The following is a 115,343-nucleotide window of genomic DNA, read 5'->3' as shown; positions in this document are numbered from 1 at the left end:
CCTGCCGACATTCGGCGTCGAATGCGGTGATATCGCCCAAGCGGCCAGCATCTTCGAGACTGCTCATAATGCGAACGACTCGCATTTTGTTGGCGGTTTCGTCCAGTCAGCATTCGGCGAAGCTATTGAAAAACAAGACCGGATGCTTCCAGCGACCAACTCCCCGCAAGAAAAGCACAGGTCGTCTTTTGTACGGATCGGCTGGAGTTATGACGAAAGGGCGCACGTGACACTTTATCTCCGGGCAAAGTGTCACAGCCGACAAAATGATGAATCTGCTGCAAAGGGGGATTCACTTCACCCCCTATATGTGCTTGATTCAATCCTGTTATGTTGCACGCTCCGATCATCGGTGACAGCCGCCAGCAACTGGATATGCCGTCCTTGTTGGAGATGCTTGCGCGATCCTCGTCTCGGCCGCGCTATGCCTTCATGGTGCTCAACCTGATTGCGCAGGTCTCCCGTTCCGACGGTAGCGCCGGGCCGTTGGTAGCCAAGGGCGGCGGTCTCATTCCGCTGCGTGACTGGCTTTGCGATGCGCTGACCCCGATGGGCCAGCGTGACCCCCGCCGTGTTGCCCTGGAAGAGCGGATACGGACTGATCTGGCAGTGTCGGGCATATTACCAGCCGACGTCGATCAGGCCACCGCGATCGTCGACGGCGCCATCCGTGAGCAGGTACGGGCTTCGGGCAAGACGAATGTGAGCCGGGCGGTATCGGAGCTGGTGCGCGCTGGCTTGCTCAAGCGGCACTATCAGGGCTATTGTGTCGATCATCACAATCGCGGTGCGCAGCGCCAAGCCGTCTATGTTCTGGCAGGCTGTGCGCGCGGTCTGATTGGCGGCAGACGAGAACAGCCAAGAGCCGCGCCGAGGCAGGCAGAACTAGCGTTCTGAACGCTTAGAAATCCACTAGATTTAACATAACTATTATTATCAAACCGCAATCGCCGCGCTAGATGGAGATGTCATCCCCGCCGTTGATGGCGCGTGACTTGGATAATTTTGAGCTCATCGGTAACTAATATCGCTCGAACGCGAGAAAGTGGTGCCGCGTTTGACAATCCTTGGATCAACCTCCACATTGAAACGATGAGCACCGTCAATCTTTTGCAGCGTGTCCGCACGCACGCGGGTCAACTCCTGACCGGCAAATAGCCCCGGACTCCCTTGCGGCTTCCCGCTCGAGTTCGGGGTCGCTACCTTTCACACACATACATACGAGTGCGGCGCAAGCATTTGCGCGCCCGTCACATGAAAGTATCATATCATGACCCGCCCCGCGGCGCGCCCCCCAATACATCTTTTGGACAGCGAAGCTGACCGCCTCTCCGACCTGGCTATGAGCATTGAAGACCGCCAGCCGGAGGTCAGTGCTTTGCTCCTGTCCGAGATTGAACGCGCCAAAATTCATCGTCCAGGAAAGCTGCCAACCGGGATTGTGACGATGCTTTCGACGGTCGAATTCGTCGATGAAGGGAGCGACACGCGCCGAACCCTCAAGCTGGTATTTCCGCCTGACGCAGACATCGAAGCCGGACGAATATCGATACTGACGCTCGTGGGTGCAGGCCTGATCGGATTGGCAGAAGGTCAATCGATTCTCTGGCCGGATCGCGAACATCACGAGCGACGGCTTCGGATCGTCAAGGTGACCCGGGACGGCGAACTGCCGTGACGGCCGATCGCGAATATCGAGCAGCCTGATAGTGCTAAAACTCAGTGATGCGCGATCGAGCCCTGCCCGACTTCAGACCATCATAGCGCCAAGACCCTTCGCGACGCAGCGAAGGGGTTCGTCGGCGACGTGCGTTCGCAGGCCTGTCGCCTGCGTTATAGCATGCTGAAGAATCTTCACTGAGGCACTGCCACCGCTGAGGTAGATCCCGCGATCATGAATATCGCGGGATAGCTCTGGCGGTGTCTCGTTCAAAGCGTCTCGAACAACGTCTACGATAAGAGCCGCATGGCGGTCGATAACGCCGATTAATTCTTGCGCGCTGACACAAAAAGTAGCGGGGCCTCCCGACAAAACGTTATGGCCTTTCAATTCCAGATCCGACGTATTGGATTGATCGTCAAAGAGTCGCTCAGAGATCTCCAGCTTTACGCGTTCGGCTGTTTCTTGCCCGATCAGAAACTTATGCCTGGAATGAAGATGATCGATGATAGCCTGGTTTAGGGCATGCCCGCCGATACGCACCGACCGTTGAACGCAAAGTGCACCAAGTGAGAGCACGCCGACTTCCGTCGTCCCGGCGCCACATTCTATGAGCATCGAACCTTCCGGCTCTTCCACGGGTAGTCCCGCCCCGAACGCTGCTGCGAGCGGCTCGGGCACCAGTTCAACAACGCGGACACCGGCATCGTTGGCGGTTGTTACCAAGGCGGTTCTCTCGGCATGTGTCGCATCGGCGGGCACTCCGATGATCGCGCGCGGTGATCGGAGTCGACGGCGACCGATGCTTGCATGGATCGCATGGCGCAACATTTCGCGGCCAGCTTCGATGTCGTTCAACACCCCACGGGCCAAGGGACGCGCTATGCGAAGCGGCCCCGACGTTCGACCGACCATGCGAGTGACGGCTTCACCAACAGCGAGCAACTTCGGTTCCCAGGTCTCATCGCTGAAGCAGCAAAGCGAGGGTTCTTCGAACACGATTCCAGAACCGCGCACATAGATCCGCGTGTTCGCTGTTCCAAAATCGATCGCAAGGTCGGCAGCACCTCTTTTGAGGGCTGCATGCTGTGTCGTTGTCATAAGGACGCCCTAGCAGAATCTAGCTGGTTTGTATTCCTCGTGGGCATCGCGTGCGTTAACACCACGGTAGCCCGACATGCTGCCAGCGTTCAGGTCGGTTCGCTCAGCTTGTTGTGGTGCCGCCTTTCCTTAACGATAGAAACTTCACCCTCTCAGTCTTGCTATTTATATCGTAACGCGATATATAATGAGAAGCAGAAATGGAGGGGATTGCGGTCGAGCGAGTCACCGGAATCGGTGGCGAACTGACCCGTCCACATTCGATGAACATGCTTGATATCGCTTTCGAAGCAATCACGGCAGTCTTGGGCGGTCTAGCAGCCGCACTGGTGCTTACATGGCTGGGCTGGACTGCCTTCAAGGTCGTCCGCCATCCCGAATGGGGGCCGCCAGCCATGCTGGTTTTGCTCGTGGCAGTTTCTGGTGGTGCCCTCAGATCGAGCGACTTCCTGCGCATGGTGGTTCTGTTTAGCGCAATCGCGGGCATGCTCGTTTGGGCCGAAGGCGGCGACTGGCGCGAACGCCACAAATCAAAAGGACGAAACGCGAGTCCCGATGCACACCCTTCGTCTGAGAGTGGCGCATTACCATCCACGCGGGGAGCCAAATTCCTGGATCGAAATCACCTGAAAGGATGACGTAATGCCACGTACCTTGGCCATCTATCCTGCGATCGTGGCATGCATCAACGAAACGCGCTTGCCGGAGCGACAGGAGATCGAACTGGTTGCCGCTCGCGTGTGGAATGAGACCCGGGACGCAAAGACGCGGCGGTCGTCGATGCTTGTCCCCGGATCAGCGGAGCACAGGAAAGTCCTTCGAGTTGCCGTAGTAGCGCTCGGTGTCAGAGGCGAAACTGCCATCACGAAAATGCTCGAACGACTGAACGACAGGCACACAAAGCTTTAGGGAACCGAATTCGCGGGGGAGCTTAAAACAAAGGACCGATATTGTGACAACCACCGGCCTAATCGTTGCGGCGGTAGCTGCTCTCGTCGTGCTCGGGTACATTGGTTGGATAACGCGACGCGCGAAGACAGGATCAGGCGCTGCTGCACCCCGTCAAAGACAGGGCTGATGCATTTTGTCGATCTCATGGCCGCGAACAACCGCCGTGTGCAGTTTTCTCATTGCTTTGACGGTGTTGACCATCCTCCCCCGAGGGCCAAAAAAAGCGCAATCTGATCGCGATTGATATCGGTCTGCGCGGCTGTAACGGCTTGCTCGGCAATGATCCGACTGCGCTGGGCATCCAGCGCAACCAGACCTCCCAGCTTGCCACCCCGCCGCAAAGCGGCCGTTCGCTCGGAAACCTGTACCGCGCCATCGCGTGCCGCTTTCAAATCTTCCAGTCGCACAAGATCGGCCGCATAGTTGTTCAGTGCGCTTTCCACCTCCCGCAAGGCGCTCAGCACCGTGCCGTCAAAGGCCGCGAGATTAGCGCGTGTCTGCGCCTCGCTCTGCGAAATTCGCGCCCGAATTGCGCTTCGGTGGATGTTCCTGCTGATCAATGGGCCAATGCCAAACCGATTGGTCAACGACGATAGCAGGTCTGTCGCAGCGCCGGTGGAGCCAAGCGAAGCCCCGAGTTTGATGTCGGGATAGAGCGCGGCCGTTGCTATACCGATCCGTGCCGTCGCCGCAGCCAATCGGCGTTCGGCCGCGCGAACATCGGGTCGTCGCTTGAGCAGCCCCTGTCCGTCCCCAACCGGCATCAGCGAGCGCAGCACCAACGGCGCGTGACATCCTAGCAGGCCGTGATCGAATTCTGCAGGCACCCGTCCCATCAACGTCGCAATGCGGAATACAGCGTTCCGCTGGCCTGCTTCCATGCGGGGCAAGCGCGCCCTGGTGTTTGCCAGCAGGCTTAGCTGGCGATCCTGCTCGAACTTCGGCGCACGGCCATGCGCAATCATAAGGCGGGTGAGGCGCAGGTCTTCGTCCAGTACAGCAATTAGCTGGCGAAGGTCCGCGATCTCGTGCCCGGCGTTGCAGACATCGGCATAGGCCTGCGCTGTCTGGGCCGCGACGTTGATCCGGACCAGATCGCGGGCGGCAACCGCGGCTTCGTCCTCGGCGGTGGCTGCCTCGACACCGCGCCGGATCCCGCCAAACAGGTCAAGGTCGTAACTGATCGAAAGCCCGCCATTGTAGATCTGATGTTCCGGCGGTTGGACATGTTGCATGACCGCTTCTGCTGAAGGCTGCGCCCAGCTCGTCTCCAGATTTGCGGTGCCTCCGACCTCTCGACCGGTTCGTGCCTCGGCGAGCAGCGCGTCACTGCGCTGAAGATTGGCTTCGGCAACCCGCAGGTCGGTGTTGGCGATGAGCGCTTGTTCGATCAAACGGTTCAAAACCTGGTCGTCGAATAGCTTCCACCATTGATCGGGTAGCGGATCGTTAGTGGTCCCCTGCCCGCCGGATATAAACGCGCCCTGCCCTTTTGGCGCGTTGACGAGGGCCTCGTCCGGCATCCGATAATTCGGGCCAACGGTTGCGCAGGCGGACAGGCAGAAGAGCGCGAGCGGCGCCAGCAGCCGGCGAAGGTTCACCATGGCAGGCTCCGGCGAACGGGCACATCGACAGCGCGGGCATGAACGATCACGGTCGCCGTTTGGCCCGGGATCAGCCGGACATTACTGGGCACTTTGTCGATTTTGATTCGCACAGGAATGCGCTGCGCCAATCTGACCCAGGTGAAGGACGGGTTGACGTTGGCAAGTTGTGCTTCCCCCCCGGCGCGTTCCCGATCTTCGACCCCGGCGGCGATGCTTTCGACATGACCGGTGATTTCGTCAGCGACGCCCATCAGGTAAACGCTCGCGGGATCGCCGAGATGGATAGCGGGCAATTTCGTTTCCTCGAAATACCCCTCCACCCGCAGCGACTGGCCATAGACAAGCGCGACAGCTGGCTTTCCGGCGTTCAGGTAGACGCCAGGCTGTAGCGTCATGTTCGACACCGTCCCGTCGACGGGCGCACGTACATAGGTACGATCCAGATTGAGCCGCGCCAGATTGCGCGCGGCAATGGCCTGATCCAGTCCAGTCCTAAGGGCATCGACCCGCGCCCGCCCCTGCTCGATCACCTCGGCCGCCAGCAACTCGGTCATCGAACGATTGCGACGATCCTCCCGCGCGGCCTGCGCCAGGCTCACCCGCTGGGTCGCCAGGTTCGCGTCAGCCTGATCGAGTGCCAGCTGATAGCGTGGGCGGTCGATGACCAGCAGGATCTGGCCCTTGCGCACGACCTCATCGTCACGGATGCGCACTTCGGTGACAAGCCCACTGACATCAGCGGCGACCGGCACGAGATCGGCCCGAACCTTGCCGTCACGCGTCAGCGGTTCAACCTGGTAGCGCATCCACAAGGCGTAGATTGCCGCGAGCACGATGCAGATCACCAGCGCGGTGACCGCTGTGCGCAGAAGGGAACGACGATGGATCATATCAGGATACCAGAGCACGGGAGAGGAAGTTGTCGGCAAGGAAGGTCAGAGCCCACCAAAGCGTCGCGAACAGCGCCAGCTCGAGAACGCCCGGGTGCCAAAGCAATTGGGAGAAAGGGAGGCGCTGCAGCAGATTGCGAAGACAATAAGCGAGGGTTCCCGCTACAACCGCCCAGACGAGCGCGGCTGGCATATAGATGCCAAAGAGATGCAGTTCCTCGATCATCGCGCGCGCGCACTCTCGAAAGGCAGCGCTGCCGGGAACAGGTTGCACCGCATACCGACGAGCGCCAGCAGCGCTTGATGGCGTGGCGCAAGCTGCGCGCTCGCAAGCATATCGTCGATTGCTGCATCGATCGCTTCAAGCAAAGACACCGGGGGTGACACGGCTTCACCGGCTTGTCGGCGCGCGCGAAATAAGGAGGATGTCTCAGACAGCACCATGCCGAGGGCGTGACGGACGTCATGGGGCACGGCGACCAGCGCGCGCCGGATCGGGATGATGTTCCGGCCGATACGCAGGTCGGCAAGACCATCGGTCTCGTGTAGCGCATCGCCGGCGGGCGCAACCGCCATGCGCGCCGCGATCTGTCCCAGCCGATCGACTGCCAGGCCCGTCCAGCGTTCGGCTTCGAACGGTCTGCGAATGTTAGCGAGTTGCTCGAGATCAGCCCAATTTCCCCGTACGATCCGGCGCGCCGTCCACAGCACATTGGTCGAACGAAACAACTTGGTCACGGCGAGCGTGGTCACGACACCCCCCACCTGGGCAAGCCCGGTGTTGATGAACACGGCAAAGTCCGCCTGAAAGCGCGCCAGAAAACCAAGGCCGACGATGAAACAGGAAAACATCGGTAAAGCCCGTGCGGACCGCGGCGGGTCGGCTTGGATATACCCCATCCAGAGCAGCGCTGGCGCAAGAGTGACGATCAGCATTCCGTAGCCATCGACACGCGGCAAGATCGCAAACAGGTAGAGCGCCGCCAGAGGGAATGTCATCAGCGTCGCGCCAAGGTAACGGCCAATCACGGGCGCCGGGTCGTCCTGCACCGCGAACGAGCAGGTGATTAACGCGGCAAAGGCAGCCGTGGCCGATCCATTGGGCCAGGCCAGAAGAATCCACACTGCGCAATAGAGCGCGATCGCCGTGGCTGTTGCGAGCCCAGCAAGCGCCGCGACGCTATGGTCCCGCGCAAGCGGGTAGCTTTCGCTAACCGTTTCCGGCGTGACAGGCTGTGGCCCTTCGGGCGCACCCCCAATTTGCTGGACGAGCCGGCGGCTGTCATCCAGCGCTTCCAGAAACTCAGCCACGCGCTCGCAGACGCTGACGACCAAAAGCCCCTCCCAGTCGGCTGTTTGTTCATGAAGAGCTGCCAGGGATCGACACCGATCAACAAGCGCACGCTCAACAGCGCCAGGCGTGTCGATCACGCCCCCAAGCCAGAGGATGACGTCGTCAATCAGCGCCTCAAGCGGGGCGTCGAGCGGCGAAAGCTCCCGCAGAAGGTCGAGCCGGTTTGCTGCAGCCGATGCCAGTGGCAGCACCGTTGCCAGACGTTCTTGCAGGCTCAGAACCAACCGTCGCGTTGCTGGCGCCGCGCGTTGATCAAACGGAAGGTGGATGGCGATCATGCCAAGTTCGGTCACGTCGGCGGCAAGGGTCCGACGATGCTCATATTCCAGCGCCGTATGGCGGCTTCCAAGCGCCTCGGCGGTCCAGCGGGACGCATGCGCGAGAAACGCTTCCGCCTTGCTGCGGATGACCGGGGTGGCGCTCCATGGCTGGAGCAGGGCGTGCGCGATCGAAACGCACACGATGGCCACCGTCATTTCCTCGACCCGGGATATGGTTGTGGTGAAGATATTACCCGGGTCGTCGAGATAAGGGAAACTGATCACGGCTGAGCTGAACGCTGCCATCTGGAACAGGAAGGCACGCGGCGTACGGTCGAGAACGGCAAGATAGATGCAAAAGCCTGTCCAGGCCGCCAGGCATAATATCAGAAGCTCGGGCGAATTCTGCAGGTTCGGAACTAGCGCGACCGTAACCACAGCACCCGTCACTATACCGCCGAGACGATAGAAGATCTTGGGCCTGAAGGCCCCTGCCATAGGTTGCGCGGTGACGTAGACGGTGAGAAGTGCCCACCATGGGCGCGGCAAGCTTGCGGAAAAGGCGATCGCAAGCGTAGCCGCTGCAGCAATATAACTGCTGAAGGAAAAGAGAAACTTCTGAGAGTCGATCGCGAAGAAGGGCTGCGCTGCGCCCGCGCTAGTCTGTACTGGCATGAAGATGGCTATCGCGTCGCTGTACAGACCGACGGCAAAAGCGACGGTCATTGTGAGAACATCGTCCGAAGACGAGCGCCTATTGCCTCACGGAAGCCGGTCTCCGAAGTTCAAAATATTTATGGCATAGCGCAAATATATTGCGGTACGTCTCCACGCGCATTTGGGGTGAACATCACCAGCGACCTCAGCGGAGGTGGGAAAGCGTGAACAGGAGGGTTATCGCGACACCAAAAGCAAGGATCATCACTCCAGAAATGCGCATTGCATAGCGGGCGGGATCCTCATCGGTCAGCGGTTAAGCGAGCCGGCGCATGGCATTCATGGCGCAGCACTGACCACCATCGGCGCACCAGATTCTGGCGGAACGCCAGATGGAATCCCAGAACGATCAGAATTAGCCCCAGTAGATCGATGAGTATGACAGCTGTGGGCATGGCTCGCCTCCTTTCGCCTAGTGGTCGAATTCGGCGGTGAGTCGTCGCTTCAACATGCGGACAACCCAAGATCGAGCCCTGCGATCAAATCCCTTTCATCTTCCAGGCCAACCGACAGACGCAGCAGGCCATCGCTGATGCCAGCGATGCGGCGGGCCTCATCACCCATATCTGCATGGGTCATCGTCGCAGGGTGTGCGACGAGGCTTTCGACGCCTCCGAGCGATTCCGCCAGCGTGAACATACGAACATGCGATATAAAGCGACGGACCGCCTCGACACCACCGACAAGCTCGAAGCTGAGCATCGCGCCATAGCCTCTTTGCTGACGGCGGGCGATCGTGTGGCCTGGATGGGATTTGAGACCCGGGTAATGCACCCGCGCCACTGCAGCATGATGCTCGAGATGATTGGCGATCACGGTTGCGGTCAGTTGCTGCCGTTCGATGCGAGGAAACAGCGTACGCAAGCCGCGTAAGGTGAGCCAGGCGTCAAAGGGCGCGCCGATGGAGCCGACGACATTCGCCCATTTACGCAGCACCTCGACCTGTGCGGGATCAGCCGCGATGATCGCGCCACCGATAACGTCGGAGTGGCCATTCAGATATTTGGTCGTGGAATGAATGACGTAATCGGCACCGAGCGTCAGCGGTCGCTGCAGCGCGGGCGAAAGGAAGGTGTTGTCGACAGCAACCGCGGCACCGGCACTTTTGGCCTTGGCGGCGATCGCCGCTATATCGACGATCCGCATGAGGGGGTTGCTCGGGGTTTCGATCAGAACGAGGGCCGGCACGTCCTCAAGCGCGGCATCGAGTGCCCTGTCATTCGACTGATCGACGAAGACGACCTGAAACTGGCGGCGTTCGGCGCGCGCATTCAACAGGCGATAGGTGCCGCCGTAGCAATCGTGAGGCGCGAGGACGAGATCATCGGGGCCAAATTGACCAAGAAGAAGATCGATCGCGGCCATGCCGCTCGAGGTAATGACGGCCCCCGCGCCACCCTCAAGCTTTGCAAGTGCGTCGGCGAGCAGATCGCGGCTAGGATTGCCGGATCGGCCATAATCATGAGCACGCGGTTGGTCATAGCCTTCGAACGTATAGGTGCTGGACATGTAGAGCGGCGGCGTTACCGCGCCGAAGGCCGTATCGCTCGCGACTCCATGCGAGGCAGCGATTGTTTCCAGAGCAGGGCGCCCCGGGGAAAGATTCTCAGTCATTGCGCTGGCGCCCTTCGCTCACTTCGCGGCGGGACACTCCCGAGCGAGACACCTTTGTCCCAGGATCTGGATGTGCCCTGGAGAGTCGGTTTTCGTCATTATCTGCACAACCTCAACATTGTGGCCCCCGCGCGCTCCGGTCTGCCAAAGCAGAATCCTCTCCGGGCGCGTTTATTGGGGGGCAATTCGTATGCGAACAGGTTGACGGTAACATGAGCATAAGACAAACGAGTATTATTGCCGGTTAATAGCAATATTTTTGTGGATTTACCTGCGTGGAGCCACCCTAACCGAATTTGGCCAATAGATCCGCAAGGAGAGGTTTCAGCCGACGGATCTCCTCGCAATGGGTCGCAGATAAAGCAGCGAGCATCGTTTCCGCCTTAGGTGTGAGCCGAAGCATTGCCCGACGGCGGTCGACGCTTGCCTCGTGCCGGGTAACCAGCTCAAGCGCCTCCAGTCGATCAACCAGTCCGGTTGCGCTATGCGGCTTGAGGATAAGCCGCTCGGCGATAATGCCGACGGTCACCTCGGCCGGAGACGCCGCGCGGATTGCCAATAAGGCCTGATGCTGTTGGGGCGTGAGACCAACATTCGTCGCATTCGCCTCGCTGAATGCCTGGAAACGACGCAACGCATGGCGAAAGTCGGCCAGCGCAATGTAATCCTCATCCGTCAACGCAACGCTATTTGTCATGCAACCCCATCTCACCCATTGAATTATATCGCACTGCGATATAACGGATCGCCCACACCGTATCAAAGGCGATTCATGACGTCCGCAGCAAAAGCCATATCAGAAACACATCGTCTGGCCGACCATAGCGCGAATTGGCGCATGCTCATGCTCGCCGCCATGGCGCTCGTCGTCGGCACGGGCGGCGCGCTCGGCGCCTGGATCCTGATCCGCCTGATCGCGATCGCTACCAACCTGTTCTGGTTTGGGCGGCTTTCGGCGCAATCGGTGTCTATAACCGATACCACCGTCGGATTGTGGATCATCGCCATTCCGATCATCGGGAGCCTGATCGTCGGGCTGATGGCCCGCTATGGCTCCGATAAAATTCGTGGGCATGGTATCCCCGAGGCGATCGAGACGATCTTGTATGGCGAGAGCCGGTTGTCGCTCAAGGTCGCGATCCTGAAGCCGCTTTCGTCTGCGGTATCGATCGGCAGCGGCGGCCCCTTCGGCGCGGAAGGACCGATCATCATGACCGGCGGCGCGATCGGATCGCTGTTCGCGCAATGCTTTCATCTGAGCGCGGCCGAGCGCAAGACATTGCTCGTGGCCGGCGCCGCAGCCGGGATGACGGCGATCTTTGGTACGCCGCTCGCCGCGATTCTGCTGGCGATCGAGGTGCTGCTCTTCGAATGGAAACCCCGCAGCTTCGTGCCGGTCGTGGTCGGTGTTATAGTTGCGTTTGCATGGCGCCCCTGGCTGATTGGCAGCGGCGCCATGTTTCCGTTTGTCGCGCTCACCCCGACGGGCCTTTGGCCAATCGCGGCGGCGGCGGGCGTTGGTATTGTCGTGGGACTCGAGGCGGCCCTGCTCTCGACATCCCTCTACCGCGTCGAGGATCTGTTTCACCGACTGCCAGTTCACTGGATGTGGTGGCCGGCAATCGGCGCCATCGTGGTTGGTTTCGGCGGCCTGATCGATGCCCATGTGCTGGGCGCAGGTTATCAGAGCATCCAGGCCTTGCTGGACGGGTCGCTGACAACGCGGGTCGTCGTTGCGCTGCTCGTCGTCAAGGCGGTCGTCTGGCTCGTAGCGCTGGGTTCGGGGACATCGGGCGGTGTGCTGGCGCCGTTGCTGATTTTGGGCGGCGCGGCCGGGTGTCTGCTCGGACATCTCCTGCCAGGTGGCCCCGGCTTCTGGGCCATGATCGGCATGGCAGGCATCATGAGTGGTGCCATGCGGGCGCCCATTACCGGCGCCCTTTTTGCCGCTGAACTCACGGGCCATTTCGACGCTCTGCCGCTTACCGTCACGGCGGCAGCCTGCGCATATGCCGTCAGCGTCCTGTTGATGCGTCGATCGATCCTGACCGAAAAAATTGCGCGGCGGGGTCGCCACATTCTCCAGGAATACAGCGTTGATCCACTGGACCTCGTGCAAGCCGCTCAATTGATGACACGCGATCCCGCCACGCTTCCGGGTACAATGACGATCGCTACGGCCGCAACCTTCTTTGCCGATGGTGCGGATCATCGTAGCTATCCCGTTGTCGATGACGATAATGCGCTGCTTGGCCTCGTCTCCCGAACGGATGCCTTGCGGTGGCAGGTTGGCGAGCATCCCGCCGATACCAGCCTTGCCGAAACGCTCTCCGACGCATCGCTTCTTGTCGCCTACCCCGCGACGCCGATCGGCGTGGTGGCCGACCTCATGGTCGATTCCGGGGTCGGCCGGATACCGATCGTCGAACCGGGCAGCCGCCGCGTCGTCGGCATTCTTTCCCGCCAGGATCTGTTGAAGGCACGCAGCGCGCATCGCCAATCGGAAACCGGTCGTGCCCGTTTTGTCAGTCCGTCGAGCAAAGCGCCAGAAACTGCACTGTAGAACGGCATAGAAGCCTCTCGGGAATCAGTGCTTATCAAGTTCGCGACGGATCGAGATTTGTGCGACCCGCGCGCCTTCGCCGTGCAGCGCCGTCGTCCAGACGATGTCCGCAGCGTAATAATCATCGATAGTGGTCCTCTGGGAGTAGACGCACTCGATCACTTCAGGATTACGGCGTTGCAGCTGGCAGCGCGCACCAGCACGCACCAATATCGCTTGGGCATCCGGTAGCGGCATGCCGATCGGTAGGGCGGCGGCGACAGCAGCTTGCGCTGCCGGCAATTGGTCCGTTTGGCCAAAAGCTGTCTCAATGTCCGCGAACCGCAAAGTCGGAGCGGCCGGATGCTCAGGGGTGCCAGCATATACTGCGGAGGTAGCCAAGCCGACAACCAGAACTGGTAGCCACTGCGGCGATATAAGCCACGAGCGCACGGTCTAGGCGCTGGCCAAGGCAGGCGTGCGCGACATGATCGCTTCATCGACTGCCTCGTTTATCAGAATGGCGAGCTTCGCGCCAGCAAAGCGGGCGCTCGGAAGATGCCACACTCTGCCAACGACGTAGGCCTTGCGGTCGATCTCGACCTCTTCACCGCACGAAGGCAGGGCGTCAAAATGCATTGCGCCCTTGTCTTTGGCGGTACCGACGTCAACGCCGTGATAGACGGTGATGAGCATTTCTCTTTCTCCAGAAGGGGGATGATGATCAAAATGACGGAATGAGAATAATCACCTTGACGGTGACATCCCCTTGAGCCGCGCGTGCATGCGCAAGCACGCGGCGGATATCGCCAGCGGTTCCAGAACATGCCTCGCCGAAACTGCATCGTCGCTGCCGGGCCCGTAGATCCAGATGCGATCGGGCAGATCCGCATCGCGTTCCATCCAGTGGCCCGGTGGAACGAGGGTCGCCGCCGCTGCCTTCTCGCCGGAATATCGTAGCGCGCGAACGCGGCTACCGTCGCCATAGCGCCAAACCGCTATCTCAAGTTCTTCCAGATCCACCAGTCCGGGAAATACCGTTCGGGCAATTCGACCGTCCAGTTCCCGGCTGGCCGCGCTTGTCGCCTCGCAAAGGTGGGCGAGATCCCGGCATTCTCGGGCCAGGTTCGAGGTTCCTGCAGCACAGAGCGTCTGATCGCTCACAATATATTCTCGTCATCATCATCGTCGCGGACATGAGCCTTACCCACGGGGATGCGCGAGACTGGCTCGCAAACACTTTGCAGGAGGCCGTCGCCGATAGCGTAGATAAGCCCATGTACCGTCAGGTCGTGACCATCTCGCCATGCTTGCTCGACCACAGCATTGGCGCAGACCTGCTCAACCTGGGCGATGACGTTGAGCTCGCACAGTCGATCCTCGCGTGCCTGCTCATCCGGTAAAGCATGAAGCGCAGTGCGATGTTGCCAGTATAGGGCTCTGACGGGTGCAAGCCACGAACCGATTGCGTCGTTCGCAACGGCATTTCGAGCCGCGCGAATGCCCCCGCAGCCATAATGCCCCACCACCAGAACATGCCGGACGCGGAGCACATTGACGGCAAACAAAAGAGCGGCGTTGAAATTGGTATCGCTGGCCGGCACGAGATTGGCGATGTTGCGGTGGACGAACATTTCGCCTGGATCGAGATCGACAATCTCGGTTGCTGGAACGCGACTATCTGAACAACCCACCCAGAAATATCGCGGGCTCTGTTGACCGACGAGGCGTGCGAAAAAGCGAGGGTCGCTTTGGGTCTTCCGGCCCGCCCATTGCCGGTTTCGTTCAAGCAAATCGGCGATATCATCATTGCCGGCTTGTACGACTGATTCAGGCTGCAGCGGGTTGCTCACCGGCCGAACCTCCCTCGAGATCGACGATCCGCAAATATGGTTTGAGCGTCGCGTAGCCTTGTGGGAATTGTCGCGAGGCTTCCTCGTCCGACAGTTTCGGAGAGACGATGACTGGGTCGCCAGGCTTCCAATTCACAGGCGTCGCGACGCTGCGTCGGTCGGTCAATTGCAGGCTGTCGATCGTCCGCAGAATCTCGACGAAATTGCGCCCCGTGCTTGGCGGATATGTGAGGATGAGGCGGACTTTTTTTAGCGGATCAATGACGAAGACGGACCGCACGGTGACGGTCGGATCGCTCATCGGATGGATCATGCCATAGAGCTGCGCGACCGTTTGATCGTTGTCAGCGAGCATCGGGAAGTTGACCTGCTGCCCTTGAGTAGACTCGATATCGGCCTCCCAGATGCGGTGCGCTTCGACAGGATCGATCGAGAGGCCGATAACCTTGACATCTCGCCTGTCCCACTCCGACTTGAGCCGACCAACCTCGGCCAACTCGGTCGTGCAAACCGGCGTAAAGTCCTTGGGATGACTGAAGAGAACGCCCCACGAGTCTCCAAGCCATTCATGGAAACGAATGCGTCCTTCGGTGCTGTTCTGATCAAAATCAGGCGCTAATTGTCCGAGCTGAATACTCATGCTCATTCCTCATTTTTGCTTGGCTCCTTATCCGCGCGCAATACGCCTCCAACAAACGAATGTTATTGGTTGTTTGCAGCGATATTTTTGCGGAAAAAAACCGAGGCGCTTATTGGGTCTGGTCGACCCGAGCCGCACCCGCCCCGTCGAGATTGCGCGAAACGAAATCCCAGTTGACCACTTTAGACAGCAGTTCTTGTGCAAATTTTGGTCGTGCGTTGCGGTAATCGATATAATAGGCGTGTTCCCAGACATCGATGGTCAGCAACGGCGTCATGCCGTGCACGATCGGCGTATCGGCATCGTGAAGCGATGTGATCCTGAGCTTGTCTCCTTCGAGTATCAGCCAGGCCCAGCCGCTCGCGAAGTGACCGACAGCCTCAGCCGCCAGTTTTTGAATTAAATTTTGATGCGAACCAAAGTCGCTCTCGATCATCTTCAAGAGCTTCTCCGACGGCTTGGTCGAGTCCATGGGTGCGAGGCATTGCCAGAAGAAACTGTGATTCCAGACTTGGGCTGCATTGTTGAACAGCGGCTTGTCACCACCTTCTTTCGCAAACGCCGCAATATCGATGATCGTTTTACCCGCCAGACCCTTTTCGTCGATCCAACCATTGACCTTATCGACATAGGCTTTGTGATGTTTGCCATGATGATAGTCAAAGCTTTCAGCCGAGAGCACAGGTTCAAGAGCGGACCGATCGAAGGGAAGTGGGGGAAGCGTAAATGGCATGACAGTTAACTCCATGGATGATGCCCAATATGTGGCGATGCCGGCATGCTGCTTCCACGCTCTGTCGGATCACGCATTTTACCGTCGATCGCGAGGGGCTTCGTCACCGTCCGGTCATCGCGTAGGTGCGTGCTGTGAGGTTTTGCCTTGGGCCGTTTCGCGCCGGCGACAGGAAGGTCTGTCATTTGACCGATTGGTGGAAGCAACGAGCGCTTTAAGGGCGGCACGGCATCTTGTTGGCTTGTAGGTCGGCGGAAAAGAGCCCTGGCGCCATCGTCGGCGAGGAAAAACGCCGCGACCGGGACCGCGATCACGATCGCCAATGTAATCGTATCCGCACTGACGATTTCGCTCGCGCAAAGCCAGTATATGAGCTGCCCTCCTGCAGCGCACGCGACCGTTAAAAGGATCGGCCACCAGCGGCGAAAAGGGCGCGACGACGGAGCAGGCCGGATCGGTCCGGGATATTTCATGGTGGCGTGCCTCCTTGCCGACCCCTCGTTCCTCCTGCTATTGTCATCATGCAAATGAATATAATTGTTATTTAACCAGAAAATGAGTGCTGGATGGATATCGGAGTTGCGCGGACATTTCTGGAAGTTGTGAAAACGGGCACGTTTGTGAACGCGGCTGCCAATCTCAATCTCACCCAGACAGCGGTGAGTGCCCGAATCCGCGTGCTCGAAGAGCAGCTCGATCGGCCGGTCTTCATCCGTAACAAATCAGGCGCGAAGCTTACCCCGGCCGGGGAGCAATTCTTGCGATTTGCGACTACCCTTGTGCAAGTGTGGGAGCGCGCGCGCAGGTCGGTCGCATTGCCTCCCGGGCGCGAGAGCGTGGTGACCATCGGCGCTGAGCTCAGCTTGTGGAGCCCATTGCTACGTCACTGGCTGTTGTGGATGCGCCGCGAATGTCCCGAGTTCGCGGTAAGCACGCAGATCGATAGCGCGGGAAGTCTCATGGAGCAGGTCCAGGATGGCTCTCTCGATGTCGCGATCCTCTATGGCGCACCACGCCGCCCCGGTGTGATTGCAGAACTGCTTTTCGAAGAAAAACTGGTGTTGGTGCGCACCACGCCTACCGATCGGGTGCTAGGCGCTGAAGATCATGTCCTTATCGACTGGGGCGAAGAATTCGCTGCGAGCTATCAGGCGGCGTATCCCGATCAACCCAATTCCGTCGTTGCAATCAGCTACGGTCCGCTGGCCCTCGACTATATCCTCGCCACCGGTGGAACCGGTTACTTCCGCAAAGGCTTCGTACGGTCCTATCTCGAGGAAGGCCGGCTCGCGCTGGTGCCCGATAGTCCCGAGTTCTCTTATTCTGCCTATGCCGTGCATTCCACCAAGGCCGACGAAGGCGTCATGGCGCGCATTAGAACCGGTTTGCGGGCCGCTGCGGCTATTGCGTCATGAACGACGAGCCTGCCTCCCCTGTATGTTATGCATCCCAAGGCGATGACATCTACATGGGCTATGGTGGCCGTGACGAGATCGCTGCCGCGCTCAATGTCTTGCTAGAGGCCGAGCGCGCAGGGGCGCGTGTTACCCTCGAAAGCGCAAACGACGCCCGTCATCCGCCGACGAAGCATCTGATAAAGGCGGTCTATGAGGATGAAGCAAAGTGGTGCGGGATGCTGTCTGCCCAGATCAAGCGTATTGGGGTGATCCCATCTACGCATTGTGGCGCATTCTATGACAAGGCCATGGCCATCGCCGATTCACATGAACGACTCGCGTTCCTCAATCGCGGCCAGGCCTGGGTGGTGCGCAAGCTAGAAGAGCTGCTTCCACGCGTGCGCGACGATATTCTGCATGCTGCTCTGAGCGAGATGAGGGCCAGCCATGTCGAGAATATCCAGCGCACGGAAGAGTGCATCGCCGAGACGAAAACCTGAGCCGGGCCCATGGCTATCCCACCCCCAGTCCGGATCAAACGCGTCTATGCTCCTCCCGCTGAAAGCGATGGTAGCCGGATCCTTGTCGACCGGCTCTGGCCCCGCGGTCTGGGACGAGACACGGCAGCTTTAACGTCGTGGTGCAAGAGTATCGCCCCGAGTACTGAACTGCGCAAATGGTTTGGTCATGATCCGCAGCGTTGGGCTGAATTCAACCGCCGCTATTGCCAGGAGCTGGATGCCAACGGCGCTGCGGTCACTGAACTGGCGTCACTGCTCGATCGGGGGCCCGGCATTCTGCTGTACGCAGCCCATGACGAGCAACACAATCACGCGATCGTCCTTGCAGACTATATGGCAAAGCATCGCTGAACCGGCTTGGCGGTTCGCAATGGCCACAACACCCCATTTTAACCGGTCTGGGGCAAATCCCGATTCCTTGCGGCGCTAAATAGCATCCCAAGTTCTGCCGGTTTTGTGATGAGATCTGCCAGCGTGTAACCGTCCAGCACGTTTAGAAACGCGGCCAGCGCCTGCCGCAAAGCGCCCGTCAGCCCGCAAGCCGGGGCGATGATGCACTCACCGCAATCGACCAGGTCGAAACCATCCTCGGTGTGCCGTATGACCGCGCCCACTTTGATTTCCACTGCAGGCCTGGCGAGCTTGATGCCGCCAAAGCGGCCCCGTGCACTGGCCAGATAGCCCGCGTTCACCAGATCGTTGACCACTTTCATCAGGTGATTCTGCGAGATGTCATAGGCGCGCGATATCTCGGCGATGGAGCACAACGCATCGGGCCGCGCGCCCAGGTAAATGAGCACCCGCAGGGCATAGTCCGTGTAGCGCGTAAGCCGCATGCAATCTCCTTGCATTCATATATGCATTTCTCTTGCATCTTTCAAAGCCGCCTTATAGATGCATTCTTGATACATGAATTGGAGTCGGTCGATGGACGACGGGAATGAGATCACGGAGGAAGGCCTCAAGCGGCTTGTCTCCCTGTTCTACGAGCGCGTCCGCGAAGACGAATCGCTGGGTCCGATCTTCAACGATGCGATCGAAAACTGGCCCGAACATCTCGACAAGCTGGTTACCTTCTGGTCGTCGGTGATGCTGACCACTGGCCGCTACAAGGGCAACCCCGTGGCCGCGCATCTCAAGCACCGGACGCGCATAAGTCCCGAGCTGTTCCAGCGCTGGCTGGCGCTTTGGAACAGCACCACGGCCGAGGTGTTGGAGCCCGGTGCAGCCGCTGCGCTGCAGAGCAAGGCCGCGCGGATCGCAGAAAGCCTGCAACTGGCGCTCTTCTTCAAGCTCGATACAAAAACCAAACCAGACCGCGCGGCGGCCTGACCGTCAAGGAATCCGTCATGCCAACCGCTCCCTTTGTTGACCTTAGCGTCCACTGCAAACCGCGCGGTCCGTCCGATCGCATCGCGCTGGCCTTCACCAAGATACTGCGGTTCACGGCCGACACATTCTTCGCCAAGCGCTACGGCCACCGTGCCATCGTGCTTGAGACTGTAGCGGCGGTGCCGGGCATGGTCGGCGCAACGCTGACGCACCTGCGTTGCCTGCGGCGCATGTGCGATGACAAGGGCTGGATCCGCACCTTGATGGAGGAAGCGGAGAACGAACGGATGCACCTGATGACCTTCATCGAGGTGGCCAAGCCGACGATGTTCGAGCGGCTCGTGATTCTGGCCGTTCAGTGGGTCTTCTACCTCGCCTTCTTCACGCTCTACCTGGTCAGCGCCAAGACCGCACACCGCGTGGTCGGATATTTCGAGGAAGAGGCGGTGATCAGCTACACGCTCTATCTCGCCGAACTTGACGAGGGCCGTTCCCCCAATGGCCCGGCGCCAGCAATCGCGCGGCATTATTGGAAGCTTGGAGACGATGCGACCTTGCGCGACGTGGTGCTCCTGGTCCGCGCCGATGAGGCACATCACCGCGATATCAATCATAGCTTTGCAAACGAACTAGCCGGATTGCCGGTCAACCATGCGGCGGTGGCGCCCTATCCGGACCACGCCGACGACATTCGGTTGGCAGCCTGACATGGCCGAACCCTATCGCTCAACCCCGGTGTTCGACGAGACCAGCCTCCCTGCGGCGCTGCGCGCGCGACACACGACCAAGGCCGGGGTCTGGGGCATGGTTCGCGTGCTCGAAGGCACAGTGAAACTGACCTATCTCGAGCCGACTTCCGAACTTCTGCTTGATCCCGACACCCCGGGACCATTGCTTCCCGAACAGCCCCATTTTGTCGAACCAATCGGCGCGATGAAGATGCGGGTCGATTTCTACAGTGAACCGCCGGGCGGCTAACCCCGCCCGCCCCAGCCTACCCCATTATCACGACAGGAGACGTTGATGTCACAGACACTCAGCGAGCGCACGATCGCGCTCGTCAAAGCCACGGTTCCCGCACTCGAAGCCCATGGTCTCGATATTGTCCATGAGATGTACGCGCGGATGTTCGAAAATCCCGAGATTCGCGACCTGTTCAACCAGTCGCACCATGGTGACGCGGGGTCACAGCCACGAGCCTTGACCGCCGCGATCCTCGCTTATGCGGCGAACATCGAGAATCTGGGCGCTCTTGCCCCAGCGGTCGAGCGGATTGCGCAAAAGCATGTCGGTCTGCAGATCCTGCCCGAACATTATCCCCATGTCGGTGAAGCGCTGCTCGGTGCCATCAAGGCCGTGCTCGGCGATGCCGCCACCGAAGAGATTCTCGCTGCCTGGGGCGAAGCCTATTGGTTCCTGGCCCATATCCTGATTGCACGCGAAGAGCGGCTTTACAAGGAGCACAGCACGGCCGACGGCGGTTGGGCGGGCTGGCGCACGTTCGCGGTCGACGAGGTCCGTCCCGAGAGCAGCGTCATCACCTCGTTCATCCTGCGCCCCACCGATGGGCGTCCGGTTATTCGCCACAAGCCCGGTCAATATCTGACCTTCTGGCTCGAGATTCCCGGGCATCCTCCGGTCAAACGCAATTATAGCATTTCACAAGCAGCCAATGGCGAGACCTATCGTATCTCGGTCAAACGCGAGCAGATGGGTCTCGCCTCGGGCTGGCTGCACGACCAGGCGAAGCCCGGCACCGTGCTCAAGGTGGCCGCGCCCGCAGGCGAGTTCTTCCTGACGGACAATCCCGAACGCCCGGTCGTGCTGATGTCCGGCGGAGTCGGCCTGACCCCGATGGTGGCAATGCTCGAAGCCATAGCGCAACAGCATCCTGACCTTCCCGTCCAATATCTTCATGGAACACTGGATGGCTCGACCCACGCACTGGCCAATGACGTCCACGCGCTCGCAACCGGTCACCCGAACATCCGCGTCACGAATTTCTACCAGACACCACGGGCAGAAGACGTTGCGGGCCGGGACTATGACCATGATGGCTTGATCGACGAGCCGTGGCTCACGGCCCATACGCCGATCGAAGAAGCAGACTATTACCTATGCGGCCCGCGACCGTTCCTGCGCGCGTTCGTCGCCACCTTGTCGCTCGCTGGCGTCGCATCGGACAGAATTCATTATGAGTTCTTCGGCCCCGCCGACGAACTACTCGCCGCCTGAAGGGACCGACCGACATGGATGACCTCACCATCGCGCGCATGATCCATATCCTGGCCGTCATTTGCTGGATCGGCGGGGTTGCGTTTGCAACCACCGTGGTCATCCCGTCGGTCAAAGCCCTGCCGTCATCGGAGCGGCTGACTGCCTTTCACCGCATTGAAAGCCGGTTCGCGCCGCAAGCGCGCATCTGGCTTCTCTTCGCGGGCGCAAGCGGCCTGTGGATGATCCAGCGCGGAGGAATGTGGGATCGCTTCGGTGATCTCCATTTCTGGTGGATGCACGCCATGCTATGCGTGTGGTCGATCTTCTTTGTGGTGCTGTTTATCGTTGAACCGCTGATCTTGCGTCGCCGGTTCGAGGTTTGGGCGGCAAGATCTCCGGATGGAGCGTTCAGGCTGCTCCACCGCGCGCATGTCCTTCTACTTGGTCTCAGCCTGGTTACCGTAATCGGTGCGGTTGCCGGAAGCCGCGGGTTTTCGCCACTTTAGATAGCCGATGAAGGAGTCCGACCGTTGTGCCTGATACCGAAAACAGATCGATAGATCCCGAACGCATCGAGGCGGTCGCGCACGCCGTCCATGCGCTTTGCCACGGACGATCCGATGTATCGCTAGCGGCGCATGTGGCGGCGGCGGTCGCCCAGCATTTTGCAGGCACCGCACCGATGACGGATTCTATTCTCGCGCAACGCGCTGCGCTGGAAACGGCCGTAACAAAGAGGGTGGAGCAGCTACAAGAGAGCCAAGCCGAGTCCGACGCAATCGACGAGGCATCGCGGGAATCCTTTCCTGCCAGCGACCCGCCCGCATGGATTTCAGGCCGACATTGACCGCTTCAGACAACGGTAGAAAGATAATTGATCATGGCACTTCATCACGCGCAGCACGGCGAGATCGTACATCTCTCAGGCTTGGGTGTGGGCGGAGATGATGCCCACACGACCGCCCTCGTCAAAACCGAGGCCTTCGAGGCGATCCACCTCCTCGTGCACGCTGGCGCCGTAATCCCGCCGCACCACGTTGCCGGGCAAGCGACGCTCCACTGCCTGCGTGGCAGAGTGCATGTATTGCTCGGAGACGCGAAGGCCATCCTGGAGATCGGCGACTGGATGTATCTCGATCGCGGCGAGGAGCATGGCATCGAAGGCATTGAAGATGGAGCCTTGCTGCTCACGATATTGTTCGAGCACCCAACTGTCTCAACCGTAAGCTGAGCGCATGCGAACTGCGATCATCATCAGCCGTTTTCGGCTGTTCTTTATGAGAGGCACCTTCCACTCTCCGCGCTGCCCTGCCTTCAACCGCCAATGGCGGGGCGTCTATCAGTCTACGGTCAGCTGGGCCCATTTCGGATGTTGAACGTGTGCCGGACCGTTCAACTCTTTCTAACCCTTCGGTTTCGCCAGGAGACGCGCAATGGACGAAGCCGCCCAACCCAAATTTGATCCTGAAGTCAGCCCCTTGTCGAAATGGTGGCTGCGATCGGTCCTGATGGTGATGATCCTTGGCTTTGTGGGGCTTCTGGCGATCACCATGCTCTCCTACCGGAACGCGCCACCCATCCCCGATACCGTGATTGATGCTCACGGAGAGACCCTGTTCACAGGTGATCAGATCCGCTCGGGACAGGCCATATTTCTGCGCTATGGCTTGATGGACAATGGCACGATCTGGGGACATGGGGCCTATCTTGGCCCTGATTTTTCAGCCGAAACGCTGCATCAGATTGGTGAGAGCCTAGCCACCTCCCTGGCACAACAACAATTCGCCAAGGCTTTGAACGCACTTACCCCTATCGAGACAGGGTCGATCCGCGGTCAGGTCGCCGTCACGCTGAAAACCAATCGTTTCGATCCTGCCAGCAACACTCTTCGCCTGACTGCGCCGGAGGCTATTGCCTACCGCGCGCAGACAGCCCGCTGGACATCCTATTTCATCAACCCAGCGCGCAACGGCGGTCTCGCGCCCAAGCTCATCACCGATCCGGCAGAATTGCGCGACTTGACTGCGTTTTTCTGCTGGACGGCCTGGGCGTCGGTCACCGATCGGCCTGGGGCGGATTATTCCTATACCAACAATTTTCCCTATGATCCCGGCGTTGGCAATGTCGCTCCGGCCGGGGCGCTCCTCTGGAGCACGCTTAGTCTGATCGCCCTGCTCGGCGGCATCGCGGCAGTACTGCTTGCATTCGGCAAATTCGATTATCTGGGCTGGATTACGCGGGGCCATAGCGCCACGCCGCAGGTGATCCCGGGACAGGCAAGCCCCGGCCAGCGCGCCCTCGTCAAATTCTTCGTTGTCGTTTCCTTGCTGTTTCTGATGCAGACGCTCGTAGGTGCTGCGGTTGCGCATTATCGCGCCGATCCAGGAAGTTTCTACGGCTTCCAGCTTGAGACTATCTTTCCGAGCAACCTGATGCGCATCTGGCACTTGCAGACCGCAATCTTCTGGATCGCAACGGCCTATGTAGCCGCCGCGCTGTTTTTGGGCCGCTCGCTGCGCGCCGACGAACCCCGCTGGCTGCCCGCAGCCATCCATCTTCTGTTCGCGGCTTTCGCCATCGTCATCGGCGCCAGTCTCCTTGGCGAATGGGCGGGCATCTCCGGGTGGCTTGGCGACTGGTGGTTCCTGTTCGGAAACCAGGGCTGGGAATATCTCGAGATCGGCCGCTTCTGGCAGTATCTGCTCGTTGTGGGACTATTGGCGTGGTTCGCGCTGCTCTGGTGGATTGCGCGGCCCAGCCAGGTCTCCAACGTCCATGCACGGCCGATCGCCCGGATGTTTCTGTTCGGCGCGCTGGCCATCCCCGTCTTCTACGTTCCCGCCCTCTTTTTTGGCGCCAAGACCAACTTTACCGTGGTCGATACCTGGCGCTTCTGGATCATCCATCTGTGGGTTGAAGGATTCTTCGAATTCTTCGCAACCACCGTAGTCGCGCTGATGTTGTTCCAATTGGGCCTCACGGGCCGGAACACAGCGCTGCGGGTAATTTATCTCGACGCGATCCTCTATTTCCTCGGCGGGCTGATGGGGACGGGGCATCACTGGTATTTTTCAGGACAGACCCAGATCAACATGGCGGCATCAGCGCTTTTCTCCGCGCTGGAGGTCGTGCCTCTGACATTGCTGACGCTCGACGCATGGGATTTTGTCCGCACGACGCGCAGCGAAACCGACAAAAGTGGCGTCGCCTCGGCGCTACCCCATAAATGGACGTTTTATTTCCTCATGGCCGTGGGATTCTGGAATTTCCTCGGCGCCGGAGTCTTCGGGTTCATGATTAATCTGCCGATCGTGAGCTATTATGAGGTTGGAACCATCCTGACGCCCAATCATGGCCATGCCGCTATGATGGGCGTCTTCGGCATGCTCGCCCTTGCCCTGATGGTGTTTGTGCTACGCCAGACGACTGACGTCGCGCGCTGGCCGAGCATCGAGAGATACGTCCGCATCGGGTTCTGGGGGAGCAACATCGGGCTCGCCTTGATGGTAATCCTGAGCTTGTTCCCTGCCGGAGTTTTGCAGGTATGGGATGTGCTGCAACATGGCTATTGGCACGCACGAAGCATCGCTTACACTGGCAGCAATATCGCGCGGCAGCTCGAATGGATGCGCTTACCCGCCGATCTGATCTTCATCATTTTTGGCGCCATTCCACTGATGATCGCTGCGCTGAAGGCCTATTGGGGGCTCTACATCAGGCCGCTCGATTCTCTTCAGATTAAGCTGCCCCCTCCACACTGACAGTCACTCCATTTGCCGAGTGTCGGATTGGTTCTCGTGGAGCAGCCAATTCTGCTATCCAGCCAGCTGCTGAGCGCGCAGGCATCAATCAGACCTTACGGAGCAAATAATGCGGACCGCTCTGTGGGGAAGCCCGCCCAGGACCTTGAGAATGGCCTATGTGCTCTCGAGAACGCTATCAGAGTCGCCTTGTCGCGGTCAGAGCGACCGTCCGCCATCGACCGAGATAGATGCACCAGTGACGAACGCACCAAGGTCGGTGCTCATCCAGAGCACGGCGTCGGCGATCTCCTCCGGCTTGCCCAGTCGGCCAAACGCCGCGAGGTCGATCGCCAGTCCGTTGATCTGCAGCGCGATGCGCTGATCGCGACAGGGGCGTAGATGAGCGGTACGTGTATTCGGCCAGTTCGCCGCGATGAAGCCCCTCGCCGCCAAATAGATAATTACTCGCGGCCCTTGACCCTGACACGATGTCAAACCCTAGATAGGGGGCGTCGATAAGGAGAACGGGAATGTCCGAGCCAAAATCCACGGCACATGACAGCCAAAATCATGTCTGCTGCGCGGGTCACGCGAAGAATGCGGTCGATCCCGCGGGTTCTCAGCAAGCCGTCGATCCTGTTTGCGGGATGACCGTCGATCCGGCGACGACTCAGCATCACGCCGAACATGACAGCACGGCCTATCATTTCTGCAGTGCCGGCTGCCGCGCCAAGTTCGTTACCGACCCGGCACGCTATCTTTCGAAGGGCGGGCAATCGCAGCCGGAAGTGTCTACGACCGCGATCTGGACCTGTCCGATGCATCCCGAAATCCGTCGGCCGGGACCAGGAGCCTGTCCGATCTGCGGCATGGCGCTCGAACCCGAGGTCGCGACGGCCGAGGCCGGACTCAGTCCCGAACTCGTCGATATGACGCGGCGCTTCTGGATCGCTCTGGCGCTCACTGTGCCCGTGTTCCTGCTCGAGATGGGCGGGCATCTGTTCCCGGCATTGCACCACCTCGTCTCCGAGCGGATATCGGGCTGGATCCAGTTCGCGCTGGCGACCCCCGTTGTGATCTGGGCGGGCTGGCCGTTTTTTGAGCGCGGCTGGGCATCGCTCCAGACGCGAAACCTCAACATGTTTACGCTGATCGCGATGGGAACAGGGGTCGCCTGGGCTTATAGCGTGGTGGCAACGCTCGCACCCGGCATATTCCCTGCGGCGTTCCGCATGATGGACGGTACGGTCGCGATCTATTTCGAGGCCGCTGCGGTCATCACCGTCCTTGTGCTTCTCGGACAGGTTTTGGAATTGCGCGCCCGCGAGCGCACCTCGGGTGCGATCAAGGCGCTCCTCAATCTCGCGCCGAAGACCGCCCGCCGGATCATGGCAGACGGTGGCGACGAGGAAGTCGCGGTCGACCTGATCGCCGTGGGCGACAGACTGCGCATTCGCCCCGGCGAAAAGGTGCCCGTGGATGCCGTGGTTGAGGATGGCCGCTCTTCGATCGACGAGTCGATGGTCACAGGCGAATCCATGCCGGTGACGAAAACTGTCGATGCTCATGTGGTCGCGGGAACGATGAACCAGACCGGATCGCTCATCGTGCGGGCCGACAAGGTTGGCCGCGATACGATGCTGGCGCGGATCGTCCAGATGGTGGCGGACGCGCAGCGTTCGCGCGCGCCGATCCAGCGCATGGCCGACAAGGTCGCGGGCTGGTTTGTCCCGGCGGTGCTCGGCGTCGCGCTGCTCTCGTTCGCACTATGGGCGATATGGGGTCCGGAGCCGCGACTGGCGCATGGCCTTGTAGCCGCTGTCGCGGTGCTGATCATCGCCTGCCCCTGCGCCCTGGGCCTCGCGACGCCGATGTCGATCATGGTCGGTATCGGCCGGGGTGCGGGCCTTGGCGTCCTGATCAAGAATGCCGAGGCGCTGGAGCGTATGGAGAAGGTCGATACGATCGTCGTCGACAAGACCGGCACGCTGACCGAAGGGCGACCTTCGGTGACAAGCATCGTGGCGATGGATGGCTTTTCGGAGCACGATCTTCTTCGTCTTGCGGCGAGCGTCGAGCGGGCGTCGGAGCATCCCCTGGCGCTCGCGATCGTTGCGGCCGCGAAGGATCGTGGCATCCCAGTTCCCGAGGTCTCCGACTTCGACTCGCCCACGGGCAAGGGCGCGGTCGGCACCGTGGACGGCAAGCGCATCTTTCTGGGCGGCGCGGCCTATCTCCAAGAGAGTGGCATCGACGTGTCGCCAGCGGCAGCAAGGGCCGATGAGTTGCGGGCGGACGGGGCGACGGCGATTTTTGCCGCCATTGACGGCCGGGTCGCCGGGATCCTGGCCATTGCCGATCCGATCAAGACGACTACGGCGAAGGCGCTGGTCGCCTTGCGGAAGGAGGGCGTGCGCGTGGTCATGCTGACGGGCGACAACCGGACGACCGCCGAGGCGGTGGCCCGGAAACTCGGCATCGACGCGGTTGAAGCAGAGGTGCTGCCCGAACAAAAGAGCGCCGTCGTCCTGCGCCTGCAACGTGAAGGCCATGTCGTCGCCATGGCCGGCGATGGGGTGAACGACGCGCCGGCGCTGGCGGCAGCGGACGTCGGCATTGCCATGGGCTCGGGCACCGATGTTGCCATTGAAAGCGCCGGAATAACGCTACTCAAGGGCGATCTCAATGGCATCGTGCGGGCGCGACGGCTGAGCGAGGCGACGATGGCCAACATCCGCCAGAACCTGTTCTTCGCCTTCATCTACAATGCGGCTGGCGTCCCCATTGCCGCCGGGCTTCTATACCCAGTCTTCGGCATCGTTCTGTCGCCAGTGATCGCCGCTGCCGCGATGGCCCTGTCATCGGTCAGCGTCGTCACCAACGCGCTGCGTCTCAATCGGGTAAAGCTGTGAACATCGGCGGCGCGGCGGCGGCGAGCGGGGTCTCGCAGCGGATGATCCGCCACTACGAGAAGATCGGGCTTATCCCGTCGCCACCGCGACGTGACAGCGGATATCGTGACTATTCGGAAGCGGACATACATCGCCTGCAGTTTATCGCGAATGCCCGGGATCTGGGATTTCCGATCGAGGAAATCCGCGTGTTGCTCGATCTCTGGTCCGATCGCGATCGCGCCAGCGCCGAGGTCAAGGCGCTGGCGGAATCGCGCGCCGCAGACCTCGGTCGGAAGGCCGATGCGCTCAACGCCATGCGCGGAGCATTGCTAGACTTGGCGAAAGACTGCCACGGCAATGATCGACCAGAATGTCCGATACTCACGCGTTTGGCTTCCTGACGCTCCAGCTCGTCGAGAAGCGTGCCAATCAGCATGGGGCCAGTCGCTCCGATCGGATGACCGAGCGCGCATGCGGGACCACCGATAGCAAGCTCGAAGATCCAATGTCGTCGCCTAAAATAGGGTAAGCATAGGCAAGGCGTCGGCAGCGTGGTAGGTTGATTTATCACCCGACCTCCTCTGCAGGCGTCCTGTGACAGAGGGATCATCGTGCCTTCGCCTGCAAGTGCAAGGCCGGACAATGACGTTTGCCGATTCCCTCAACATCGCAACGGGCTGACCGGAGTGCCGACAACACTTCCTGTGCGGAACCTCGAAGAGGCGAATCTGCTCGCTCATGCGATTGTGAACACGATCCCCGAGCCCTTTCTCGTCCTCGACGCCGATCTACGGGTGCTTGAGGCAAGCCGCTCCTTCTACGAGATTTTCAAGGTTGCGCCTGGGCAGACGCAGGGCTGCCTGCTCTATGCTCTTGGCCATGGGCAATGGGACATTCCCGCGCTGCGGTTGCTGCTCGAGACGATATTGCCTGAACGAGTAGCAATGGACGGGTTTGAGGTCGATCACGATTTTCCGGTGATTGGCCACCGCATCATGCTGCTTAACGCCCGCAAAGTCCTGTACGACGAGAGCGATACCATGGCGATTCTTCTCGCTTTTCGCGACGTGACCGAACGGCGCGCGATCGAACAGGAGAAGGAAGCCCTGCTTAAACGCTCGGAAGAATTGCGGCGGCAGAACGAGGTTTTGCTGCAGGAGATGAAGCACCGCGTCGCCAACAGCCTTCAGATCATCGCCAGCATTTTGATGCTGAAGGCGCGGGCGGTTTCCTCCGACGAGACGCGTTTCCATCTCCAGGATGCGCACCAACGGGTAATGTCGGTCGCGGCTGTGCAGCAGCATCTCGACATGTCCGATGGCATCGACCAGATCGAGGTCGGCAACTATCTCCAAAAGCTATGTACCGGTCTTGGCACGTCGATGATCGGCGACAGCCAGCCCGTAACGATAACCGTGAGCTCCGACACCGGCATGATCCCGTCAGCGAAGGCAGTGAGCCTAGGGTTGATCGTCACCGAGCTCGTGATCAATGCGCTCAAATACGCCTTTCCCATTCATCACCCCGAAGCAACGATCGATGTGCGCTATGCGATCGATCAGGACGATTGGACGATGATCGTTTCGGACAATGGTGTCGGCAAAGATGCCGACAAGCCGCCGAAGGCCGATGGTGGCCTCGGCACCACGATCGTGGCGGCGCTCGCTAAGCAGTTGGATGCCAAAGTCACGATGACGACCAGCCCGGCAGGATTCAGCGTTACTGTCGCACGCGCAGCGGCAGCGACACCGCTGCTGCAGGGGGCTTAACCGCGATGCGTAAGGAGCCGTTGCCAACGCCTTTACCCGCGTTTCGTTTTCTCGCCCCCGGTGCCTTCTCGCCGAAGCGGAACGGTCGGCAGCGGAGCGAGTTGCGCATGCCGCGCTGCCTTCTTTCACCCTTCTGGGACGATTCGGGATCTCGGGCGTGCAGCGACCCAATCCGAACTTGTTCCCGGCGCTGATTCCTTGTTCACCGTGGCCTAGGCGCTACGCCACGCGCCACCCTGATGGGCGCAAAGCACTGAGATGCGCGGGTTGAACTACTTGTCGTCTTAACGATGGTCACCCGATCTTCGCCATTAGCCGCCCGGCGGCGCCGTGCTCCGCAGCCAAATTCCGGTTATAGGAAAGCGGCATACGAGGAGATTTCCACCGCAGTGCGTCCATGATGCCGGCAAGATCCTCGCCGCTCGTAAACAGATCCTGATTGAGCCCGACCCGCGTCGAATGCGCGCTGATCCCCTTGAGCAGCCGAGCAAGATCGTCCGCCGTCAGATCCGCGAGCGCACCGGCATCGAAGGCCCGCTGGATCATCGCTCGATAGACCTGTCCGACCGACGCAGGGTGAAGCGCCCCCTCCCCGACATCGTACTCGACCCGCGCTGGCACCGCCCGCTTTGACAGAGCCTTGCGCAGATCCCAGGTCTCACGCCCGGAGATGCTGTCAATCGACCGGCCCCGCACTGCCGCCTTGGCTTTGTAGCGCCGCACGTTCACGCGCCGAAACACCGCCCCCTTCTCGATCCCGGCCGCCTCCAGCCAGGCTGCGATCGCCCGCACCGTTCGGGGGCTGAGGTAGGCGGTTGCCCCCTCCCCGTCCTGATCGCCTTTGCTGCGCGGGATGCTCAACAGCCGCGCCTCGGCATCGATCGCCTCAATGACATGCTCGACCTGAATCGCCACGAGTTCCGAGGCGCGAAGCCCGGTATCGTAACCGGCCGACAGCAGCGCGCGATCGCGCAGGCCCGGAAGATCGTCCGCGCAGCTTTCGAGCAGCGCCCGCACATTCAGGCCGCGGGGCTCATCGCGCTCGACATTGCGCACCGGCCCCTTGAACCGCAGCGGCCGGGCCTGCTTCTGTGCCGTTCCAAGCCGGCGACGGATCGCCTGCAGTCGGAGCTTCACCAGCGACGCCGGCGTCGGATCCTTGAGATCGAGCAGCAGGTGGATCCTGGCGATCGACGCCTTGTAGCGGCCAAGCGAGGCCGGCTTGCTGCCCTTCTCCGCGCGGGCGTCAAGATAGTCCGCCACGGTCTCCGGAGTTGCTGGGAGCGATATGCGGTTGTGACGCCGGCACCAGAGATCGAACGCCTCAAGGTCGGACTTGAGCGCGCGGATGCTGTGGGGCGAAGACGCTGCCTGATATGCGGCGATCAGCGCTTCGTTAACGACGATGGGCTCGCCGGCGCGCATCTTCACGATTGCCCAGGAAAGATCGTCGGCCGACGCCGTCGGCGCTGGCACGGCTTCCCCCGTCAATAGGGCGTTGTCGTCGAGGTGTGAGGGCTGATCCATCGGAGCGATGTGTAGCGCACCGTATAAAGAGCCGTCAAATATGGACCTGTGATAACTGTATTATCAAAATGTGCATATTGATGAATCACATGTTTTCATCGACTTAACATACCTATTATTAACGCGCCGGAATTTTGTAAGCACCATTTAAATGTCCCATCCCACTATTGTAGCTATCCTCGACGCGACTGTCCCAGCTGCTGGCAAAATTCCTCCAAGAACTGTCACCATCGATACGCCGGGACCCAACACGAGCAAGCCGGGCACGAAGGCAAAGCCGCGCTTTCGCACATTCGTGACGAGATCGTCTGCCCCGTTGAAGAGCCCTGCTGACCACGGTTATCGCTCGCGTGCCCTCAATTGCTGTTGAATGCGCCGACCGATAGATCGCAGAAATCCTGAGTTAGGGCCGCTAAACGCGGAAATGGTCTGTTCAAGCGCGGCTTTCGATAAAGATAAACTCTGCCCCTTGCGGGCAATGACCGTCCGGTTGAGACTGCCGATCGATGGCACGCTGACCGCGTTGCCGGCAAAACAATGTTCGACCCGCGCCTGATTAAGCAGTCAATTCGGATCGTCGCCCCACAGATTGACAACCAGAAGTCCTCCCAATTGGAGGCGCCTGAAGCAATGAAGGTAGAATTCTGTGCTGCACAATTGCGAGGGCTGTCCGCCGGCCGTAAACCCGTCGAGAAGGATGACATCCGGCCTGTCGGAGGACGAACGGACATGCCGCGCGCCATCATCGCACAGGGTGCGAAACCTATCACTCTCTGCGGGGACGAAGAAATGATCGCGCAACGCGATCACGTCTGGATCGATCTCAACGACCGTGATGTCGCTTCGCGGTAATGTATGGCGACAATATTTTGCAAGCGACCCGCCTCCGAGCCCTATTATTTCGACCTGTTGGGGCGCGGGCGCGAAGAACAGAAAGCCCATCATCGCTTTGGTGTAGTCGAGGGTCAGCTTGAGCGGATTCGCGATGCTCATCCCGCTTTGGACGCAGGTCCAATCGAAATGCAACGACCGGATGTCGCCACTTTCCGAGACGAACGGCTTGCCCGTTTTTGGATCCCCGACGGTCGCTCGGCCAGGCCATATTCCTTCTCGCCGCAGAGACTGGATGTGTTTCACCAAAATCGCTTCGAAAAGACGATCGGACCCGCTGTCGGCGTGTTTGCGCACGCAGTTCCACGCGCCAAAAAGAGCGGCGACGACCCCGGGCTTGTCAGCGGTCGCCACGATGGTTCCGCGGGCTTGAGCATGCAGCGACAGGGTCACAAGGCCAAACCGGCCCGAGACACGCCCCGATGGCTGAACGCCTCCGAACGAGCGTGCTGACCGTTGAGCCGTTCCAGGCATTGCTATAGTATGCGAACCGGAAAATCATGGCGACCAAATTCCTCACTGTTCTGGTCCAAGGTGACCCGTCATTCGAATGGGAAGTGGCGTTGGAAGACGTTCCACTTGACTGGGACGACGCCAGCGGCGCGTCCGCGGATCTGCTTGTCTGCTGGGTCAGGCAGTCGAGGCCTATCCGCCTGAAGATTGGCGCCGCGAGATCATCCTTTCATGCGGCCCGGGCGGATGGCGGAAAACTGGCGCGTTCGATCACCGTAAGGTGCCCGAACCTTCCTATCCCAGGTGGCGACCAGGGGATTAATGACGCATCGCCTGCATTTCTTCGAACTTTGCCGCTTTTTCGTACATTTCCTGCCAAGCCGCGGCAGCGCGCATGAGCTGGTCTCGGACGTTGGGAAGGTTTTGGGCCTGGGCGTCACGGCGACATCCTTCCGCGCGAGACATAAACAAAGAACTATTGCGTAATGTGGCTTTTACTGGCGCTTCATGAAGCATCTGACAGATCTCCGATCATGTGATGTGAAAGGTGTCGTTCAATTGGTGCTGACATCGTTTCTGTTTGGTTTGAAAAGTTGGTCACGCGCCATGTCCTTTGGCGAGATAGTCTTGCGAGCCCATCTCGTTGAGGCGTGACACGGTGCGATCGAACTCGAAGGCGTCGTCGTCGGCGTTATAGAGGGCGTCGGGCACGGCATCGGCCGCCGCCAGCAATTTGACGCTATTCTCATACAGCGTGTCGATCAGAAGCTTGAAGCGCGCGGCCTCGGAGCGAAGGTCGGGACCCAGCAAAGGAATCCCGACTAGGATGAGCGTGTGGTAGCGATGCGCAAGCGCGAGATAATCCGGTATCCCGCGCGGCTCCCCGCACAGGCGCTTGAACGAGAAAACGGCCACGCCCTTGAGCGCCTTCGGCACGAACATCTCCCGTCCCCCGCGGACCGTGATCGTTTCCGACGGGACGTTGTCCCGATCTTCGACCGGAAAGTCGGTCAGACGGAAGAAGGCGCGGCTGAGTGCCTCCGTCGCCGCAGGCCCGTTCGGGACATGCCAGGTCTGAAACCCACCGAGGCGCTGCATCCGATAATCGATAGGACCATCAAGCGTCAGTACATCGAGCCGCTCCCGAAGGAGCGCGATAAACGGCAAGAAATGTTCGCGATTCAGCCCATTTTTATAGAGGTCTTCGGGTGGGCGATTGGACGTTGCGATAATCGCGACGCCTCTCTCGATGATCCGCGTGAACAGCCGCGACAAGATCATTGCGTCCGCTGAATTGGTGACGATCATTTCGTCGAACGCGATCAGCGCAACTTCGGAGGCCATCGCCTCCGCGACAATAAGGACGGGATCGCCCTTCGCGGCGGCACGCTCAACACGAAGACGATCATGCACTTCCTGCATGAACTCGTGGAAATGCACACGGCGCTTGTTGGGGATGTCGACGCACTCGAAAAACAAATCCATGAGCATCGACTTTCCGCGGCCTACGCCTCCCCACAAGTAGGCGCCGCGAGGAACCGGCGCCTTCGCACGCGAAAAACGAGACAGTAGCCCGCCACGTTGAGCAGGCGTTTCCAGCTGGGCAACGAACCGTCCGAGATGTTCCACGACCTGGCGCTGCGCGGGATCCAGTCGGAGCTGGGCCGTCGCGATCGCGTCGTCATATCGGTTGAGCAGTTTAAGCGATGGCAAAGCGATGTCCCGAGAGATCGACAAGGAGTGAAGCACGGATGGCCGTCTCCGCACGAGGGTGGTGACTGTCGCACCGGCCAGCTTCATTTTGGAAGCGTTGGGTCCTCGTCTTGTGAGGGAGGAACCGCCGGTTTGTTCTCGAACCCGTGCATGCCCAGCCACCATTGCAACGCGATGATACCCCCTTTGGCGGGTTGCAGCAGCGCAAGCATCAAGGTCAACGCCAAGGGCAGGATGATCGCGACCTGCGCCGCACTGGAGAGATTCGCGTCGCGCACGAGAAGGATGATGATCGGGGCCATGATGTGCCCGGTCAGCAGGATTGACACATAAGCTGGAAAGTCGTCGGCGCGCTGATGGCTCCAATCCTGACCGCATGCCGGACATAGCGGAAGCGGCTTCAAGAACTGCGGGAAGAGCTTGGCGCCAGCGCATTTGGGGCAGAGACCACGCGCGCCACGCCCGACCGCCTCCCAACCCGATTGCGGAAGCGGCCCTTTCTTCGGCGGGTCATTCCTGCGCTTGGGGGGCGGCACGTCAGACCGACGATCAAAGGGCGTTGAAAAGAAGTAAGTCATGGTGCTCCGCGTGGCTTGTGACGGCATGGCTCGCTTTGCTCCACTGATCCGGGTTCGGGACATTCGCCCGCGTCGCGACGCCGGTGCCACACGGGATACACGTCGACTGGTCCTCCTCATCACGCCCGCAGCGGTTCAAGGATCGAAACGCAGTTGGCGACGGCGCCACCGCCCATATTGAAACACACGCCAAGCTCGGCGCCGGGTACCTGCATATCGCCCGCTGTCCCGGTCAACTGACGCGCGGCAAGGACGTGCATGGACACGCCCGTTGCCCCGACGGGATGTCCTTTGGCCTTCAGGCCCCCCGAGAGGTTGATCGGCAAGCGGCCGCCTCGTTCCGTTTGTCCCTCGGCAACAAGCTTGCGGGCGTCGCCTGGGGCGCACAGCCCCATCGCCTCCATGGTGAGCAGCTCAGCGATGGTGAAACAGTCGTGCACCTCGGCGAAATTCAGGTCATGAACCGTTATTCCGGCGGCCCGGTAGGCGCGCTCGAAGGCATGGCGTGGCCCCTCAAACGCTGCGAGATCCTTGCGCGACATTGGCAGGAGGTCATTGACCTGCTCGAACGCGCGGAACCCAACCGCGCGTTGCAACTGCTTCACGACATCCGCATGCGCGATCACGACGGCAGCGGCGCCATCGGAGATCAACGAGCAATCCGTCACTTTGAGCGGTGCCGCGATGACGGGGTTGCGCTCCGACGCGGTCAGGCAAAACTCGAGTGCCATCTCCTTGCGAAGATGCGCCAACGGGTTGCTCATTGCATTGTGATGATTTTTAACGGCGATCCGTGCCATCGTTTCGGTCGGGTCGCCGTATCGTTCGGCATAGGCTTTGGCGAACTCGGCGAAGATCGCTGGAAAGGAAAGTTCGCCCTCTTCTGCCTGATAGCTCGCGCCCGACAAGGCGCGCGTAACGCCAGCGGTATCAAGGCCGGTCATCTTCTCCGCGCCGACCACGAGCGCGATCCTGACCCGGCCGCTCTGGACGGCGTCGAGCGCCGAGTAGAGCGCGGCGGAGCCGGACGCACATGCGTTCTCGCAGCGAGTTGCAGGCTTGAAGCGCAGCGCCGGGTCGGCGCCAAGCACCATCGACGAGCAGAAAGCGTCCGGAACCATACCAGAGTTGAAATGACCAAGCCAAATGGCGTCGATGTCTTTGGCATCGACGCCTGCGTGCGTGATCGCTTCGCGCGCCGCGGTGACGATGAGGCTTTCCAAGGTTTCGCCTGACAGCTTCCCGAAGGGGGTGTGGCCCCAGCCGACGATCGCAGCTCGATTCTTCAGTTTCGTCATCTATCCCTCGCAACCCATTGCTGAAGTCGCAGGGTTTGACCGACCCGATGCCTTCGACACCCCCTTGCAGAGGTGTTGCCACGCCTTGATCGCTACGCACTTCATAGTAGATATATAAAGCAGATTAGATAGTATGTGAAGTAGCAATGATGAGGTATAAAACATCATATTAGATTTTAGCGATTGAAGCTGCCGCTGCCAGGGGGGCGAACCGAGAAGCTCAGGGGCGGGGTTCGTTGTCCTGATCCGCTGCGCTGGTGCGCTTGAGTTGCTCCAGTCGCGCTTGCTCTGCGCGATCGCGGAGTTCCTTCTGCTGGTCATGCCAGCGCCCACCCGCCAATGTGGGGATGATGAAGATGATCATCAGGATCACACAGATCAGGCCGATCCAGAAGTAGATCATGCTGTTGTCTCCCTTCCTGTTGCGATGGGGCGGGTTGCCGGTTGCTACTGGAGGCGTTCGATGATGATCGCCGGCGCCATGCCACCCCCCGCGCACATGGTGACCAGGCCACGTTTGAGATCGCGGCGCTCAAGCTCATCAAGCAGCGTGCCGATCAGCATCGGCCCGGTCGCGCCGATCGGATGACCAAGCGCACACGCCCCCCCGTTGACGTTCACCGTGTCGCGATCGAGATCGAGGTCGCGCATGAACTTCTCTGCCACCACCGCGAAGGCCTCATTGACCTCCCAGAGATCGATATCCTCCTTGCGCAAGCGAGCCTTTTCTAGGACCCGCCGTGCAGCGGGAACCGGCGCGTTGAGCATCAAGGTCGGGCAATCACCCATATTCGCCACCATCACGATGCGCGCGCGCGGTTTCCAAGCCAGACCGGGATATTTCTGATTGATCAGCTGCCTGAACGTGGGGCCGCCCTCAACGAGAGCATGGTCGGCGATTGCCGCGAAACTGGGCTTCAGGCCCGCCAGTGTCTCGGCTGTCGTCTCGGGGCGCGGATATTCGTCATGGTCGAGCGCGACGCTGCCGTCTTCGTTGAAAACGGTGACGAGGCTCTTGGCGAAGCGGCCCTCGCGGATGGCAACATCGGCGCGGCGTTGGCTTTCGAGGCCGAGCATATCGACATCCCGTCGGGTGATACCCTCGCGGGCGGCGATGGCGTCCGCGCATACGCCTTGGTTGGACTGCGGATGGATCTGCTGGAGCGCGGGATTGCCCGATCCCATGCCCATTGGTTTAAGACCACCGGCGGCCTCTTCGGCCGCGATCTGGGCGTGATACGACATCATCTCGATGCCGCCAGCGACAACACAGTCGGCAAGACCCGAGATGATCTGCCCGGCCGCGAGATTGACGCCGGTGATTCCGCCGCCGCAGAAGCGGTCGAGCGTCACCCCGCTGCTTGTTGGATCATACCCTGCCAGCAGAGCCGCCATGCGACCGAGGTCCCCGCCCTGCTTGCCCTTCTGCGTGCTGGTCGAGCAGATGAACGTCGACCTCCGCGGTATCGAGATCGTTGCGTTCGGCGAGCGCGCGCAAGACCGTCGCCCCAAGATGCTGGGGATGGAGATGGGCCAGCGACCCCTTGCCGGGCTTTCCGATGCCGCGCGGCGTCCGCACGCTATCGATAATATACGCAATGCCCATGGCAATATCTCCTGTTGGTCCGTGCGGTGCCGCGCTGCGGACAATCAACTGTGATGCGGACGCGTGTCGGGCTCGTCACTTTCAAAGCGCTTGGACAGCAGCACGACGCTGCCGATCGCGTAGCCAAGCTTTTGGTAGAAGCGGACGGTTTCGCGATTTTCGGATCGCACCATCAGCTGGATCTTGGGAATACCGAGTTCTTCGATCCAGGCCTCGCAAGCAGCCATCATCTGCCCGCCAAAGCCACATCGCTGATGGCTCGGAGCAACAGCCAGATAATACACCCAACCGCGATGACCGTCGCTTCCAACCATTGCTGTCGCGATCAGGGTCTCGCCCAAAAAACCGCCAAGGATCGTCGAGGTCGGTGTGGCCAGCGCGCGCTCGGCATCGGATTGCGGATTATTCCACGGACGAATGTGGTCGGTGACCCACCACAGCGCGATGACGGCCTGAAGCTCTGCGGCCACGACCCTTCGAATCTTGAGGATCGAGGCCATCACCACGAGCCGTGCCGAGACCGATCGCCACATTGTGGTTCACGGCGATCGCACCGGCCAACCGCCTTTTGGCGCGAGGAACCCTCGCCATTCGCGCTACGCCAAGCAACATCACGAACAGGTACGATGCTTCGTCTAAAGCCGCTGTGGAATCGATAGCCAGTGGCCCAAGACTTCAGCTGCTCCCGAAACAAGGGACCGCGAGAATTGTCGTGATCGAGACGCAACGCGCGTCGATCACGCGATCGGCAGATGATGTGCGACGGGCGATCGGCTCCAGAAGGGAATTGAGCGGCTGTCACGCTTAGGCAGCGACGGCTGGCGCAGCGTCCCGAACGGATTGATCGACGGCATCGGCGAATTGGCCGAAATTCTCAACGAACAGCGAGACGAGCTTAGCGGCCGTCGCATCATAGGCTGCCGGATCCGCCCAGGTCGACCGCGGGTCGAGGATGGCATCGTCAACGCCGGGGACTGCTACCGGGACCTTGAAACCGAAATTGGGATCCTGGCGGAATTCAACATCGTTCAGGCTCCCATCGAGAGCAGCATTGAGCAAGGTCCGCGTGACTTTGATCGGCATCCGCCGGCCCGTGCCATATTGCCCGCCGGTCCAGCCCGTGTTGACGAGCCAGCAGTCGACAGCGCCCTTGGCGATGCGATCTCGCAGGAGATTGCCGTAGACCGAGGGGTGACGGGGCATGAACGGCGCGCCGAAACAGGTCGAGAAGGTGGCTTCGGGTTCCGTGACGCCAATTTCGGTCCCGGCGACCTTGGCGGTGTACCCCGACAGGAAGTGATACATCGCTTGCGCGGGCGTGAGCTTGGCGATCGGGGGCAAAACGCCGAACGCATCGGCGGTCAGCATCACGAGATTGCGCGGCACCGGCCCCATATTGTCGTGCGACGCATTGGGGATGAAATCGATCGGATAGGCTCCGCGCGTGTTTTCGGCGAGCGTCGCATCGTCGAGGTCGAGTTGGCGCGTGTCGGCATCCATCACGACATTTTCGAGAATGGTCCCAAACCGTTTTGTCGTTGCGAAGATCTCGGGCTCGGCCTCGGCCGACAGCCGGATCATCTTGGCATAGCAACCGCCTTCGAAGTTGAACACAGCGGTGTCCGACCACCCATGTTCATCATCACCGATCAAAATGCGGCTGGCGTCGGCTGAGAGCGTGGTCTTGCCGGTCCCCGACAAGCCAAAGAAGATCGCCGTATCGCCATCGGAGCCGATATTTGCGGAACAATGCATCGGCATGACGCCAAGCGGCGGCAGGACATAGTTGAGGATCGAGAACACGGCCTTCTTCATCTCGCCGGCGTAAGCGGTGCCCCCGATCAGGATGGTCTTTCGTGTGAAGTCGACCGCCACGATCGTTTCCGAGCGGCAACCATGCCGCTTCGGATCCGCCTTGAAGGAGGGGAGATCGATGATCGTATACTCGGGCGCGAAGGCCGCCAGTTCCGCTGTGTCGGGGCGCACCAGCAATGTCCGAACAAATTGCGAGTGCCAGGCCAGTTCGGTGACGACGCGGACATTGACGCGATATTCGGGCTGCGATCCACCGAACAGATCCTGGATGAACACCGTGTCGAGTGTCGCGAGATGGGCAAGAAAGTCACGCTGCAGGACGTCGAAATGATCAGGCGACATGCCCTGATTGATCTTGCCCCACCAGATCGCTTCCTCGGTAATCCGATCGCGGACGATGAATTTATCCTTCGCCGAGCGACCCGTATGGGCACCGGTCTCGACGACCAGGGGGCCGTTCTCGGCTAGACGGCCTTCTTCGCGTCGCAGTGCGGCTTCCACGAGGAAGGGGACATCAGCGTTGTGATGAACGACAGTCCCGGATTCGAAGCTAAAGCCATCGAAAGCAGGTGCGCCAGCGTTGAATCCCATCGGTATCTCCGTTTCACAAGTCGATTGAAAAGATGTCAGGCCGCGTCGCGAGGGGGGCGACCAGAGACGATGCGGGCGGCCTCTTCCAAGGCAAAACCCAGCTCGAACATCAGCTCGGCCGCTTCCGATGCGGTCAGGGCCATGTCGACGGTCCCGTCACCGGTGCGCACCTCGAGGATCACCGTCCGCGCGCCGCCAGTATGGCTGGTGTCGAGCGCTCGTGCCGACACACCACGCCCGCGAACCCGCGCGAGCGAAACAACAGATCCGCGCTCGGGCAGCGAATTCGAGGAAGGAGCGGTGCCGCTCATGCCGCTGCTGTCCAGGCTGGCGACCGACTGGAAGCATTGGGGCCGGGATGTGCTACAGGCCAGCTGACGAACATCATTGACTTGCGTACCCTTCCCTTACCAAGGACCGGCGGAGCCGACCGAGTCTGCTGCACTGCGGTAAACGCATGCACTGCTAATATATGACATATGAAGATGCATCTTTAAAGTGGCATGATGATGCTTTAAACATCATGCTGTAGACCGATGGCGCGAGATGCTTCGATCTTGATGCTCGGGCCACCGATAACAGCGTCATGAGATAAGCTGCACCTTTACATTCATGTCTGAGACATGCATATCTATAGGTTCACCATCACCGCCGCGTTGAGAGGTTTTCGGGATGATAACATCGGCGCAAATGCGAGCCGCGCGTGCCCTTTTGGGCGTCGACCAACGTGAGCTCGCCGAAATGGCAGGCCTGTCGCTACCGACGATCCAGCGCATGGAGGCGTCTGACGGTCAGGTCCGCGGTATCATCGATACGCTGATGAAGGTCGTTGACGCGCTTGAGCGTGCCGGTGTCGAGTTGATTGCTGAGAATAGCCCGAGCGTCGGTGTCGGTCGCGGCGTACGCTTACGGGAGACGCAGCCCCGGCGGGTCGCCGTGGCAGTCGCCGCCAACGAGGGGCAAAGTATCGGGGCCGGCAGCTAAGCCTCGGCGGTGTGGACCGAGGGGCGTGCCAGTGGGTCGTCGTATGGCACGCAGGCCAACAGCTCGCCGAGCGCCCGCTTCGCCTTCCGTGAGCTGGTGTGACATCCGCAAATCGTCAGGTGGGCATGAGAGATGGTTGGGGCGCATCAACCGCTGAACGCTTCTTCGGCGAGGCGATCAACCGCCCGTCGGATCCGCCCGCCGATTGCGGGCAAAAACGCAGCCTGGCGTTGCGGAAACTGCTCAGCGATACTGGAAATCTCCTGTCGGCTGAGGTCGAGGCCCATCGACCTTCTGGCTATCGCGGCTTGATTGGTGCCCCCTTCGGTTGGTGCAACAATGAGCCTTCCGTCAAAACAGACCCGCAAGCGCGTGATATGGTGGTGGACATTGTGATCGCCTCCCCAAAGATTTGCGATCATCACACCGCCCGGGTTCAGTCGATCGCGGCAATGCCGATAAAAGGCGGCTGAGCAGAGCTGCTCCGGTTGTCCGTAGATGTCGAAGCCGTCCACGAGCAAGACGTCCGGGCGCGCGTCCGAGTGTCGGACATAATCGGCGCCATCGGCATGGATGACCCGAAAGCGCTCGTCATCGCGTGGCACAAGAAACCGGTCGCGTAGCGCGATTACATCGCCATCGATTTCCACGACCGTAATGTCGGTCCGGGGAAGCAGGTAGTGGCAAAGCTTCGCAAGCGAGCCGCCGCCTAGACCGATCATCTCGATACGGGCAGGGCGGGGATGGTACAGCAAAAACCCCATCATCATGCGGGTATAGTCGATCGTCAGCGCGAGCGGGTCTTCAGTGTCCATCTCGCTCTGGACGGTGCTCCAGTCGAAATGCAGCGACTGGTATTTATCTATCTCGGAGATATAGGGGGTTTCGGCCGGCGCGAGAAGGTCGGCATGCCGTCCCGGGAAAAGTCCTAGTCGCGCAAGGACGCGGATGTCCGCGCTCGAAAGGCCATCGATGTCCGACACCCCGTGACATTCGTCTGGGAGGGGAACGATGTCCCACTCATCCCGGAAGGCGTCGCTGGTGAAAGGGTTGGTCATTGATGAAGAGTATCCCGTCGTCCGCAATGTGACCGGCACGACGCGACTGATGGCTAGCGAGCGGGGCCGTCTTTGCGGCATCGGCTTCGAGGCGTCGCACCCCACATGGTTCTTTGTAGATGATGTGCCAAACATCATGACTGCGCTATAGCATATTGATTCCGATTTTGATACGTCAAGGGCCATGTATCAAATCGGCTCTGCCATCGCGTTGAAGGCGACAGCAGCCACATTGGGATCAAGGCTTCGCGATGAGCGGCTCGGATGAATATGTTTATGACGAAGCAAGCGGTGAATGGCGGCCAGCGGCCGAGTTGACCGCTGCCGACATACCAACCGATGCCGCCCACATTGTTCGGGACAATGTGGGCAATGTCCTGGCCGATGGTGACAGCGTGATCCTCGTCAAGGATCTGAAGGTCAAAGGCACCAACCAAACCTTGCGGCGGGGCACCGTCATCAAGTCGATCCGCCTCACCGACGATCCGCAGGAGATCGATTGCCGCCATGAGAGCATCAAGGGGCTCGTCCTGCGCGCGGAGTTCGTCAAGAAGCGATGATCAGCGCCGGGCGAACGCCCGGCTTGAAGACCATACAAAGCGGCAAGGTCCGCGTTTCAAGCGGTGGTTGCATGGCGCAGGGTGAGCGACGTCCAGCGAGTTCTGATCGAAACGGCGACGACCGCTTTTTCTGGTGGGACGGTACGACGCTCGTCGTCAATATTCTTGGCAAACCAAGTGCGCGCGAAGATGCGATCGGCAAAGTCCGCGGTCGACAGCTCATGGTGAGCGTCACCGCAGCACCGAAGCTAGGGCGCGCCACAGACCATATGGTCAGGTTCCTTGCCAAACATTTCGGGGTGCCTGCGTCGGCGATTACAGTCGTTTACGGACGAATGAACGTCAATAAGCAGCTTCGGATCGAAACGCCGTCGCAATTGCCGGCGGTCTTTCAGCATCTTTCATTGCTTTAGATCAGAATTTTGCCGTCCGTCCTGCTCCCGCGTCTTCGCCCGAATATCGCGCCTCGAGATGATCAAGTTCCCGGATGATCTTGCGCGCCGCCTCGCTCCCGAGCTTACGCGTCCGCATCTTGCGCAGGATTTCGGTGCGCTCAGCCCTGAGCGCCGCCAAGCGCAATTCCCGCTCGATCGAGTCCGCCCTGCGCGCAAGGCTTGACGTCTCAGCGTCATGCGAGCGGCTCTCGATCCGTTCGCGATACTCGTCCATGATCCGACCGGCGGTGGACACATATAGATCGGCGTCCTTCCGGCCCTTGGACAAACGATGTTGCACCCGTTCGATCTCGGCGATCGCCGCTTCGGCTGCGGCAACGCGCGCGCGATCATCATCTGCTCTGGCGGTCGCGGCGAGCGGCAAATCCAGTGTCTTCAACAGCAAAGGAAGACCCAGGCTGCCTGCTAGCAATGACGCAATGATCACGCCCATGGCCAGGAAGATCGCCAGGTCGCGTGCTGGAAACGGCGTGCCATCCGGCATCATCAACGGAAGAGTGAGGACACCGGCCAGGGTGATCGCTCCACGGACACCCGCAAACGTCATGGCCATGATCGTACGAAACCGGGTGGCCCGGCTCGCTTGACCGTCGCGAAAGACGGTCAGATGAAAGGACGCCCAAACCCATGCAAAACGTAGTGCCGCCAGCCCGATCGTGATGGCCAGGATGTAGGCCAGCAACCACCACGGCGTGTGATGGCCCGTTGTCCGCACGGTCACCGCCGCGCCTTTGAGGATCAAGGGGAGCTGCTCACCGAGCAACACGAAAATGATGCCGTTGGCGGCAAACTGGATCATGTCCCACACAGTGTTTCGTCTGATCCGAGTCACCGCCAAGACCGGTCCGGACGTTTCGGCAAGTCCCATCGTGAGCCCTGCGGCGACCGCCGACAAGATTCCTGAGCAATGGATCGACTCTGCCATCAGGTAGGCGCCAAACGGAATCAACAGGCTGATTAGGATATGAGACCCGCTGTCCTCACCGAAGCGTGCCGAGATCTTCGACTTTATGCGGGTCACCCCCCACGTCAGACTGGCCCCGATCATGACGCCGCCAAACGCCATCCATACAAAACTCAGCCCCGCTTCTGGAAGCGAGAACGTGCCGGTCAGCGCGGCGGCGACGGCGAAGCGCAGGCACACGAGTCCCGACGCATCATTAAGCAGCGATTCGCCTTCAAGTATGTGCATCAGGCGTCGCGGGATCGGCACGCGTTGGGCGATCGCTGACACTGCGATCGGATCGGTCGGGGAGAGGACGGCAGCGAGTGCGAATGCGGATGCCATGGGCATGCCGGGAACCAGCCAATGGATGAACAGGCCGGCGCCGAGCACGGTGAACAGCACCAAACCGAGCGCAAGCGCCAGGATGGTCGCGCCATCCCGCGATAATTCTTCTCGCGGAATGCGCCAGCCATCCAGGAAGAGGAGCGGTGGCAAAAAGAGCAGGAAGAAGATTTCGGGCTCAAGCGTGACATGGAATGTGCCGGTGACGCCGATCAACGCGCCGATCCCGATCTGAAAAAGTGGCCGAGGCAGAGAGAATGGAACCATCCGCACGGCCGCGCCGCTTGCGGCAACCGCGAGGAGAAGGATGAGTATGGTCGCTATGATCGCCAAGAAAGTATCGTTCCGCCATGCAAATCAGTGAATTTGTGGATGGTGCCACGCGCTCGGAAAAAACAACGGGTAGCCAGGATATCGCGTCAGCGACCTACGGACCAGTTGATCTGAACGGGATGCGCTAGCGATTAAACACCGTCAGTCTCCCGCCCCACCGCGATGCCAGCCACGGGCCATCTTCATACTTAGCTTAGCTTGCGAAGATCGATCCCCAGAATCGATCCGATCGCAACGCGACGAAAACTCGAATCTCGCCGGAAGCGCTCGGCGGCGCTACGCCGCCACTGACGCGTCGGACCCTGAGAGTAAAAAAGATAGTCTATGTCCCGCCCGGACAGCTTTTCTGCGTCGACAGCGGCGCGGCATGACCGGTCATCTTGAACAGGTCCTTCGACCGAGAAGGTTCGCGCGGTGCGGTCGAATATGATGACGAGGAAGTTGGCGGTGGGTGGACGCACCACCATTACCCTAATGGATCGCTGGTCGCGAAAGCCCGCAGTCGGAGCAGAGGCCGGAGCCGGGGCGGCTCAGCGATACGCTTCGCGACATCCGGCAAGAATGCCGCGTGACGCCTGCCATGCGCACGCAGGACGGCGTCATAATCGGGAACAGGCGCCGATCGGCTGCCTTTCACCGCAATCACAATATGATTGCCCCCGTCCCCGGCGGGCACAACGATAAGACCCTTGCGGAAGCTGTTCCGCAGGCGACTGGCGCAAAGCTGATATTGCTCCCAGACGTTGACCACCAGCACGCCGCCGGGAGCCAAATGATCGAAGCATTGGTCGTAGAACGCTTGCGAGCATAGCTGGGGCGGCTGCACATTTTCCTGACAGACATCGATTAAGAGGGCGTCCGCCTGTTCTATGCTCGCTCGAATATAGTCCGCCCCGTCTCCCACGAGAATTCGGAGCCGATCGTCATCGTCGGGAATGCAGAATCTCGTGCGCATCGCGACGACCGCTTCGTTAATTTCGACAGCGGTGATGCAGCTCGACGGCACATGGCGATAGCAATATTTGGCCAGCGAACCACCGCCGAGACCGATGATATCGATCCGCTTGGGCTCTGCCCGAAACAGCAGAAAGCCCATCATGACCCGGATGTAGTCAAACTCGAGACGCAGCGGATCGCTTAGGCTCATCCAGGTCTGTACGAGCCTGTGGTCGAAGCGAAGAAAGCGCGCATCGCCGCAATCATCTATATAGGGTGCTCCGGGCGACACGCGTGTCCTCATCTTGCATTCGAGCAGCGGAGTTGTGGCCGCTGCATGGCCGTATCTGGAAGGCCGCCTGACAAAGGCGAGCGCCGCGACAACACCGCTTGGTGGCGCGGTTTTGATGTGCGCGCGAACGCCCGCTCATCTCAGCGGGCGGGTTCGGCGGCTTGTCGAGCCAGCTTGAGCGCTTGGGCGAAATCGTCGGCATAGCTGACGCGACCGTTGCCGTACCCGAGGTGGACGCGCCGAAGCATTTCCAGGGGCTGTGGCCGCACGCCCGACAGGATCACTTTGATATTGGCGCGCGCCGCCTCGTCGACGAGACCTTCGAGTGCGGTTGCACCCGAGGCGTCGATCATCGGGACCAACCGCATTCTCAGGATGATGACGCGGGGCTGCTGGCCCATCGCGCGAAACGTATCCATGAGACCACCGACGACACCGAAGAAAAACGGCCCGCTCATCCTGAAGATCTCGACACCAGCTGGCACCGTGTCGCGCTGATGGGGATCCTCGGCATCGTCATCCGATCCGGCGCCAATCTCGACGGTCGAGCTCATCCGCGCCATGAAGATCAGAGATGCGAGGGTCACACCCACGCCGATCGCCGCGGTGAGGTCGACCAGCACCGTCAGGCCAAAGGTCAACAGCAGGACGATCCGGTCCCCGTTGGGCATCCGGAGATAGCCGAGAAAATGCCGATATTCACTCATGCCCCAGGCGACCATAAACAAAATAGCGGCCAGCGCGGCCATCGGAACGAAGGCCATCAGTTTGGAGCCAAGCAGGATGAACAGCAGGATGAACCCTGCGTGCGACATGCCAGCGATCGGCGAACGCCCGCCGGCCTTGATGTTGGTAGCCGTCCGCGCGATCGCGCCGGTAGCCGGCAGTCCGCCAAACAGTGCCGAGGCGAAATTCGCGACGCCCTGGCCGACCATCTCCTGATTGGAGCGGTGGCGAAATCCGGTCATGCCGTCGGCGACGATGGCCGAAAGCAGGGACTCAATTCCGGCGAGAAAGGCGATCGTGAACGCGGAGGGTAGGACATCCTGCACCTTTGCCAGCGAAAAGGCTGGAATGTGTGGTAGGGGAAGTCCAGTCTCCAGATGCGGGAAACGTGTGCCGATCGTGTCTACTGGAAGACCGAACACCGCGACAATGATCGATGCAAGCACAACCGCGACCAAAAAGCCCGGGATCCGGGGTGCAAACTTGCGGAGAATGATAATGGCCGCGAGCGAGCCGCCGCCGATGACGATCGTTGTGACGCTCAGACTACCGAAGGCGTTGAAATACGCCGCCCATTTCGGCAGAAAATCCGCTGGGACTGCCGCCATGCGCAGCCCAAGAAAGTCCTTCACCTGACTCGAGGCGATGATCACGGCAATACCGGCTGTAAACCCCGTCACGACCGGATGCGGGATGTACTTCACAAGGCCGCCAAGCCGCATGTACCCAGCGACCATCAAGATGATTCCCGCTAGCAAAGTTGCAAGGACTAGGCCGTCATAGCCATGCTTGGTGATGACATTGAAAACGATGACAACGAACGCGCCGGTCGGCCCGCCGATCTGGACGCGCGAACCGCCAAGTGCCGAGATCAGCAGGCCCGCGACAACCGCCGTGATCAAGCCCTTGTCGGGCGTTGCCCCGCTGGCGATCCCCAACGCCATCGACAGCGGCAAAGCGACGATAGCCACCGTCAGACCGGCCGTCACGTCCACGCGGAGTCTCGCGGCAGTATATCCTTCGCGCAAAACCGAGAAGAGCTTTGGGGTAAACTCGCGCGGAATTGCCTTAAGCGTCATGATCAGTCCTCTTCGGGACAATGCCGTTATCCGCGATGCGGCGGTTTGAACGTCTGACCTCAAGCCGCGCCGTGGCCCTCCGCCCTGCTTGATGGCACTTCCGAGACGATCGCGATGCGTCCTCGCCCATCTGGGAACAGATCATCATTTCAACGGAGCCTCCCAAACGGCGAGAATGATGTTTCATGCATCAGAATTAAGATACTTAGCACCAATAGGAAGTATGATGAAGCATTTCTGATGCATTAAAGCGCATAAGCCGCGGCGCTCCGGCATCGCCGTAGATCAGCCTCCAACCGGAAATCTTCGTCCAATCCTTTGCTAGGGGCCCATCACGCAATTGCGTTCAACGTGCGTCTTGGCCTAAATGCCCCCGCCTGCGGAGACGAAGGCGGAGGCGTCGAACCTTCAAAAGCGAGAGCCGGTGCCAGCTATGGAGGCCGGGTGACGGATGCGCCTGTCTCGTTTCAGGTTTCGAACATCTGGTTCTAGCGACGGCCCGTCTCAATATCCTGAGCGCGCCGCCGATTATCCAGCTAAAATCCTAGGCCCAGTCATTGCGATCGTTCCAAGTGGCTGGCGATGATAAGGAACACGATCTCGATACCGAGATAGAAAGTTCATCCTGTAATTTCGGCCGACTATAGCGACGTTCTGCCCATCGCCTGCTTTGCCGTAATCGAATTTTCGGAGAACGACCGGCTGATTGGCACTATCAGCTGTGCACTCAGGAACATGGCCGCGCGCATGGAACGTGCCACGGCGGAGTTTGACAGCGCTCTGGCATGTACGGCACCCCCACCGTTGAATCCAGTCACGATGCGGCAGCGATCATCGGTCGATGGCTCCTGGCCCTGCGGAAGCTGGCTAGCGACCAGTTTGTCGAAACTAGCTCCCTGGGCTAACAAAGCAGCCCCGCTTCATTGCGTCGCTACATATGCCTTGAAGCCATATCGCGCGAATATTGCGAGGCCCTCGCTCGAGAGCGACGACAAATCTGCCCGCCGATACCCTCGCCGACATAATGGAATTTTACCCAATCTTCGCCATCAGCCTCCCGGCAGCCCCTTGCTCAGCCGCGAGATTTCGATTGTAGCTGAGCGGCATTCGCGGCGATTTCCACCGCCCCGCGTCCATGATGCCGGCGAGATCCTCGCCACTCACGAACATGTCCTGCGTCAACCCTACCCTCGTCGAATGTGCGCTGACTCCCTTGAGTAGCCGCGCCACATCGTCGATCGTCAAATCCATCAAGGCGCCTCGCTCAAAGGCCTTTCGGATCATTGCCCGCCAGATCGGTCCAATTGAGCCAGGATGGAGCGTTCCCTCCCCCACGTCAAACTCCACCCGCGCCGGTACAGCACGCTTGGGCAGCGTCTTGCGCGCTTTGTAGCGCCGCACTTGCACGCGCCGGAACAGCGGCCCTCTCTCGATCCCCGACGCCGCCTGCCAGGCGGCAATAGCGCGCACCGAGCGCGTCGACAAAAAGGCTGTTGCCCCCTCCCCGTCCTGGTCCGCCTTGCTGCGCGGGATTTCGAGCAGCCGCGCCTCAGGATCGAGCGCGTCGACAATATGCTCCACGCACACGGCCACCAGCTCGGAGGCGCGCAGGCCAGTGTCATAGGCTGTGGAGAGGAGAGCGCGATCGCGTAAGTCCGGCAGATCGTCGCCGCACGCCTCGAGCAGCGCACGGATGTTGAGCCCGCGCGGCTGGTCCCGCTCGACGTCTTTGACCGGACCTTTGAACCTGAGCGGCCGCGCCTGCGCCTGCGCCACCCCCTTCTCCCGCCGGATGCCCCGCAAGCGCAGTTTGACCAGCTGAACCTGGGTAGGGTCTTTGAGATCCAGCAGCTGGTGGATCTTGGCGATCGACGCCTTGTAGCGCGATAGCGACGCGGGTCGGCTCCCTTCCCCGGCCCGCGCGTCGAGATAGTCGGCGACCGTTTCCGCTGATGCCGGCAGCGCCATCCGACTGGTGCGCCGGCACCAGGCGTCGAACGCCTCGACGTCAGACTTCAACGCGCGGATGCTGTGGGGCGAGGACGCGGCTTGGTAGGCGGCGATCAACGCCTCGTTGACGGTGATGCGCGCGCCGGCGCGCCTCTGCATGATCGTCCAGGCGACGTCGGCCGGCGTCCTGACGGCCGGCAGGGCCGCTTCAGCCGCCGCTACAGCGGTTTTCGGCCCTTCCAGGGCGGTTTCGGTGCCCATGATGCGCCACGCTCCTCGGCGGCGCTTGTACGTCACGTTATAAGGAAGTGTCAATTCCGCTTATGTGATAAGTGCAATTATCATAGGTCCATATTTAAGGAGCAACAGCATGATAGACGCTAAGGCTACTTTGGGGATATGTTTAACGTCATGCCTGCTGCCATCCCAGACCTGTCAGAGCCAATCTGGACTTCCAGGCTCGTCGCCCGTCTGGAACGGGCGGCAGCGGCGATAGGCCGTCTCGATGCCCGTGTTTCTGCCAGTCCTGCCGCAGCGCCATGGCAGCGACGCGCCACCTGGACGGGCTATTCCACGGCGCTGCAGGTGCAGGGCGCCGAGATTGACGAAATTGATATTTTCGGCCGGGAATGCGCCGTCAATCTGCCCGGCCGCCCGCCGATGCCGACCAATCTGGACGATCGTGATGCGCTTCCGATTTGGCAGCGGCAATTGGCCCAGCGCGAATCCCGTTATTGGCGAGACGAGCTCGCGATCTCAACGGACATCCCAGAAGATTGGAGCCAGCGGCCAGCCCTCCTCCGCGCGCTTGAGATTACGGCCAGGCGCTCCCGCGCAGACAGCACGATCACGCCGTGGCTTGCCGTCCCCGGGCTCCTGCGATCGATGAAGATAACCCAGACCGTGCTGCCGTGCCTGACCATTGGCGACAAGGCGCTTCGCCTCTCGCCGCGCGACACGCAGGCCATCGTCCTGCGTAACCTCCGGTCGCTTACCGATCGGGCGGAAGAGGGGCTGGTGAGGCTCCAGGCGCTCGAGGAAGACCGTTTACGCGCCGCCGCAGCCCTCCATGGCGCGCACCGTCCTGGCAAACTCCTGGATTTGCTCAGCCTTGTCCAGTTTGTCCCCGTCGTCAGTCCTCGCATGCTTGCCCGGCGATTGGACCTGACGATCTCCGGTGCCGGCAAGCTGCTTTCTCGCGCGGCAGAGCTGGACCTTCTAGTGGAAGTGAGCGGTCGTCAGGCCTGGCGAACCTACATGACGCGCGATCTGGCTATCGCCTTCGGGTTTGGTGTCCGTCCGGTAGGGCGCCCCCCTGCCCCGCCCCAGGCGCTCCCAGATTTTGTACCCGCGCTCGCAGAGTTTGATCGTGAAATGGCCGAACTCGATTCGATGCTAGCTGGCCTCGGTATCGATGTCTCGGCTCACCACCACTGATTGAGTTGCAGCGGGGCGGACCGCTCGATGTCACGCCTCCCGTTCTTGCGTCGGCCCACTTCAGGCCCAGTGGGCGTCAAGCACCTCGCGAATGGCTTTCTCGGCATCCTCACGAGAGGCCCCACCCCTATTGAGAAGTGTCAGGCGAATTCCCTTGCGATCAGTGCCCTCGATACGAAGCACGGCTTTCCCGGTCTCGCTGGATACAACCTGCGCCATTCCTGACTTCTTGGGGGATCCTGACCTTTTGGGGGGGTCGGCCGCCAGCGCCAATGCACGGACGATGTCGGGCACAGCCATGGGAGCGCCCTCCCCTCCCGATCGAGCACTGAGCGCGGCCGCTTCAGCAAATACGCGTTGGCGACGATCGTCCGGCTTCAACAATGGCTTGATCGTTGTGACGTGCTTGATCCGCAAATCCTGCGGATTGGGAAAAGCGACCATCAATTCCACCGGAAGGCGGGCGAGATCAAGATAGCGGCTCAGCCAGCTTTCTGTTACATTGATCCGCTCGGCCATGACCTTCTGTCGGCCCTCATAATAGGCATCAAGCGCACGGAGATAGTCGCGTGCCCGCTCCAGATCGCTAAGGTCTTCGCGCGCCCTGTTCTCGATATCCGCGATGCGGAATGCTTCTTCATCTGACAGTTCGCGGATGTCGACCAAGAACCGGAAGTCGGGGTAATTATGGCTACGCAGCCAGCTGATCGACCAGTGACGCCGAGCGCCACAAATCACCTCGAAATCAAAGTCCGATTCGCCGCGCACCCGCCGGACAATTGCCGGCATTTCCTGGCGTCCCTGCGCCTTTATGCTTTCGATGAGATCGGCGCATCGCTCCTCGTTGAGGAGCGCATATTCCCGGTTGTGCCCCGCCCACATTCGGCATCGAGCGGGATCGACCAGTTCATGCGTGCGGCTAACAACCGATCCCGCTGCCAATTCAGCCAAGCGGTTCTCTCTTCCAGTCAGTACATTCGAACCAAGGCCGGGACGACGCGGGGCGGGCGCACCATCTTCAGGCAGATTTATTCCGGCTGCTAAGTCAGCCGCGAAACTCGCATTCTTTCTGCTCATAATGCCGCCCCTCTACCGGGAATTGCACCGGTGCAATTTTTGCGTTTCATGCCAAACCTTCCTTTCGCAAACGGCCTAAATGGCTGGGCCACATGGCGCGAATATCCAATTCCAGCTCAGCGTTGACGCCATCGAGATAAGTGAGGCAGCGGTTGCGCACCGCACTGCTTGTGACGGGGCCGTCGAGCTCATAAACCGTCATCAGACGAGCCGTCGCATTGTCGATCTCAGCAGAATCCTTAAGCGGCGTACGTACCATCGCGTGACCGAACAACGTCCGCATCAGATTGAGCAGTTCCTTCTGCATCGACTTGTTCTCGTCGACCTTCGAGGCAACAAAGCGCAAGAATTTGAGAGTTGGCGCAAAGCCGCGTTCGGCCAGCGTCTCGATGGTCTCATCAAGCATCGCCAGAAACGCCGCGGTCGAAGAAAAGTCCATGACGGTTGGAGGCACGGGCACAACGAGAGCATTCGCCGCGCGCAAAACCGACAAGGATATGGCGCCAAGGGCTGGGGGCGGATCAAGGACGATGACATCGAAGCGATCAGCAATGCTCGCGATGCCTTGAGAGAGGCGATCGATAAGCCCCCCCTGCCCGCGCGCCATCCGGGCGGCGATCTCATATTCCGACTGAAATAGCCGCAAATTGGCAGGGATTAGTTCAAGGCCATCGAAATGCGTTTTGCGCAGGGCATAGTCGAGCGAGGTCATTTCCTCCTGGCGGAGAAACGGATAGAGCGTGTCGTCCTCGGTCAGGTCGAGATCCGGCACATAGCCGAACAGCGTCGTCGCGGAGGCCTGGCTATCGCAGTCGATCAACGCGACCCGATAGCCCTGGATGGCGAGATACTGGGCAAGATGCACCGACAGCGTTGATTTGCCGACACCTCCCTTAAAGTTCTGGACAGCAACGACACAGCACGGGTCGTCTGCTGCCCGCCAAGGTCTTGTGCCGAACAGGCCCCGCATATCATTGAGCTGCGCGAGCGTATAACCCACTCTGCGATTATTCTCGGTTCGCGGCGGCGGCGGAAGTCGTCCGTCCTTTTCTGCGTCGCGGATCGCTGCAGGCGTCCGCCCCACCAGGTCGGCCGCCTTTCCGATTGGGAAAGTGGGCTCACGGCGATCATCCGCGCGCGCGCTGCGCGCCGAATCGCGAAGCCGCTCCAGCACCGAGGACGTTCGCTGGGCAAGCGTGGCCACCGATAGAAGATCGTGGGTGTCGTCGATGTCTAGTGATGCTGCCACAGGGCGCCCCTTTGCGAAACTCGGGGTACTGTAGCGCTACTTGCGCTTTTCCGTCAAATAGAAGCGGAATTTCGAAAGTCGCGACGCATCGTGGTCGGCATATCGCCTGAATATCGCCAATCACCGCTTATCGAGGGGGTCTATCCTGACTCGGTGGGGGCGACGGAAAATTGCACCGGTGCAATTTTCGCTAGGGGCGCCCCCTCCGCGCAACGAAACTCTCGCAAAAGCCTGTCCAAGAACTCGTCAGCTTCGCGCCCTTGAGCTTCGCCAGACGGTCGCCCATCTGCTGGCGATAGGCGTCGGCGATGAGATCGATGTCCCATCCGCCCCCATGCGAACGGGCAATCGCGGCCAACCCTTCCGCGTTGAATCGGATCGTCCCTTGCGGAAAGACGACTTCCGAACTCTTCTCCGGCGCGATAAGCGCGCCGATGGCAGCCTTCACGACCGATCCCACTTCCACCGTGTCGGCGACCGTCTCTACTGCCCCTTCCCGGCGTGCCTTGCGTCCCGTCGAGTGCCGCTCAATCTCATCGACGGTCGCGATCTGCGCTGGCGCATCCTTCGGCTCAAAACGGAACTCGATCTCGGTCACCGTTCGGCCCTGTCGTATCTCCTTCCACTCGACTCGGAAGTGAGCGAGCTGATCAATCTCAGCCTTTGCCTTCTCGAGCACCTTGCGACGGAGTTGCGCGAAATCCTTGTACACCTCTGGCGATATGCCCAGCGCTGCACGCAGCGCTGCCATATCGCCCTTCCAGGTCGACTGGCGACGATGGAGCCGCAGCGATCCAATCTCGTAGAGTTTGAGCGCATAGCTCGATCGGAAGCCCAGCACCGCCTGCCTATTAAGAACGGCATAGCTCTCGGATTCCTGGATGAGCTTGCGCGCATCAGGCGTAAACTCCCATTCGATCCAACCCGCATCCGCGCCGTCTGTATCTTCCGCCTCTTCGCGAGACGACGAGATCAGCGAAAAACGCAGCGTAGCTTTCTTGCCTCGCCAGGACCGGTCGTCGATCGCAAACAAGGTCCGGTGAAGTTCCTCCAACATGTCGGAGATACGTTCATTACCCTTGTGACCGCGGCGAATATCGGCCTTGCGCATGCGATGCGGCCGATCTTGCCAGGCATCGCCGCCAGCGGTCAGAATCATCAACGCGAGCAATCGCGACGCCGTCAGGCTGAGCGACTGGCCTTTCACGAATTTGATCTCAACGATGCTGCCGGGTTTGGCGAATTCTTCGCCACCCTTCGCCTGCAAAGCCGCCGCGACTCTCATGGCACGGCCCGGCGCCGAATCGGCCTCCGCCTCTTGCGCTGCATCCGCGCTTAGATTTTCCGCATGTTCCATGTCATATAGGCCGAAAGCATATTGGGCAGATTCCCCTAATTGCTGCCTGACCTGTCCTCGCTCGTCAAGTCAGGGCAGGCTGAAACTCTTTTGTCGCCCCCATCCGGTCAGGTTAGAACCGTATGGCACTCCCGCAAAAGCACCGGGATCCTGCCGAGTCGCAATGCGATTCGCGTTCTCTTCGTTTTCGGCTCGCCCACGCTCTATAAACGCCGCAGAATGACACCATTCCGAGGCGCGAGGCCGCCAAAAGCGATCGCCCCCAATCGGTCAGGATAGCCCCAACAGGTCAGCTATCTGCCCCCGACCGGTCAGGTTGACGCCCCCGCCGGGTCAGGCAAAATCCCCCGTGCGGTCAGGATAAACGCGACAGATCATTGAAATTGCAGACGTTTTCGGCACAGAATCTGAATCACTTAGAATCATGAATCCTTCCGCTGCGAGCAGCGGCGTTGTTTTAGAATGATTCTAAAAGACCAAGCAGGCGATTCGCTCACCCCTTCAGGTCGGACAGCATAACCGATTCCCCCCCTAGCTGGGGGGATACCGCGACACCGATGTTCCACGATAGCATCCCGGTCTCGATCCTTGGCAGATCCGCCCAGCGACGAGATCCTCGGCGACCCGACAGCAGCTGAATCACCGCTCGTCGCCGCTGGGCAGACGCAGTGAGGAGGTCGCATGATCAATTTTGCCAAATTCGAGATCATCGGACGGATCGGCGAGATCGACGCCAAGCCCAAGGTCACGAGCATCTCGGTGTGCGCGAACTATCGCCGCCGCGGAGAGGGCGACCAGTGGATCGAGGACAGCTACTGGAACCGCGTCGTCATTTTCAGCGATGGCCAGCGGAAATATATCGATGAGAAGGCCCAGGTTGGCGATCTCGTGAGGATTGCCGGGCGGCTCCGTGACACCTCTTACGAGCGCGATGGCACCACCCACTACACGACCGACCGGATCGTCGAAGAGTTCGGTGTGCTCGCGGCAAAGGTGGCATAGGTCGTAGGAGGCAGCGCCGATCGGGCCAGAGGGGAGGGGGCATGCGCGGAGCGAGCCTAAATCTTCGATAGGAATTTCGCTTATGTCAGTCACCATCGACGCAGCGGTTCGCGCCAAGCAGATCGTCGAGAGCCTGGGCGGACGCTGGTCAGGATCGCGCGGCGAGTGCCGCTGCCCCGCCCATGACGATCATTCCCCCAGTCTTTCGGTCCGCCTCGGCACCAAGGCGATCCTGTTCAAATGCTTCGGGGGATGCGCGTCGACCGATGTCCTCAAGGCTCTCGATCGTCAGGGTTTGCACGATCGAGAGCCGGTCCAAGTCGTACCGCGTGCGCCCTCACGCGATCTGAGCGGTTTGGCCAGGTCATTATGGCAGCACAGTATCCCCATCGCCGGCACACCGGCTGAAGCCTATCTTCATGCTCGGGGCCTTTATGCGCCGACGCCTGACCTTCGCTTCAACCCACAGACGATCATAGGGAAGGGGAAGGATCGGCGCAGCCTTCCCGCAATGATCGCAGCAGTGAGAAATGAGCTGGGCCTGGTCGCGGTCCACCGGACCTTCCTCGATCCCACGGACATTTTGCGGCGCCCCTTCCGCAAGCCCAAGCTGGCGCTGGGTCTGCTCGGTTCGGGCAGCGTGCGGTTTGGTGACCCGGATGACGTTCTGGGGATCGCCGAGGGGATCGAAGATGCCCTGTCCGCCATCGACTGGTTCCAATTGCCGGTTTGGGCTGTGCTTGGTGCCGAGCGCTATGCTCACGTCGGCATACCGTCCCATGTGAAGCGCGTCATCGTGTTTGGTCAGCGAAACAAGGCGGCGAAGATCTGCCTGACGAGGGCAGGGGAGCACCTCAGCGCCAACGGGCGAAGGGTCGAGGAGTGGCTCCCATCCGAGCATGACGATTGGAACGATGCTCTGCGCGATCGGCTTGCCCGGAACGCCGTTCCTCGCACCGTGATCCAGACACACGCCCACTGAAGAGAGGAGAGGAGGCCTCCGGCTTGTTGATCCGGTGATGGGCACCGGACGATAAGATGGAGGCCTACAATGCGCACCTCAGCCGCTGCTCTCGAACTCGATTTCACCGAACCATCCATTACCGCCGCAAACGCGATCTATGCCCTGCTGCGCAAAGGCGACAGCGTGGACCGGCCTGGCCTGCTCCGGGCGATGGAAACCGCCTATGGTTCAACTGCTGCTGACGGGCATTGGTCACTCCGCGATGCCTATGATGTTCTGGAGCTGGCCCAGGTTCTGCACCTCGCCACGCTTGACCTGTCGCAAGAGCCCACCGAGTGCCTTGCGGCCCTGAGCGCGCTCACCGCATCCCTCCCGACGCATACTGTGCGCAGCGAAGAACAGATCGCGCTCCAGCAATTTTCGACACCGGCCGCGATTGGCTACCTTACCGCACTCGCCGTCCGCATCACCACAGCCGATACCGTCCTGGAGCCCTCCGCCGGCACCGGGCTCCTCGCCGTTTTCGCCGCACGCGCTGGCGCCAAGCTTGTTCTCAACGAGATCGATCCCGCGCGTGCCGACATGCTCCAGGCAGCATTCCCCACCGCACCGGTCAGTCGCCACGATGGCGAACTCATCCACGATCTGCTGCCGCTGTCGATCCGGCCGACCGCAGTGCTCATCAACCCGCCCTTTTCTCGCAGCATCGGTCGACATGCCGACCCGCTTGCCGCGTTCCGCCACTTGCGCGCCGCCCTGAAACGGCTTGATGCCGGGGGGCGCTGCGCCGCTATCCTTCCCGATCGCGTGGATAGATCGAGCCGCGCCTGGGCGAAGGCGACCGACGGCTGTGCGATCACGCTCCACGTCGAACTGCCCGCCAATGCCTATGCCAAACACGGCACCAGCCAGATCGTGAAGCTCATCGTTCTGGAAAAAGGCGTCCAGGATGACGTCGCCATCGTTCGGTGCAACTCACTCGCCGAAGCGCTCGCGACGATCAGCGCTTCCGCGGCCAGCGTTACGGAAACCCCGAGACTCTCCCCAGCGCGCCTTGCACCAACCCGTGCGCGCGCATCCCTGCTCGGCGGTCTCTCGAGCAGACCCCGGCTTTCGGCCCCGATCGCGACGACCGCCCAATCTCTCAATGCGCTTGATATCGGCTACACCGTCTTTGCTGCACCCGTACCGACCGGTGAGGCGGTGGGGGTGTACCTGCCGTATCGGCCAAGCCGGATCGCCATTCCCTGTGCATCCGCGCATCCGACCGCTCTGGTGGAATCGATCGCCATGGGCTCGATTACGGCACCGCGGCCGTCTTACGTTCCGAAGCTGCCGGCCAGTGTAGTCGACACCCGGGTGCTGTCCGACGCTCAGCTCGAAACCCTGATCTACGCCGGTGACGCTTTCGAGCGCGACATCTCCGGTCTGTTCAAGGCGGCCGAGGAAGGGTTGTCGCTCACGCCGGACCAGAACGGTCGCCCTTACCGGACCGGATTCTTCCTTGGCGACGGCACGGGTGCCGGCAAGGGCCGTCAGGTTGCCGCCATCATCCTCGACCAGTGGCTACGCGGGCGCCGCAAGCACATCTGGATATCTAAGACCGAGACACTGCTGGAGGACGCACGTCGCGACTGGACCGCGGTCGGCGGTCTCGCGCTCGACATCCAGCATCTCAATCAGTGGAAGCTGGGCACGCCGATCGGTGCGGCCGAGGGTGTGCTCTTCCTCACTTATGCGACGCTCCGCTCCAACCGGGGGGACAAGGGTACTCGCCTTCAGCAGATCCTCGACTGGGTCGGCGATGATTTCGACGGCATGATGGTGTTCGACGAGGCGCACGAAATGGCGGGTGTCGCCGGCGGCGAAGGCCGTTTCGGCACCAAGGACGGCTCCGATCAAGGCATCGCCGGCGTGCGCCTGCAGAACCTGCTGCCTCGCGCCCGCGTCCTGTACGGGTCGGCAACCGGCGCGTCGGACGTCAACAATCTCGCTTATGCCACCCGGCTTGGCCTGTGGGGTCCGACCACCGCCTTCGCCGATCGGCGCGCATTCGTCGACAGTTTGCGGCGCGGCGGGATCGCGGCGATGGAATTGATCGCCCGCGACCTGAAGATGCAGGGCCTCTATGTCGCCAGGGCGCTCAGTTTCGCCGGTGTCGAATATGACATCCTCGAACATCGCCTGACGCCCGATCAGGTCGAGGTCTATGACGCCTATGCCGATGCGTGGGCGATCATCCACGCCAATTTACGCACCGCGCTCGACGCCACCCGGGTGACGGACAGTTTCTCCAACGACACCTACAACAGCGGCGCGAAGGCCGCTGCGCTGTCGATCTTCGAATCCACCAAGCAGCGGTTTTTCGGCCAAATCCTGATCGGCATGAAGCTGCCCTCGCTGATCCCGGCGATCAGAGCGGATCTGGCCCGGGGCGAGAGCGTCGTGATCCAGCTCGTCTCGACGTCCGAGGCGATGCTCAACCGGGCTCTCGCCGCGCTGAACGCCGAGGACCGGGCGAATCTCGACATTGAGCTTTCACCCAAAGAGTTCGTCATGTCCTATCTGACGGCCGCCTTTCCCGTCCGACAGATGAAGACCTTCGTCGACGACACCGGCAAGACGCGCTCCGAGCCTATGTCCGACGAGGATGGGCGTCCCGTCTTCAGTCAGGAAGCGCTTGAGATGCGCGACAATCTCGTCGAGCGGTTCTGCTCCCTGCCGATCGTGGGGTCCGCCCTTGATCATATCATCGGGCATTTCGGGACCGATGCCGTCGCCGAGGTGACGGGACGAAGCCGGCGCATCGTCATCGACGCGCACGGTCGCCAGCGTATCGAGAGCCGTTCGCCGCGAACAAACCTTGCCGAGACCGACGCCTTCATGCGGAACGAGAAGAAGATCCTGATCTTCTCCGATGCAGGCGGCACCGGACGCAGCTATCACGCCAGCCTTACCGCCGAGAACCAGTCGCGCCGCAACCACTATCTGCTCGAACCCGGTTGGCGCGCTGACGCGGCCATCCAGGGTCTCGGCCGCACCCATCGCACGCATCAGGCAACTGCGCCGCTGTTCCGTCCGGTATCGACCGACTGCCGCGGCGAGCGGCGCTTCATCTCGACGATTGCCCGCCGCCTCGATAGCCTTGGTGCCCTGACACGGGGCCAGCGTCAGACAGGCGGCCAAGGTCTGTTCGACCCGCGTGACAACCTTGAAAGCGACTATGCCAAGGAATCCCTCGAAACATGGTTCCGCCTGCTTGCCGACGGTAAGCTGCGCTCGACCACGCTTGGCGAATTCCAGACCCTGACCGGACTTGAGCTCGAGGGCGAAGGCGGCGGGCTGAAGGAGGAGCTGCCGCCCATCCAGCGCTGGCTCAATCGTATTCTCGCGCTGCGCATCGCGTTGCAGAATGCGATCTTCGATGAATATCTCGGCCTGATCGAGGCCCGGATCGAAGCGGCGCGCGAAGCCGGCACGCTCGATCTCGGCGTTGAAAGCATCAATGCCGAACGCATCACGATTCTTGATCGCACGGTCATCCGGCGCGACCAGACCAGCGGCGCAGAAACCGAGATTCTGCGCCTCGAAACGGAGGAGCGCTACAATCCGGTCTCGCTCGACCGTGCGTTGCGGATGCTCGGCGACGACTCGCGCCCGATCGTCAATCGCAAGTCCGGCAGGGCCGCGATCCGGTGCAGCACTTATTCGCTCACCGATGACGATGGTGAGATCGTTCGCCGCTACGAGCTGGTTCGGCCGACCCGTTCCGAGCGGATGCGGCAGGATTTGCTTCTGGAAACAATGTGGGAAGAGACCAGCGAGGAGGAATTTTCGGCGCTGTGGCAGGCCGAGGTGGAGGAGATGCGGGACAAGACCCGCACCAGCACGCTCTATCTGGTCGCTGGCTTGCTCCTGCCGGTCTGGGATCGCTTGCCCGATGATCATGTGCAGGTTTGGCGCCTGAACACCGATGACGGTCAGTCTTTCCTCGGCCGGATCGTTCCTGCACCGCTGGTGTCGAAGCTCGCGGACGCCTTCGGGATCAACGCCGCCATCACCGTGTCAGGCGACGATACCGCAAAGCATGTGATGACCAGCGGCGAGATATCGTCCGTCGGAGCCTACCGGCTCAAGCGCAGCTTGGTCGCCGGCCAGCAGCGCCTCGAACTGCTCGATTGGCCGCACACGCGGCTTGCCGAACTCAAGGCGGCCGGCTGTTTTACCGACATCATCCAGCACAGGACGCGGATGTTCATTCCCGTCGCGAATGCCGCTGCCGTCATCGAGCGCATCGCTGCCTGACGATCCAGGTCCTCTCTCCGCGCCCAGCGCAGGAGAGGGGAGGGGGCCTTCGGCTTTGTGGGCCTGATGAGCAGGCTCGCGTGACCGTCGAGGCGGCGCGCCAGTTCCAGATGGAGACGAAAGATGATCCAGTCCGTGAAGGTCAAGAACCTCTCGCTGTCGAAGGACAATGTCCGTAAATCGAGCCGTGAGGCCGGTATCGACGCCCTAGCCGCCAGCATCGCAACGCAAGGCTTGTTGCAGAATCTCATCGTTACCCCGCTCAAGAAAGCGGGCCATTTCACCGTCAAGGCGGGCGGGCGCCGGCTGCGCGCACTCCAGAGCCTGATCGATCAGGGCAGTCTGCCCGTCGACCATGTCGTGCCCGTCCTCGTCCTTACCGACAACGACAACTCGGTCGAAGCGAGCCTCACCGAGAACTTCCAGCGCGTTCCGATGAACCCGGCGGATGAAAGTACCGCGTTCAACTTCCTCATCCAGAAGGGAATGACCGCCGAGGACGTTGCCAAGCGACAGGGCGTCACCACGCGCTTCGTCGAGCAGCGGGTGCGGCTTGCCGAGCTTGCACCAAGCGTGTTCCAGGCTCTCGCCGCCGGCGAAATTACACTGGGTGTCGCCCAGGCCTATGCCGTGACGAGCGACATCGATCGTCAGGCTCGCGTCTTCGCACAGATGAGCACCTCCTATTATGGTGATCAGCCCGACAACATCCGGCGTGCGATCCTCAACGGCACGATCAAGGCGAACGATGCCAAGGCGCGGTTCATCGGTCGCGATGCCTATGTCGCGGCAGGCGGCCGCATCGAAGGTGATCTCTTTGCCGCCGAGGGGGACGAGAACTGGATCGACGTCGATCTTCTCGAAGATCTTGCCGGCAAAAAGCTGGAGGCGGCCGCAGCCGAACTTGCGCAGGCCGAGGGCCTTGCCTTCGTGACGCCGATCGCGGCCACCCACGTTCCCTATGATCTCGAGCGTCAGCTCCACGAGTTTCACGCGCCTGCGCGGCCGCTCAGCGAAGCGGAAAGCGCGCGTGTCGAAGCGCTTTCGGCCGAAAATGACCAACTCGTCGAGCAGCTTGAAGGCGAACTGTCCGAGGGGACGCCGGAAGCCGAGGTCGCGAACGATCGTCTCGACGAAATCGAACGGGAGCTTGAAAGCATCGAGGAATCCCGTCGCGAGATCGATCCGGTAGTCCGGGCGCAGATCGGGACGTTCGTCTATATCGGCGGTGATGGCGAAGCCCGCGTTCACACCCGCATGTTCAGTGAGAAGCCCGTTGTCGATCCGAATGCTCCGCCCAAGGCGACGGGGGGTGGCAATGGTGACGACGGCGCCGGCAACATCGATCATGGACCAAAACTCAGCGCTACGCTGATCGACGAGCTTGCAACCCAGCGCCGGCAGATCCTCGTCGCCCACATCGCCAGTGATCCGGCGCTGGCGCTGGACCTCACCATCTTCCTGCTGGCGCAAAATGTCGTCTTCGAGCAGAACTACGTTCGCAACCACTCGACGCTGAAGTCCAGCGGTGCGCAATTCCCGATCTTCGGCTTCCGCGATGAAGGGTCGATGGCGTCGCAGACCATCGAGGATCAACGCCAGCGTCTCGATACGAGCTGGGCCGGTCACGACACCATGACCGAGCGGTTCGACGCCTTTCGTGCGCTCGACGACGAGGCACGCGGCAGTTGGGTGGCCTTCTCGATCGCGCGCACGCTGGAGCCGAGCCTGAACGTTGCCGAGGGCGGACGGTCCAACGGGTTCCATGACCATCTTGGTCGCGCGCTCGACATTCAGGTCGAGCATTGGTGGCGCCCAACGGCCGAAAACTTCTTCGGCCGCGTCAAAAAGGATGTCATGCTCGACGCGCTTGAGGACATCGGCGGGCCGATCCTGCGCGGCCGCTACAAGGATGCCAAGAAGGGCGACCTTGCCGCAACCTGCGCCGCGCTTTGCAACGGGCAGGGGATCGTCGAGGCCGAAGTCCGCGAAAAGGCGGCGGCCTGGCTGCCGGATGCGATGCGCTTTGATGCCATCGAAAAGCCCGAGACCATCGCGCTGCGCTCGACCTTCATCGACGAGGTCGATGATGTCGATCCCGGCGATGATGGCGACGATGAGTCGGACGCCGATGACAGGGCGCACGACGGCCAGGAGGATTTGAGCGAGGCGGCCTGACGCCTGTTTGCACGGTTCGAGGCGACTGGGGGCGGCACTCTTCGCGGAGTGTCGCCCCTCCTTTTGTGCCCCGACGGCAGGCTTTCTGAGGAGAGGATGCTGGTCCGGGCTCACCTCTTCCAGATCAGGAGAACTTGCCGTGGCAAAGACCGCCGATAAACCGTCGCCCGCCGACACCATCACAAACGCGATTATCGACAAACTCGAATCCGGCGTACGCCCTTGGGTGAAGCCGTGGCGACCTGGTCTTGGCGGCCGTCCCCTTCGCGCGACCGGCGACCCGTATAAGGGCATTAATTGCTTCTGGCTGTGGCTCTGCGCGGAAGGCGCCGGCTACCATTCGCGCACCTGGATGACGTATAAACAGGCACAGGCATTGGGCGGCCAGGTCCGCGAAGGCGAGCGGTCGCAAATCGCCATCTTCTACAAATCCTACAGCAAGACCGTGGAGTCGCCCGTTACCGGCGATGCCACGGACGAAATGCGCCGCGTGCTGCGATCCTACGCCGTCTTCAATGCCGATCAGATTGAGGGGTTGCCGGAGAAGTTTTATCCCTGCGCCGTCAGCGCCGTCGCCCCCGACGACGTGCTGTCAGATCGCGCACAGCGCTTTCTCGGTGCTCTTCCTGCGAGGGTTCACCAGCGCGGCGATCGCGCCTTCTACGACCGTGTTGCCGACAGCATCACGATGCCGCCGGTCGCGTTGTTTTCCACCCGCGCGTATTTCGCTTCGACGTTGGCGCATGAGGCAGGGCATTGGACCGGCCATCCTGATCGGCTAAACCGCGAGTTCGGCAGGAAATTCGGCGACAACGCCTATGCGTTCGAAGAGCTTTGCGCCGAGATGACATCCGCCCTGCTTGGCGCGGATCTTGGCCTCCCGACCGCCCATATCGACGATCATGCTGCGTATATCGGCTCGTGGCTTGCGGTGCTGCGAAAGGATTCCCGCGCCATCATGACGGCTGCGGCAAAAGCCGAAGCGGCGGCCGCCTTTCTGCTCCGCGCAACTGGCCTCGACACGTCGGACGAAGGCCAGGAACAGATCCGTGAAGCAGCATGATCGCGGCGATCGCCTGCCCCGACCCCGGCGCCTACGGCCGGTCCTTCTCCTGATCCGCAATCTGGCTGACGGCGTCGAGCGCAATTCGACAAGCATCAGCGACCCTCATTCGCCTGGCCGACGCAATAGGCCTCGATTCGGACGATAGGCGATATAGCGCGGAGCCTACTGTACTGGCGGCTGTCGACCAAATCCGGCCCCTCCAAGCGGGCCGATAAACGTCCGGTGCTGACCGAAGCGGCCAATCCTATACTGAAGGAGCACGTCACCGCTATCACGGCATCAAGCGCTGCTCGCGACGAAGAAGGCAAGGTCCCAGACGATCAAGCCTCCGGCGGCTCGCTGCTCATCCTCAATCCGCTGAGGCAGCGTGGCCAAATCGACCTGCTCGGCAGTCGCCACGCCCCGCTCCACCATCCGGGGCAGCATCGCCTGCGTCAACGTGGGCAGGAACGATGGCTGCTCTGGGTCCAGCAAGATCGCTTCTCCTCGGGCCTCCACCACGGAGAGGCCGACACGCCGCATCATGTCGGCAAGGCGTAGCGCCAAACCCACGTCGCCACCCTCCGCCGCGACCGTGCTCCAGTTCCAATCGTAGAGTTGGCGGTGAAGCACCAGATCGCCATTCCCCGCAGGAAGGCCGGCGCGTCCGTGTTCCTGAAAGGCGACGACCGCGCCCGGCTTGGCCAGGCTCGCCAACCGTACAAGGGTCTGGGCGGCATCAGGAAGATACATCAATACGCGGCGACCGACGATCGCATCGAACAGGCCCAGGTCGGGTAGGTCGCCCGAGAGATCGATCGCATGATAGTGGATGGGGGCGGCGCCCGGTAACCCTTCCATCGCTCGCGCCGCCGCCAGCGCCTGTTCGCTGCGGTCAATCGCGATGACTTCGCCCCCAGGTCCGGCGATCCGGGCCATGAGGCGACTCAGGTCGCCATTGCCACACCCGACATCAAGCACGCGGGCGCCCGGAGCGATGCCAATGCCGCCGAAGAACCGACCGCTGGGAGCATTTGCCGGATTGGGTGGGGGAGGTGAAGGTGAATGAGACATTGTTACATGATACAGATGGCCCGGCGAATGCCAAACAAATCCTGTGCTTAGAACCGAAAGGACGATCGCTGACGAAGCCAGCGTGGAGGCATGACCACCTGGGCAACTCCATGGCCCGCTCATGGAGATAAATTGCAAGGCTGAGCGACCGCTCGGCGACATCGGTTTACGTGGGGTGAAGGCTATTGTCGGACCACAGCCGGTCGTCCCTATCTACTCACCACGAACGCCCGCTTCTCACATAAGCCGATCGGGCCGGTCAGAGCGGATGATCAGCTACGCCCCCACTTCAGCCGTTCCGCCTAACCATCGATTATCCCAGAAGCTGACCTAGGATCACGCTAGGTCGCGCGACAGCTATACGGTGGAATGCCGCCTAGATTTCTAATGGAACGTCCCAGTTGTTCAGTAGATCCTAAAGCACGCCGAGGGCCGCCCACGCTCTCGGAGCGCGGTCGGAAGTGCAGTTACGGCACCTTTAGCGAGCGCCGCGCTGGCTTAATCGCGTACTCAGCTAATGTGAGCGAGCTGCCGATCAGCTTAATGCGGTGCCAGCCCCATCTCGACGCCTGTCTTATCATGCAGTGCGAAACGATCGATGATGTCGGCGCTTGCCCGGTTATAGCCGATTACCTCGACGTCCCGACCATCGCGTCCCAAGCGCGCGACGATCTTGTCGAGTGCGCCGACGCCGGAGATGTCCCAGAAATGCGCTGCGGTCACATCGATCAGCACTCGCCGCGCAGTGTCCTCAGTCTGAAACGCGCGCGTAAACCGTTCGACCGAGGCGAAGAAGATCTCGCCGGTAACGTGATAGGTCGCCTGCATGCTGTCGATCGACACGGTGCGCTTGACCGAGAACATGCGCTGGACCTTGCCAGCAAAGAATATGCCGGAGAGCAGCACGCCAGCAAGCACGCCCAAGGACAGATCGTGCGTCGCCACCACCACGACGACCGTCGCTACCATGACCACCGATGATGTTAGCGGGTGGCGCCGCAGGTTCAGGATCGAGTTCCAGCTGAACGTGCCGATCGACACCATGATCATGACGGCGACGAGCGCAGGCATCGGCACACGCCCGACATAGGGGCCGAGCACGACAAGCAAGAAAAGCAAAAACCCGCCAGCGACGAAGGTGGACAGTCTGCTGCGTCCGCCGGACGTGACGTTGATAACCGATTGGCCAATCATCGCGCAGCCACCCATGCCGCCAAACAGCGCCGCGACGATGTTTGATCCACCTTGGCCGGCGCACTCCTGACGCTTGTTACTATCGGTATCGGTCATATCATCGACGATCTGCGCGGTAAGCAGCGACTCCAGCAGTCCGACCGCTGCCATCGTCAGCGAATACGGCAGAATGATCCGCAGCGTATCGAGCGTCAGCGGCACCTGCGGCAGCGCGAAGCTGGGCAGCGCCTCAGGCAGCTTGCCCATGTCGCCTACGGTATTGACCGGCAGACCGAGAGCGATGCTGATCGCGCTCAAGATGAGGATCGCCACCAGCGGCGAAGGGATGGCTGTGGTGATACGAGGGAAACCGTAAATGATCGCGAGGCCGCCAGCGACCATGGCGTAGGTCTCCCAGCCTACATTTGTAAGCTGTGGTAGCTGAGCCATGAAGATCAGGATGGCGAGCGCGTTGACGAAGCCGGTAATGACCGACCGCGAGACGAACTGCATGACCAGATCGAGCCGTAGCAGGCCAGCTGCGATCTGGATAAGACCCATCAGGATCGTGGCGGCGAACAGATATTCGACACCGTGATCGCGCACGAGCGGCACGACGAGGACGGCGACCGCCGCCGTCGCGGCCGAGATCATGCCCGGCCTCCCGCCAATAAATGCGATCGTCAGCGCGATCGCGACGGAGGCATAAAGACCGACCCGTGGGTCGACGCCGGCGATGATGGAAAAGCCGATTGCTTCGGGAATGAGCGCGAGTGCGACGACGATGCCGGCCAGGATGTCGCGGCGCGCCGCAGCAGCATTCGTAAACCACTCGCGACGGTAAGCAAAAAGATCGAATGTCATTGGTAATCCACAACAGGGCACAGAGCGCACTTGGTGCGCATGGGGGTGGGTGCGTGTTGTTGTCCGGCGGATCGGCGGCCGAAATAGCCACCCGGAATTTCACCGGGTCCTTGCGAATGGCGGGCCCCTATCCCTTCCCGGCGTGTGGGGCAACTGGTCAATCGAACGAGGGCTAGCGATAGATTGGTGAGCACCGGAGCGCGCGACTGTTGTGCGTTGCGGAATGAACTGCGATAAAGAATGCGGGTGTCGTTTTTCCGAAGGAGACGGCAGGTGAAAGCGCTGGTCGGGCCGCCAGCGCGCGACCCATGCCCGGAAGATTTGCTGATGAATGACATCCGACGGCCGCCAAGCGCGCTACGCAGCTTTCTCAAGAGTCAGACGTCTGGCGGTCTGATTCTCATGGCGGCGGCCGCACTCGCGCTGCTGGTAGCCAACTCGCCCCTAGCGCCAACTTATTTCGGTGCGCTGCACGCGTATGTCGGACCGTTGAGCCTGTCCCACTGGATCAATGACGGCTTGATGGCCGTGTTCTTTCTGCTGGTAGGCCTGGAGATCAAGCGCGAGGTACTCGATGGGCAATTGTCGAGCTGGAACCGACGCATCCTGCCTGGTGTGTCTGCGCTCGGCGGAATGGTCGTGCCAGCGCTGATCTTCCTGGCGTTCAACGGCCAAGACCCGGACACCGCACGTGGCTGGGCGATTCCTTCGGCGACCGACATCGCATTCGCCCTTGGTGTCCTGTCGCTGCTTGGCGATCGTGTCCCCACATCACTGAAGGTCTTCCTGACGGCACTTGCGATCATCGACGACTTGGGCGCCGTGATCATCATTGCCCTATTCTACACCAGTAACATGTCGATCCTTTATCTCGCCCTTGCAGGCGTAGTCGTAGCCATGCTGATCGGCATGAACCGGTACGGTGTCGTTCGGCTAGCACCGTATTTGCTGCTGGGCGCCCTGCTGTGGTTTCTGGTCCTGCAATCCGGTGTGCATGCGACCATTGCCGGGGTCGCGCTTGCCCTTACCATCCCGCTGCGCCGCGACTTGGGCCGCCCGGACGACATGGTGCATTCGCCGCTGCACAAGCTCGAGCATGGCCTTCACGGATGGGTGACATTCCTGATCGTGCCGATATTTGGATTTGCCAATGCCGGCGTCTCCTTCGCCGGGCTGACGCCGGCAGTTCTTGCCGACCATCTGACGCTCGGGGTCGCCTTGGGGCTGCTTCTGGGCAAGCTGGTGGGCGTGTTCGGCAGCGCCTACCTCGTGATCCGTGCAGACTGGGCTGACATGCCGGCCGACGCGAGCACGCTCCAACTGCTCGGCGTGTCGCTCCTGTGCGGCATCGGTTTTACGATGAGCCTGTTCATCGGCCTGTTGGCATTCGCGGATAATGCGTTGCTTCAGGAAGAGGTGAAGATCGGCATCCTCATGGGCTCGTTGCTGGCGGGGCTTCTCGGGTGGAGCATCTTGCGCGTTGCGCGCCGCGAAACGCGCCAGCCCACCCCGGCGTAAGGAAAAGCAAAGCCTTAGACGCCACCATCGTTTATCAACTCAATCGGTGAGCGATCCCGCTGGCCAAGTAGCGAGCGTCTTGTCAGTCAATGGATCCGCAATCGCGAGTTCATCCAGCACCACGAAAACCAGGCAGACCGGACGCTGTTCCGCCCCGCCGGGCTGACGGCAAGCCACGGGCAGGTCATTCGAACTACTCCCGAGGCGTCCGGTCAGGCGCAGAGCCAGGCCCTGCCTGCCATCGAACTCCGCTCGCTCCATTCGCAGTACGGACGAATAAGCCTTGCCGTCGCGACGCCCCTGCCGTGCGCCCCCCGCACCGAAGACTTGTCCGATCGCGACGGTCTGTCCGGCTAATGTAACGGGCTCGGCTCCCATAGGTACCGCCGGTGTCTGTGAAGCTGGACATGCTTCGCTGCGGGTCCAAGGTCGCGCGATCCAGAAGCCTTCGATCGTCTCTGCGTTCGATGCAGCATCCCCCGCAAACCATTCGCTCGGCGACCACGTTATCGGGGAGACATCCAGGCGCAGCGCTCCAGCCGCATCATCGTACCGCCAGCGCATTGCCGTCTTGCTGTCGGCGTCCGCCGGTCCATCGCACCCGAAGGGCAGCGATAAAGTAAACGGCTTGCCGACCGAATCTCGAACGCTCGCCGGCATGGCATCGCCTCGCGCAGTGGCATCCGCCGCCTCAGCGGCCAGAGCTAGAATGTCAGCACGACCCAGCACGCGAGTTGCACTGACCGTGGGCGACGGGCTGGGTACGGGCGCGACTACGACCGGAGTTTTCGGGGTTTGGCGTTCCTGCGAGGAACGCTGCCCTAGCAGAAATCCGCCCCCGCCGACGACCATTATCGCGAGTATACCGGCGGTCAGGGCGAGACGACTAGCACGCGGGCTGGGTTCATTCATGGACACAGGATAGCAAGTTCCGGCAATGGGTTCACCATGAACATGACGTATCCTGCACAACCGCCATCGGCCGTCCGCCGTTGAGTGGCGAGCAGATCCTGACGCTGGTGGTGCTGGTGGCGGTCGTCGCGGCGCTGATCTGGGACAAGGTGCGCTCCGACGTCGTCGCCTTGGCAGGCGCGGCGGTGCTGCTGATAACCGGGGTCGTCCGTCCGGTCGAAGTGCAGGGCGCGTTCGCCAGCCCTGCCATCATTGCGCTCGCCTCCCTGTTCGTCATCGCCTACGCGCTTGAGCTCTCCGGCCTGCTCGATCGCGCGATCGAGGCGGCGGTCCGGATGTGCAAGCAGATGGGCGCCGCTGGGCTGTGGGTGCTGCTCGCCGTCATCGGGTGCTTCTCCTGCTTCCTCAACAGCACACCGATCGTCGTGATGGGCGCGCCGGTCATCCGCGACGTCGCTACGGCGCTGAAACTTCCTCCGAAGCGCTATCTGATGCCGCTGTCGTACATTACCGTGTTGACCGGCTGCTGTACGCTAATCGGCACGTCCACAAACTTGCTCGTCGACGACATGGCACGCATCGCTGGGCAGCCGCGCTTCGGATTGTTCGAGATTACGCCGGTCGGCATTCCCTTGGCGCTGGCTGGCGGGCTCTATCTGTTTCTGTTCAGCGGCAAGCTGATGGGCCGGAGCTTGACCGATCCAGCGACCGAGCAGCGCACCCCGGATTTCGAAGCACCGGGCGCGCAGATTGGCCACGCCGAGCTCTTCGCTGAACCTCGCCCGTTTCAGCCGGTCAAGGCGGCTATCGCCGGGGCGGTTTTTGTCGCGGCGATAGCCGCGGCGGCGTTTAACATCGCGCCAATCGCGGCGTCGGCATTCGCGGGCGCGGTACTTCTGATCCTGTTGCGCGTCATTACCGCGGATGAAGCCTACGGCGGCCTGCGCCCACAAATCCTGATCCTGATCGCCGGCATGGTCGTGATCGGTATCGCCATGGAGGAAAGTGGCCTTGCCGCCGCCGGGACCGGCGCGCTCGTGGGCTCGCTGCATGATTTTAGCCCGCTGGTCGCGCTGATTGTCCTTTACGGACTGACCATGATCCTGACGGAGCTGCTATCCAACGCGACCGTTGCGGTGTTGGTCACGCCGATCGCCGTGGCGCTGGCGGAAAGCCTGGGGGTCAGCGCGCGGCCATTCCTGGTCGCGGTCATGATGGCGGGTAGCGCGGCATTTGCGACACCATTCGGCTACCAGACGAACGTCATCGTCTATCAGATGGGCGGATACCGCTACATGGACTTCGTCCGTGTCGGGCTTCCACTGAACCTGATCACCTTTGCCGTTGCGATCCTGGCGATTCAGGTATTCTTCCCGTTTTGACCGTTCAGTGCTGGCGGCCGAGTTCTACGCCGGCACGGCAAGCGGTGGCACAGATCGATAGCGGCGCGATCGCACCAGTTGGACCCGTCCGCTTCGATTGGGTCGCTTGCCAATAGAGCCGGTCAGCAATCGTCCCACTTTCTGTGGTTCTGCGATGCCAGGCAGGCAACCGTGGATGTCGGCTCATGACAAGGGCTGCCGTTCCCCGCGTCGCTTGGGAATGGCAAAAATGTCCCAATTATGCCTGTCCAGGGAGACCTGGGCGTGTACCCTGTGCGTCGGCTATCGAGAGGTTGATTGGCCGCAGCGACGATCGTCTTGGCGGCACCAGTTCGACGCCGACATGGCAATCACCAACCAGCTTAGTCTGGGAACACGTGGCATTTCCCGGGCATGGTCTGCGGATTGATCCTCTTCCTCACCAGTGACGGAGTTCAACCAGGCCGATCGCGCTTCTGTCGCGATCCGCATCGGCGGATCGCTGTTCCCTGACCTTCTCCCCGGCTTCAGTGCTACCGTCGAGCTATTGCGCCTTCACGGATTGGGAGGGGACCGAGTTCGATCCGGACGATCTCGATACGAGCGTTCCCCTGTACCTGGCCGACCATGAGGTCGCCTGGGGCCGGTTCGAGGCGATCCAGGCTTTCTGTTTCGATCATGCCCTGGTTTTCGCCCGCTGGATGGCGGCGCTCCTGGGGCGTTCGGCCCCGAGCGGGTGATCTTTGACGGCACGACCGTTCGGAGTTTCAGTGCGTCGGACGATGACGAGATCCTGATCTCGGCGGCAACGGTGCGCGGTCTCGGCAGTTATGCGCCGGTGCTGTCGCATCTCGCAGCGGCGGAATTCGAGATACCCTCCGTTCCGGATCGACGGCGCAGGCTGAGGACAAAGCGAAGCCGGTCTGTACTCGACACCTCCCCGCCAGAGGATGCCGCATATGGGCGCCCGCGAGGCGCCGGCAACCCGCGAACGGCGGGCCGAGTTGCCGTGTGCCACGGCTGCCCGCACCACCCCTTGTTCGCGCGTTTCCCTCGGCTGTGCCTCGGTGCCAGCCCCTCTTTTGCGAGCGCCCGGAGGATGCGCATCCGGCGGAGAGGCCGCCGGCACAGACAGAAAGGCTCGCTATCATGTCCACATCGCTTGCAGCCGCACTCGCGGCACTGGAGCTAGGGCACCTCGAACCCCGTGCTGAAGACCTCAGTGGCATGGCGCCGCCACCAACCGAGGCGCTGGAGCAGACCGTTACCGCAATCTGGAGCGATCTCTTCACGACGATGAGCAACACGTCGATCGAGCGCGACATCGAAGATCTGGGCTGGGGGCTGGTGAACCTCTTCCACCGCGCCGCCGCCAAGAAACACGGGCTGGTCGATCGGCTGACCGACGACATCCGCCTTCTCCTCGCCGAACAGGACGGCTCCGAAATCAGCACGGCCAATCTGGAGGAAAAGATCGATCTCGCCAAGAAGGTCGAGGAGTCCGCTGGTGCCTTCGAGATCATGCGCGATGTCGCCGCCGCGCACTATATCCGGGAGACCGGGAGATCGTGGGTGCCATCGTCCGGCAACCGCATTTCGCTCGGTGTCACCGCCGGGATCGTCGACGGCCATGCCTTCCTGCGGGCGCGCCGCGAGCGGGCTTTGAACGCCAACACCGCGCAGGGTACGCCGATTGTGTTCGCCGGTGGCCGCCTCACCTTCGCCAACGACGAAGATATGAAGACGTTCGCCGATAACCTGCTGGCCACCCTCAACAAGGTTCGCGCCCATGTCGGCGACATGTATCTCGTACACGGCGGCGATATGAAGGGTATCGAACGGCTTGCAGCGTCATGGGCCGAGCAGAACGGCATCCAGCAGGTGCGGTTCGGTCTCGATCGCAAACTCGGCGATCGCGCCGGCTTCCGTCGCAACGAGCAGATGCTCTCGCTCAAACCGCGTTTCGTGATCGCCTTCCAGGGCAATGGCGTGACGGAGCGGCTTGTCATCGAAGCCAAGGCTCGGGGACTGCGTGTCGTTGATCGCCGCGGCCCATTGGGAAGTCCTCCTTCAGCTGCTCGTCGCGGTGCGGGCTGAAGGCGCGGGCCGCCGGTTTCCCGGCGGCCCCTTTTCCGCTCCGCTCACGGTCGTCTTCTCGAAGTTCCCGCAGGCAAGAGGGGAGGGCGGCGAGGCCTTTTGGGTGTCGCTGAATAGCACTGGAACCCCGTCGGCCGTGTCGGCAGCGGGCGTGCGTTTCAGATTCCACCAGCCATCCGCGTCGCTCACGCTGCACCGGGCGTCGCTTTGCCACGAAGAAGGGAGATTATGATGCGCGATTTGCATGATGAGGAACTGCGCGCTTTGCTTGCGTTCCGACAGCGCCATGGTCGCTGCTGGAAGGCGGCGTTGCTGCTGCGCTGGTCGGCCGGCACCGACACCGATGAACCCGGTGCGGCGCATTTGCGCCATCTGCGCAATATCGGAGGACCGCGCTGGCTGATCGGGCTATCGCCCGCCACGCTTGATGACGCTGCGCGGCGTTTCGCCGGGGACGTCGATCCGGCGCTGATCGACATTTTCATGGAGAATGCCACGGGCTTTGCCCGCTGCGCGTCGGCAAGCGTCGGGATCGCTCCGGCGAGTGCTGCACATTCGCTGGCCATCGCGATCGAACTCAGCCTCAAAGCCTTTCTGATGAAGGCGGGCTATGCCGACGACTGGAACCGTGTCCATATTCGGCATGACCTCGAAAAGGCCCTGGCGCTTGCGACGGAAGCAGGCCTGTCCGGCCTGCCTCTGGAATTGCCGGATCTCACAGCGATCCTTTCGCCGGCCTATAGTCACCACGAGATCGACGCGTTGTTCCGGGTCGGGGCGTCACCCTTCGATGTGACCGACGCCTGTCTCTGCGTCGACCGTCTCCTTGCCGTGATCCGGGTGCAGATCGCGTAACCGGCCCCGCAACATCATCCATGCGCGCACCACTCGAAAGGGATTTGCCAATTCGATTGAAGCCAGAGACGGTTTTCCGACTAAACCCGCCGGACGGCCATCATGTCTTCTTGTCGTAGGGGCCGCCGCTGCTTCGCTGCGAACGACAAGTCGAACTGGAAAATGGGCTGACCAACGGTGGTGGGGCTATCGGGCGTAGATTGCTGCGGTGATAGGGCAATGCTTCTGCAACGGTTCCTGGGTTCATAGAACCAAAGCCACCATCCCTTCTTTTTGACCTGATCCCTAAGTCGGTCGTTCGGTGCTTCCAACCCGCTCCCCTTCGGGCCGAGTTGCCGTGTTCCACGGCTGCCCGCACCACCCCTTGTGTCGGGGTTCCCCTACGCCGCTTGCGCGCTCCGGTGGAAGCACCGCCCATGCCCGCCTTTTGCGGGGGTCAGTCGAAGGGACGGTCCCTTTGGCACCCAAAAAAGGAACCTCGACATGCAGAACCTCGTCATCCTCGCCGGCAATGTCGGCGCCACGCCGGAAGCCCGCACCACCCAGGGCGGCACCAAGATCACCCACTTCAGCCTCGCGACTTCGCGGCCCAAGCGAGACAGCAACGGCAAGGTCGTCAAGGACGACAATGGCCGCCGGATCGAAGATACCGAATGGCACCGGATCACCTGCTTCAACGGCGTCGGCAAGACCGTCGAGCAATATGTCGACAAGGGGATGAAGGTGATGGTGCGCGGTCGCATCCACTACACCCGCTGGACCGACAACGAGAATATCGAGCGGTACGGCGTCGAGATCATCGCCGACGAGGTGACCTTCCTCACCCGCGCCAAGCCCGCCAGTGGCGACCAAGGCGGCAATGACAGCTCAGTGGATGACGACGAAATTCCCTTCTGAGACCGGCGAAGCCCGGCGGCTCACGCCGCCGGGCCTTTTTGCTGTTTTCCGCAGCACGGTTCGGGATCGAGGGAAGTTCGGGAAATGGATCTGAACGAGCGCGGCTAGGATATTGCTCTTCCGCGTCCTCTCAGCGGCAGTGGCCCGCCGCATATCGGCTCCATCGCAGCACTGTGCCGCTCGCAATCATGGCGCAGCTGATATCGCCGATCGCTGGCGCGGCGCACCAGGCACCGGTGCGATCCCCTTTTGCATTGCCAGTCGATCGGCATTGGAGTCTTGGACCTGTGACAAGGATATGGCCTGTGGCGCTGCGCCCCTTCGCGCCGCCCAGCAACCGCACCAGCATGTCGCGCGCGACAATCCCGCTGGCGCGCGGGCAGGGGTGTCCCGTGCGGCACGAGCCATCGATCTCCCGCGCCGCTATCCCAGCGAGCCGGATCCGTGGTCCCTCGCGACACCAAATCGGGCCATCGCCGTCCCAAACCCTGATCGGTGTGCAGGTGAACGACTGGCCGCCCTGCACGACCGCGACGGCAAGCAGAAATACAGCGAGCATCAGCGCTCAACCCGGAAAGGGGTGTAAGTCATGCTTTAGGGAAGAGCGGCAATGTATCCGACCTCGTGGCGGGCTCGTCGGCGAGGATGTCGTAGCAGCGCAACCGCATTGCCAGGTGTCGCGCCAATTCCGCCGTTGCACGGCGTCGTGCAACGGTATCGCCACACCCAATATCGGTGACGAGGGCCGGTTCGGCCGTGGCGAGCGACACCTCGAGGTGGAGGGCTAGGCTATCTTCATCGACTCGGAGCATGGTCACAGAATAGAACAAATAAAGAACATTTATCAAGTGTCGAGATCCAGCGACCCATCCATTATTGCTTGGGTGACGCCAGCCATGACTGGACATCGCCCAGCGTTCCCAACAGCGTGCTGATCGCCAAGCCCTTCGCGATCAGCCGTAGAGCCGGTCATCCCACCAGATTGGTTCGGGCAGTTCGAAGCTGATTGCTTGCGCGTCGGGATGTGCTGGATTGATCAGGAAGTTGCGTTCCACCCGTGCCGGGATCGAAGGCACCAGCAACAGCGCCGAGCGCCCTGCCGCGAACCAAGCCTCGCCAAAGGCCTTGCAGATGTCTTCGCGCTTGCCGTCCCACCCGGAGAATTTCGCGGTCGGGAAGACTTCATAGCTGACGCCGTTGGGAATGGTGATGCGGATATAATGCTGGTTGGGCGGCATCACCGTGTTCGCGTGGGCGAGCTTTTCCAGCATCGCCGTCGGATAATGTTCTGACGTGTAGATGATCGGGCTGGCCGCGGTGTTCCACCGTCCCGGATAGAGCCGAGCGCCTTCGCTGTCATAGATCGGATGCGCGCCATCGGGATCGCCGATCCTGAAGCAGGTCAGCACGCGGTCGGTGATCTGGGTTCTCACGCCCCGCCGCCGTAAGCCGCCCGTCCCAGCAGGTTGATGACGACATCGGCCCCGGGCCCTGTCGCCAGCGCCACGTCGAGCGGCGCTTTGTTGTCGAGCATGGGATGCGCGCGGCCGAGAAAGTCGCGGACCTTGGCGGGATCCTTATAGATATCGAGCGCGAAGCTGAACACCTTGGCGATCCGCGCCAGCTTGTCGCCTTCCTCGCTGGTCAGGCGCTTGGACGCCGACTTCTTGCGGCGATCAAGCGTCGCCTTGGAAATGAGGCGGAACTTGAAGCGGCTGTCGCCCGGCGCGACGGTGTCGGCGAGATGGTCGAGCGCGCCGACCGGCAGACCTTCGAGGATCGAATAGCTCAGCCCCAGGCGCGTGTCGCCCTTGCGGGGCGCAACCCCAAGCAGGGTCTCGATCGTCACGGGCTGGCTCGCCATCTGCTGCTTCTGTCTCATCTGATGCAGATGTATGTCTCACATGAGGCAAGCACAAGCAACCGGTGATATCCGTTCGGTGGCGCCATGACCTCTTCCGGCCGGCAGCTTCACCCCGCTCTTTGAGGCGCAATCCTTGGTCCGGCGCGCGGCCTAATGCGATCAACCCGTAAAGGGTCCGGTCGCTTCGCTACGGCTTTTGGCCTGCGGCAAAAAGTGATCGCGGCCACCCTCCGAACACTTCGGGCGCCAGTCGAGCGGGGATGAACCCGCCGGCTTTCAAGGAGCCTCGACATGTTCACCGACATCAAGATCGCCCGCCTGAATGCACTCGGCCTCTCCAAGACCCTCATGATCGCAACGATGGTCATTGGGATCGGCAACCAGTTCGCCGTCATCACCGCCGACGACTTTGACGGCGACCTGGTCGTCATCAACGATTATGACCCCTGGGAGATTATGTAGACCCGCGGGGTATTGCCCATCCGGCCGGGCGTCTGGCCCGGCCGGAGTACACATAATCAAAGCGACTGAAGGAAGGCCATCAGATGATCCGGTGCCCGATACCGCGATGTCGGGGCGTCGATCGGCTGTAACCTGCTGAGCGCTTCTTCCTTCATGGCCAGATCTGCCTCCAGGTAGATATGCGTCGTGCCGGTGCCCTCGTGCCCGAGCCAGAGCGCGATCACCGTAATATCCACGCCCGCCTGCAACAAATGCATCGCCGTTGTGTGGCGGATGGTGTGCGGCGAGATCGGTCGCCCGGCAAGCTGCGGCTGCTGACGCGTGGCTTGATCGACTGCCAGCGCGAGACGCTGTGTAACGGCAGAGCGCGACAGCCGTCCACCCGAACTGCTCGGGAAGAGGAAGTCGGACTCACCAGCTCTGCTGAGCCGGCGTATCCACGGACGGATGATCGCGGCCGTGGGTTTCCATAGCGGCGTGCTACGCCGCTTCCGGCCCTTGCCCTGCAGATGCGCGACCGGGGATACGTCGAGAACGACGTTGCCCACGCGGAGATCGATGATCTCAGACACGCGCGCTCCAGTGTTATAGAGCATCGTGAACATCGCTCGATCTCGCTGGCCGACCCAGCTTATTGGATCCGGAGCGGCGATAATCGCTTCCATCTCCGGCCTGGTCAGGAAGCCGAGCACCGCTTTATCGCATCGTTTCTGTGGGATGGCCAGGCTGCGCTCGATGGTGGCCAGCGCGGTCAGATCCTGGTGAGCAGCATATTTCAGGAACGAGCGGATCGCGGCCAGAGGCGCATTGCGGCTACGCACGCCGTTGCCGCGCTCCCGCTCGAGATGATCAAGGAAGCCAAGGATCATCTCCGCGTCGAGATCACTGAGCATCAGACGGGTTGGCGCCTTGCCGATGGTCGCTTCTGCAAACGCGAGCAGCAGCCGGAAGGTGTCCCGATAGGCTGCCACCGTGCTCGGGCTGACGGCACGATGCTTTCGCAGGTGCTCCACAAAGAAGCGTTGCAGGATAGCCGAGAACGACGCGTGGGCGGATGGCTCAACCATGGAGAACCTCCCCAACTTTGCTGCCAAGCGCTTCGAACCGCTTGCCGGCTATCGCCATGAGTTCGGGCACGGCCTGCATGTACCAATAGGTTTCGCCGATGTTGACGTGGCCGACGTAGGTGGCGAGCGCCATCATAGCATTGCCAAGATTGCCGCCCTCTTCTTGCCAGAGCATCAGTCGGCGACAGATGAACGTATGTCGGAGATCATGGATGCGGATCGACCGATGACCGCCCCGCGCTTCGATCCTGAGTTCCGAGGCGACCTTCGAGAAGGTATTCCGCGCTGTATCGTAGCGGAGCGCCCGCCCGCTATATTCGGAGAGGAACAGGGGAGCCGCCGCATCCATCGCGCCATATTTCGCGCGTATTGACAGATAGCTCCGCAGTGCGGTGCCAACGGTCGGATGCATGGGCACAAGGCGCGATCGGTCGAACTTCGAGTGTCGGACGATCAGCTGCGTTTGATCTGGGTCGATGTCGCCGCACGTTAGGCGGAGCGCCTCGGAGATCCGCAGGCCTGTCGATGCAAGCAAGCCCAACAATGTCGTGAACGTTGCTGGCGTCAGCCCGCCGAACGGCGCCAGGCGGGACGCTGCGTTGAGCAGTGCCTCGATTTCCGCTGGCGTATAGATGTGTGGCGCGACCCGGCGGTGTCCCCGGCCGAACGGATTGCCTTCCGGGAACACGGTGGTGGGATCGTGCTCAGCTAGGAAGCGGGCGAACGGGCGCAAGACGTTGACACGACCGGCCCAGGTAAATGGGTCAGCGTGCAACGCTTGTTCGCGCGCCCATCGCAACACGATGGCGGGGGTCAATGCGCCGTCGTGGCCGTTCGCATCAGCGAACCGCGCGAACGCCATGGTCAACTTGCTCGCCGTCGAAAGCACGAAGCCGAGGCTGCGCCGTTCGGAAAGATACGCTTCCGCGCGCGACAGCATGATGCCGCGGCCGCTCATTTCGCGGCTCCTGGCCACGGTAATGCCACGGCGGCCAAGCGAGCAACGTCGACGCGAGTATAGGTCGCCGAAGTGACGATGCTACGATGACGCAGCACGTCGGCGATCTGCTTCATCGGCGTGCCGGCGTTGACCAGTCGGCTTCCCAAGGTGTGGCGAAGGATATGAACACGGGTCCGATCCCAGCCGCATCGTCGATAAGCGGTGCGGATCGCCTTTTGTACCGTTAGCCGGCCAATCGGCACGCCGAGCGGCGCTACGTGCCGCACGAAGATCGAGCGGCACGTAGTTTTCGGACGCTCATGCAGGAGATAATCGGCAATCGCCTGTCCCGTGGCCACGGGAAGTGGCAACACGTCGGCGCGTCTTCCCTTGCCGGCCGAGAGATGCAGAGTGCCCGCTCGCCAGTCGATATCGTCGAGACGAAGTCTTGCTACCTCTCCGCATCTCAGGCCCAGATCAGCCAGACATCGCGCCATGGCATATCCCCGGCGCGGCGACGAACAGGGCATGTCGAACGATGCGAAGAGCTCAACCAGTTCATCGTGCGACAAGACCTCCGGCAACGATGTATCACGCCAGTAGGCGGGGCGTGGCACCGCTCGCTTCAGACTGGCGACCTGGTCGCCGAGGAGTTCCCGGTAACGAAACCAGCACTGCAACGCGCCGCCCATCACACGGACGGTATTCGCGCTTGCGCCGGGCTCGCCGATTACGAAGCTGCGAATAGCGGCAACGCTGATCGACGCGAGCACGATCGGCCTGCAGCCAAACTGCGCTCGGAGGAAGCGACGTATGATCCGGCACCGGTGGTCGCGTGTCCCCTGGGACAAACCCCATATATCCGCCATCCTGCGATCGAAGCCGGATAACTCGCGTGCGATCTCATCATCGCTCGGCATCGCGGCTATTCCCTGCGCGCGCAGAATTCGGAGGAGAAGGTTGAGGGCGGCGCGCACCTCGATCATCCCGAGCGGCACCGGCCGCTGGCACGAGCATCGCGGCAGATGTTCCGACAAAAAGCGCTTGATCACCGCCTCGTCAACATCGCCCGCCGCATGCTCTTCGCGGGCTAACCACTGTCCGAAGTGGACTATGGCAGCGAGGTAGCGACGGCGGCGCTCGTTATATCGCGCCGCGAGCAGATGTTCGCGGTAGAGCGGGAGGATTTCCGCAAAGACATTTGTGGGGTCTTCGGTTCGAAGCTGGAGCGTCAGGGGTGTGGCCATTGTTTGATCTCCCATTGAAGAGAGATCGACTTTGGAGCCGCGATTACGTGCATCATAAACGCTTGTCACGTTGTGCGATCGACGGGAACGGCAGCGTCTGGTGGATTGCTGATAGTCAGATATTGGCGGACAGACTGTACATAACTGTCATTCAACTCGGCAAAACACCGTTGTAGCGGCCGCGCGGCCTTATCAGTGTTCCGATCCGATTTTGTTCAATAACGTGAGCGCACCAGCCCACTGCTCGGCCAATCAGAAAAATGCGGAATGGCGCGTCTCTGGGCAATCCCAGTGCATCGACCATCACCGCAAGTGCATAGTCACAATTGGGAAGCAGTCCCGTAAGGTCGAAAACGCTGGCGGCCAACGCCCGCAGGTCATTCGGCGCCTTGATACCTGCCAACATCAGGCCCGCACGAGGGTCGCCATCGGGATAGAGGTTGTGGCCAAAGCCCGGCAGCATTCGATCGCGCTCTAGCCATTGTCGAACAGCTTTCTCCGCACCCTGCCGCCGAGCATCTTCGGCAAGGTATCGCAACGCTTCGCCAGCACCGCCGTGCCGCGGACCGGATAGGGTGCACAATCCGGCAAGCAGGCAGGCGGGCAGCGATGCCCCGGTCGATGCGGCGACGCGAGCGGCGAATGTCGAGGCGTTGAGGTCGTGGTCGGCCATGGAGACCAGCGCTTGACGCAACCGCTCAGCACTTTGCGCATCGCAATTCCAGCCAAGAGCAAGTCGCTCATGGGTCGGACCCGGACCATCTGCCGCACCGCAGATCGATGCCAGTCTGCCTATGATCATCGCTGCATCCTGCGCAATGTGATCACCGCTGCAGCCTAAAATGGGCTGGCCTTGTGAAGAATGGGCGGCGAGGACCGAAAACGCATCCCCGCCCGCTTCGACGGCATCGGGCGAAAAGACGGGCGGATTCCGCACATCCCAAAGGAGTGCGGCAGTTTCCTCGAGCGTCGAACTGCGAGCCAGTTCGATAGCATCCTGCCCGCGATAATAGAGCTTGCCGCGATGGACGGTAGACAGACTTGTCAGGAGCGCCGGTTCTCCCCAGTCCATTGAACTAGCCGCAATCGCTGCCGGCTTCCGGCCGCGAGCCTTGCGAAGCGAGACTTCGGCGATGTCATCCGCGTTATAGAGGCTTCTACGGCTGTCGGCGGGATCAGGTTGCACGCGGATGCGGCCCCTGCTCGCATAGGCATAGAGTGTTTGCGCCTTGACGCCCAAGCGGGACAGCGCGGTGTCGCAATCGATCCAACCATTCATATTGATTATATATATCAAGATTGATTATATCGACAATCAGGCAAAAGTGCTGCTCACCTGATCGGGAGGAGGCACCATGTCCGACACTATTGCGCACTCCATGCTCGCCGGCATTTTGGCTGCGCTTGACCTCCCCGATGGCAACGCATCGCGCGTTGCCTTCAGCAGTGACGATCGCTTGCCATCCTGCTTTCCTGTTTCAGAGCTGGCCGCCGCTTCGATAGGTGCTGCTGCCGCAGCCGTATCCGAATTGGTCGGCTTATGCTCGGCCGTCCCGCCGGTCTCCGTCTCCTATAGATCGGCGTCGCTTTGGTTTGCCTGGTCGATTCGGCCTCAGGGGTGGGAAATGCCGAACCCCTGGGACGCCATAGCGGGCGATTACAAGGCTCGGGATGGATGGATAAAGCTCCACACCAATGCCCCACATCACCGCGCAGCGGCGCTGTCGGTGCTCGGTTGCGAACCAAGGCGCGAGGTTGTTGCGGACATTGTCGCGACTTGGCGTGCAGGCGAGCTTGAAGATGCGATTGTCGCTGCTGGTGGCTGTGCCGCACGCTTGCGGTCTGTCGAAGAATGGGCGGCCCATCCGCAAGGCGAAGCCGTTTCGGCAGAGCCATTGATAATCTGGGATACACCAAACAAGGGAATGGCGAGCGAATGGCAGCCTTCTCGCGCTCGCCCGCTTTCGGGGCTGCGTGTGCTCGATCTCACCCGCGTTCTCGCGGGGCCTGTGGCGACGCGATTTCTTGCTGGATTTGGCGCGGATGTCTTGCGTATCGATCCACCCGGATGGGATGAACCCGGCGTCATCCCCGAAGTGACATTGGGTAAGCGTTGCGCAAGGCTCGACCTCAAGACCCCATCTGGGCGTAATGCCTTCAGTGCGTTGCTCAACAAGGCCGACATATTGGTTCATGGCTATCGCAGCGACGCACTCGAAGAAATCGGGTTCGGTGCCGGGGCGCGACAGGCCATTCGCCCGGGCCTGATCGACATTTCCCTTGATGCTTATGGCCATAGCGGTCCTTGGGCGCGGCGGCGGGGTTTTGACAGCCTCGTACAGTTTTCATCCGGGATCGCAGCTGTGGGCATGGATTGGCGCAACGCGGACGCTCCGGTCTCGCTTCCCGTTCAAGCACTTGATCATGCTACAGGTTATCTCTTGGCGGCCGCCGCAGTTCGGGGTGTGATCGCAAGAACTACCGGCTCAGGCCCATCAAGTGCGCGGCTGTCGCTGGCACGCACAGCCAAGTTCCTAGCTCATCACAAAGGCAGTCCGTCAAACGCAGGATTTGCGCCGTCGATGGATGAAGACTTCGCCGCCACTGTTGAACAAACAGATTGGGGGCCGGCACGGCGTTTGCTTCAACCGGTCAACATCGCTGGCACTCGGATGCACTGGAGCCGGCCAGCAACGAAACTCGGTTCAAGCACGGCAACCTGGATCGGGTAAGTGAGTAACGGGGCCTGATGTCAAATCTTTCAAGGTCCGGTTTTGGGGAAGCGCCGGGTCATCATGAACCTCCAAAAATGGGGCGTTACATGCCGTTGACCGAGCAAGTACAGTTTGTTCGATTATGTGCAGTCCGGCCGGGCCAAACGCCCGGCCGGATGGGCAATGCCCCGCGGGTCTACATAATCTCCCAGGGGTCATAATCGCGATTATGCAGACATCCGCATAACAACGAATATGATCCGTTCGCGTGACACTTGCCGGGAGCCTCAGGGCTCCCGGCTCTGCCAAACATCGACGGGCATCGCGCTCTGTTTGTACTCTCGAGCAACCGATTATCAACATGCGCGCGATACAAAGTTGGGATGAATGCCGAAACAAAGATTCTATCCCAAAGTGATGACGCATTGTGGAGCCGGGTGGTCCATGATGTGAACGCATGGCGCGGGGCGTGTCTGCAGTGTTTCTCCGCGGCCGAGGCTGGCGTGACCGAAACCTTGCTATCTTTGAGTACGGTGCCGGAGAAAGGTGCGGCCGTCCGTCTGCGCCATCTGACCGGGCAGCGGTTCGACGATATCGCGGCGGTCCTTGGTACGGAAGGGGCCTTTGCCGCTGAGGGGAAAGCGGCGTTCAAAGCGATTGAGGCTTTTCGTGCCCATGAGCGCCTTCGAACATTTCTGGCGCATGGGGTGGCAAAGATTGCGATTGAGCGGACGGACAAGTGGATCGTGGTTTACCGTCAGGTCTCTATCCGTGCGCGGCAGGCTGAACGCACCATGCTTCTGGTCGAGGAAGCGGAAGGCCTTGAGATGCTCGCTGATATACGGCGGAAAAGCCAACAGCTCTGCTCAGTTCTTGGAAACCTGCGCCACCAGTTGGTGAAATAGACGCAGTACGCATCGCAGATTGGGCATGAAGCGAGGACGTTGGCGGCTCCGGCTGCACCGGACCGGGCTCTAGGCTTGCGCCCCGAGCCCCGTGCCGGGTCTCGGCCCATGCGGGCAACGATCCCTGCCGTGGTCGCGCAGTCAACAGTGCTCGGTAACGAGCAGCGCTGCGCTGTCGCTGAAAGGCGCTGGTCGACCAAGCGCAAGATGAGCTGGCGGGCATAGACTTAGCCCGTCGCGGAGCGCCGCATCGTCGACCAGGATGCGCCACGGTCCACCATAGCGCCGGGCGGCCAGGTAGAAGGTCGCACCATCGCACGCGACCATGCGGCATCGCTCCTGGCGATCGATCAACGACGCACTCCCGCCATAGCGGGCGACCAGTTCGTCAAGGTCGGCGCGCATCAGGGCGCCGCAGCGGCGGCACTGGGTACGAACCTGAATCTGCAGCTGCTGCATCGCGCCGACGCTCGATGTCCAGCGCGGCCAAAGGGCAATGATCCGGGCGGTGTCTGTCATGATCGGAAGGATAGCGAAGCCCTCGCTCGCGCGTCCAGCAGCACGTCTGAAAAGTCGGCCATGCCGTTCCTTATTCCCTCTGACCGCCGCATCGACGGTTCCTTCCTGGCTTGGCGTCCTCGCCGCGGCACTTGCCAGCGCAAGCCCGGTGCCGGGCTTCTCCACATCCGTTGCGACCCTGTCGGGTGCGCGGGCGCGCTATGCCCCGGCGGTCCGGTCGCCTGTCGGAAGGCCCCGATCGGCGGGGTCTGACACAGCTTGGAAAGTCGAACGTCATGGCCGACCCCCAGAATGACAAAGTCCTATCCGCAGACCAGCGCATCGCGACCATCGCGCGGCTCAATGATGCTCTGCGCCGATCCATCCATAACCCGGGCGTCAACCAAGTGGTCATGACCGCCGGGGTCGCCGACTTGATCGGCGATACCAGCCTGTTTCGCGGGTTTCAGCGCCGCGCGGAACTGCTGCGCACGGTGCGCGACTATGATGCCTTTGGTCCCGACGTCGATCCGCATGGGGAGCGTGATTTCGGTCGCTTCGAGTTCGCGGGCGAGGCCCTGTACTGGAAGGTCGATTATTATGATCGCGCGCTGACATATGGATCCCCTGACCCGACAGATCCCGATGTCACCATCCGCGTGCTGACGCTGCTTCTCACCCACGAATATTGAGCCATCATGGCCCCGACTCTGTCGGGGCCACCTTTTTACGGAAAGGATTCGCCGGTGCCGCGAGCGCGGATCGCCTTGCGCCACCCGGTTGCGCCCGGGGTCGGCCTGTCCAGATTTCCCATCTCTGGCGAGTGAACCCGGCCACCCCCCTGACCGGGGGGATAGCCGAAAAGTCTGCTTGAGCAGACTGTCGGCGGTGCCGCCTGACGTCCATTGGACCTTGTTCCCCGGCACGAGAGGGGAGGCTGCGCGGCATGAGGGGCCGCGTCTTGCTGCGCGGTCAGGGGACCGATCGGTGTCCCTGGAACATGCCAAGGAGACCCGCAGTGGCCGACTATTTTTCCCGGCATCCCGACCATGCGTTCGTATTCGCGTTCGTCTGCTTCGCGATCACCGTTTACCTGTTTCGCTATGTCGGACCGGGTATCGGCGGGGGCGGCGACTGGTCGTCGCGCGACCATTATGAGCGCAACCTGCGCGATGGTCCCCACGACTATGAATCGTGAGGGTCCGGCGATCATGAAGACGATTGTCGTCAGCCTGCTGAAGGGCGGGGTCGGCAAGACCTTTCTCGCCACCCACCTCGCCTGGTATCTCTCTGAGCAAGGCGGCAACCGCGTCGCCTTTCTCGACCTTGATCCGCAGGGCAGTTCCACGCGGCGGCTCGCTAGCGAGCGGACCGGGTGGTTCTCGGCGGACCTGTTTGATCCCGAGGCGCGGCTCGACCTTACCGATGCGCCCGGGATCACGGTCTTCGCCGCCGATCCGCGGCTGCAGATGGTCAAGGCAGCCGGTGATGTGCGCGATTTCCTTGGCCGGTTTCCCGCGTTGGGTGCCCATTTTGACCATTGCGTCATCGACACCGGTCCCAAATGGGATGAGCTGACCTTGAGCGCGATGGCGGTGGCCGACGCAGTCATCGCGCCGGTCCAGGTCGCCGAGGATTCGATCGAGTGCGCCAAGATGCTGCTCACCGCGCTCAAAAAAGCGGAGGGTGCGCGCGGCGGGCGCAAGGTCGATTTTCTCGGGCTGTTGCCCTCGATGGTCAATCCTTTCGACCGACGCGAAATGGACAATGCGGTCAAACTCGCCCGCGCCGTTGGCGAGAAGCTGATGTTCCCCGCCTTCATCAAGGCGCGGCCGACCTACAAGCATTCGGCCGAACAGCATCATCCCGTCTGGCGCGAAACCGGTAGTGGCGCAAAAGCGGCGGCTGACGAAATTCGGCCGATCCTGGCCGAGATCGTTCGCCGGATGGACGACCGCCGCCAGAGTGCGGCGTGATGGGCAAGTTCGATCAGCGCGCCGAAGAGTTCGGACTGCTCGTCGGTCTCCATGATAGCGCGCGGCGCGTCGAGGATCTGCCGCTCGACTGGATCATGGCCGATCCGGAAAATCCGCGGCGCGTGTTCGACGAGACGGAGCTCAAGGATCTTGCTGCCTCGATCGCCGCGCGCGGCGTCCTGCAGCCTATCATCGTCGCCCCGAAAAATGGCGACGGCCTTCACGTCATCCGCGTCGGCGAGCGGCGCTTTCGGGCATCGCGCCTTGCCGGGCGCGAGACCATCCCGGCGATCGTGATGGCGGTGGTGAACCGCGCCGACACGCTCGCCGATCAGATTGTCGAGAATGACCAGCGCGCAGGCCTCACCCCCCATGATCTGGCGACCGGGATCGAACGCATGCTGGGTGCCGGCGTCACCCAGGCGGAGATCGCCCGCGCGCTCGGCCGATCGAAGCAGTTCGTATCGCTCTATGCCGCCTGTGCCGACATGGCGCCCTGGCTGCGGGCCGCGATCGATCAGATGCCGATCCGCTTGCTCTACGACCTCCACCGGGCTGCCCGTACTCATGGCGACGCAGTGCGCGCCTATGTTGAGCGGCTTGGGGATGAAAACGTGACCCTGGCCGAGGGCGGCCGGTTCATTGCGGGACTTAAGGCATCCGAGACTCTGCCGGATGCCCGTCTCCGCGATGTGCCCGCGCTCTCGGACGGGCAGGGCGCCGAGCGCGCCGCACCGAGCCGGCCGGTTCGTGCCGGTGCCGGTTTGCGGTCGATGTTCGAAACGGAGGTGCCGCCGCAGCCTCGGCCGCTCGATGCGGTTCGGGTGACGGTGGGTGGGCGGACAGGACGTTTGATCCTGCCCGAGCGCGTTCGGGTGGCGTTCGACGACGGCCAGGAGGTCGAAGCGCCTGTTGCCGAGATCGCCATGGAGTAAACCATCGGCGGGGCAGGTCGGGGCGCATCCAATCACCCCTCACTCCGCGTCGAAACGATCGAGCTTTTCAGACAATTTTGACAGCCGTGCCCCTTTCTTCAGGGGCGCGGCTGTCTTCATTTGGCGGGCGGAGGGAATTGGTTCGGTCGGAGATATTCTTTTTCCCATCGATGCCAGTCGGGTTGGATACGTCGCTTGAAGAGGGGTGAGTCTGTTTGAGCAGACTATAGGACGAGTGGTTTTAGGTGAGGGCCGGATAGGCTTGGCGCCGTCATTGTTAAACAATAGCAATGGGGTGTGGCGTTTTTTGGCCTCCGTCTGCCCGATGATCTCGCGGCGCGCTTCGATGCTAAGGCGACTGCCGCTGGCGGTCGCTCAGCGCTCCTGCGCAAGCTGATCGACGCTGCGCTTGAAGACGCAGGGGATGCGTCGAGCGCGACGGCACCGCCTCGGACTCGCACGACTGGCCGGCTGCAGCTTCGGCTCATGCGCGAGGATATCGTCCAGCTCGATGCGGCGGCCGATGCGCGCGGCCTCAAACGGACCGAGTGGCTGGTGATGCTGTTGCGCCGACGGTTGCATGCGACATCGCCGCTGCCGCGCGCGGACCGGGTGCTGATCGCGCAGTCCTGGCGCGAACTCAACCGGATCGGCATCAATCTCAACCAGGCGGTCCATGCGCTGCATGCCGCGACCATGGTGGATTCCCGTCTCGACCTGGCGCGCGAGGCCGCGCGGGTCGCGTCCTTCCGGGATGAGGTGGCCGATCAGCTGCGCGCGCTTGGCCGGGCGCTCAAGGGTGACATGGCCTATTGGGATACGGCCGATGAATGAGGAGGATGACGGCGTCCTGCCGCTCCCCAGTCTGATGGAAGCCTGGCGACCGCCAACCGGGGGCAAGCGCAGCCTGCGCGGGGGGACACTGCGGATCCGCTCGGGCGGCAAGGGCAGGGGCGGGAGCAATGCCGCGCCGGCCCTGTCGGCGGCCGAGGCGCGGGCCAAGCTCGAGCGAATTGTGCGCAAGGCCCCCGAGGTCATGGTCAAGATCTCGGGCAAACAGCGTGGCGCCAGGCATCTTGCCGAGCATTTCGGCTATATCTCGCGTCACGGGAAGCTCGAGGTTCGCAGCAGCGAAGGCGAAATCATCACCGATGAAAAGCGCCTGAAGGCGATTGCTGCCGACTGGGACATGCTCGATCAGGCGATGAACGCGCATGGCAAGGACCGACCGACGTCGGTGTCGATGGTCTTGTCGATGCCGGGCGGTACGACCGATGCCGCCACGATCCATGACGCCGTGCAGGCGTTCGCGCGTGTCGAATTCGAAGGGCAGTTCAGCTATATGGTGGCGCTCCACACCGATACCGCTCACCCCCATGTCCACTTGACCGTCGCAACCCAAGGTGCAGACGGGACGCGGTTCAATCCGCGCAAGGCCGACCTTCATCATTGGCGCGAGAGCTTCGCCCATGAATTGCGCCAGCGCGGCATCGCCGCCGAAGCGACGCCGCGCCGCGCGCGCGGCCATGTCCAGAAGCGGGTGCGTTCGCCGGCGCACCATCTGGAGGCCCGGACAGCCGGGCTGGGGAGGGACTTGGATCTCAACCGGCTGATCGAAGAGCGCGCGCAGGAGTTCGCACGTTCAAAGAACCCGGAGCGTAGGGTGGAAGATGTGCTGGCGCTGGGCCGACAGAAGCAGATCCGGGGGGCATACGCAGATGCCGCGGCCGCGCTGGCGGCGACCGGGAAAGACGAGGATCGCGCGCTGGCCGAAGAGATCGCAGGGTTCGTGGCCGATATGCCGGCGGCGGTGTCGCGGCGATTGGAGCGGGCGCGGGAGATCATGATCGCCGATCGGAAAGCAGCGTCACAGGATGAACGTGGCAAATCAGGCAGCGGTGGGCGAGAGGAACAAAGCATCGCACCCTCGAAGCCGCGCGATCGTGAGCGCTAGTCCGCAAAGTCAGGAGGAATAGCTTTTCTGCGGAACCTCAGTCCCGATTTCGTCTGGCGCGGCATGGGCGGGATCACATGTAAAAGCTGTACCGCGGCGCGATTTCCTGACCTTCAGGCACATATTTCAATACCTCTCCTACGTTCCGCGCGGCTGCAATCGTGATCGGCATTCCATTGTCGAATTGGGTGTTGTTCCAGTTCATCTTTGTAAGTGCGAGCGTCTCCTCGGCGATATGCTGAAGTGGCTGACCCAGCGCCTGACACCTCAGCATCAGGGGCCGTGGCACATACATACCCGGATATGTGCGGAAGAACTCCACGCTTCCACGAGTGTAGAGCAGAGCCTGGTCCTTATCGAAGCGGAGTAACGTGCCGCGCAAGGGCGGATAGACTCCCATTCGATAGAGCCGAGTCATCGACTTCTGGATCCAGACAAAGTCCGCATAATCGATGTCGCGTTCGTCGATCGCCTTGTGGAAACCGGCAAGTTCGTTTCGATCGAACCGCGACGTCTTGTGAAGCACGACCCGCGCCGGGTAATGTCCGTGCTGTTGCCTGAACACCTTGAGCGAGCTTTTCAGCAATTCGTAGGCATCCTCCGCCGTCAAGTGCGGCTTTCGATCCTCTTCGCTTTCAACCATCCTACCGCCGCGGAGGATTAGACCTTCGCCCCGCTCGTCGAACATCTGGGCGGTGCTCGTGTGGATGTGCTCGCCATCGACCGACCGGTAGAAGCTCAATCCCACGAATGAAGTCCGCAGCTGGCGGGCATCGCGCGCGAGCCTCCAGGGCAATCCTCCAGCTTTGTAGTAAATGGCGGTCAGTAGATTCCACGCGACCGTGGCAGGGTCTTGCGTGCGTCTGTCACTGTTCTCCTTCAGCTTACGCGGAATTTTGAAGCTGGGGTCATATGTGGTCGGCCAAAGAAGCTGGATCGGCAAATGGAGCCGCATGCAGGCGGCTTTGAGCATTCCGCGAAAATCAAGGTCGGGGCCAGCCTCTGCCTCTTCGCCGCCTTCCGCAGCCTCGTTTGCGCCGGCAGCATCGCGCGCGTTATAGGTCCGCTGAATGATTTCGATGGGCAGCGCTACAAGTACGACGTCGGGCTTCGTCGTCCGTTCGGCGAGAACGCCCACTTCCTCTGCGATGGCTTCCACGACCGCTCGCGTCATCTCGCGCTGGCCTGCGATCGCAACGATCTTGGCAATTTCTCGAGGCGGAATCACCCTTTGAAGCTCGTCGGACGTTACGAATTCACATCGGAAAGATTCGTCCGCGCCCGTTCCAGGGAACGGCGGGAAAAGGTTGGGCTGGCGACTTTCCTTCGCCGGGAAACCGACCCGGCAGGCTTCGAGCCACCGAGCGGTGCCTTCCACGGTCTCGCCGCTGCCGACGATGCCGACCCGAATGCGCTTTGGGGCGCCCTCCGTGCCTACATCGAAGGGACCATAGTCCATCAAGCCGAAGCGAATGTCGGGGTGCCGAAATGCGCCTCCGAACTCCAGCGGGGGCTCCTGAACATGGGACAGCCTCATTCCGTGCTGCCGTCTATTTGTGCATATTCGAACAGTGGGGAAGACGGATCGGCCTCCTGCGATTTCCAGAGATCGTCCGGGACGCCAACATCCATTTCGAGCAAATCCAGAGAAGCGAATGATAGGAACGGATACCGTGTGGTCAGCAGATCGTCGGCACCGTGGGTTAGGAAGAAGTCCCGCCACATCACAAACTGGCCCATGACCGCGGCGTTGTTTTCCATTTCCTTGATCTTTTTCAAATGCTCGCCAGCCCAGGCGTCAGGGTTTTTGCCATCGTGCGTGAAATGGTAGGTCGGCGTGAGCTCCACGAACCAGACACCGGCAAAGCGGACGAACCGGTGCTGAAAAGCGGAATGACGCCAGTATGATGCGCGACCTGGATCGGTCTTTCGCTTCCCGTAGCTCCCAACTACTCTGCGGGTCGTTGTGTTTTTCAGGCTCCGATACGCGTAGTTTAAGGTGCTGCGATCGCGCGGCTTCTGGAAATAGAAGACCCCTGACTTTCGATCATGCCAGAGGTCCGGTCTTACGAACTCACCGATCGCCCGATTGAGCAAGGCAACAAAGTCGCGCTGCCGGTCTTCATCGTCACTGTCCGCCCATTCGTCGGCGCCGAACTCCTCCATCGCTTCCGCTTCGCAGAGCTTATTCCAAGGCCACCGGTCGAGATCGTGAAATGACAGGACGGATTTACCGCGCACGATCCACTCGGAACCTGCTTGGCGATCAAGTGCTCTCAGTGCCGCCCCAAAGGCTTTGTCCGTGGAGAACGTGGTGGGCGCCCAATACAAAGTTTCCGCCGTCGTGACGCCAATCAGATTCGTGAGCAAATCTTCTTGCCGCCGGACGCTCGGGCCGGATGCGCCAGGTGACACAGAGGCTGCGACTGCTGTAATGGCTGCCTTTGAATCCCTTGTAAAAAGGTCCGCTACCTTGTCGAAAACGACCTTTCGCGTTTTCAATCGTTCAGCGTCGGAGAACCAGTCCTTGATGGACTTCCAGTAAGCTGTCCCTTCTTCGGGTCGAACAACGATCAGCAGGACCGGGGCCGTTCCGTGCATCCAATAGGTGATGTCCGCTTCCGAGCAGGGATATTCAAATGACTCCTCCGTCTCCCCCTGCAGCCGCTTGCGTTCGGTCGCCTTTCCCTGGATCTGTAGCAGCAGGTTACCGACCGCGCCTGTGGCGACGTCACGAAGTTCGATAAACCCGTCGATGCCGGCCTCGACACCACCGGTTTCGTAGAACATGTAGCCCATCGAGAGGACGACTTCCTCAATGCGCGCAATTCCGCGCATACCGATTATGTCACTACTGCCGATCTTCTTTGCCAAATTGCCCTCCAGTGAAGATCTCTATCGTCCGAGGCCCACTCCTCGCCAGAACTTATCGCGAACGTGCGCAGGTCAATCAGCCTAGCTATCGCCCCCAGAGTCAGCCCTGCGGCCGCTATTTATCAGGCTGCGCAAGAGACGACCGGCGCGGGTGATACTGCGATGATATCGCCCGTAGTCACCAGTACGACCAGCCCGCGAACGGCGCCCGTCATATCCAGATAGTTGCCTACCTGCGCGCGATAGTGATTGAGGGTTTCGGCTGTCGGCTGCACATCGCTTTTCCAGTCGATGACAACGGTTGGCCTACCCGCGCTGTCGAAGCTGGTGGCGTCAGCAATTCCCACCGTCGCCTGTTCAACGCCGTCGACGTCGAGCGCTGCATAGACCGCCAGTTCGGGCGCCAACGTCGGACGCAACTGCGCGATCTCGGGGAGCGCCAATGTGCGGACCACGCAACCGGCAAGTTCGTCTGGAGAAAGGCCCTGAGAAGGGTCTGCCATGACGGGCCTGCCGATCTCGCCGATGAGCGCTCGTGCACGCTCGCTGAGTGCTCCCGCATCGTCCGGCGTCTCACCGGTCAGCACTTCTTCCAGCAGCTTGTGCAGGATCAGGCCCCTTTCGCGGCCGCCCTGAACATTGGGGCGCACCGCCTCGTCATCGGGCTGACCGGCCTCCGACGCTGCCCAGATTTCTACTGCTTCCGGGGTCAAAACCGGTCCATCGGCGCTTTCGTCGCGGCTTGGCGCAAGCCAGATCAGGCGACGCTGGCGCGCTTCGATCGATGCCGCTTCAGCGGCAAAAACATCCCGGGTCTGGTCGTTGGCCTCGTCGCCTGCCGCAAGGTCGAGCTCGGGCGGCAAATGCGACAGGTCGAGCGCCGGCAGTTCGGCAAGCGAAAGATCCAGAAGCGAAATCCATGCCGATTTCGATTGCGCCGCATCGAGGCGTGGAAGCACTAGAAGCTCGCGGGCGCGCGTCGCTGCGACATACCACAATCGGATCCGCTCGCGGTCGAGTTCGGCCTTCTCGGCGTCTCGCGCAGCGTCATAGCCAACAGGCCTCACCCCAAACACCGGGCAATAGAAGGTGTCGCTGTCGCGGTCGGTCACGGCGCTTTCGGGTGCCATGATGCTGGTCATCGTGTTGATCGGGACGACGATCGGCCATTCAAGGCCCTTGGCCGCGTGCATCGTGTAGAGCGCCACGGCCTCTTCCTGAGCATCGGGCCGTCCCTCGACCGCCCGGGCCTCATCGGTCCATGCCACTGTCATCGTCTCGGCGAAAGCGCGCAGACCGCGAACAGCAAAGGACGTCGTCAGGCTGAGATAGAGATCGACGTTTGCAAGCGCGCGCTCAGCTTGGCCGCGATGGCGCTCCAGCAGGATGGGACGGACCCGCAGCGCGTCGATCGCTTGCGACAAAAGGTCGTGCGGCGTGGTGCTGTTGGTTTGACGATAGAGCGCCTGTAGCGTCTCGATGGTCGATCGGGCCAGCGGATGCGCGATATGCTCGAGCTCAACGCCGAGGTCGAGGCGGGGCAGCCGTTCGGGATCGTCTTCGGCACGAGGAAGTGCCCAGATGATGTCGAGCAGTTCTTCTTCGGTCAGACCGACGAGCGGGCCGCGCAGCAATGCCCCGAGGGCGAGCGTGTCACGGCGGTCGGCGAGAACACGCGTCAGCGCGATCAGATCCTGGATCTCCTGACGGCGGAACAGGCCTTTGCCTGCCTGCGTGGCGACCGGGATGCCGTGGCGTTCGAGCGCCTCCTCGTATCGCCAAAGATCACTGCCGGTGGGCGCAAGCAAAGCGATGTCGCCTGGCCGGCAAGGTCGACTGGCGCCGGAGCGACGATCGAGGATCATCTCACTGCCAATCAGCCGGGCGCACATTTGGGCGATCGCGTCGGCTTCACCGTCGCGCTGGTGCTCGGCTGAGGCCTTGCCATTCTCATCGGCAACGGCGACGGCGAGAGCCGCAACGCAAAGGGCCTCGCCGCGATCGGCGTGAAAGGGATCGAGCGCCGTGAAGCCGGGTTGGCCCTCGCTCGAAAGCAGCGCCTCGAAGCGTTCGTTCACATAGGTCAGGATCGGCGCGCAGGAACGGAAATTGGTAGAGATCGCCAGCACGCTGTCAGGGTCCTGCGCGAGATAGGCATCGCGCGCCCGGACATAGGCGCTGACATCGGCGCCGCGGAAGCGATAGATCGCCTGCTTGGGATCACCCACGAGGAAGAGCGCGCCGGGACGGATCGTGAAGGCGCTCCAGTCTGCGCTTGCGACCCCGGCCGGCGGCTCGCCGCAGAGGCGCCAGAAGATTTCCGTCTGGAGCGGGTCAGTATCCTGAAACTCGTCGACAAGGACGTGGGCGAACCGGGCGGCGAGGGACCGTCGGACATCGTCGTGATCGCGCAAAAGATCGCGCGCCGCGAAGATCAGATCGTCGAAATCGAGCTGGGCGGCCGAACGCTTATAGTCCCGGAAACGGGCCAGCACAGGCTGCACCTGAGCGATGAGGTCGCACAGGACGCGACTGGCGACGTTCTGGACCAGATCCTGCCAGGCTTGGCAGCACGCGGCGTAATGCGCATCCGCCGCGATGTTCAGCCGTTCGCCTTCGGTCTTGGCCAAGCCTTCGCGCTTGGCGGCTTCGACCCATTTGCCTTTCTTCTTGTAGGCAAGGAACGAGCCGGTTTTAGTGCAGAGGTCGGGATGCGGCGGCGAAACCAGCAATCGCACCAAGCCGACTGGCGTTTCGATGATCGGCCCGCTGTCGAGCCCTGCTGCCATTCCGGCGAAGCGCTCGGCGAGCATGGCGGTTTCTTCCTCCACCGCTGGCGCGGTGCGGATGAACTCCATCAGACCATCGGCGGCATGTTGGAACGCGCTCAGGTGCGGGGCCAGGTCGCTGACCGGCGGCGCGGAGACGGTCCTGCGTTTGCGCAGGTTGGCGACGATCTTGTGGATCAAGCCCACGGTTTCGCCGGGATTGTGCAGCACCATTTCCGCGATGATGCCGCCTTCACCGCCCGAGAGCTGTTCGCGCAGCCACGTCTCGACGATTTCAATGAAGGAGAGATCGGCCTGGTTGCGGTCCATCACGCTCGCACCGGGATCGATGTCCGCCTCGACCGGGTAGGGTTTGATCAGCCGCTGGCAGAAGCCATGGATTGTCGAGCAGGTGATCTCGTCGATGACCGATGCGGCGGCCGCAAGGTTCGCGCTGTGGTTGGCTGACAAGCCGTCGGGAAATGCGATGTGCAACTCGGTCGGAATTGTGCCGGCCGCGAGGTCGGCGACGAAGTCGCGAACGCGGATCAGCAGCTCGCTGGCTGCCAATTCCGTAAAGGTGACGGCTGCGATCGACTTGGGCGCGATGCCCTCGGCGAGCATGGCGGCGATGCGGCCGGCCATCACGGCTGTCTTGCCGGAGCCTGCGCCGGCTTCGACCAGGATCGAGCGATCATGGACGCCGATGGCGGTGCGGCGGGCGGCGTCATCGCGCAGTGTGTTGGTAGCAGCGGTCATCACTGTGCCTCCCAGACCAGCGCAGCATTGCCGAAAGCTTCGGTCGCGGCGGGCAGTTTTCGTTTGCAGTAGGTGGCGCCCGCATTGGCCGGCAGGGCGAACGCCAGATCGTCGTAGGCGCCGCCGGTGTCCGGACCGATGAGGGCCTGGCCAGATTGAAGGTTCGCCCTAGCGGCTTGCAAATAGCCGGTGATCTCGGTGAGCGTCGCTTCCGGGTCGCCGAGTTGGAAGTCGATCTGATCGCGCGGAAAGAGCAGCGATGCACTGATCGACACGTCGTCGCCAAGAAGGGCCTTGACGGCGAAGGCATAGAGGCAGCGTTGCAACTCGCGGCCACCATCTAGACTGATATCGTCCTTGGGCGGCCGTCCGGTCTTATAATCACGAACGAGCGCGCGCTTGCCGTCTCCGGCAATGTCCAGGCGATCAATATAGCCGGCGATGCGAAAGCCGGTTGCGGGGATTTCGACGGGTGTGTGCGAATCCCACGGGCTGGCGGTGTCCGCTTTGGGCGTCGCGCCGCCGAAGGCGACTTCGCCAAAAGAGCGGGCGTCGGGCAGATGCTCGTCGCCGTAAGTCAGGGCGCGCGTGGTAAGAATCCGGGCGTCGTCGAGCGTCCGTCGCCAGATGAGCGCCGGTGGGACCGCTCGTTCGCTTTCCCACACGACCGCGATCCTGGCCGCAGCATCCTGCACGGCGCCAGCGATCTGCGCTTCGTCAGCCGCGGCGAGGCCGCTGGCCTTTTCAAGCGTCGCAAGCGCCAGATCGAGTGTCGTGTGAACCAGGTCGCCCATGGCCAATGCATCAAGGACAAGCGGGTCCGCGCCGCTCTCTGGGGTGCGCAGGCGCATCCCGTAGCGCCATACAAAGCCGAGCGGGCTGCGGAGCAGCAGACGAAGCGAACTGGCCGATTGAGTCCGGCCGAGGATGGCCTGCAGGAGAGGATGGTCCGCGCGAACCAGTCCATCGTGCGGTGTGATCTCCTTGCGGTGCCAGTTGCGCCAGGCCGTGGTGGCGCTGATGGCCTGGCTGTCCCGCGCGAACTCATCGGGTCGTGCCATCAATCGATCGGTCTCGCTGAATGCGTGAGCCGGAACCGCATTGCGCCGGATGTAGATCTCCTCAGATGCCGGACCGAGCAGTGCGCTGCGCCCCAGCAAGCGGCCTTCGCTGTCGCGGCGAGCGCGCGACATGACGATCTGACCGTTCGTCGTGGCGAGGATGGTCTCAAAATCTCGCCGATCCGCCGCGCCGACCGGCAGCGGGTCCAGCTCAGCGGTTGGAATGATGTGATCGGAAATCAGACGATCTTCGGAAATGCCGCGCGGCCAGCGCGATGAATTCATGCCGATGAGCCGAACGAAACGGCGCGGCGAAGCCGCCAAGGCGCTTGCAGGCATCCAGGCCACGGAAACGCAGGCCTCAAGCCCGTCATCTTGTTTCAGGCTGTCCAAGGTCGCATCGAGCGACCCCGATGGTCCAGCCAGCAGAGCCTTGCGCCAGCTCGCCAGGGCGCGTCCGGACAGAAAGGCTGCGCCGATCTCGTCGGCTGCCGGATGTCCCTTCGCCAACAAATCAATGATGCCACGCAAGGTCGGCGTATGATCCGTCGCGTCGGGCCAGTCGTCGGCGGTCAGCCGGTCCAGCAAGCGTTGCCAAGATGCCGGTGAAGCCAGCGGCGCGTCGGTCGGCAGGACCCGCAGCCAGCCCTGCGGCAAGCCGGCAAACGGGCCGGTTTCCGAACCGCACAACGCTGCGAGCCGACGCATCCGGGTCTGTGAGAAGCCGCGAATGAGGAGATCCGCGAGCGCCGCAGCCGCCTGACCATCCCGGGTTGTCGTGACCTTGATGCCGTGGACGAAGTGAAGATTCAGGTTCGCATCGGCGCGCAGGGCGAGGAGGTGATCGTCGTAGTCACCGGTCGATGCGGCCGCGATCGCGATGTCGGCGGGCTCCGCTTCTCCTGAAGCCATCAGGCCCCGCGCCCATCGAATGGCCTCGATCGCCTCGTGATAGGCAGTCGCGGCGCTGACCGTGCTGATTGCCGGCGCGGTCGCGTGTGCCCGGTCGATCGTGACGTCGAAGGCTTCCAGCCACGGCGGGGTCGGACGGGGGCCGGCTGTCCAGCGCACCGGGGTATGCGAGGTGAGTTCCTGCAGGAGCGGACGCCAGCACGGCGAAAGCTCGGTGATGCCGACAATCTCGACCGGACCCAAAACCGCCGGAGCGTGAGCGATCCGCCCCAAGGCGCGATTCACGAGATCAGTGGGACGCATCATGCCGGGCGGCAACTGGGCGAGAACCGCAGCTTCGAGGCGCGCGATCGAGTCGAGCCGAGGATGATCCCCGGCGCGAGCGGCCAGATCGATACCGGCCCGCCACGCCTTGTGGAGCGTGTCGGCCGCCGCCTCGACCATGCCGGGAAGCAGCTTGATGCTTTCCAGCTCTCCGAGGTTCGTGTCCGGCAGCACGGCCTGGATCGCCGTTCGCAAACACTCGTCATCGATCGGACGGGCGAAGCCGCCGGCCAGACGGACCGCGAGTTGTTCAAATGACATGATCTGCACGCCGTGTCGGCGCTGCCGGGCCGCGTCGAGGCGCAACTCGCGCATAGCTAAACGGCCGTGGGCGACGATGGTCCGCCGGTTGGAAAGGGTGGTCATCGTCGTTCTCCCTGAGTTACTTCTTGTTGGGGCGCTGCGTCAGCGCCGAAGCCGCCGCCGATTTTGCCGCTGCGCTCGACTTGGGGTCGCGCAGCACCTGCGATGCCGCAGTCGCGGCTTTCTTGCTCGTTACTTCATTCTTCGAGGGGGTCTTGGCCATGTGGTCCTCCTGTTGCCCGGCACGGTTTCGCTTGACGCGACTCCGTGATGGGAATAGAAACTACACAAGTCGTGCAGATGTGTCCATATAGTTTTTATCTGCATCCGTTTTGGAGGAAGATTCGGATGGCGGAAAGCCTGACGACATTGAAGTGGGGCGTTGAGCGTCGGCTCGAGTTCATCGAGTTCCGCCTGTTCTGGGAAGGCGGGGTCAATCGCTCGGACATCATCGAGATGTTCGATGTCTCGGTGCCGCAAGCATCAAAGGATTTGACGCTCTACCAGGAGCGAGCGCCCAACAATGCCCTCTACGACAAGAGCGCCAAGCGGTACGTCGCGAGCGAGCATTTCGAACCCCATTTCCTCAAGCCCGATCCCGACGGCTATCTGTCGCGCCTGCGGTCGGTTGCTGAAGGACTGATCGATCTATCGGAATCCTGGATCACCCAGGTTCCTGACACTGATATCGCCTTGACACCCCGGAGGGATATCGACGCGTCAGTGTTGCGCACGGTCCTCAGCGCCGTGCGCGATCACCGGTCTGTGGACATTCACTATCAGTCGATGAGTAAAGATCGGCCCGATCCGATCTGGCGCCGGATCACGCCCCACGCCTTCGGCTATGACGGCTTCCGCTGGCACGTTCGCGGCTATTGTCACGTCACCGACAAGTTCAAGGATTTCCTGCTGCCGCGCGTTCTCGGGATCGGGAGCCTCGGCGAACCTGGGGCACCCGCAGAGCATGATGCGCTTTGGCAAGAGCGGTTCGGGGTCGAGATTGGCCCTCACCCTGATCTGACCACAAGTCAGAAGGCCGTCGTCGCTAAAGACTATGGCATGGAGAAAGGCTCTGCGGTCCTCACCGTGCGCTACGCCATGCTGTTCTATGTTCTGAAGCGGCTCGGGCTCTTGGGCGACGCCGCCAAGCTGCCGGCCCGGAGTCAGCACATTGTTGTCGTCAATCAGGCCGAGACCGAGGCGGCTTTGGAGAAGGCAGAGTTTGCAGCGTGATATCTCGCATGGAAAAAATGGCGCAGGCCGCATTGGTATGCATGGGATTTTTCTCCTGTCAGCTGGATATCGTTTCTAGGGGCGCGGCTTTCCGCGTGGACGACCTGAGCCATGAGTAAACGTAAAGACGAGTCCTACCTCATGTCCTTTGGGACGGGCGGGCTGTATGTAAACGAGAGCGTCACGGTTGCGCGGCTTCACCGCCACGGAGACCACTGGGATGCCACGGCCGCCCGGGCTAGGGAGGCCGGCGCGTTCCAGGTGCGTAAGGCAAGCTCGGCCCAGCGTTCGATTCGTGAGATCGTCAACCGACTGAGATGGCTGTCTGACGCTGAACTCGGGGTGTTTGTCGAGGGTGAGCGAAGTGAACAGGCGGCGCTGCTATGGCTCGCCGCCTGCCGCGCGTACCGTTTCATCGGCGAGTTCGCGGTAGAGGTGCTGAATGAGCGCTTCCTCTCTCTCCGCACCGCCGTCACATACGACGACTTCGACACATTTTTGGCAGCTAAGGCGGAATGGTCTCCGAAGCTGGCGGCTCTTACAATCACTACCCGCGCCAAGCTCCGCGCCGTTCTTTTTCGCCTCATGCGAGAGGCGGAGATCCTGTCCCCAGATGATCGGATTCTTGGGTCAATACTGTCGCGCCGAGTCTTAGCTGTGATCCATAGCGGGGACCCTAACGAGCTTCGGTTTTTCCCGGGAGCCGAACGACAGATAGGGGGAGATCGATGATACCGCGAACCGGACGAGCTATGCCCGCAAAGGAGCGCTTCGATCATCTTTTGAAGGTGATTGCCAGCGAGCGCTTCTTGAAAAAGCAGGGGCTTGGCAATGAGGTGCCGTTCTTCATCTGCCCCTATCCGGCCGATGAAGCCGTCGCCATGGAGGGAATGCGGTCAAGCCTGATCAACCAGCTAGAGAGCCGAGGAGTCCGCGCTTTCGAGATCAACCTTTACGATCTAGGCGTCACGCTGCTGAGAGAGCGGGGCATCTGGGATGAGGTCCTCGCGGCTGAGCCGGACATCAGCAAGGCCGAGCTCAAGGAGCTGCTCCAAGGGGTGCTCGATCCGGAAGCGCACTTGGTGCCGGAAATTGGTGCGCGCTTGGCGCGGCAGGAATTCGATGTCCTGTTCCTGTCCGGGGTGGGCGAGGTCTACCCGTACATTCGGTCGCACAATGTGCTCAACAATCTTCAGAGCACCGCCAAGGAAAAACCGACGGTAATGTTCTTCCCGGGCACTTACACGCATGGCCTGGCCACAGGCGCGTCGCTCGACTTGTTCGGCACTCTGCACGACGACAAATACTACCGTGCATTCAATATAATGCACTACGAGATCTGAGGGGGAATATGACCAAACTTCGCGACATTTTCGAGAAGCCTGTCGATCGCGCGATCGAAGGGGTCATCAAGGCTGACGACGAGGCCAGCCTCAGGATCGAGCTCGAAGAATATGTGATCACCAACGAGATCGAACGCCAGCTCGAGAAGTTTCTCGACGCGTACAATAATTATGAGACGGCCAATGGGGCCTGGATTTCGGGCTTCTTCGGATCGGGCAAATCGCACTTGCTGAAGATGCTAGCGCTCCTTCTGGAGAATCGCGACGTTGGCGGGACGTCTGCCTACGAGCTCTTCAAGCAGAAATGCGCCGACAACGAGATTCTGGCCGCCGACCTTCGCAAGGCTGTCGCGATCCCTTCGCGGAGCATCCTTTTTAACATCGACCAGAAGGCCGATGTGATCTCGAAGGAGCAGATCGACGCTCTGCTTTCGGTGTTCCAGAAAGTCTTCGACGAAATGTGCGGCTATTACGGGAAGCAGCCGCACATCGCACAGTTTGAGCGCGATCTTGACAGCCGAGGCGTTCTCCAAAAATTCCAAGCTGCGTACCAGGCCGTCGCAGGAAAGCCCTGGGAGCGGGGGCGCGAACAGGCCCTGCTGGAAAATGCGAACGTCGCCAAGGCCTATGCGGTGGCGACGGGAGCCGATCCGTCATCGGCCCAGGGAATCCTGACCCAGTACCGACAGGATTTCCGGTCATCGATCGAGGACTTTGCCGACAAGGTGAAGTCCTATATTGAGGCGCAGCAGGCGGGATTCAGGCTGAATTTCTTCGTCGATGAGGTCGGCCAGTTTATCGCCGACAACGTCAAGCTGATGACGAACCTGCAGACCATTGCGGAGAGCTTGAACACGAAGTGCCGTGGCCGCGCGTGGATCATTGTGACTGCCCAGCAGGACATGGGTGCAGTCATTGGCGACATGACACAGCGACAGGAGAACGATTTCTCCAAGATCCAGGCGCGCTTCGCGAACCGGATGCCGCTCAACAGCGCGGACGTGGCGGAGGTAATACAAAAGCGCCTGCTGAAAAAAACGGAGGCCGGCATTCTGTCCCTAACGGATCTCTATCATCACGAAGCCAACAACCTGAAGACGTTATTCGACTTCTCGGATGGCTCGATGCGTCTCGAAAATTTCCGGGACCGCGATCACTTCATACATAGCTACCCATTCGTCCCCTACCAGTATCCTCTCTTCCAACAGGCGATTCAGAATCTCTCGCAGCACAACGCCTTCGAGGGCAAACATAGCTCTGTCGGTGAGCGGTCGATGCTAGGCGTGTTCCAGGAGGTTGCGGTCATGCTCGCTGACATTTCAGTCGGCGGCGTCGCTACTTTCGACCAGATGTTCGAAGGGATACGAACGGCCCTCAAATCCAACGTCCAGCAATCGATCCTGATCGCTGAGAAAAATCTTGGTGACGAGTTCGCCACACGCGTTCTCAAGGCATTGTTCCTCGTCAAATACGTGAAGGGTTTTAAACCGACCGCGCGAAATATTTCGATCTTGATGCTCGGCCGGTTTGACGCGGATCTGGCCAAGCACAAGCGGCATGTTGAGGAAGCACTCAGCCTGCTTGAGCAGAACACCTATATTCAGCGCAACGGTGACCTCTTCGAATTCTTGACTGACGAGGAAAAGGATATCGAACAGGAAATCAAGGCGATCGAAGTCGATACTGCCGAGATCGCCAAGGAGCTCGAAAGCCTAATTTTCGATGGGGTCATCAAAAGCCGGAAGCTCCGACACGATGCCTCGTCACAGGACTATAGCTTCGCCCGCTATTTGGACGATCGACTGTTGGGCCGCGACTATGAGCTGGCCATAAACGTCGTCACACCGTTCCACGAGCAGAGCGGAAACGCCGAAGCGATTGCGATGCGCACCATGTCGCGCGACGAGCTGGCCGTTGTACTCAACGCCGATGTCCGCTTCGTCAGCGATCTGATGATGTTCAAGCGAACCGACAAATATGTGCGCCAGGCCCGCGCGGTGGCACAACAGCCAACCATAGAGCGGATCGTCCGCGAAAAGGGCGAGCAGAATAGCAGCCGCCAACGCGATTTGACGCTGCGAGCTCAAGGGCTTTTGGCGGACGCACGGCTATTCGTGCGTGGCGAGGAGATCGAGGTTCGGTCGGAGGATCCGCAAGCAAGGATCGAACGCGCATTCCAGACTCTCGTCAACAAGGTGAACGTCAATCTCGGCATGTTGCGTGGCATCGCCTATTCCGAGAACGATATTGCCAAGGCCCTGACGCATGGCAACGACGGCATGTTCGGCGGCGATGACACCAATCTGACGGAGGCCGAGCAAGAGATCCTGAATTATGCCCAGGCCAATGCTCGCACTGGCATTCGCACGACTATCAAGGCCATTCTCGAACGGTTCGAGCGCAAGCCCTACGGCTGGTCCTATGCCGCGATCCTGTCCACGACGGCTAGCCTGATCGGGCGCGGCAAGATCGAAGCGCGTCAGGATGGAAGCCCTCTGGAAGGCGAGCCGCTGCAACGCGGGCTTCAGAATTCCCACGCGCATGGCAACATCGTGGTGGAGCTACAGGTGGAATTCACCGCTGCGCAGACGCGCAAGCTAAAGGAGTTTTTTGGAGAGTTTTTCGACTCGCAGCCGGCCGGATCGGAAGGCAAGGCGCTGGGTCTCGAAGCGGCCGAGGCGTTCGCCGCGCTCAAGACTGAACTTGCGGTGCTGGAAGCGCAGTCGTCGCGCTATCCGTTTCTCGCCTCCCTGACCAAGGTGCAGGAGGCGGTGCGCGAAGTCACCGGCAAACCCTATGCATGGTACGTGCAGGACCTCGGTCGCCACGAGGAGCGCCTGCTCGATCTCAAGGAGGGCGTCCTTGATCCGGTTCGCCGCTTCATGGGCGGGTCGCAGAAAGCGATCTACGACGAAGCGCGCACCTACCTTGCTGATCAGGGCGCCAATTTCGGTTATGGCGGCGATGATCGAGCCGGTGCTATCCGAGCCGTTCTGGATGATCCAATCTGCTTCACGGGTAGTGCCATTCAGCAGATGAAGGGCTCCCTTGACGCCCTAAAGGTTGAGGTTGATGCCCGAATCATCGCTGAGCGCAGGGCGGCGCTCTCTGAAATTGAAGCGTTGAGGGAAAAGCTCCGGCCGCTTCCGGAATATTCGACCTTGGCTGAACCTGTGCGCCGAGAAATCGAGGCCGTTTTTGCGGGCATTCTTGAGACAATCCAGAGCAGCAGCCTTATCGCTGTGATCCGCGAGCGTGTGACGGGCTTTAAGTCGACGGTCTTCCCGGCGCTCCTGGGCCGCGTCACCACGCCGCCGCCACGGCCCACTGGTCCCGCCAGCAGCGAGGATAAGCAGGGGCGCGCGCCCGACAATCAAAGCCCACCCGCGCCGCCGCCTACTCAATACGTGGCAGCCACCGGGCTGCGGGTCGCGTACCCCAAGCCCTTCCTTGCTGATGAGCAGGACGTGGATGCGTATCTCCACACGTTGCGAGATACGCTTGTTGCAGAAATCCGCGCAGGCAAGCGGGTGACCGTCTGATGATTACCGGCGTCAAGATCGAGAACTTTACGGCGTTCGGGGATCTAGAGATCACGCTTTCTCCGCGAGTGAACGTCATCATAGGTTCCAACGGGACGGGCAAAACGCACCTGTTGAAGGCGATCTATGGCCTGGCGCTGACGGGCCTGCCGGCATCCGCCGATAGTTCCGCCAAGGAGGTAGCGGCCGACATATCAAGGAAGCTGCTGCGGCTCTTCTCTCCCGAGGAAAACAGGATAGGGGTCCTGCGAGCTAGCGGCGCAAATGAGCCTAGTCGGCTCAGCTTGGTGGGTAGTAATGGAACCCGAGTAGAAATCTCGTTCGGCAGCCGCTCCCAGGCCGTGCGGATCAGGTTGGACACCGGCGGCACGGGCCATGAACTGCAGCCCGTGTTCATTCCGACGAAGGAGGTGCTGTCTCTCATTCGTGGGATGCGCCACCCGGATCATGATCGTGCGACTGTCGAGATGATCTTCGACGACGGCTATATCGACATCGCGGAACTTCTCGTCCGTCCAGGTTTCGAAGACGAAGCCTCAAGCCTCGACGAGGACCCGAGGCTATCGAGTGTTGTCCGCGAATTGGTCGACCTCGTCGGCGGGCGGTATCGCTGGACCAGCGAAGGCGCTTTCCGTTTCGAGCCTGGCCGATACGAAGAGAAGGCCGATCCGGCACGGTCGAAGTCGAAGTCAGCGCAGGCTTACCAGGACTCGACTGTCACCCGCTTCGTGCCGAGAGGCGAGCAATCGCTATCAAGCGGCATGACCGCAGAGGGATACAGGAAAATCGGCGTGCTGCATCGACTGCTCTGCAACGGGTCGATCAGCCCCGGCGCTACTGGCGTTCTTCTTTGGGATGAACCGGAGGCAAACCTCAATCCGAAGCTGATGAAGAAGCTCGTGCAGGTTCTGCTGGAGTTGTCCCGCAACGGTCAGCAGATCGTCCTCGCTACGCACGACTACGTACTTCTAAAATGGCTGGACCTGCTGATCGACAAGGGAAAGGACGACCATGTCCGGTTTCACGCCCTCTATCGCGATCCAGTCTCTCAGAAGTTAGCGGTGGAGAGTGCCGACAGCTACTCGCTGATCTCAAAATCGGCGATCTCGGACACCTTTGCGGAGCTGTTCGATGAAGATATGGCGCGGGCTCTCGGCGGTGCCAAACCATGAAGGCTTACAAGGCTGAGGCGAATGCCGACTTGGAGTTCTTGTTCCCAGATGAGCTCGTTTGGGAGGAGTTGGACCGTCAGGGCGTTAAGTTACCGATACAAATGAAATTCGTCGATCTCGTTATCGAGAGAGACGAGGACGTTCTTTTGGTTGAGATCAAGGATCCATCCAACAAAAGGGCACCTGCTGAGGAGCGGCAGGCTTATTTCAAGCGGCTATCGGACAATTCGATCTTGACGCAGGAGCTGACGCCCAAGGCGCGCGGTTCATACACGTTTCTTCATCTGATGGAGCGCGATACAAAACCGTTGAAGTATATCGTGCTGCTAGGCCTCGACGCCTTCGATGGTGCGCAACAAAAGGCGCTTCTTACTGGTTTCAAGGATCGGCTGCTTGCCGACATTCGGTGCGAGACAGATAGGCCCTGGCGACGCCACCACATCGCGGATTGCGTCGTGCTTTCCGTAGACATCTGGAACAAGACCTTCGCCGACTGGCCCGTGACTCGGGTTCCTGCTGCGGCCGCAAATGAAGAGGCAGCCGCCTGATGGATACCTCTAAGCTCAAGAAGTTCGCACAGTTCGCGCGCCGTACCTTAATCGGTCAGGTGAGCGCCAAGCTGGACTCCGTGCTCGCTCCTGGCGCCGCGGCGCGCCGTGAGCATCCGGAGGCGATGAACAAGCTCGACGCGGCCATAGCGCGGGATGGCAAGGTGCAGGTGATCGAGCGGGTGGCCTATATTTGGTTCAACCGCTTTACGGCCTTGCGCTACATGGACGTCAACGACCTTAATCCCGTTCGCGTCATCTCGCCCTTGTCGGCCCAATTTCAGCCGGAAATTCTGGCTGAGGCCAAGGCCGGGAACATCGACGAAGACCGCATCCCCGAGAAGGTTCGCGCTCAGGCCCGTGCCCTGTTGGATGGACGAGCGCCCAGCTCTGATGCACAAGCCGAAGCCTATCGGCTGCTGCTCGTTGCGATCTGCAATGATTGGCATCGAGTCATGCCGTTCCTCTTTGAGCGGATCGACGACTACACCGAACTGCTGCTCCCCGAAGATCTCCTGTCTAACGCTTCCATCCTCGCCTATTTGCGCGAGGCGATGACACCGGACGTCTGCGAGGATGTCGAGGTCATCGGATGGCTCTATCAATTTTACATCTCCGAGAAGAAGGACGAGGTCTTCGCGGGGCTGAAGAAGAACGTGAAGATCACGGCCGAGAACATCCCGGCGGCCACCCAGCTATTCACCCCGCACTGGATTGTCCGCTACCTCGTCGAGAATTCGCTCGGTCGGCTTTGGATGCTGAATCGGCCTGCCTCCAGGCTGAAGGAGCGAATGGACTATTACATAGCGCCGGAGCAACCGGAGACAGACTTCCTGCGCATGTCGCGTCCGGAGGATATCAAAGTCTGCGACCCAGCGTGCGGGTCCGGACATATGCTGACTTACGCTTTCGACCTCCTCCACGCGATTTATGAGGAAGAGGGATATAACCCGCCCGAGATTCCGGCGCTGATCCTGAAGCACAACCTAACCGGGCTGGAGATCGATGATCGCGCGGGTGCTTTGGCAGCCTTCGCGCTGGCGATGAAGGCGGCAGCAAAACTCGGGCGGCGGCGGTTCCTGCGGATGGAGGTGAAACCCGAGATCGTCGTGTTGCAGAACGTGAGCTTTACGCTGACTGAGATGCGGGAAGTGGCTGCCGTGGTGGGGCACGACCTGTTTTCAGGCGAGCTGCGAGACACGTTGCTGCAATTCGAGGAGGCCAAAAACTTCGGCTCGCTGATCGTGCCGAAGCTGCCCGATCCGGCCGAGACGCTGCGTGTGGTCGAGGCGCGAGACTTCGCCGAGGATTTGCTCCTGAATGAGGTCCGCACTCGTGTTGCAGCCGCACTGCGCATGGCCGAGACGCTGACAGCTAAATACCACGTGGTAGTTGCCAATCCGCCATATGCAGGCACATCTGGATTGAATCCAATCCTGCAGGACTTTGCTAAACATAGCTTCCCATCAAGTAAATCCGACCTCTATGCGATGTTCATGGAGCGTGGGTTGTACCTTTGTGCAAGCCATGGAATGTTGGCGATGATTAATATGCAATCATGGATGTTTCTTGGAACTTACCAGAAGCTTCGAGTTGGTATGTGGGATCAAGCAGCTATCTTGAGTATGCTTCACATAGGAGAGCGCGGGTTCGATACAATTGGCGGGTCTGTTGTTTCCACTACTGCATTCGTGCTGAAGCGCGCGGCAAAAAGCAACATGGTGGGGACATTTATCAGGCTCGTCGATGGAAGATCTGAAGCCGAGAAATCGGAAATGGTCCTCGAAGCGATCAAAGATCCGAGTAGCAGCTATCGATATCAGTCTGGAACAGCCAACTTTAAGGCCATTCCAGGTGAGCCTGTGGCTTACTGGTTAAGCGAGCGCTTTCAGAAGGTATTCGCTGAAGCAAAGAGCGTATCCGATTATGCCGATCCGCGTGCTGGTCTGCAAACTAGCGACAACAATCGCTTTCTTAGGTTCTGGCAGGAAGTGGCGGTGCGAAAGATCGCGTACGGCTGCTCGTCACGTGAGGCTGCGGCTGCGACTGGTGCAAAGTGGTTTCCTTGCACTAAGGGTGGCGGATTCAGAAAATGGTATGGATTTAATGAGTATCTCGTAAACTGGGAAAACGATGGTCAGGAATTGTTTGAGTTTGCGGCAGGCCTTTACGGATCCCCGACTCGTATAATCAAGAATGCTAGCCGATACTTCGAGAGTGGTCTCACTTGGTCTAGCATAGCTCCTGTCTTCTCGATGAGGTTTTGCCCTGAAGGATTCATATTTGAAACTAAGGGATCGATGTGTTTTCCACATCACAGCGATGATGGCTTACCCCTACTTGCTCTAATGAATTCGAAGATCGTTGAGGAAGCCTTGAGGGTATTCAGTCCGACACTCGATTTTCATGAGGGGCCACTTGGTAAAGTACCTGCAGTTTTTGAAGACTTTCGAGCAGATGCCACCAGCACGTCAGAACAGGCCATTGAATTAGCGAAAGCCGACTGGAACGCTTTTGAGTACTCTTGGGACTTCACCACGCACCCGCTCCTTTTTCAGGTTTACCGCTCCGTATCGCTGAAATCCACCTACGCCTCTCTCCGCGCTCACTGGCAAGGTATGACAGATGAGATGAAGCGGCTGGAGGAAGAGAATAACCGCGTCTTCATCGACGCCTATGGCCTGCTAGATGAGTTAACCCCCGAGGTGCCAATCGAGGAAATCACTCTCACCTGTAACCCCGCCTATCGTTATGGCGTGAAGGGCTCCGAGGACGACCGCGAAACCCGCCTGCGCGCCGACACAATGGCCGAGTTCGTCTCGTATGCTGTGGGCTGCATGTTCGGCCGTTACAGCGTCGACGCGCCCGGCCTGGTGCTCGCTAGTCAAGGGGAGACGCTGGCTGACTATCTGGTCCGCGTGCCGGATCCATCCTTCATGCCGGATGAGGACAACGTCATCCCAGTGCTCGACGGTGAATGGTTCGCGGATGACGTCACCAACCGCTTCCGCCGGTTTCTTCGTGCTACTTTCGGCGAAGAGCGTTTCCAGGAAAACCTTGCCTTCGTCGAGGAGGCGCTGGGCAAGGATATCCGTAGGTATTTCACGCGCGACTTTTTCAATGATCATGTAAAGCGGTACAAGAAGCGGCCCATATACTGGTTGTTCTCCAGCCCTAAAGGCACGTTCAATGCGCTGATTTATATGCATCGCTACCGTCCAGACACGGTAAGCGTTTTGCTGAACGATTACCTGCGGGAGTTCCGGTCCAAGCTAGAGGCGCACCGGAGAGGGCAGGAGTCGCTGAGTATCAGCGGCGACGCGTCCCCGGCGCAGCGAACAAAGGCGCTGAAAGAGATCGAAGCGACCGGCAAGCAAATCGAGGAACTCGATGCGTGGGAGCGCGATGTTCTGTTCCCCTTGGCCACACAAAAGATCGAGATCGATCTCGATGATGGTGTGAAGTCCAACTATCCGAAGTTCGGTGCAGCATTGAAGCCCATTAAGGGCCTGAATGACGCCGACGACTGACCATGTTGGATCGTATCACCAAGAGCCTTGAAGGCCATTTCGACAAGCACCGGATCGTGTTTTGGTACGACCCCGCGCGCGAGTTCCGCGCTGCATTCGATGGCTTGGCACTTAGCCGTGTGACGAAAATCGAGCTCGTCAACACCGAGTTCGCTGTGAAGCACCGAATACTACGGCAATTCCCGAAGGACCAGTTTCTGCTCTACTGGGAGGGGCCGCGGCCAGGCGACATCGACAATTGGCTGCTCGACGTCGAGCTGGCGAATGTTGTGTTCAAGACCGATCAGGTGGCCATCTGGTTAAGCGATCTCGGCTTGCCGATTGGCTTCGAGGATCTAGTGCGCGAGCATCAGGAGTTTTTCCGTTCTAGCCGCCGAATGGAAAAATTGAAGACTGTGATCCGCGGGGATGACACAAAACCCGCCCTGCGCTTGAAGATGCTGGCCATCTGCACGGGCGCTGAAGGGGGCTTTGACACCGTTGTTGAAGGACTTCTGGCGGAGCTTGCGGAGGGTCGCGAGGATAGCCTCCGGGTGATTGGCCGCATCGGATTGGACGCCTTCCTCTGGGAACAGATGGCGCGGATCTTCGGTTATCGCGCCGAGCGGCCCAGCATCGGCGACTTCGCGATCGCCCTATTCAAATCCTGTTACCAGAGCGCCGTTGGCGGGGAGCCGATCCTGACCCCCGACGCCCTGGTGTTTTTCCGACGGTGGAAAAACAACCGCAATGCTGGCGAGGTCTTCGCCAAGCTGGCGGCCGACTATGCCGATGCCTTGGGTATCGCCGAGGATCTGGCCAAGCGGGATTTCCGCACGTTGATCGAGATCGACTATTTCGAGGAGGTCGATCGAGCGATTATCCGTGCGCTAGTTCATGAGGTCAGCGCCCAGACGGTCGCCCAGGCTGACGTTCTAAGCTGGGTTCGTCAGCGGCGGCAAAGCCATTGGTACGGGGCCTATCGCGATCTCTATGAGGCGATCGGTTTTGCTGCTGAATTCCAGCAGGCGATGGCGCAGGTAGCGCTTGGCATGACCAGCCTGGCTGAGGGCGTGCAACGATACGCGAAGAGCTGGTTCAGGATCGACCAGCTCTACCGGAAATTCATCTGGCACATGCAAAAGTCTGGACAAGCGACCCTGATGCGCGAGCTCTCGGAGCAGGTCGAGAACCATTACGTGAACAGCTATCTACTGCGCCTCAACGAGGCGTGGCAGACCCATGTGGACGTGGCGGAAACCTGGTCGGCCGAGCCTATCCCGGCACAGCGGGGCTTCTATCGCGAGCATGTTGGTGAGTTTCGGCGTCGTGATCAGAAGATTTGCGTCATCATCTCTGACGCACTCCGCTACGAAGTTGCCGAGGAGCTCCTCGGGCGTATTCGGAGCCTTGACCGCTACGAGGCGGTTATCGAGCCAGTGTTTGGCAGCCTGCCGAGCTACACCCAACTCGGCATGGCTTCGCTCCTGCCCAACGGCGACTTGCAGATCGCCGATAACGACACCGCCACCGTCCTGGTAGACGGCCAGAGCTCACAGGGCCTGGAAAACCGCAAGAAGATCCTGGCGGAAGGTCGCACAGGCGACAGGGCCACTGCCTTGAAAGCCGAGGAGCTTATGGGGCTGGACAAGGATCAGGCGCGGGCGCTCGTCCGAGACCACGATGTCATCTACATCTATCACAACCTGATCGACGCGATCGGCGACAAGCAGGTTTCGGAGGAGCGAGTCTTCGAGGCAGTGGAGGACACGATCGAGGAGATAGTGCGGCTGGTAAAAAAGCTCAACGGCGCCAACGCCGCCAACATGATCGTCACCGCCGACCACGGCTTCATTTATCAGCACCGGCCGATCGAGGAGAGCGACTTCTCCTCCGCTCAGGTGGAGGGCGACACGATCCTGTACCGGGATCGCCGGTTCATCCTCGGGCATGGATTGAAGGCCAACCATGGCCTGCGGCGCTTTACGCCAGAGCAGGCCAATCTTCAGGGTTCCGTGGAAGTGCTGATCCCGAAATCGATCAACCGGTTGCGCAGGCAGGGCTCGGGGAGCCGGTTCGTCCATGGCGGTGCGACGCTGCAGGAGATCGTCGTTCCCGTGGTCAAAATCAACAAGAAGCGTCAGAGCGACATTTCGGCGGTCGAGGTAGAAATCATTGGCAGCTCGAACCAGATGATCACCTCGAGCCAGATATCGGTGCGCTTCTATCAGGCGACTGCGGTTACTGAGAAAACCCAGTCGCGCCAGCTGCGGGCCGGGATCTACGCCCAATCGGGCGAGCTGATTTCCGATCGCCATGACTTGGTCTTCGACTTCCGCTCCGACAATCCCCGCGAGCGCGAAATTCCGGTCCGCTTCCTTCTGTCGCGCCAAGCCGACGCGTTCAATGATCAAGAGGTGATCCTGAAGCTCGAAGAGCGGCATGGCGAGACATCTCATTTTCGAGATTATCGCACGGCTCGATACCGACTGAAGCGCAGCTTCTCGAACGATTTCGACTTCTAAGGGGCGAGCGATGACCGCACTCGACAACAAGATCAACGAACGGTTTCCCGGCTTGGTGGTCCGCAAGGATCTGGTGAAGACCGTCAAGGGCAACGCCATCGTTCCTTCCTACGTGCTGGAATATCTGCTTGGGCAATATTGTGCCACGAGCGACGAAGCGTCGATCCAGTCGGGCATCGAGACGGTGAAGGAGATCCTGCGCAAACATTATGTCCACCGCAACGAGGCGGGCCTAATTCGCTCCAACATCCGCGAAAAGGGTCGTTGGAAGGTAATCGACCGGGTCAGCGTCGATCTAAACACCGACAAGGACGCCTATGAGGCGAGCTTCGCCAATCTTGGCATCAAGCACGTCATCATCGATTCCACTACAGTTAAAGCGCACCCCAAGCTGCTGGTGAGCGGCGTCTGGTGCATTGCCGACGTTGAATATGAGCATAGCGACGACAAGAACGTAGAGCCCTGGATCCTGGGCACCATCAAACCAATCCAACTCTCGCGCTTCGATCACGACGCCTATCTCGCCGCACGCGGGGGCTTCACCACCGAGGAGTGGATCGACCTCCTGTTCCAAACGGTCGGCTTCGATCCGGCGATGTTCGGCAGGCGCAGCAAGCTTCTCCAGCTTATGCGGCTAATCCCGTTCGTAGAGCGCAACTATAATCTGATCGAGCTCGGCCCCAAGGGAACGGGGAAGTCACATATCTTCTCCGAATTCTCGCCGCACGGCATCCTGATATCAGGTGGCGAGGTAACGGTACCTAAGCTGTTCGTGAACAACAGCTCGGGCAAGATCGGGCTCGTCGGTTATTGGGATACAGTCGCGTTCGACGAATTCGCAGGTCGCCAGAAGAAGGTCGATAAGGCGCTCGTCGATATCATGAAAAATTACATGGCGAACAAAACCTTTTCACGCGGCGTGGAGACGCTGGGCGCCGAGGCGTCGATGGTGTTCGTCGGTAACACCCGCCACACCGTGCCCTACATGCTCAAGCACAGCGATCTCTTTGAGGAGCTACCCGAAAAATATTACGACTCCGCGTTCATTGATCGCCTCCACGCGTATGTGCCAGGCTGGGAGATCGACGTGATCCGCGGCGAAATGTTCTCGTCCGGCTATGGCTTCGTGGTCGATTACCTCGCGGAAATCCTGCGCCACATGCGCAACGACGATTTCGCCAATCGCTATCAAGAGTTGTTCACGCTCTCGTCCGACATCTCGACCCGAGACCGAGATGGCGTGAACAAGAGTTTTTCGGGGCTGATGAAGCTACTGTTCCCGGCCGGCGGCGCGACCGAGGTCGAGACCGAGGAGATGCTGCGCCTGGCGATGGAGGGTCGCAAGCGCGTCAAGGACCAGCTCTACCGGATCGACAGCACCTATCCGGAGACAGCGTTCTCCTTCACCGCACGTGATGGCCGCTTGATTGAGGTGACAACGCTGGAAGAGACCGAGTACCCGGCACATTATCACAAACGTGCCGTCGGCGATGACCTAGGCGAAGAAGCCGATGCCACCGTCGTCTCTACGGCGGAGGCAATACCATCTTCAGCGCCCGCCGCTCCTGCCCCAACCATTGTTGGTCCCCGCGAAGGCCACCGTATCCTGGCGGAGAATCAGAAGGGTGTTACGTTCGGCGATCTTTTCTGGCCATGGTTGAACGGTGCGACCCGGATTGTGCTCACCGATCCGTATATCCGGATGTTCCATCAGATTCGGAATCTGATGGAACTCGTCGAAGCAATCGCTCAGCGGAAGCCCGCTGAAGATGAAGTCCAGCTACATCTGATCACCTGCCCGGACACACTCTATCCCGACAAACAACAGGCAAATCTCGTTGCGGTCGAGCAAGCTGCGGCGATTGCGGGCATTCGCTTTGATTGGGAATTTGATGGCACCGGCACCATCCATGCGCGCCATATAGTCAGCGATTCCGGCTGGAAAATCAGTCTCGATCGCGGCCTTGATATCTTCCAGAAATTTGAGATGGGGGATGCCTTTAATATCGCAAACAGGCTTCAAGCCTACAGGCCCGTCAAGTCGTTCGAGGTGACTTATTTGAAGCTAGGCGCGGGACAATAATATAATACCGCGCATCCAGGCTGAAATGCTGCTGGCATCCGATTAACGTAGCCCGCTCTGAATTGGCCAAGTTCCGGCAGATAGGTTTTTATGATCCAGATATTAGTAGAATGGACGCCGTCGCATCATCCTGGTGACGGTCTTGGCACAATCGAAAGTCACCTGGCGGCAGGACTGGATGAAGGACCCTTATTGGTTGTTGGGTGTGATCTTGGGCGGCGGCCCAGGGGCAGAGGTGATGCCCTGATCTTCGCAGACGTGAACAATTACCTGTCGCATCTCGCAATGTATGACGGCGAGCTAGCCGATGAACGATGGGTAGGGCTTGTGCGGGCATCGCGTGCGGATCAGGCTACCGCTATTGCAGCCCTTTTTCAGATCAAAGAACGGGTCACGCCAGCGAAAACATCAAAATTAACAATACGACCCGCCGGGCGCGAGCCACGGAAGGTCTTCGATTACGCCGTGCTGACCGGTCTGTAGCGCGACGATTACGGTGTCCGGTCGGCGTCAATTTTGATGGCCGATAGGT

101 protein-coding genes, 1 pseudogene and 1 other annotated feature (1 of these 103 running past the window's edge) are annotated in these 115,343 nt (G+C 60.9%); of the genes and pseudogenes, 51 read left to right on the top strand and 51 right to left on the bottom strand.

All coding sequences use genetic code 11. The features are described from left to right. Positions 1 to 40 carry the 5' portion of an autoinducer binding domain-containing protein gene (locus ACODSR_RS13855; protein WP_489077248.1) on the bottom strand. 170 nt of this gene lie to the left of the window's left edge, so only the first 40 of its 210 coding nucleotides appear in the window; the start codon lies at positions 38 to 40; the stop codon falls past the left edge of the window. 290 nt (positions 41 to 330) lie between these two features. Here ACODSR_RS13855 and ACODSR_RS13850 point away from each other — a divergent pair, with 290 nt between their 5' ends. Then, positions 331 to 897 (top strand): hypothetical protein, encoded by a 567-nt coding sequence (locus ACODSR_RS13850; protein ID WP_489055936.1) that lies wholly within the window; start codon positions 331 to 333, stop codon positions 895 to 897. A gap of 373 nt (positions 898 to 1,270) precedes the next feature. Continuing rightward, a complete protein-coding gene (gene rnk / locus ACODSR_RS13845) occupies positions 1,271 to 1,678 on the top strand; it encodes a nucleoside diphosphate kinase regulator (RefSeq protein WP_169574392.1) in 408 nt (135 codons plus the stop codon). 72 nt (positions 1,679 to 1,750) lie between these two features. Here rnk and ACODSR_RS13840 read toward each other — a convergent pair whose 3' ends face one another. Continuing rightward, the gene (locus tag ACODSR_RS13840) at positions 1,751 to 2,761 is read right to left on the bottom strand and encodes a rod shape-determining protein (protein ID WP_169574391.1); all 1,011 of its coding nucleotides are present in this window, start codon (positions 2,759 to 2,761) and stop codon (positions 1,751 to 1,753) included. Between the two features lie 200 nt (positions 2,762 to 2,961). Between ACODSR_RS13840 and ACODSR_RS13835 the strand changes: the two genes are divergently transcribed. After that, a complete protein-coding gene (locus ACODSR_RS13835) occupies positions 2,962 to 3,399 on the top strand; it encodes a hypothetical protein (protein ID WP_033965537.1) in 438 nt (145 codons plus the stop codon). A 489-nt stretch (positions 3,400 to 3,888) separates the two neighbouring features. On the opposite strand, the gene ACODSR_RS13830 is transcribed toward ACODSR_RS13835, so the two are convergent. The 6 genes from ACODSR_RS13830 to ACODSR_RS13805 form a co-directional block, all read right to left on the bottom strand. Further along, positions 3,889 to 5,316: an efflux transporter outer membrane subunit gene (locus ACODSR_RS13830; RefSeq protein ID WP_489055937.1), complete on the bottom strand. Its 1,428-nt coding sequence runs from the start codon at positions 5,314 to 5,316 to the stop codon at positions 3,889 to 3,891. Then, on the bottom strand, positions 5,310 to 6,209 hold the full coding sequence (locus tag ACODSR_RS13825) for an efflux RND transporter periplasmic adaptor subunit (protein ID WP_169574390.1): 900 nt from the start codon (positions 6,207 to 6,209) through the stop codon (positions 5,310 to 5,312). Before ACODSR_RS13825 ends, ACODSR_RS13830 begins: the two co-directional genes overlap by 7 nt. 1 nt (position 6,210) lies before the next feature. After that, the gene (locus ACODSR_RS13820; protein WP_169574389.1) at positions 6,211 to 6,435 is read right to left on the bottom strand and encodes a DUF1656 domain-containing protein; all 225 of its coding nucleotides are present in this window, start codon (positions 6,433 to 6,435) and stop codon (positions 6,211 to 6,213) included. Next, positions 6,432 to 8,498, bottom strand: coding sequence for an FUSC family protein (locus tag ACODSR_RS13815; RefSeq protein ID WP_169574459.1), 2,067 nt, complete (start codon positions 8,496 to 8,498; stop codon positions 6,432 to 6,434). Before ACODSR_RS13815 ends, ACODSR_RS13820 begins: the two co-directional genes overlap by 4 nt. 486 nt (positions 8,499 to 8,984) lie before the next feature. Next, positions 8,985 to 10,154 (bottom strand): cystathionine gamma-synthase, encoded by a 1,170-nt coding sequence (gene metB / locus ACODSR_RS13810; RefSeq protein WP_033965542.1) that lies wholly within the window; start codon positions 10,152 to 10,154, stop codon positions 8,985 to 8,987. A gap of 286 nt (positions 10,155 to 10,440) precedes the next feature. After that, positions 10,441 to 10,851 carry a MarR family winged helix-turn-helix transcriptional regulator gene (locus ACODSR_RS13805; protein WP_033965543.1) on the bottom strand — a complete coding sequence of 137 codons (411 nt, stop codon included), beginning with the start codon at positions 10,849 to 10,851 and terminating at the stop codon, positions 10,441 to 10,443. A gap of 75 nt (positions 10,852 to 10,926) precedes the next feature. Here ACODSR_RS13805 and ACODSR_RS13800 point away from each other — a divergent pair, with 75 nt between their 5' ends. After that, positions 10,927 to 12,717, top strand: a complete 1,791-nt coding sequence (locus ACODSR_RS13800) for a chloride channel protein (RefSeq protein ID WP_334685374.1) — start codon at positions 10,927 to 10,929, stop codon at positions 12,715 to 12,717. Positions 12,718 to 12,741: 24 nt separating this feature from the next. Here the strand turns inward: ACODSR_RS13800 and ACODSR_RS13795 are convergent, their stop codons facing one another. The 6 genes from ACODSR_RS13795 to ACODSR_RS13770 form a co-directional block, all read right to left on the bottom strand. Next, on the bottom strand, positions 12,742 to 13,044 hold the full coding sequence (locus ACODSR_RS13795) for a hypothetical protein (RefSeq protein ID WP_340266519.1): 303 nt from the start codon (positions 13,042 to 13,044) through the stop codon (positions 12,742 to 12,744). A gap of 108 nt (positions 13,045 to 13,152) precedes the next feature. After that, positions 13,153 to 13,392 carry a hypothetical protein gene (locus ACODSR_RS13790; RefSeq protein WP_133722797.1) on the bottom strand — a complete coding sequence of 80 codons (240 nt, stop codon included), beginning with the start codon at positions 13,390 to 13,392 and terminating at the stop codon, positions 13,153 to 13,155. Between the two features lie 51 nt (positions 13,393 to 13,443). Continuing rightward, on the bottom strand, positions 13,444 to 13,860 hold the full coding sequence (locus ACODSR_RS13785) for a hypothetical protein (protein WP_169574387.1): 417 nt from the start codon (positions 13,858 to 13,860) through the stop codon (positions 13,444 to 13,446). Then, positions 13,857 to 14,549 (bottom strand): carbonic anhydrase, encoded by a 693-nt coding sequence (locus ACODSR_RS13780; RefSeq protein WP_328804677.1) that lies wholly within the window; start codon positions 14,547 to 14,549, stop codon positions 13,857 to 13,859. The genes ACODSR_RS13785 and ACODSR_RS13780 overlap by 4 nt, the downstream gene beginning before the upstream one ends. Continuing rightward, positions 14,527 to 15,189, bottom strand: coding sequence for a peroxiredoxin (locus ACODSR_RS13775; RefSeq protein ID WP_133722795.1), 663 nt, complete (start codon positions 15,187 to 15,189; stop codon positions 14,527 to 14,529). Before ACODSR_RS13775 ends, ACODSR_RS13780 begins: the two co-directional genes overlap by 23 nt. 109 nt (positions 15,190 to 15,298) lie before the next feature. Next, entirely contained in the window at positions 15,299 to 15,922 is a 624-nt protein-coding gene (locus ACODSR_RS13770; protein ID WP_340266527.1) for a superoxide dismutase, read from the bottom strand. 566 nt (positions 15,923 to 16,488) lie between these two features. Between ACODSR_RS13770 and ACODSR_RS13765 the strand changes: the two genes are divergently transcribed. The 3 genes from ACODSR_RS13765 to ACODSR_RS13755 are packed head-to-tail and all read left to right on the top strand — an operon-like array spanning position 16,489 to position 18,191. Continuing rightward, positions 16,489 to 17,337, top strand: coding sequence for a LysR family transcriptional regulator (locus ACODSR_RS13765; protein WP_169574385.1), 849 nt, complete (start codon positions 16,489 to 16,491; stop codon positions 17,335 to 17,337). After that, positions 17,334 to 17,819: a DUF6306 domain-containing protein gene (locus ACODSR_RS13760; protein ID WP_133722791.1), complete on the top strand. Its 486-nt coding sequence runs from the start codon at positions 17,334 to 17,336 to the stop codon at positions 17,817 to 17,819. Before ACODSR_RS13765 ends, ACODSR_RS13760 begins: the two co-directional genes overlap by 4 nt. A gap of 9 nt (positions 17,820 to 17,828) precedes the next feature. After that, the gene (locus ACODSR_RS13755) at positions 17,829 to 18,191 is read left to right on the top strand and encodes a DUF488 domain-containing protein (RefSeq protein WP_133722790.1); all 363 of its coding nucleotides are present in this window, start codon (positions 17,829 to 17,831) and stop codon (positions 18,189 to 18,191) included. 38 nt (positions 18,192 to 18,229) lie between these two features. Here the strand turns inward: ACODSR_RS13755 and ACODSR_RS13750 are convergent, their stop codons facing one another. After that, positions 18,230 to 18,676 (bottom strand): Rrf2 family transcriptional regulator, encoded by a 447-nt coding sequence (locus ACODSR_RS13750; RefSeq protein ID WP_133722789.1) that lies wholly within the window; start codon positions 18,674 to 18,676, stop codon positions 18,230 to 18,232. Between the two features lie 91 nt (positions 18,677 to 18,767). On the opposite strand from ACODSR_RS13750, the gene ACODSR_RS13745 reads away from it, so the two are divergent. The 8 genes from ACODSR_RS13745 to ACODSR_RS13710 all read left to right on the top strand — a co-directional run bounded on the left by ACODSR_RS13745 (position 18,768) and on the right by ACODSR_RS13710 (position 25,150). Beyond that, positions 18,768 to 19,172 (top strand): group III truncated hemoglobin, encoded by a 405-nt coding sequence (locus tag ACODSR_RS13745; protein ID WP_137903130.1) that lies wholly within the window; start codon positions 18,768 to 18,770, stop codon positions 19,170 to 19,172. 17 nt (positions 19,173 to 19,189) lie between these two features. Further along, a complete protein-coding gene (locus ACODSR_RS13740; protein WP_133722787.1) occupies positions 19,190 to 19,879 on the top strand; it encodes an alternative oxidase in 690 nt (229 codons plus the stop codon). Between the two features lies 1 nt (position 19,880). Beyond that, entirely contained in the window at positions 19,881 to 20,150 is a 270-nt protein-coding gene (locus tag ACODSR_RS13735; protein ID WP_133722786.1) for a TehB family protein, read from the top strand. A 45-nt stretch (positions 20,151 to 20,195) separates the two neighbouring features. Beyond that, the gene (gene hmpA, locus ACODSR_RS13730) at positions 20,196 to 21,407 is read left to right on the top strand and encodes an NO-inducible flavohemoprotein (RefSeq protein ID WP_137903128.1); all 1,212 of its coding nucleotides are present in this window, start codon (positions 20,196 to 20,198) and stop codon (positions 21,405 to 21,407) included. A 14-nt stretch (positions 21,408 to 21,421) separates the two neighbouring features. After that, positions 21,422 to 21,895: a hypothetical protein gene (locus ACODSR_RS13725; RefSeq protein WP_133722785.1), complete on the top strand. Its 474-nt coding sequence runs from the start codon at positions 21,422 to 21,424 to the stop codon at positions 21,893 to 21,895. Positions 21,896 to 21,921: 26 nt separating this feature from the next. After that, a complete protein-coding gene (locus ACODSR_RS13720; protein ID WP_133722784.1) occupies positions 21,922 to 22,236 on the top strand; it encodes a hypothetical protein in 315 nt (104 codons plus the stop codon). Positions 22,237 to 22,269: 33 nt separating this feature from the next. Continuing rightward, a complete protein-coding gene (locus ACODSR_RS13715; protein WP_133722783.1) occupies positions 22,270 to 22,620 on the top strand; it encodes a cupin domain-containing protein in 351 nt (116 codons plus the stop codon). A 202-nt stretch (positions 22,621 to 22,822) separates the two neighbouring features. Then, complete coding sequence (locus tag ACODSR_RS13710; protein WP_340266541.1) at positions 22,823 to 25,150, top strand: nitric-oxide reductase large subunit; 2,328 nt, start codon at positions 22,823 to 22,825, stop codon at positions 25,148 to 25,150. Positions 25,151 to 25,348: 198 nt separating this feature from the next. Here the strand turns inward: ACODSR_RS13710 and ACODSR_RS13705 are convergent, their stop codons facing one another. Then, positions 25,349 to 25,585, bottom strand: coding sequence for an SDR family oxidoreductase (locus tag ACODSR_RS13705; protein ID WP_235955112.1), 237 nt, complete (start codon positions 25,583 to 25,585; stop codon positions 25,349 to 25,351). Positions 25,586 to 25,662: 77 nt separating this feature from the next. Between ACODSR_RS13705 and ACODSR_RS13700 the strand changes: the two genes are divergently transcribed. From ACODSR_RS13700 to ACODSR_RS13690, 3 genes are all read left to right on the top strand, one after another. Then, complete coding sequence (locus tag ACODSR_RS13700) at positions 25,663 to 28,044, top strand: heavy metal translocating P-type ATPase (RefSeq protein ID WP_340266546.1); 2,382 nt, start codon at positions 25,663 to 25,665, stop codon at positions 28,042 to 28,044. After that, the gene (gene cueR / locus ACODSR_RS13695; RefSeq protein ID WP_137903125.1) at positions 28,041 to 28,427 is read left to right on the top strand and encodes a Cu(I)-responsive transcriptional regulator; all 387 of its coding nucleotides are present in this window, start codon (positions 28,041 to 28,043) and stop codon (positions 28,425 to 28,427) included. The genes ACODSR_RS13700 and cueR overlap by 4 nt, the downstream gene beginning before the upstream one ends. Before the next feature lie 285 nt (positions 28,428 to 28,712). Further along, complete coding sequence (locus ACODSR_RS13690) at positions 28,713 to 29,795, top strand: sensor histidine kinase (protein ID WP_169574382.1); 1,083 nt, start codon at positions 28,713 to 28,715, stop codon at positions 29,793 to 29,795. Positions 29,796 to 30,089: 294 nt separating this feature from the next. On the opposite strand, the gene ACODSR_RS13685 is transcribed toward ACODSR_RS13690, so the two are convergent. From ACODSR_RS13685 to ACODSR_RS13635, 11 genes and pseudogenes are all read right to left on the bottom strand, one after another. After that, positions 30,090 to 31,220 (bottom strand): site-specific integrase, encoded by a 1,131-nt coding sequence (locus tag ACODSR_RS13685; RefSeq protein ID WP_235955124.1) that lies wholly within the window; start codon positions 31,218 to 31,220, stop codon positions 30,090 to 30,092. 666 nt (positions 31,221 to 31,886) lie between these two features. Further along, positions 31,887 to 32,606, bottom strand: a complete 720-nt coding sequence (locus ACODSR_RS13680; RefSeq protein ID WP_489055938.1) for a fused MFS/spermidine synthase — start codon at positions 32,604 to 32,606, stop codon at positions 31,887 to 31,889. Between the two features lie 378 nt (positions 32,607 to 32,984). Then, positions 32,985 to 33,182, bottom strand: a complete 198-nt coding sequence (locus ACODSR_RS13675) for a hypothetical protein (protein WP_489055939.1) — start codon at positions 33,180 to 33,182, stop codon at positions 32,985 to 32,987. Between the two features lie 81 nt (positions 33,183 to 33,263). Then, a complete protein-coding gene (gene zapE / locus ACODSR_RS13670) occupies positions 33,264 to 34,466 on the bottom strand; it encodes a cell division protein ZapE (RefSeq protein WP_489055940.1) in 1,203 nt (400 codons plus the stop codon). Continuing rightward, entirely contained in the window at positions 34,463 to 34,957 is a 495-nt protein-coding gene (locus ACODSR_RS13665) for a DUF983 domain-containing protein (protein ID WP_489055941.1), read from the bottom strand. The genes zapE and ACODSR_RS13665 overlap by 4 nt, the downstream gene beginning before the upstream one ends. Positions 34,958 to 35,076: 119 nt before the next feature. Further along, positions 35,077 to 36,255 (bottom strand): acetyl-CoA acetyltransferase, encoded by a 1,179-nt coding sequence (locus ACODSR_RS13660; RefSeq protein ID WP_489055942.1) that lies wholly within the window; start codon positions 36,253 to 36,255, stop codon positions 35,077 to 35,079. Between the two features lie 220 nt (positions 36,256 to 36,475). After that, positions 36,476 to 36,658 (bottom strand): hypothetical protein, encoded by a 183-nt coding sequence (locus ACODSR_RS13655; RefSeq protein WP_489055943.1) that lies wholly within the window; start codon positions 36,656 to 36,658, stop codon positions 36,476 to 36,478. A gap of 44 nt (positions 36,659 to 36,702) precedes the next feature. Next, positions 36,703 to 37,861, bottom strand: a pseudogene (locus ACODSR_RS13650) (acetyl-CoA C-acyltransferase). A 44-nt stretch (positions 37,862 to 37,905) separates the two neighbouring features. Next, positions 37,906 to 38,361: a GNAT family acetyltransferase gene (locus ACODSR_RS13645; RefSeq protein ID WP_489055944.1), complete on the bottom strand. Its 456-nt coding sequence runs from the start codon at positions 38,359 to 38,361 to the stop codon at positions 37,906 to 37,908. 304 nt (positions 38,362 to 38,665) lie between these two features. Next, positions 38,666 to 40,267, bottom strand: coding sequence for a phosphoenolpyruvate carboxykinase (locus ACODSR_RS13640; RefSeq protein WP_489055945.1), 1,602 nt, complete (start codon positions 40,265 to 40,267; stop codon positions 38,666 to 38,668). A gap of 35 nt (positions 40,268 to 40,302) precedes the next feature. Continuing rightward, entirely contained in the window at positions 40,303 to 40,578 is a 276-nt protein-coding gene (locus ACODSR_RS13635; protein ID WP_489055946.1) for a hypothetical protein, read from the bottom strand. Between the two features lie 361 nt (positions 40,579 to 40,939). Here ACODSR_RS13635 and ACODSR_RS13630 point away from each other — a divergent pair, with 361 nt between their 5' ends. Continuing rightward, positions 40,940 to 41,251, top strand: coding sequence for a helix-turn-helix domain-containing protein (locus tag ACODSR_RS13630; RefSeq protein ID WP_489055947.1), 312 nt, complete (start codon positions 40,940 to 40,942; stop codon positions 41,249 to 41,251). 146 nt (positions 41,252 to 41,397) lie between these two features. Here ACODSR_RS13630 and ACODSR_RS13625 read toward each other — a convergent pair whose 3' ends face one another. Further along, positions 41,398 to 42,309, bottom strand: a complete 912-nt coding sequence (locus ACODSR_RS13625; protein WP_489055948.1) for a fused MFS/spermidine synthase — start codon at positions 42,307 to 42,309, stop codon at positions 41,398 to 41,400. A gap of 251 nt (positions 42,310 to 42,560) precedes the next feature. Here ACODSR_RS13625 and ACODSR_RS13620 point away from each other — a divergent pair, with 251 nt between their 5' ends. Further along, positions 42,561 to 42,869: an alkylphosphonate utilization protein gene (locus tag ACODSR_RS13620; protein WP_489055949.1), complete on the top strand. Its 309-nt coding sequence runs from the start codon at positions 42,561 to 42,563 to the stop codon at positions 42,867 to 42,869. Positions 42,870 to 42,892: 23 nt separating this feature from the next. After that, a complete protein-coding gene (locus tag ACODSR_RS13615) occupies positions 42,893 to 43,282 on the top strand; it encodes a DUF167 domain-containing protein (RefSeq protein WP_489077245.1) in 390 nt (129 codons plus the stop codon). Position 43,283: 1 nt separating this feature from the next. Here the strand turns inward: ACODSR_RS13615 and ACODSR_RS13610 are convergent, their stop codons facing one another. The 4 genes from ACODSR_RS13610 to ACODSR_RS13595 form a co-directional block, all read right to left on the bottom strand. Next, positions 43,284 to 44,945 (bottom strand): Na+/H+ antiporter, encoded by a 1,662-nt coding sequence (locus ACODSR_RS13610; RefSeq protein ID WP_489055951.1) that lies wholly within the window; start codon positions 44,943 to 44,945, stop codon positions 43,284 to 43,286. A gap of 466 nt (positions 44,946 to 45,411) precedes the next feature. After that, the gene (locus tag ACODSR_RS13605) at positions 45,412 to 46,173 is read right to left on the bottom strand and encodes a spermine/spermidine synthase domain-containing protein (protein ID WP_489055952.1); all 762 of its coding nucleotides are present in this window, start codon (positions 46,171 to 46,173) and stop codon (positions 45,412 to 45,414) included. A 140-nt stretch (positions 46,174 to 46,313) separates the two neighbouring features. Next, positions 46,314 to 47,978, bottom strand: coding sequence for a SulP family inorganic anion transporter (locus ACODSR_RS13600; RefSeq protein WP_489055953.1), 1,665 nt, complete (start codon positions 47,976 to 47,978; stop codon positions 46,314 to 46,316). A 1,032-nt stretch (positions 47,979 to 49,010) separates the two neighbouring features. Continuing rightward, positions 49,011 to 50,189 (bottom strand): site-specific integrase, encoded by a 1,179-nt coding sequence (locus ACODSR_RS13595; protein ID WP_489077243.1) that lies wholly within the window; start codon positions 50,187 to 50,189, stop codon positions 49,011 to 49,013. A gap of 138 nt (positions 50,190 to 50,327) precedes the next feature. Here ACODSR_RS13595 and ACODSR_RS13590 point away from each other — a divergent pair, with 138 nt between their 5' ends. Beyond that, positions 50,328 to 51,365, top strand: a complete 1,038-nt coding sequence (locus tag ACODSR_RS13590; protein WP_489055956.1) for a hypothetical protein — start codon at positions 50,328 to 50,330, stop codon at positions 51,363 to 51,365. 60 nt (positions 51,366 to 51,425) lie between these two features. On the opposite strand, the gene ACODSR_RS13585 is transcribed toward ACODSR_RS13590, so the two are convergent. From ACODSR_RS13585 to ACODSR_RS13575, 3 genes are all read right to left on the bottom strand, one after another. Further along, on the bottom strand, positions 51,426 to 52,442 hold the full coding sequence (locus ACODSR_RS13585; RefSeq protein WP_024020678.1) for a ParB/RepB/Spo0J family partition protein: 1,017 nt from the start codon (positions 52,440 to 52,442) through the stop codon (positions 51,426 to 51,428). A gap of 46 nt (positions 52,443 to 52,488) precedes the next feature. Beyond that, positions 52,489 to 53,691: an AAA family ATPase gene (locus tag ACODSR_RS13580; RefSeq protein ID WP_024020679.1), complete on the bottom strand. Its 1,203-nt coding sequence runs from the start codon at positions 53,689 to 53,691 to the stop codon at positions 52,489 to 52,491. A 190-nt stretch (positions 53,692 to 53,881) separates the two neighbouring features. Beyond that, positions 53,882 to 54,976, bottom strand: coding sequence for a replication initiation protein (locus tag ACODSR_RS13575; RefSeq protein WP_489055964.1), 1,095 nt, complete (start codon positions 54,974 to 54,976; stop codon positions 53,882 to 53,884). Positions 54,977 to 55,729: 753 nt separating this feature from the next. Between ACODSR_RS13575 and ACODSR_RS13570 the strand changes: the two genes are divergently transcribed. The 5 genes from ACODSR_RS13570 (at position 55,730) to ACODSR_RS13550 (ending at position 64,560) form a co-directional block, all read left to right on the top strand. Then, entirely contained in the window at positions 55,730 to 56,050 is a 321-nt protein-coding gene (locus ACODSR_RS13570) for a single-stranded DNA-binding protein (RefSeq protein WP_489055957.1), read from the top strand. A gap of 82 nt (positions 56,051 to 56,132) precedes the next feature. After that, the gene (locus ACODSR_RS13565) at positions 56,133 to 57,032 is read left to right on the top strand and encodes a DUF7146 domain-containing protein (protein WP_489055958.1); all 900 of its coding nucleotides are present in this window, start codon (positions 56,133 to 56,135) and stop codon (positions 57,030 to 57,032) included. A gap of 69 nt (positions 57,033 to 57,101) precedes the next feature. After that, entirely contained in the window at positions 57,102 to 61,319 is a 4,218-nt protein-coding gene (locus ACODSR_RS13560) for a strawberry notch-like NTP hydrolase domain-containing protein (protein ID WP_489055959.1), read from the top strand. A gap of 123 nt (positions 61,320 to 61,442) precedes the next feature. Further along, positions 61,443 to 63,497, top strand: coding sequence for a ParB/RepB/Spo0J family partition protein (locus tag ACODSR_RS13555; protein ID WP_489055960.1), 2,055 nt, complete (start codon positions 61,443 to 61,445; stop codon positions 63,495 to 63,497). Positions 63,498 to 63,636: 139 nt separating this feature from the next. Continuing rightward, positions 63,637 to 64,560: an ArdC family protein gene (locus ACODSR_RS13550; protein ID WP_489055961.1), complete on the top strand. Its 924-nt coding sequence runs from the start codon at positions 63,637 to 63,639 to the stop codon at positions 64,558 to 64,560. Between the two features lie 282 nt (positions 64,561 to 64,842). Here the strand turns inward: ACODSR_RS13550 and ACODSR_RS13545 are convergent, their stop codons facing one another. Next, a complete protein-coding gene (locus ACODSR_RS13545) occupies positions 64,843 to 65,616 on the bottom strand; it encodes a methyltransferase domain-containing protein (RefSeq protein WP_489077241.1) in 774 nt (257 codons plus the stop codon). 540 nt (positions 65,617 to 66,156) lie between these two features. Further along, positions 66,157 to 67,653, bottom strand: coding sequence for a SulP family inorganic anion transporter (locus tag ACODSR_RS13540; protein WP_489056285.1), 1,497 nt, complete (start codon positions 67,651 to 67,653; stop codon positions 66,157 to 66,159). A 57-nt stretch (positions 67,654 to 67,710) separates the two neighbouring features. After that, positions 67,711 to 67,766 (bottom strand) — a sequence feature (sul1 is cis-regulatory element that is thought to sense ions involved in sulfur or methionine metabolism; They are found in Alphaproteobacteria). Positions 67,767 to 67,980: 214 nt separating this feature from the next. Between ACODSR_RS13540 and nhaA the strand changes: the two genes are divergently transcribed. Then, a complete protein-coding gene (nhaA, locus tag ACODSR_RS13535) occupies positions 67,981 to 69,171 on the top strand; it encodes a Na+/H+ antiporter NhaA (RefSeq protein ID WP_489056284.1) in 1,191 nt (396 codons plus the stop codon). A gap of 39 nt (positions 69,172 to 69,210) precedes the next feature. On the opposite strand, the gene ACODSR_RS13530 is transcribed toward nhaA, so the two are convergent. Next, positions 69,211 to 69,831 (bottom strand): hypothetical protein, encoded by a 621-nt coding sequence (locus ACODSR_RS13530; protein ID WP_489077239.1) that lies wholly within the window; start codon positions 69,829 to 69,831, stop codon positions 69,211 to 69,213. A 332-nt stretch (positions 69,832 to 70,163) separates the two neighbouring features. Between ACODSR_RS13530 and ACODSR_RS13525 the strand changes: the two genes are divergently transcribed. From ACODSR_RS13525 to ACODSR_RS13510, 4 genes are all read left to right on the top strand, one after another. Next, a complete protein-coding gene (locus ACODSR_RS13525) occupies positions 70,164 to 71,465 on the top strand; it encodes an SLC13 family permease (RefSeq protein ID WP_489056282.1) in 1,302 nt (433 codons plus the stop codon). A 1,128-nt stretch (positions 71,466 to 72,593) separates the two neighbouring features. Next, entirely contained in the window at positions 72,594 to 73,541 is a 948-nt protein-coding gene (locus ACODSR_RS13520) for a DUF2493 domain-containing protein (protein ID WP_489056280.1), read from the top strand. 228 nt (positions 73,542 to 73,769) lie between these two features. Beyond that, positions 73,770 to 74,396, top strand: coding sequence for a hypothetical protein (locus tag ACODSR_RS13515; protein ID WP_489056279.1), 627 nt, complete (start codon positions 73,770 to 73,772; stop codon positions 74,394 to 74,396). 483 nt (positions 74,397 to 74,879) lie between these two features. Next, a complete protein-coding gene (locus ACODSR_RS13510) occupies positions 74,880 to 75,293 on the top strand; it encodes a single-stranded DNA-binding protein (RefSeq protein ID WP_056769078.1) in 414 nt (137 codons plus the stop codon). Positions 75,294 to 75,423: 130 nt separating this feature from the next. On the opposite strand, the gene ACODSR_RS13505 is transcribed toward ACODSR_RS13510, so the two are convergent. The 3 genes from ACODSR_RS13505 to ACODSR_RS13495 all read right to left on the bottom strand — a co-directional run bounded on the left by ACODSR_RS13505 (position 75,424) and on the right by ACODSR_RS13495 (position 77,157). Continuing rightward, positions 75,424 to 75,852: a thermonuclease family protein gene (locus tag ACODSR_RS13505; protein WP_489056278.1), complete on the bottom strand. Its 429-nt coding sequence runs from the start codon at positions 75,850 to 75,852 to the stop codon at positions 75,424 to 75,426. A 394-nt stretch (positions 75,853 to 76,246) separates the two neighbouring features. Further along, complete coding sequence (locus ACODSR_RS13500; protein ID WP_489056277.1) at positions 76,247 to 76,726, bottom strand: RES family NAD+ phosphorylase; 480 nt, start codon at positions 76,724 to 76,726, stop codon at positions 76,247 to 76,249. After that, positions 76,723 to 77,157, bottom strand: a complete 435-nt coding sequence (locus ACODSR_RS13495) for an Xre family toxin-antitoxin system antitoxin (RefSeq protein WP_107125803.1) — start codon at positions 77,155 to 77,157, stop codon at positions 76,723 to 76,725. Before ACODSR_RS13495 ends, ACODSR_RS13500 begins: the two co-directional genes overlap by 4 nt. 291 nt (positions 77,158 to 77,448) lie before the next feature. Between ACODSR_RS13495 and ACODSR_RS13490 the strand changes: the two genes are divergently transcribed. Next, positions 77,449 to 77,619, top strand: coding sequence for a hypothetical protein (locus tag ACODSR_RS13490; protein WP_489056276.1), 171 nt, complete (start codon positions 77,449 to 77,451; stop codon positions 77,617 to 77,619). Between the two features lie 56 nt (positions 77,620 to 77,675). On the opposite strand, the gene ACODSR_RS13485 is transcribed toward ACODSR_RS13490, so the two are convergent. From ACODSR_RS13485 to ACODSR_RS13470, 4 genes are all read right to left on the bottom strand, one after another. Next, positions 77,676 to 78,686, bottom strand: a complete 1,011-nt coding sequence (locus ACODSR_RS13485; protein WP_489056275.1) for a tyrosine-type recombinase/integrase — start codon at positions 78,684 to 78,686, stop codon at positions 77,676 to 77,678. After that, positions 78,679 to 79,644, bottom strand: a complete 966-nt coding sequence (locus ACODSR_RS13480; RefSeq protein WP_489056274.1) for a tyrosine-type recombinase/integrase — start codon at positions 79,642 to 79,644, stop codon at positions 78,679 to 78,681. Before ACODSR_RS13480 ends, ACODSR_RS13485 begins: the two co-directional genes overlap by 8 nt. Beyond that, positions 79,641 to 80,873 (bottom strand): tyrosine-type recombinase/integrase, encoded by a 1,233-nt coding sequence (locus ACODSR_RS13475; protein WP_489056273.1) that lies wholly within the window; start codon positions 80,871 to 80,873, stop codon positions 79,641 to 79,643. The genes ACODSR_RS13480 and ACODSR_RS13475 overlap by 4 nt, the downstream gene beginning before the upstream one ends. A gap of 151 nt (positions 80,874 to 81,024) precedes the next feature. After that, entirely contained in the window at positions 81,025 to 82,152 is a 1,128-nt protein-coding gene (locus ACODSR_RS13470; protein WP_489056272.1) for a citrate synthase, read from the bottom strand. 76 nt (positions 82,153 to 82,228) lie between these two features. Between ACODSR_RS13470 and ACODSR_RS13465 the strand changes: the two genes are divergently transcribed. Together ACODSR_RS13465 and ACODSR_RS13460 are read left to right on the top strand one after the other, a co-directional pair. Beyond that, positions 82,229 to 83,605, top strand: a complete 1,377-nt coding sequence (locus tag ACODSR_RS13465; RefSeq protein ID WP_489056271.1) for a CoA transferase — start codon at positions 82,229 to 82,231, stop codon at positions 83,603 to 83,605. 365 nt (positions 83,606 to 83,970) lie between these two features. After that, the gene (locus ACODSR_RS13460; protein WP_489056270.1) at positions 83,971 to 84,492 is read left to right on the top strand and encodes a hypothetical protein; all 522 of its coding nucleotides are present in this window, start codon (positions 83,971 to 83,973) and stop codon (positions 84,490 to 84,492) included. 141 nt (positions 84,493 to 84,633) lie between these two features. Here the strand turns inward: ACODSR_RS13460 and ACODSR_RS13455 are convergent, their stop codons facing one another. Continuing rightward, positions 84,634 to 85,011 (bottom strand): hypothetical protein, encoded by a 378-nt coding sequence (locus tag ACODSR_RS13455; RefSeq protein ID WP_489056269.1) that lies wholly within the window; start codon positions 85,009 to 85,011, stop codon positions 84,634 to 84,636. Between the two features lie 275 nt (positions 85,012 to 85,286). Between ACODSR_RS13455 and ACODSR_RS13450 the strand changes: the two genes are divergently transcribed. The 6 genes from ACODSR_RS13450 (at position 85,287) to ACODSR_RS13425 (ending at position 89,855) form a co-directional block, all read left to right on the top strand. Then, positions 85,287 to 85,682 carry a DUF3768 domain-containing protein gene (locus tag ACODSR_RS13450; protein ID WP_489056268.1) on the top strand — a complete coding sequence of 132 codons (396 nt, stop codon included), beginning with the start codon at positions 85,287 to 85,289 and terminating at the stop codon, positions 85,680 to 85,682. Positions 85,683 to 86,008: 326 nt separating this feature from the next. Further along, positions 86,009 to 86,188, top strand: a complete 180-nt coding sequence (locus tag ACODSR_RS13445; protein WP_066532566.1) for a hypothetical protein — start codon at positions 86,009 to 86,011, stop codon at positions 86,186 to 86,188. Between the two features lie 13 nt (positions 86,189 to 86,201). Then, entirely contained in the window at positions 86,202 to 86,966 is a 765-nt protein-coding gene (locus tag ACODSR_RS13440; protein WP_489056267.1) for a ParA family protein, read from the top strand. Then, positions 86,966 to 87,901, top strand: a complete 936-nt coding sequence (locus tag ACODSR_RS13435; protein WP_066532561.1) for a ParB/RepB/Spo0J family partition protein — start codon at positions 86,966 to 86,968, stop codon at positions 87,899 to 87,901. The genes ACODSR_RS13440 and ACODSR_RS13435 overlap by 1 nt, the downstream gene beginning before the upstream one ends. Before the next feature lie 486 nt (positions 87,902 to 88,387). After that, positions 88,388 to 88,735, top strand: a complete 348-nt coding sequence (locus tag ACODSR_RS13430) for a hypothetical protein (RefSeq protein WP_489077237.1) — start codon at positions 88,388 to 88,390, stop codon at positions 88,733 to 88,735. Continuing rightward, complete coding sequence (locus ACODSR_RS13425; protein WP_489056265.1) at positions 88,728 to 89,855, top strand: relaxase/mobilization nuclease domain-containing protein; 1,128 nt, start codon at positions 88,728 to 88,730, stop codon at positions 89,853 to 89,855. The genes ACODSR_RS13430 and ACODSR_RS13425 overlap by 8 nt, the downstream gene beginning before the upstream one ends. Positions 89,856 to 89,928: 73 nt before the next feature. Here ACODSR_RS13425 and ACODSR_RS13420 read toward each other — a convergent pair whose 3' ends face one another. From ACODSR_RS13420 to ACODSR_RS13400, 5 genes are all read right to left on the bottom strand, one after another. Beyond that, positions 89,929 to 91,392 carry an argonaute/piwi family protein gene (locus tag ACODSR_RS13420; protein ID WP_489056264.1) on the bottom strand — a complete coding sequence of 488 codons (1,464 nt, stop codon included), beginning with the start codon at positions 91,390 to 91,392 and terminating at the stop codon, positions 89,929 to 89,931. Beyond that, positions 91,389 to 92,729, bottom strand: coding sequence for a DUF4365 domain-containing protein (locus ACODSR_RS13415; RefSeq protein WP_489056263.1), 1,341 nt, complete (start codon positions 92,727 to 92,729; stop codon positions 91,389 to 91,391). Before ACODSR_RS13415 ends, ACODSR_RS13420 begins: the two co-directional genes overlap by 4 nt. Positions 92,730 to 92,851: 122 nt before the next feature. Continuing rightward, complete coding sequence (locus ACODSR_RS13410) at positions 92,852 to 96,256, bottom strand: UvrD-helicase domain-containing protein (protein WP_489056262.1); 3,405 nt, start codon at positions 96,254 to 96,256, stop codon at positions 92,852 to 92,854. Next, complete coding sequence (locus ACODSR_RS13405; RefSeq protein ID WP_489056261.1) at positions 96,256 to 98,919, bottom strand: PD-(D/E)XK nuclease family protein; 2,664 nt, start codon at positions 98,917 to 98,919, stop codon at positions 96,256 to 96,258. Before ACODSR_RS13405 ends, ACODSR_RS13410 begins: the two co-directional genes overlap by 1 nt. A gap of 16 nt (positions 98,920 to 98,935) precedes the next feature. Then, positions 98,936 to 99,079 (bottom strand): hypothetical protein, encoded by a 144-nt coding sequence (locus ACODSR_RS13400; protein WP_173655764.1) that lies wholly within the window; start codon positions 99,077 to 99,079, stop codon positions 98,936 to 98,938. A gap of 125 nt (positions 99,080 to 99,204) precedes the next feature. On the opposite strand from ACODSR_RS13400, the gene ACODSR_RS13395 reads away from it, so the two are divergent. The 10 genes from ACODSR_RS13395 to ACODSR_RS13350 all read left to right on the top strand — a co-directional run bounded on the left by ACODSR_RS13395 (position 99,205) and on the right by ACODSR_RS13350 (position 115,294). After that, positions 99,205 to 100,089, top strand: coding sequence for a WYL domain-containing protein (locus tag ACODSR_RS13395; protein WP_489056260.1), 885 nt, complete (start codon positions 99,205 to 99,207; stop codon positions 100,087 to 100,089). A 111-nt stretch (positions 100,090 to 100,200) separates the two neighbouring features. Further along, positions 100,201 to 100,821 carry a DUF1819 family protein gene (locus ACODSR_RS13390; RefSeq protein ID WP_489056259.1) on the top strand — a complete coding sequence of 207 codons (621 nt, stop codon included), beginning with the start codon at positions 100,201 to 100,203 and terminating at the stop codon, positions 100,819 to 100,821. A gap of 20 nt (positions 100,822 to 100,841) precedes the next feature. Beyond that, positions 100,842 to 101,432 carry a DUF1788 domain-containing protein gene (locus ACODSR_RS13385; protein WP_489056258.1) on the top strand — a complete coding sequence of 197 codons (591 nt, stop codon included), beginning with the start codon at positions 100,842 to 100,844 and terminating at the stop codon, positions 101,430 to 101,432. A gap of 8 nt (positions 101,433 to 101,440) precedes the next feature. Further along, positions 101,441 to 104,974: a BREX system P-loop protein BrxC gene (gene brxC / locus ACODSR_RS13380; protein ID WP_489056257.1), complete on the top strand. Its 3,534-nt coding sequence runs from the start codon at positions 101,441 to 101,443 to the stop codon at positions 104,972 to 104,974. Continuing rightward, positions 104,974 to 106,146 (top strand): AAA family ATPase, encoded by a 1,173-nt coding sequence (locus ACODSR_RS13375; protein ID WP_489056256.1) that lies wholly within the window; start codon positions 104,974 to 104,976, stop codon positions 106,144 to 106,146. The genes brxC and ACODSR_RS13375 overlap by 1 nt, the downstream gene beginning before the upstream one ends. Continuing rightward, a complete protein-coding gene (locus ACODSR_RS13370; RefSeq protein WP_489056255.1) occupies positions 106,143 to 106,694 on the top strand; it encodes a hypothetical protein in 552 nt (183 codons plus the stop codon). The genes ACODSR_RS13375 and ACODSR_RS13370 overlap by 4 nt, the downstream gene beginning before the upstream one ends. Next, positions 106,694 to 110,224, top strand: coding sequence for a BREX-1 system adenine-specific DNA-methyltransferase PglX (gene pglX, locus ACODSR_RS13365; RefSeq protein WP_489056254.1), 3,531 nt, complete (start codon positions 106,694 to 106,696; stop codon positions 110,222 to 110,224). The genes ACODSR_RS13370 and pglX overlap by 1 nt, the downstream gene beginning before the upstream one ends. A gap of 2 nt (positions 110,225 to 110,226) precedes the next feature. Next, positions 110,227 to 112,728, top strand: a complete 2,502-nt coding sequence (pglZ, locus tag ACODSR_RS13360) for a BREX-1 system phosphatase PglZ type A (RefSeq protein WP_489056253.1) — start codon at positions 110,227 to 110,229, stop codon at positions 112,726 to 112,728. Between the two features lie 10 nt (positions 112,729 to 112,738). Next, complete coding sequence (gene brxL, locus ACODSR_RS13355) at positions 112,739 to 114,811, top strand: BREX system Lon protease-like protein BrxL (RefSeq protein WP_489056252.1); 2,073 nt, start codon at positions 112,739 to 112,741, stop codon at positions 114,809 to 114,811. Positions 114,812 to 114,901: 90 nt separating this feature from the next. Beyond that, positions 114,902 to 115,294 carry a hypothetical protein gene (locus ACODSR_RS13350; protein WP_489077235.1) on the top strand — a complete coding sequence of 131 codons (393 nt, stop codon included), beginning with the start codon at positions 114,902 to 114,904 and terminating at the stop codon, positions 115,292 to 115,294. Positions 115,295 to 115,343: the final 49 nt, after the last annotated feature.

The organism is Sphingobium sp. FG125 (assembly GCF_057809795.1).
This window is presented reverse-complemented; position numbering and strand designations above follow the sequence as displayed.

What these genes read in the sequence shown, in the direction of transcription:
- ACODSR_RS13850 (WP_489055936.1), top strand. Translation starts at nt 331, where the DNA reads ATGTTGCACGCTCCGATCATCGGTGACAGCCGCCAGCAACTGGATATG.
- rnk (WP_169574392.1), top strand. Translation starts at nt 1,271, where the DNA reads ATGACCCGCCCCGCGGCGCGCCCCCCAATACATCTTTTGGACAGCGAA.
- ACODSR_RS13840 (WP_169574391.1), bottom strand. Translation starts at nt 2,761, where the DNA reads ATGACAACGACACAGCATGCAGCCCTCAAAAGAGGTGCTGCCGACCTT.
- ACODSR_RS13835 (WP_033965537.1), top strand. Translation starts at nt 2,962, where the DNA reads ATGGAGGGGATTGCGGTCGAGCGAGTCACCGGAATCGGTGGCGAACTG.
- ACODSR_RS13830 (WP_489055937.1), bottom strand. Translation starts at nt 5,316, where the DNA reads ATGGTGAACCTTCGCCGGCTGCTGGCGCCGCTCGCGCTCTTCTGCCTG.
- ACODSR_RS13825 (WP_169574390.1), bottom strand. Translation starts at nt 6,209, where the DNA reads ATGATCCATCGTCGTTCCCTTCTGCGCACAGCGGTCACCGCGCTGGTG.
- ACODSR_RS13820 (WP_169574389.1), bottom strand. Translation starts at nt 6,435, where the DNA reads ATGATCGAGGAACTGCATCTCTTTGGCATCTATATGCCAGCCGCGCTC.
- ACODSR_RS13815 (WP_169574459.1), bottom strand. Translation starts at nt 8,498, where the DNA reads ATGCCAGTACAGACTAGCGCGGGCGCAGCGCAGCCCTTCTTCGCGATC.
- metB (WP_033965542.1), bottom strand. Translation starts at nt 10,154, where the DNA reads ATGACTGAGAATCTTTCCCCGGGGCGCCCTGCTCTGGAAACAATCGCT.
- ACODSR_RS13805 (WP_033965543.1), bottom strand. Translation starts at nt 10,851, where the DNA reads ATGACAAATAGCGTTGCGTTGACGGATGAGGATTACATTGCGCTGGCC.
- ACODSR_RS13800 (WP_334685374.1), top strand. Translation starts at nt 10,927, where the DNA reads ATGACGTCCGCAGCAAAAGCCATATCAGAAACACATCGTCTGGCCGAC.
- ACODSR_RS13790 (WP_133722797.1), bottom strand. Translation starts at nt 13,392, where the DNA reads ATGCTCATCACCGTCTATCACGGCGTTGACGTCGGTACCGCCAAAGAC.
- ACODSR_RS13775 (WP_133722795.1), bottom strand. Translation starts at nt 15,189, where the DNA reads ATGAGTATTCAGCTCGGACAATTAGCGCCTGATTTTGATCAGAACAGC.
- ACODSR_RS13770 (WP_340266527.1), bottom strand. Translation starts at nt 15,922, where the DNA reads ATGCCATTTACGCTTCCCCCACTTCCCTTCGATCGGTCCGCTCTTGAA.
- ACODSR_RS13765 (WP_169574385.1), top strand. Translation starts at nt 16,489, where the DNA reads ATGGATATCGGAGTTGCGCGGACATTTCTGGAAGTTGTGAAAACGGGC.
- ACODSR_RS13760 (WP_133722791.1), top strand. Translation starts at nt 17,334, where the DNA reads ATGAACGACGAGCCTGCCTCCCCTGTATGTTATGCATCCCAAGGCGAT.
- ACODSR_RS13755 (WP_133722790.1), top strand. Translation starts at nt 17,829, where the DNA reads ATGGCTATCCCACCCCCAGTCCGGATCAAACGCGTCTATGCTCCTCCC.
- ACODSR_RS13750 (WP_133722789.1), bottom strand. Translation starts at nt 18,676, where the DNA reads ATGCGGCTTACGCGCTACACGGACTATGCCCTGCGGGTGCTCATTTAC.
- ACODSR_RS13745 (WP_137903130.1), top strand. Translation starts at nt 18,768, where the DNA reads ATGGACGACGGGAATGAGATCACGGAGGAAGGCCTCAAGCGGCTTGTC.
- ACODSR_RS13740 (WP_133722787.1), top strand. Translation starts at nt 19,190, where the DNA reads ATGCCAACCGCTCCCTTTGTTGACCTTAGCGTCCACTGCAAACCGCGC.
- ACODSR_RS13735 (WP_133722786.1), top strand. Translation starts at nt 19,881, where the DNA reads ATGGCCGAACCCTATCGCTCAACCCCGGTGTTCGACGAGACCAGCCTC.
- hmpA (WP_137903128.1), top strand. Translation starts at nt 20,196, where the DNA reads ATGTCACAGACACTCAGCGAGCGCACGATCGCGCTCGTCAAAGCCACG.
- ACODSR_RS13725 (WP_133722785.1), top strand. Translation starts at nt 21,422, where the DNA reads ATGGATGACCTCACCATCGCGCGCATGATCCATATCCTGGCCGTCATT.
- ACODSR_RS13715 (WP_133722783.1), top strand. Translation starts at nt 22,270, where the DNA reads ATGGCACTTCATCACGCGCAGCACGGCGAGATCGTACATCTCTCAGGC.
- ACODSR_RS13710 (WP_340266541.1), top strand. Translation starts at nt 22,823, where the DNA reads ATGGACGAAGCCGCCCAACCCAAATTTGATCCTGAAGTCAGCCCCTTG.
- ACODSR_RS13700 (WP_340266546.1), top strand. Translation starts at nt 25,663, where the DNA reads ATGTCCGAGCCAAAATCCACGGCACATGACAGCCAAAATCATGTCTGC.
- ACODSR_RS13685 (WP_235955124.1), bottom strand. Translation starts at nt 31,220, where the DNA reads ATGCGCGCCGGCGAGCCCATCGTCGTTAACGAAGCGCTGATCGCCGCA.
- ACODSR_RS13675 (WP_489055939.1), bottom strand. Translation starts at nt 33,182, where the DNA reads ATGCTTCATGAAGCGCCAGTAAAAGCCACATTACGCAATAGTTCTTTG.
- zapE (WP_489055940.1), bottom strand. Translation starts at nt 34,466, where the DNA reads ATGAAGCTGGCCGGTGCGACAGTCACCACCCTCGTGCGGAGACGGCCA.
- ACODSR_RS13665 (WP_489055941.1), bottom strand. Translation starts at nt 34,957, where the DNA reads ATGACTTACTTCTTTTCAACGCCCTTTGATCGTCGGTCTGACGTGCCG.
- ACODSR_RS13660 (WP_489055942.1), bottom strand. Translation starts at nt 36,255, where the DNA reads ATGACGAAACTGAAGAATCGAGCTGCGATCGTCGGCTGGGGCCACACC.
- ACODSR_RS13655 (WP_489055943.1), bottom strand. Translation starts at nt 36,658, where the DNA reads ATGATCTACTTCTGGATCGGCCTGATCTGTGTGATCCTGATGATCATC.
- ACODSR_RS13645 (WP_489055944.1), bottom strand. Translation starts at nt 38,361, where the DNA reads ATGGCCTCGATCCTCAAGATTCGAAGGGTCGTGGCCGCAGAGCTTCAG.
- ACODSR_RS13640 (WP_489055945.1), bottom strand. Translation starts at nt 40,267, where the DNA reads ATGGGATTCAACGCTGGCGCACCTGCTTTCGATGGCTTTAGCTTCGAA.
- ACODSR_RS13635 (WP_489055946.1), bottom strand. Translation starts at nt 40,578, where the DNA reads ATGAGCGGCACCGCTCCTTCCTCGAATTCGCTGCCCGAGCGCGGATCT.
- ACODSR_RS13630 (WP_489055947.1), top strand. Translation starts at nt 40,940, where the DNA reads ATGATAACATCGGCGCAAATGCGAGCCGCGCGTGCCCTTTTGGGCGTC.
- ACODSR_RS13625 (WP_489055948.1), bottom strand. Translation starts at nt 42,309, where the DNA reads ATGACCAACCCTTTCACCAGCGACGCCTTCCGGGATGAGTGGGACATC.
- ACODSR_RS13620 (WP_489055949.1), top strand. Translation starts at nt 42,561, where the DNA reads ATGAGCGGCTCGGATGAATATGTTTATGACGAAGCAAGCGGTGAATGG.
- ACODSR_RS13600 (WP_489055953.1), bottom strand. Translation starts at nt 47,978, where the DNA reads ATGACGCTTAAGGCAATTCCGCGCGAGTTTACCCCAAAGCTCTTCTCG.
- ACODSR_RS13595 (WP_489077243.1), bottom strand. Translation starts at nt 50,189, where the DNA reads ATGGGCACCGAAACCGCCCTGGAAGGGCCGAAAACCGCTGTAGCGGCG.
- ACODSR_RS13590 (WP_489055956.1), top strand. Translation starts at nt 50,328, where the DNA reads ATGTTTAACGTCATGCCTGCTGCCATCCCAGACCTGTCAGAGCCAATC.
- ACODSR_RS13585 (WP_024020678.1), bottom strand. Translation starts at nt 52,442, where the DNA reads ATGAGCAGAAAGAATGCGAGTTTCGCGGCTGACTTAGCAGCCGGAATA.
- ACODSR_RS13575 (WP_489055964.1), bottom strand. Translation starts at nt 54,976, where the DNA reads ATGAGAGTCGCGGCGGCTTTGCAGGCGAAGGGTGGCGAAGAATTCGCC.
- ACODSR_RS13570 (WP_489055957.1), top strand. Translation starts at nt 55,730, where the DNA reads ATGATCAATTTTGCCAAATTCGAGATCATCGGACGGATCGGCGAGATC.
- ACODSR_RS13565 (WP_489055958.1), top strand. Translation starts at nt 56,133, where the DNA reads ATGTCAGTCACCATCGACGCAGCGGTTCGCGCCAAGCAGATCGTCGAG.
- ACODSR_RS13560 (WP_489055959.1), top strand. Translation starts at nt 57,102, where the DNA reads ATGCGCACCTCAGCCGCTGCTCTCGAACTCGATTTCACCGAACCATCC.
- ACODSR_RS13555 (WP_489055960.1), top strand. Translation starts at nt 61,443, where the DNA reads ATGATCCAGTCCGTGAAGGTCAAGAACCTCTCGCTGTCGAAGGACAAT.
- ACODSR_RS13545 (WP_489077241.1), bottom strand. Translation starts at nt 65,616, where the DNA reads ATGTCTCATTCACCTTCACCTCCCCCACCCAATCCGGCAAATGCTCCC.
- ACODSR_RS13540 (WP_489056285.1), bottom strand. Translation starts at nt 67,653, where the DNA reads ATGACATTCGATCTTTTTGCTTACCGTCGCGAGTGGTTTACGAATGCT.
- nhaA (WP_489056284.1), top strand. Translation starts at nt 67,981, where the DNA reads ATGAATGACATCCGACGGCCGCCAAGCGCGCTACGCAGCTTTCTCAAG.
- ACODSR_RS13530 (WP_489077239.1), bottom strand. Translation starts at nt 69,831, where the DNA reads ATGCCGGCGAGCGTTCGAGATTCGGTCGGCAAGCCGTTTACTTTATCG.
- ACODSR_RS13520 (WP_489056280.1), top strand. Translation starts at nt 72,594, where the DNA reads ATGTCCACATCGCTTGCAGCCGCACTCGCGGCACTGGAGCTAGGGCAC.
- ACODSR_RS13515 (WP_489056279.1), top strand. Translation starts at nt 73,770, where the DNA reads ATGATGCGCGATTTGCATGATGAGGAACTGCGCGCTTTGCTTGCGTTC.
- ACODSR_RS13510 (WP_056769078.1), top strand. Translation starts at nt 74,880, where the DNA reads ATGCAGAACCTCGTCATCCTCGCCGGCAATGTCGGCGCCACGCCGGAA.
- ACODSR_RS13505 (WP_489056278.1), bottom strand. Translation starts at nt 75,852, where the DNA reads ATGCTCGCTGTATTTCTGCTTGCCGTCGCGGTCGTGCAGGGCGGCCAG.
- ACODSR_RS13495 (WP_107125803.1), bottom strand. Translation starts at nt 77,157, where the DNA reads ATGGCGAGCCAGCCCGTGACGATCGAGACCCTGCTTGGGGTTGCGCCC.
- ACODSR_RS13490 (WP_489056276.1), top strand. Translation starts at nt 77,449, where the DNA reads ATGTTCACCGACATCAAGATCGCCCGCCTGAATGCACTCGGCCTCTCC.
- ACODSR_RS13485 (WP_489056275.1), bottom strand. Translation starts at nt 78,686, where the DNA reads ATGGTTGAGCCATCCGCCCACGCGTCGTTCTCGGCTATCCTGCAACGC.
- ACODSR_RS13480 (WP_489056274.1), bottom strand. Translation starts at nt 79,644, where the DNA reads ATGAGCGGCCGCGGCATCATGCTGTCGCGCGCGGAAGCGTATCTTTCC.
- ACODSR_RS13475 (WP_489056273.1), bottom strand. Translation starts at nt 80,873, where the DNA reads ATGGCCACACCCCTGACGCTCCAGCTTCGAACCGAAGACCCCACAAAT.
- ACODSR_RS13470 (WP_489056272.1), bottom strand. Translation starts at nt 82,152, where the DNA reads ATGAATGGTTGGATCGATTGCGACACCGCGCTGTCCCGCTTGGGCGTC.
- ACODSR_RS13465 (WP_489056271.1), top strand. Translation starts at nt 82,229, where the DNA reads ATGTCCGACACTATTGCGCACTCCATGCTCGCCGGCATTTTGGCTGCG.
- ACODSR_RS13460 (WP_489056270.1), top strand. Translation starts at nt 83,971, where the DNA reads ATGAATGCCGAAACAAAGATTCTATCCCAAAGTGATGACGCATTGTGG.
- ACODSR_RS13455 (WP_489056269.1), bottom strand. Translation starts at nt 85,011, where the DNA reads ATGACAGACACCGCCCGGATCATTGCCCTTTGGCCGCGCTGGACATCG.
- ACODSR_RS13450 (WP_489056268.1), top strand. Translation starts at nt 85,287, where the DNA reads ATGGCCGACCCCCAGAATGACAAAGTCCTATCCGCAGACCAGCGCATC.
- ACODSR_RS13440 (WP_489056267.1), top strand. Translation starts at nt 86,202, where the DNA reads ATGAAGACGATTGTCGTCAGCCTGCTGAAGGGCGGGGTCGGCAAGACC.
- ACODSR_RS13435 (WP_066532561.1), top strand. Translation starts at nt 86,966, where the DNA reads ATGGGCAAGTTCGATCAGCGCGCCGAAGAGTTCGGACTGCTCGTCGGT.
- ACODSR_RS13430 (WP_489077237.1), top strand. Translation starts at nt 88,388, where the DNA reads ATGCGCGAGGATATCGTCCAGCTCGATGCGGCGGCCGATGCGCGCGGC.
- ACODSR_RS13425 (WP_489056265.1), top strand. Translation starts at nt 88,728, where the DNA reads ATGAATGAGGAGGATGACGGCGTCCTGCCGCTCCCCAGTCTGATGGAA.
- ACODSR_RS13420 (WP_489056264.1), bottom strand. Translation starts at nt 91,392, where the DNA reads ATGAGGCTGTCCCATGTTCAGGAGCCCCCGCTGGAGTTCGGAGGCGCA.
- ACODSR_RS13410 (WP_489056262.1), bottom strand. Translation starts at nt 96,256, where the DNA reads ATGACCGCTGCTACCAACACACTGCGCGATGACGCCGCCCGCCGCACC.
- ACODSR_RS13405 (WP_489056261.1), bottom strand. Translation starts at nt 98,919, where the DNA reads ATGACCACCCTTTCCAACCGGCGGACCATCGTCGCCCACGGCCGTTTA.
- ACODSR_RS13400 (WP_173655764.1), bottom strand. Translation starts at nt 99,079, where the DNA reads ATGGCCAAGACCCCCTCGAAGAATGAAGTAACGAGCAAGAAAGCCGCG.
- ACODSR_RS13395 (WP_489056260.1), top strand. Translation starts at nt 99,205, where the DNA reads ATGGCGGAAAGCCTGACGACATTGAAGTGGGGCGTTGAGCGTCGGCTC.
- ACODSR_RS13390 (WP_489056259.1), top strand. Translation starts at nt 100,201, where the DNA reads ATGAGTAAACGTAAAGACGAGTCCTACCTCATGTCCTTTGGGACGGGC.
- ACODSR_RS13385 (WP_489056258.1), top strand. Translation starts at nt 100,842, where the DNA reads ATGCCCGCAAAGGAGCGCTTCGATCATCTTTTGAAGGTGATTGCCAGC.
- brxC (WP_489056257.1), top strand. Translation starts at nt 101,441, where the DNA reads ATGACCAAACTTCGCGACATTTTCGAGAAGCCTGTCGATCGCGCGATC.
- ACODSR_RS13375 (WP_489056256.1), top strand. Translation starts at nt 104,974, where the DNA reads ATGATTACCGGCGTCAAGATCGAGAACTTTACGGCGTTCGGGGATCTA.
- ACODSR_RS13370 (WP_489056255.1), top strand. Translation starts at nt 106,143, where the DNA reads ATGAAGGCTTACAAGGCTGAGGCGAATGCCGACTTGGAGTTCTTGTTC.
- pglX (WP_489056254.1), top strand. Translation starts at nt 106,694, where the DNA reads ATGGATACCTCTAAGCTCAAGAAGTTCGCACAGTTCGCGCGCCGTACC.
- pglZ (WP_489056253.1), top strand. Translation starts at nt 110,227, where the DNA reads ATGTTGGATCGTATCACCAAGAGCCTTGAAGGCCATTTCGACAAGCAC.
- brxL (WP_489056252.1), top strand. Translation starts at nt 112,739, where the DNA reads ATGACCGCACTCGACAACAAGATCAACGAACGGTTTCCCGGCTTGGTG.
- ACODSR_RS13350 (WP_489077235.1), top strand. Translation starts at nt 114,902, where the DNA reads ATGATCCAGATATTAGTAGAATGGACGCCGTCGCATCATCCTGGTGAC.